This is a genomic window from Haloleucobacter albus (assembly GCF_052492075.1).
The window spans coordinates 1-114,608 of the sequence record NZ_JBQWAS010000025.1 but is presented as its reverse complement, the minus strand read 5'-3'; the positions used below and the strand labels follow the sequence as shown (position 1 = coordinate 114,608).

The window sequence follows — 114,608 nt, the reverse complement described above, 5'->3', positions numbered from 1 at the left end:
GCAGCGTTGCAATTGCAGCAGGGTGAAAGTGGGAGGCATCAGCTCGAATACGACCGGACGATATTTGATTTTCGCCCGCAGCCGGGCAATGCCGGTGGCCAGAATGCGCCGGTGATCGGCGATCATGTCGAGGCCGGGCACCTGCGGGGCGGCCTCTTTCTCTCGGCATGCGGAGGCTGTTTCCGCCCCCTCCCCGCGCCAGCTTTCGGGCACGAGGCCGGCCTCGTAAAGCAGTTCATAGCGCTGAAGGGTCAGTTCTTCATTCCAGGGGTGATCGTCCAGCGCGAAGGTTACCATGATGCGTTGGCGGCGTTCTTCCCGCACGCCCTGGCTGCGGGGGGCCTGCGCCCATATGGCCAGAGCCGGGGCAATCATTTGGGAGATGAGATCCGGTGGCCCTGCACGGTGGTCTTCCCACGGGAAATAATCATACCAGCTGCGCCAGCCGGCTTCAGCGTCATCCAGTGCGCGGGTCAGGCCCAGATAGCTGATGGAGATGGTGCGCTGGGCGCTTTGCTCCCCGGCCCTGTCCTTGTCGGCGAAGGTATAAAGCTGTTCCACATAGCCGAGCGGATGGTGGGTTTTTTGCTCCACCCAGTCTCGCAGGCCGGATTGTAACGAGCGATGTTCCAGCTCGAAGGGGCCGCTGGGCAGTGCCTGCCCATCCTTCAGGGTCATCACCCGAGGCGCACCAGCGGTGACGGCCGCCAGCACGGCAATCAAATCCACGGAAATGGAATGCGAGGGCCGTGAAGGTCTGGGCACGTCTGCTCCTTGTGGCAGGGCCGGCGCGAAGCGTGAAACCGGAGGAATTATGCTCAGTTAGCACTCTCCTGTTGCAGACGGAAGAGGCCGGCCGGCAAGGGGGCCCTCAAGGGTGCCTGCATGGAAGGGGGCAGAAAGCGAGCCTGTTTCAGCCCGTCGCATTCCGGCGGGGTGCTTCGGGCAGATGCGCCATTTCCACCTTGCCACGCCCGGCTTTCTTGGCCTGATACATGGCGGCGTCAGCCAGTTGCACCAGATCCGAATCCGATGTGGAATGTCTAGGATACAGCGCAATGCCAATACTGGCACTGATACGGACTGTCAGGCAGGTGTCACCCAGGGTGAGAATATAGGGCAGATCCAGCGCCGCGCTGAGGCGTTCGCCCTGTTTCACTGCAATATCTTCTTCCTGAAGATCCCGCATGATGACGGCGAACTCGTCGCCGCTTAGCCTCACAGCATAATCCTGATAACGCAGATTGGCGCGCAGGCGTTCAGCAATGGCGCACAAAAGGGCATCCCCGGCTGCATGGCCATGGGTATCATTCACCTTCTTGAAGCCGTCTATGTCGATATAGAGCAGCGCGAAGGACTGGGAGGTTTGCGCAGTCTGCGCGATAGCGCGGGAGAGCTGCTCCGCGAACAGAATGCGGTTGCCCAGCCCCGTCAGCGCATCGTGGGTGGCCATGTGGCGGATCTGCTTTTCGACCCGCCGGCGCTCCTCGATTTCGATTTCAAGCTGGCGGTTGCGTTTTTCCAGCTCTTCCATGGCCGCGCGCAGCCGCATCTTGGAAATATGCAGCTCCAGAAACACCGTGACCTTGGAGAGGAGCACGGCATCATTTATGGGCTTGGCGATATAATCCACCGCCCCGAATGTATAGCCCTTAAGCCGGCTAATATCATCAAGATAGGCGGCCGTGACAAAGACAATGGGAATATCGCAGGTGTGCGGCTCATTATTGAGCAGCGAAGCCACCTCGAAGCCATCCATGTCGGGCATCTGCACATCCAGCAGGATGAGCGCAAAACGATGATCCAGACACAGGGCCAACGCCTCATTGCCGGAGCTGGCCTCATGGATTTCAGCATGCACCGGCGCGAGCAGACGGCGCATGCTGGCGAGATTGGCGGCGACATCATCAACCACAAGAATCTTCGGGCGGGGTTCTTCGGTCATGACTGGCACAGCCTGTTGAGATGGTCGGCAAGGTCTGCAATGGGGGCGCACACATCAGCCCCTGCAATGTTGATCGCAGCTTGCGGCATGGTCTTGAAGGCGGCTTCCTGGGGGCTTTGCACCAGCGCCATACCGCCTTTCCGGCGCACTGTGGCCAGCCCTGCGGCACCATCCTCGCTGGCGCCGGTGAGCACCAGCGCTGCGAGACGCCGGCCATAGGCCGTGGCGGCGCTTTCAAACAGAATATCAATGGCGGGGCGGGAGAAATGCACTTTCGCATCCACGGAGAGGGAAAAACGGAGGCTGCGCTCGACTTGCAGATGATAACCGCTTGGCGCGATATGAACCATACCCGGTGTCACCTGTTCGCGCTCACGCGCCAATTGCACGGGTAGTGCACAATGAGGAGATAATATATCTGCCAGCAGATCGGGGCCTTGTGAACCAATATGATTCACAATCACCACCGCGAAGGGCGGATTTTTCTCCAATCGTGAAAGCAGGGCCTGCAAGGCGGCCGGCCCGCCGGCGGATGCGCCGATCACGATGGCGGTGGGGCGCATGGCGTCACTCGCCGCTTTTCTTCAGGCGGTAGATGCGGGCCTCGCCATCCACCGGGCGAAACCGCATTTTAGCCGGGCTGAAATCAAGATTTTCCCGTGTGCCGATACACACGAAGCCGCCGCGCACGAGGCTCTGGGCAAACATCTCCAGAACCTTGTTCTGCAACGGATTGGTGAAATAGATGAGCACATTGCGGCACAATATGAGATGCGCCTCGCAGAAGACGGCGTCTGTCACGAGATTGTGCTGGGCGAAGGTCACGCGGGAGATCAGCCGCTCATCCAGTTTCATCAGATCATAGCGGGCATGGTAATATTCGGAGAAGCTGCCAGTTCCGCCTGCCGCCAGATAACGTGCGGCTGCCTCGCGGGCATCGGCAAGCGGAAAGATGCCATCGCGCGCCGTGGCCAGCGCCGCCGCTGACATATCTGTGGCATAGATGCGCGCGCGCTCATACAGCCCGGCTTCCTGCAACAATATGGCCAGCGAATACACCTCCTGCCCATGGGCACAGCCCGCCTGCCAGATATTGATGGCCGGATAGGAGGCGAGCACGGGGAACACCTCCTCCTTCAGGGCGCGGAACACGTGCGGATCGCGGAAGAATTCCGAAACCGGAACCGACAGGCCGGAAATCACATCACCCAGCCGCGCCGGCTCATGCAGGATACGCGCTGTGAGATGGGTGATGGTGGGCGCCGCGAAAATGTGCATCAGATTGCGCACGCGCCGGGTGAGCGACGCCCGGCTATAGCCGGAAAAATCATAGCCATAGCCGCGATGAAGCGCACTGACGAACAGATCCATTTCGATCTCTTCCAGCGCTGCGGGGCTTTCGGGCAGCATTGCAGATGCCTCCATCATCTTGGCGGCAGCCATGCGCGGATCATGGAAAGCAGCTTGGGCACATCGACGGGCTTAGCCAGATAATCACTGGCGCCGGAGGCCAGGCATTTCTCGCGGTCATCCTTCATGGCCTTGGCGGTAAGGGCGATGATGGGCAGCTTGGCATGGGCGGGGTTCTTGCGGATTTCGGTCATGGCTTCATAGCCATCCATCACCGGCATCATGATGTCCATAAGCACGATTTCCACATCCGGCTGGGCGTCGAGCTGGGCGATGGCCTTGGCGCCATCCTGCGCCAAGCTCACCTCCAGCCCCTTGCCGCGCAACACCTTGGCCAGAGCGTAGATGTTGCGCATGTCATCATCCACGAGCAGCAGCTTGCGGCCCTTGAGGTCTCCATCCGGGTCCATCGGCACGGCATGGATCTCCTGCCGCACGGAATGCAGGAACAGGCTCACCTCATCCAGCAGGCGCTCGGGTGAGAGCGCGCCCTTCACCACGATGGAATCGGTGAAGGCTCTCAGTTTCATGCTTTCTTCGGCAGTCAGATCCCGGCCGGAATAGACCACGACAGGCACCTGTTGCCCGTCTGTGGCGAGGGCCTCCAGGAAATCAAAGCCCGACATGCCGGGCAGGCCGAGATCCAGAACAATGCAGTCGAAGGGCAATGGTGAACTTTCCCTGCCCCCCTGCCCGATCAGCTCCAGCGCTTTCTCGGCGCTGTCGGCTTCCACCATTTCCACCTGTTCGCCGCTCAGCAGCTTGCGCACGGCCAGGCGGGAGGTGGCGTCGTCATCCACCACCAGCACCCGGCGCAAATGATCGGGCGAAAAATGGGTGAGCAGCGCCAACGCGTCATTCAGCGCCTCGGCGGTCACCGGCTTGGTGAGGAAGCCCACCGCGCCCAGATCCCGCCCGCGCCGCTCCTCATCCAGAGCGGAAACGAAATGCACCGGAATATGGCGCGTGGCCGGGTCCGCCTTCAGGCGGGAAATCACCGTCCAGCCATCCATGCCGGGCAGCATCACATCCAGCAGAATGCCCGTGGGCTTGTGGGCGCGGGCCAGTTCCAGCGCGCTCACGCCGTCTCCGGCGGCCAGGGCCTTGTATCCCTTGCGGCGCACCAGATTGACCAGAGTGCGGGCGAAGGCGGGGTCATCCTCAACAGCGAGAATGATGGTGTCACCCTTCTCCAGCGTAGCGCGGTCATCCTCCACATCGAAGACGGGGGTGGGGTTGGCGATCTGGACCGCGGGAGCGGCGGGAGGCATGAGGGCCGGCGTTTGCGTTGTGGGAGCGGTGCTTGCTCCGCCCTGCCCTGTCGTGCTGGCAGAGGATGCCCCCTCGCCTACCGGCACGCTCAGACGGAAGGTCGAGCCCGCACCCGGCGTGCTCTGTACGGTCACATCGCCGCCCAGTAGGCGGGCCAGGCGCAGGGTGATGGCCAGCCCCAGACCAGTGCCGCCAAACTGGCGGCGGGTGCTGGAATCCACCTGCTCGAACGCCTGGAAGATGAAATCCTTCTTATCCTCGGGAATGCCGATGCCGGTATCCGTCACCTCCACATCCAGCATCTTGTCGGCGGCCCCTCTGGCGAAGGTGACGCGCACCGAGCCCTGTGTGGTGAACTTGAAGGCATTGGAGAGCAGATTGTTGGTGATCTGTTCCAGCTTGCCATCATCGGTGATGATCTGCGGCGGGGCGTCAGGGGCGATGGAAACCGTGAAGTCCAACCCCTTTTCCTGTGCGACATGGCGGAAATTGCGTTCCATCCGCGCTGCAATGGCGGGAATGCTCACCGGCTCGCGCACCACATCCATCTTGCCAGCCTCGACCTTGGAGAGATCGAGAATATCATTGATGAGCCGCAGCAGATTGGTGCCCGAGCCATGAATGATATTGGCGGCCTCGATTTCCTCGTCATCCAGATGGCCGGCGCGGTTTTCCGCCAGATCATGAGCCAGGATCAGCAGGCTGTTGAGAGGCGTACGCAGCTCGTGGGACATATTGGCCAGAAACTGGGATTTGTACTGATTGGCGCGGGCCAGATCATCCGCGCGGGCTTCAATCTCCTGGTTCATGTCCTCCAGTTTGTGCTTCTGCGTTTCCAGTTCTTCCGATTTGTGGCGAAGCACCTCGTTGGAGCTTTGCAGTTCTTCAGCCTGTACCCGCAGCTCTTCTTCAGAGGCGGCCAGTTTCTGGGATTGCTGCTGCAACTGCTCATTGGTGGCGCGCAATTCCTCCTGCTGGGTGCGCAGCTCTTCTTCCGCCACCCGCAGCTCGTTGGTCTGGCGCTGGGTCTGTTCCAGAAGTTCGAGGGTGCGCACGGCGCGGGTCAGGTTTTCCAGCGAGAGGGCGGCCATTGGCGCCACTTCATTCACCAGCGCCTGGCGTTTGCCGCTGAAGGGCTCGAAGGCGGCAAATTCCATGACGCCCAGAAGCTGCCCCTTATTGACCAGCGGAATGGCGAACACAGCAGCCGGTGTGGCTTCCCCGGTACCGGAATGGATGGTGATGTAATCATCGGGCACGGGAGAAAGCAGAATGGGTGTCCGGTTGCGCGCGCACTGGCCCACCACGCCTTCGCCCAGCCTGTAGCTGGTGGTGACATGCCGGCGCGCCTTGTAGGCATAGGTGCCGGTGAGGTTGAGTTCCTTCTTCTGCGCATCAAAACTGTAGAACACGCCCACCCCGGCATTGAGGCTGGGGGCCAGCTCATCCAGAAGGTTGCCGGCAAAATTTTCGACATCTTCTGTGGCTTGCAGGCGAGAGGAAAGGCTGGCTGCGGCAGTCTTCACCCAGTTGGCTTCGTAGGTTTCCTGTGCCATGGCACGGAACACGGCCAGAGCCCGGCCGATGATGCCCACCTCATCCCGGCGCTCCGTATAGGGCACTTCAATGGTGTGATCGTGATTGGCGAGCCGCTCCATCAGATCAGCCAGATGGCGCAGGGGCCGGCCGATCAGGCGGGAGGTGAGATAGAGCGCGCCAATGCCTGCCAGAAGCACGGCCAGCAGGGCGATGGCGTCAATCCAGACCACAATATTCTGCGCCCGCTCCAGCTTGATGCGGGAGGTGCGCAAAATGGTGTCTGCCGCATTGTTCATCTGATCCAGACGGGCGAGAATGGCGCGGCTGCCGCCGTCTCCGGCTTCATTTTGCAGGAAGGCCTGAAGAGCAGGCCCCTCCCCTTCAATATTGCCCTGCATCCGTTTGCGGGCCAGCGTGACCATGGAGAGGGCCACCGTGTCGGACCAGCGATCATTGATCTGCGCGGCCTGATGAACAAATTCGCGCAGCGCGGGCAGGTTGTTCGTGGCATTTTGTAGATTGGTGATGGAGCGGGCGACTTCCAGATCCGCTGCCTGCAAGCGGGTGTCGAGAGCTTCCGGCCGGGTGAAGGTGGCCTGAATCAATTCCGCCTGGCGCTGGTTGATGGCGCGGGCGGTGGTGTTGCTCATCTCCACATAGCTCACCAGCTCATCGGCCTGTTTCTGTGCCAGGCCGGCCAGATAGAGGGTGAGGGTGTTGGCCCCGAGCAGCAGCAGGAAAAGGCTGACCAGAATGACAATCAGGCTGCCAAACTTCCATTGCAGCGGCAGGTTCGCCAGCCATGAGCTGCGCTTTGTCTGGCCGGGGGCCTGTGCGCCTGCATTGTCCGTCATTGTTCTGCTCCTGCCGTGGGGCTGTGTGGCCTGTCGCTGAACGTCGCCCGGCCTCGTGCTGTCAGATGATCTCTTCAACCTTGTCCATGGGCCGGCACAGACGCACGCCCCTGGAGGTGAAGACGAAGGGACGTTCGATCAATGCGGGGTGGGCGATCATGGCATCCAGCAGGGCGTCATCAGTGAGGCTTTCATCGGCCAGGCCCAGTTCGGTATAAAGATCGCCCTTTTGTCGCAGGGCCTCGCGCACGCTGATGCCGGCGGCAGCAATGGCGCCGGCCAGTTCTTCACGGCTGGGCGGGGTCTTCAGATACTGGATGATTGTCGGGGTCAGGCCGGCCTCTTCCAGCCGGGCCAGAGTCTTGCGGGAGGTGCCACAGACAGGGTTATGCCAGATGGTGACAGGCGCAGCATTGGCCATGGGGCAAATTCCATATGGGAGAAACAGATGCGCGTAGCTGATCCGGCTCATGCGCGCGCCCATGAAGGCGGCATGTGGCAGGGCTGTCAACGGCCTGCCGTGCAGGATTTCGGATGTGTGCAAACCGATAGCCCTGTTTCAGGCCGGAATTGGGCTGCCCGCATCATCACGCTATTGTTAGCCGGTTCTCTTCCCGCTTATCTGGGCAGATTTGGCCGAAGGGGCTCGCCTTTGACGCGATGCAGGCTATATTGGCCGCGAATTCACCTCCCCGACGGCTGCCATATATGCCCCGCCTTTCTCTTTCCTTCGCTCTTCTCATGACGCTTGCGGTTGCGGCATGTGGCGTGAAAGGGCCTCTTGAACTGCCGCCGAATGCGCAAGGCGCACCGGGGGCGCAGGCTTCCACGCAAGGCCAGCCGGGCCAGCAGGCCAGCCCGGCGACAGGGGCAACTGCGAGCCAGGCTTCCACCCGCGAAACCTGGGCAACGCCGCAGGGCGCAACGGGTCAGGGCGGGGGTGCCACGGCCGGTACATCCTTTGGCTGGGGCCAGTCCAACCGGCAGACCGAGGAAGACCACCTGAAGGGCGCGGAAGCGCCGAACCGTTCCTTCTTCCTCGACTGGCTGCTCTGAGCCAACGCATCATTTCCACGGGTCATCCGCCAGGGCGTGCGCAGCCACAGGCTTCGGGCTGGCTGCGGCATGGGGGATCACCCGGTGGTCGCCCACCCCGATTGCTCGGGGGTGGGCGCGGCTTCTGATATTAAGGCACGCCTGCCATGCATCATTTTACCTATCGCAATGGCCGCATGTTCGCGGAAGGCCAGGACCTGACCGCAATGGCCGAAACGGTGAAAACACCGTTCTATTGCTATTCTTCCGCCACGCTGGAGCGGCACTACAAGGTGTTCATGGAGGCCTTCAGTGGCTCCGACGCCCTGCTGTGCTATGCACTGAAGGCCAATTCCAACCAGTCTGTCATCGCCACTCTGGCCCGGCTGGGCGCGGGGGCGGATATTGTCTCCGGCGGTGAATTGCGCCGGGCCCTCTCGGCTGGCATTCCCGGTGAACGCATCGTGTTTTCCGGTGTTGGCAAGACGCAGGATGAAATGGCGGCGGCGCTTCAGGCCGGCATCAAGTGCTTCAATGTGGAGAGCGAGCCGGAGCTGGAGGCGCTTTCAGAAGTAGCCAGCGCACTGGGTCGCAAGGCTCCGGTTTCCGTGCGGGTGAACCCGGACGTGGATGCGAAGACCCACCAGAAGATTTCCACCGGTCGTTCGGCCACCAAGTTCGGCATTCCCATTTCCCGCGCGCGGGAGGTGTATGAGGGCGCTGCCCGCCTGCCCGGCATCGACGTGACTGGCGTGGACATGCATATCGGTAGCCAGATCACCGATATGGCTCCTTTCGAGAATGCCGTCGCGCTGCTGGCGGAGCTGGCGCGTGATCTGATGGCGGCGGGTCATGATCTGCGGCATCTGGATCTGGGTGGCGGGCTGGGCGTGCCCTATGCCGCCAGTGATCCGACGCCCCCTCCGCCGGATATTTATGCTGGCGTGGTGCGCAAGGCGCTGGGCGGGCTGGAACTGCCGCTGATTTTCGAGATGGGCCGCATGATCGTGGCCAATGCCGGCATTCTTGTCACCAGGGTGCTCTATGTGAAGCGCGGCGAGGACAAGACCTTCGTCATTGTCGATGCGGCGATGAATGATCTCATTCGGCCAACCCTTTATGAGGCGTATCATGATATTCTGCCGGTGCGTGAAGCGCCTGCCGATGCGCGGATGATGGTGGCCGATGTGGTTGGCCCGGTCTGCGAAACGGGGGATTTCCTCGCCCTTGCCCGCCCCATGGCAGAGCTGAAGGCGGGCGATCTGCTGGCGGTGATGACGGCGGGCGCTTATGGCGCGGTGCAGGCATCCACCTATAATACGCGCCCGCTCATTCCCGAGGTTCTGGTGCGGGGCGACCAGATGGCGGTGGTGCGTCCGCGCGTGGATGCGGAAATGCTCATCGGCCTCGACCGCACCGCCCCCTGGCTATGAGCAGAGCCAACCGTTCCCCTTCGGTTTGCGGGGCTTGATGTGATGATTTGTCTTCCGGCCCGGCATTGTCCGGGCCGGTGGCGTTTCGGGGCCTGAAACTGCCGGGCCCCTCCATGTCGATCAGCCCGGTTCGCCGGGGGTGGGCATCCGGGCCTTGTCATCTGCAAACAGGGACCACACCGCCACGAACAGCGCGACAATGAGCGGCCCGATGACAAAACCATTCATGCCCACCATGGACAGCCCTCCAAGCGTGGAGATGAGCACGGCATAATCCGGCAGCATGGTGCCACGCCCGACCAGGGGCGGGCGGAGGAAATTGTCGATCATGCTGATGATGAGAACGCCGACGGCCAGCAGAATGCCAGCTTTCAGATAATCACCCGTCAGCGCCAGATAGAGGGCGGTCGGCATCCAGATGAGCGCGGAGCCTACGGCCGGCAGCAGGGAGAGGATGGCCATCAGCACCGCCCACAGAAGGGCCGCCTGAATATCCAGCAGCCAGAAGGTGATGCCGCCAATGCCCCCCTGGATGATGGCGATGATGACATTGCCCTTCACAGTCGCCTTCACGACGGATGAAAACTTCTCGAGAATATGATCGGTATGATGCTCTTCCAGTGGGCTGGCGCGGCGCAGATTGTCAATCAGGCGGCTGCCGTCGCGGAACAGGAAGAAGAGCAGATACAGCATCACGCCAAGGCTGATGATGAATTGCGCCGTATTCTGCCCGATGGCCACCGCCTTGGTGGCAATGATCTGGCTGGCTTGCAGGAAGAATGAGGTCAGCCGGGCTTCTATTTCCGAGATATTGCCGAGATCCAGCGCCTCAAGGCCGCGACGGGCAAAATCGGGCAGGCTGTTCTGCAACTGGGCCAAAGCCGGGCCGGGGGCAAATTGCCGGTTGCTGATACGCTCATAAAGCCCTGTGGCCTCCTGGGCGAGGGAGGTCATGATGATTGTACCGGGAATGACGACAATGCAGATGCAGGCCAGCACGCTGAGCAGGGCGGCCACATTCCTGCATCCCCCGGTGAACCGGACAAGGCGCTTTTGCAGGGGGTTGAACAGGATTGCCAGAATCACGGCCCACAGAACCGCGCCATAATAAGGCAGAATCAGCAGAATGAAGGCCACCGTGACAAGGGTGATAGTGGCCAGAAAGCCGAGTTCGTAAATCTTGGTGCGCGTCATTGGATTCTCTGATCCATACGTGATGAACGGGCAGAGTAGTGCATTTCCCGCCGAAAGGCAGGCGCTTCATCTCGGTGCCTGTTCAGCTTCAGGCGGGGGCCGGGCCTTCCGGGCGGGGGTCTTTGAGGGCCTGCTCTTGTGCGGTGGCGAGCAGATTCTCATGCGTGTTTTGCAGAAGCGCGCCGATCCTGCGGAAGATATCCGCGCGGGAAGATGTGCTGCGCCACACCAGCACCACGCATCGCGGACAGGCACCGGGCAGGGGGGCGAGGGTGATGTGCTGCACCCCCACCACTCCGGCCGCCACAGCCAGGTTGGGCAGCAGGGTCAGGCCCAGTCCCTCGCTGACCATGGCGATGAGTGTGGTGAGGCTGGTGGCGGCAAAGCTCTCATCCTGCTCCAGAAATTTATCGGGAAAGGCGCTGAGGGCATGGCGTTGCAGGCAGTGGCCTTTTTCCAGCAGCAGCAGCTTGCTGCTCTCCAGCAGTTGCGGGCGGCTGGTATCGGGCGGGGCGGCAAGCTGGTAGCCATCTTCAAACAGCTCCATGCTTTCCAGCGTGCCGATGGGAAAGGGCAGGGCGATCAGCGCCACATCCAGCCGGCCCTCATGCACGCCTTCCAGCAGGCTTTCCGTCAGCTCCTCGCGCAGAAACAGGCGCAGGGCGGGAAACTGACGGCGGATGAGCGGCAACGCCGGAGGCAGCAGAAAGGGGCCGATGGTGGGGATGGCACCGAGCCGCAGATCCCCTTCATCCGGCCGCAGATGCGCGGCGGCCAGATCCTCGATCTCGCGCGCGGCGGTGAGCAGCAGGCGGCTGCGCGCGGTGATCCGGTCACCAATCTCGGTCATCATCACCTTGCGGCGGGTGCGTTCCACCAGCTGCACGCCCAGCCTGTCCTCCAGTTCCTTGAGGGCGGAACTGAGCGTGGGCTGGGTGACGTGGCATTTCTCGGCCGCGCGCGAGAAGTTCAGTTCATCGGCAACGGCGACAAGAAAGCGGAGCTGGCGCAGGGTGATCATGTTTCATTATAGAAAATCTAAATAACAGATGCTTCTTTAATCAATTTCACAAACATCTGGCAAGGGCCTATCTGTGTGGTCACACCACGGATGCAGGAGGGCATTCCCATGACCCAGCAGATCACAGCGCAGGTCCCCGCGCCGCGCCTGAATGAAATGGCGCCGGATTTTGACGCGCCCACCACCCACGGCCAGAAGAAGCTGGCGGATTATCGTGGCCAGTGGCTGGTGCTGTTTTCCCACCCGGCAGATTTTACGCCAGTCTGCACTACCGAGTTCATCGGTTTCGCCAGGCGGCATGAGGATTTCGCCGCCCGCAATACGCAGTTGCTGGGGCTCTCCATTGACAGTCACTATTCGCATATTGCCTGGGTGCGTAATATTCGCGAGAAATTCGGCGTGGACGTGAAGTTCCCCATCATCGCGGATCTCAGCATGAAGGTGGCGTCGGCCTATGGCATGATCCAGCCCGGCGCTTCGGATACCGCCGCCGTGCGCGCCACATTCATCATCGACCCGGAAGGCGTGCTGCGCGCCATGGTCTATTATCCGATGAATGCGGGGCGCTCAGTGAATGAGATTTTTCGCCTTCTGGTGGCGCTGCAAACGGCGGATGCCAATGGCTGCGCCATGCCGGAAAACTGGGAGCCCGGCCAGCCGGTGATTGTGCCCACCCCGAAAACCCCGGAAGAGGCGGAACAGCGCGCCTCTGAAGGATATGATACGGTCGATTGGTATTTTTCGACCCGCATGCTGTGATGAACCGGGCCCGCTGCGGCGGGCCTCTGCTCGCAACCCTTCTATCCATTTGAAACAGGAGACAGGTCCATGAGCACGCAGACACAGAACACCGTCGAGAGCCTGAAGAAGATTCTGGGCGGCACCTTCCGCCTCTATGTGCAGACCCACGGCTATCACTGGAATGTGGAGGGGCCGGATTTTCGCCAGCTCCACGCGGCCTTCGAGGAACAGTACACCAATCTGTGGGAAGCGCTGGATGAGGTGGCTGAGCGGATTCGCGCACTGGGGGCCTATGCGCCGGGTTCGGTGACGGAGCTGATGGCACTGGCGGGGCCGGAAGCCGGCCCTGTCCAGTCGGCTAATGATATGGTGAAGGCCCTGCTCTCGTCCCATGAGGGCGTGGCGGCAGAGCTGCGCGGGGCCATCAAGGTGGCGCAGGCCGCTGAGGATGAGGTCACCGTGGGCATGCTGACCGACCGGCTGGAATGGCACGAAAAGGAAATGTGGATGATGCGGGCCGGGCAGGCCTGAGCATCTCTGTAATGACGGCGGAGGCATGCCCGTGCCTCCGCTGTTCTGCCATATGCCTTTGTGCCATATGGAATTGTCAGGCCCCTTGCGGGGCCTGATCTGTATGGCTCTCCTGAGCGGAAGGGTGTTGGCGATGCCCCAGTCCCCGGCTGTGATCTGGTTTCGTGATGATCTGCGGCTGGCCGATCATGCCGCGCTGGATGCGGCGGCGCGCAGTGGGCGGCCGCTTGTGGCGCTTTATGTGCTGGAAGACCCCACCGAGGTGGAGGGTCTGCGCTCGCTGGGTGGGGCCACGCTGTGGTGGCTGGGTGGTGCGCTGCGGGCCCTCTCCGTACGGCTGGAGACCCATGGGGTGCGCCTGCTGCTCAGGCGCGGGCCGGCGCGGGAATGTGTGCCGCAGGTGGCCAGACAGGCCGGGGCCGGGCTGGTGGTGTTCAATCACCGCTCCGGGGCCGGGGCCATGGCGGTGGACCGGGAGGTGACCGCCCTGTTGCAGGCGCAAGGCTGCGCGGTTCTCTCCTTTCCCGGCCATCTGCTGCATGAACCGGGAAAGGTGGTGACACAGGCTGGCAGCCTGCCCCGCACCTTCGCTGCTTTTCAGGTCGCAGCACGGCGGCTTGGGCCGCTTTCTCCACCGCTGCCGGCACCCGTGCATCTGCGCCCCTTGCAGGCGGAGTGGGGGGTGGATGATGTCAGCCCGGATGATCTGGAGCCCCATAGGCCGGATTGGGCCGGCGGCCTGCGCGCAGCATGGACGCCGGGGGAGATCGCTGCGCAGCAGCGCATGTCGGAATTTCTGGAAGGCGGTTTGCGCGGCTATGCCGCCGGGCGGGATATTCCGGGGGCGGATCATATCTCCCGGCTGTCCCCGCATCTGCGGTTTGGCGAGATTTCGCCGCGCCAGATTCTGCATGCGCTGTATCACCATCGCGCGGCGGGCGATGCGCCGGGTATGGATGCGGAAAAGTTTGAGGCCGAACTTTACTGGCGGGAATTTTCTCACCATCTGCTGTTCGCCTTTCCGCAGATGACGGATCACAATTTGCAGCGCCGTTTTGATGCGTTCCCCTGGCGCACCGCTCCGCATGAACTGGAAGCCTGGCAGCAGGGGTGCACGGGTTATCCGCTGGTGGATGCCGGCATGCGTGAGTTGTGGCAGACAGGCTGGATGCACAACCGGGTGCGCATGGTGGTGGCCTCTTTCCTCTCCAAGCATTTGTTGCAGGATTGGCGGGCCGGCGAAGCCTGGTTCTGGGATACGCTGGTGGATGCGGATATCGCCAGTAACCCCGCCAACTGGCAGTGGGTGGCCGGCACAGGCATGGATGCCGCACCCTATTTCCGCATCTTCAACCCGGTTTTGCAGGGTGAGAAGTTCGACCCGGAAGGCACATATGTGCGCCGGTTCGTACCGGAGCTGTCCGGTCTGCCGACATCCGTAATTCATAAACCATGGGCCGCAGGGGCCGGGCGGCTGAAAGCGGCGGGCATCCGGCTGGGCGAAACCTATCCCGAACCTATTGTGGACCACGCGATGGCTCGCGCCCGAGCGCTGGAGGCTTTTCAGGCCACACGCTGAAGGCTGATGACGGGCGGTTCGTGCGTTGGCTTTCATTTTCATTGGATTCAATTTATTTGAATTCAAATTGTTTGTATGTCACCTATATGGCATGACATGCCCCAGCCCCTCTCCCCGCCTGCGATTTGGCTTTCAGTTCGTCACTCTGGCCCGTCAGTGGCGGCAGGCCGTGGATGCCCGTCTGGCCGCTACCGGGCTGACAGACGCCACATGGGCCCCGCTGGTGCACTTGCAGGAGGCGGGCGATGGCATCAGTCAGAAGGAGTTGGCCGCGCGGGTGGGCATAGAAGGCTCCACGCTGGTGCGCCTGCTGGATATTCTGGTGAAACAGGAACTGGTGGAGCGGCATTGCCATGAAGCCGATCGCCGGACCAACCGCATCGTGCTGACGGACAAGGGGCGGGAGGTGCTCACCTCCATCCGCCGCCAGTTGTCGGAAGCCGAAGCCAGCTTTCTGGCGGATCTGAGCGATGCGGATCTGGCTTTCATGCTGGATGTGTTTGATCGTATCGGCGCGCGCCTGCATCCCGCCTCTTGCGCCGCTCCGGCTGCCCCGGAGGATGCAGCCTGATGCGCGGCCCGGCTGTTCTTTCACGTCTGGGTTTTGATGTTCCGCGGCTGGCTTTCACCCTGCGCACCATGCTGGCGGCCTGTCTGGCCCTTTGGGTGGCCTGGCTGCTGGGGCTGGAACATCCCCAGTGGTCGGCCATGACGGTGTGGGCCGCCTCCCAGCCCACGCGCGGCCAACTGGCGGAAAAGAGTTTCTTTCGCTTTGCCGGCACGGTCAGCGGGGTGGTTGCCGGGGTCATTCTGGTGATGATCTCGGTGGATCGGCCCTATCTGCTGGTGGGCGGGCTGGCCATATGGACAGGGCTGTGCGCCGGAATTGGAAATGTGCAGCGCGGTTTCGTCTCCTATGGCACATTGCTGGCGGGCTATTCGGCGGCCATGGTGGCCCTGCTGGATACCGGAAATCCAGCCCAGCATGTGCTGGTGCTCGGCACGGATCGCCTGCTCACGGTGCTTACAGGCGTGGTGGCCGCCTTTATCATGGGCTGGTTGCTCACACCAAAGGGGGCGGAAGACCCTCTGGCCGCCCGCATGCGCAGGCTGACAGCCCGGCTATTGAGAGATCTGGCGGGCGAAGAACGCGCCCCCGCCTCTCAGGCTGAATTGCAGGCGGCGCTATCTGAAATTGCGGCCATTGATGAATTGCTGGAGCCGTCATCCGCTGGCGGGCTGCGGCCCCGGCGGGCGGTGCGGGCCAGCCGCGCGGTGCTCAATGCCAATATGTCGGTCCTGTTCTGGCTGAACCGGGCGGAGACGGAGCAGGGTGGTGAAGGCCCGCAGGGTATCTTGTCCTTGCACCATGCGCAGCCAGCTCTTCAGGCTGCCTTGCTACGTGGGGCGCAGGCGCTGGAAGCTTGTGCACCATCCGAAACGGTGCGTCTGGCGCTGACTGAGGCGGCGGATGCAGCCGAAGGGCCGCTGCGGGATCATCTGCGCGGGCTGGCGTCAGCGCTGGAGCAGCAGGCCGGAACGGAACTGGCGGCGGATATGGCGGATGGCGCCATGGTGGTGCTGCACCGCGACTGGACCGGCGCATGGCAGGCCATGGTGCGCACATTTCTCGCAATGCTGGCCATGGGCGCGCTCTGGCTCACAACCGGCTGGAGCAGCGGGCCTTATACGCTGCTGGGGTTGGCGGTGATGGTGTCGCTGTTCTCGACTTTCGATAATCCGGCTCTCATCATGCGCCCTGTCTTTTTCGGGCAGTTGATGGGCGGGCTGGGGGCCTTGGCCTGCCACTGGCTGGCTTGGCCTTTGGCTGGCAGCGAGGCGGGGCTGGTGGCCATGATGATGCCTTTCATTCTGTTGGGGGCGCTGCTGCTGGCGCATCGCCGCACCATGGCCTCGGGATTCGATTACAACATGACGGTCCTGTTGCTGTTGCAGCCGCATTATCCGCTCACGGGCACATTCGGACATTCCGTTTCCATGGTGCTGGCGGTCATCCTCGCGCCGGTGGCGGCCTGGGCGGCGTTCCGGCTGATTTACCCGGTGGATGGACGCGCGCGCATGGCCATGTTGATGGCGGCTCAGCCGGATGCGATGCGGGGCCAGAAGGACCGTGTCAGCATGTGGCGGGCGCGTTTTTATCATCGCCTGCTGCGGCTGGTGCGCTGGAGTGAAAAGGTGGGGCAGACGGATGCCGCCGCCACGGCCTTCGGGCTGGCCGTGCTGAATATAGGCCGCGCCATTTTGGCCATGCAGGAGCGGGCGGGGGATATGACCTTGCCGGCGCAGGTGCGCCGCAGCCTCACTCTGGCGTTGGGACGCATGGAGAGCCTCGCCGGCCAGCCGGAGCGCACACAGTACGCCTTCATGCGGGCCGCAGAATTGCTGAGGCGTCATCATGATCCGGCGGGGCCTGTGGTGCATCTTGCCGCTGGGGATATGGCCGCGAATGTCGCTCTGTTACGCGGGATCTCCCAGCGCAGCCGGCCGGCCGCTTTTCTGGGACAGGCAGCCTTGCGCCAAGGCGGCTTGTGAGGGCCTGAGCCGCTAGGGGAATGCGCCCTCGTTTCTGCAAGGGGAGCTTGCGTCAAGGAGCGGAACATGGATTTGCCGGCAATCCATGTTCCGCTGCTGCATCCGGTCCTGTTCAGGTCTGGGCCACGATCATGAGTTCCGCCGTGACGCAGACCGGGTTGCCACCATGGCGCAGCTTGCCTGTACGCACCGTGCCATGCACATCCACGGCCGTCATGCGGATATGGGCGCGGCCCTGTTCCACCATGCCTTTTTCCACCACCACCTCAGTGATGGGGCAGGTGATGCGGGGCGCATCCTCAAAATCGGGACGAATGATGCTGCCCAGGCCGATGATGTCGGCATGGGCAATACCGTGGGCCGCACATGCCTCTTCGATGGCGCGGCTGAAATCCTCATGTGGGCGAATGCGCAGCAACAGGCCGAAGCCGGCGCTTTCATCCGGGTGAGGGGTGCCGGTGGGCGCATAGAGCGTGAAGTTGGTTTCGGCATCCGGTTGGCACTCAAAGGTGGCCGTGGGGCTGCCAAAGCCGGTGACGGTGATGGGGGCGCTCACCACGCATTCCGAGGTCAGCATATGGCCCATGGGTGGCAGATCACCAGCCGCCTGCCAGCGCCCGTGGCAATGCACGAAAGCGTGCCCTTCCCGCCAGCCGACCACGGCGGTTGCCGCAAGAATGCTGGCACCTCCGGGCGGTGTGCGGGTTTCGCTGTACCAGGCGGCATGTTCGGCATCTGTTGAAAAGGCCGGGCCGACAAAATGGAACGGTGCGCAGGCTCCACCTGCCAGCTGTGCAAGGCCACCTCGGCAACCGGCCGCGTGAAACAGACGATGGAGGCCATCCGTCAGGGTTTCACCCATCAGCAACTGGCCAGACACCGGAACAAGGCCGGTGCGCAGGGTCTGGATGCGTTCAGGTGCGGGCGGGCCGGGGTGGCGCACATGCGCTACGGGGGGCGCAGGCAAGCGCGTATTCAGAGAGGTGTGAACAGCTGATTCAGAGCGTTCATGAGCTGGGGCAATGTCATTCATGATGCTGCGGGCCTTGGACGATGTTGTGTTCTTGGTTGTTGAAGGACCGCGCCTGCGCACCGCCCTTCAGACACAGGCGCGGGGCTGGTGCGCGTCTGTGTTCTCCCATGGTTCAAGCATACAGATATTGTGCAGGCATTTGGGTGCGTTCTGATTTATCATTGGCGAAAATTAAGGATCAAATGATCCCATAAATCAGGGCAGGAAAGATCATATGAACCCAGATCGCGAGCTGGATCGGTTCGATCTGCGCATTCTTCAGGTGCTCTCCAAGGAGGGGCGCATCAGCTGGCGAGAGTTGGCGGACCGTATCGGCCTGTCCTTTTCACCCACCTTGCGCCGTGTGCATCGCATGGAAGAAGAGGGCACCATTCGCGGCTATATGGTGGATATTGATGAGCGGCGCATTCTGGGGGCGATGACGGTGTTCATCCATGTCACGCTGGAGCGGCAGGTGAAGGAGATTCTGGACCCTTTCGAGGCCAAGGTGGCGCAAATGCCGGAAGTGGTTGGCGGTTTTCTCATCAGTGGCAGCACGGATTACATGCTGCACGCCACCGTGCGTGATCTGCCCCATTATCAGGCCACGCTGGATTATCTCACCACCTTGCCGGGGGTGGCGCGCATCCAGTCCAATTTTGCCGTCAAGACCTTTATCCGGCGCAATAATCCCTTGATTGCACCCGGCTAGAACGCTTTCTGGCCGGGTGCAGGGGCGCGCGCAGGGGGCTCAGGCTGAAGGCCGGGCGTGTCGCTCTTCCGGTGGAATCCAGCGCATGGTCTTGGTGGTGCGGCCAATGCCGGGATTGAGGCAATTGCAGGGGTCGAGCGTCTTGTAATGGCTCACCACCTGGTCTGGAGCATCATAGAGGTGTCCGAAATTATGTTCGGCCGGATATTGCGCCCCGCGTGCATCCAGAAGTTTCCACATGGCATGCTCCAGAGCAATCGGGTCACTCCCCTTGCGGATGATGTAATCCTGATGGAATACATGGCAGAAGAAATGGCCATAATAGAGCTTGTGGATGATGATATCATCCATATCCTGTGGCAATGTTTCCACAAACTCCCGCTCTGAACGCTTCAGTGCAATATCGAGAGAGACGATATCCTCCACCTCATTCTGATGCACGGCACGATAGCGAATGGCCGCGCCCGCAGCGGCGAAGCGGTGCAGGAAGGCCTTTGCGCCTTCCTCGGGCGTGCATTCAAACATGTCACCGCGCGCGGAGGGGAAGACATCAGAGAGATAAGCGCGCGCTTCTTCAATACCCGCCCCGCCCATCTTGAGCATCAGATGATGTTCATAAGTATCTCGGTAGTCATTCATGCGCCGGGGCAGATGTGAGGGGAAGAAACGGCTCGCCGCCTGCATCATCCTGTCGCTCAGATGTTGCGGCAGGAAGGGCACGCGCCCGGCGATGGCGTCGAACCGGGCCTTGGTGGCGAACAGATCCGGCAGACGCGCCGTGCCCAGCTTCTCAATGGCGAGGAACATGTCTTTGCCATAGATGGCAGCAATATCATACGCCGTGCGATGAATATATTCGCCCGCAATCGGCAAATTCCTGAACTTTGAAAGAATATGCCGGCGTATGTCTTCCAGCTCTGCCGGGTCATTCGTGCCGATATAGAAGACCTGTGTCTGTTTCTCCATCGGGAAGGTGTCGAGCCTTACGGCGAATGTCACCACCTTGCCGGCGCTGCCTGCGGCTTCAAACAGGCGGCGCGGATCAGCATTGAAGCGCGCCGGTGTTTCCGCCTCCACATCCCGTACATGGACGGCGTAATCCTTGTCCGACGCCATGCGGTTGGGATCGTGGGTGATCTGCGCATCGGTGAAGCTGTCGGCATCCAGCGCGGCGAGGATTGTTTCCGGGTCATCCCCTAGATTGATGCCGAGATGGTTGATGAGATTGAGCTTTCCGCTCTCATCCACCTGCGCGAACAGGGCCAGCTCTGTATAGGCCGGGCCGCGATGAATGAGCGCGCCGCCGGAATTGTTGCTGACCCCGCCCAGCACCGAAGCGCCAATGCAGGATGACCCGATTACGGAATGCGGCTCGCGCCCCAGCGGACGCAGGGCGTCTTCAAGTTCATAGAGCCGTGCGCCGGGATGGCACACCACCTGGCGGCCGTCATCAATCAGGCGAATATGGTTGAGACGCACCGTGCTGAGAATGACAATGGGGCGATCATAATCTGTCCCATCCGGGGTTGAGCCGCCGGTCAGGCCTGTATTGGCGGCCTGCATGATGATGATGACGCCGGCTTCCACGCAGGCTTTCACCACATGCCACTGTTCCACCAGGCTGCCGGGCGAAACCACGGCCAGCGCCGGCCCATTGCCAAAGCGGAAACCCGTGCGGAAGCGGGCGGTTTGGGAAGGCTCCGTCAGCACATGCCGGGCCCCGACGATAGATTTCAGTTGCGCGACAAGTGTTGCGCCGGCGCTGCTCATCAAACCTGCTCCTTCCCATCCGGCTGCTGCCTGCCGCGGGCCATGCTGTGCCGCCGGCCTTGCCTGCACCGGGTGCAGTAAACATGCGGGAAGGGCGTATGAATGTGCGAACCATGGTGGTTGGCGTGGCGCAGAATGCCAGCCTTGTCTGCACGCCTACACCCGTCAGGCCATGCTGACATTCAACTTTGCCCTTGGCGACATGAAACACATGCCGGATGGTCCATGATCTGAACCTGTATTGTAGTTTCTGCCCGCTATTCTTGCGCCATTCGAGTGAATACGCAATGCAAAACATGCTGTTCCATGATGTGCGGGGGCTGTATCGTGGATCATTGCATTACATGTGGCATTCTGCTGAACCGGGCCGCCCTGCCCGGCCCCAGGGGGAGGGAGCTGAAGGGCAGGGCGGCCCTGCGCCCGCCATGGTGGCGCCGGGCACAAGGGTGATGCGGAACGGACGGCTTCAGGGCTTTTCAGGCAGCCACTCTTCCAGCGTGACCTCGAAGGTCATGCAGACAATGTTGGAGCCGGGGATGAAGGGGCCTCCATAAACATTGCCTTCAGGGTCTGCCACCACGCCGGAGAGTGCGGCCGAGAGCGAGCCATCCGGCTGTTCGCGCACCTCGCCGGCCAGGCTCACGATTTCAACGGCCGGGCCCTTGATGTGGAGATATTTGCCATCATTCGTGCCGAGGCATCCATCCACCAGGCTGCCCAGTGCGCCACGCACGAATGCGTTGCGGAAGCCATTGACAAGACAAAGCTTTTCAATGCAGCGCACGAGGTCTTCATTGGGGGCGATGCGGGCATAGGCCACGCGCCCCATATGGCCATTTTCCACCACTGCCGCCGGCATGTGCGTGACGGGGGCAGCGGGAGATGCGGAAAGGTCCGTCGGGGAGGAGTCAGTTTTGGGGGCGTCCATCATGGGCTTCGGCCTTGCTGGGCTGGAGAAGGGGGATATTGGTTTCCGGGTCGAAGGACTGGCGTAACTCGAAGCTGTCGAGGGAGGTCACCAGAATGGAAATGGGCATTTCGCCGATGATGGAACTTTCGGTGAGAATATGCCCGCCCTTCACCTCTCCGCCTTCGGTGCGAATGGCCGCATGGCAATGCACAAGCGGCTTGCCGGACATGCTGACCCCAACCGTGGCATTGCCAAACACCATATAGGTGCGCCCGGCATAGATGGGTTTGGTGTAGGCGATCACGGCCTTTTTGGTCGGGTCCGGTGGAGCGACGCAATAATCCAGCGTTTCAAACATGCCGCCCAGAATGGTGGTGGAGGCATGCCGTATGCCGTTTTCAGCCAGCGGCTGCACCAGTGCATCGAACAGGCTGAGGCCCGGCTTCAGCGACAGGCGAATATGGCGCGCGGTCTGCGAATGCAGGCTGTGAATGCGTATGGGATTATAGCTGCCGGGATGAATCAGTGTTCTGGGACGCGGAAACTGCGAGGAGGCTTCGGCTTTCATCTCAGGTCTCCAAAGGCTGCACGCGAGACATCCTGCAAGGCGGTCGGGAGACTGTTTGCCGGCAAGCACATGGGTTGCACGGAAGAGTTGTGCTCTTCTTGTGCATGGCGTCATTACATGCGGCATCGCACAAGTGCGATTGTTCCCTACCCGTTTCAGGGCATCTTTTCATGATGCTTTCTTGTGCCCTGGCCACTGACCATCAGGCATATTCATACTATAGTCCTGAACCTTGGAAATATCTTTCTTATTTTGCCGCGATAGACATGAAATTCAGAACAGGAATGAACAATTCCGTGATAAAGAAGAACAAGCAATCTGCTTCAGAGGCGGTCCCTCGACCGCTGGACATGATGGATCGAAAGATCCTCTCAGCCCTGCGGGCGGATGGACGGCTGACCATGGCCGAACTGGCGCAGCAGGTGGGCTTGTCCCAGTCGCCCTGCTGGACACGGGTGAAGCGGCTGGAGGCGATGGGCGTGATTGATGGTTATGTGGCCGTCATCGACCACAAGGCCATTGGCCTGACAGATATCGTCTTCATCGAGATTTCACTGGCGCGGCACGATGAAAAGGTGCTGGAGCGGTTCGGTGAACTTGTGACCCAGATCCCGGAAGTCGTCGAGGCGCATCTCGTCACCGGCGAATATGATTATCTGGTGAAGGTGGCCGTGGCCGGGACGGAACATTATGAGCGCTTTCTGCGTGAGCGCCTCTACCGTATCGAGGGCATTCGACAATCTCGTTCCACTTTTGCGCTGCGGGCGCTCAAGCGGTCCATTTCTGTCAATCCGACGGATTTTACATGATGATATAAAAAGGCCCCATGCTTTTGGCATGGGGCCTTTCCACTTCTGCGGGGCACACAGGAACTTGAACGCAGCGTCACACCGGCTGTAGCAGGCCGCCAACGCTGAAGCCGCCATCCACGGCAAGGGTCTGGCCGGTGATGTAGCTGGCCTTGTTTTCATTCAGAAGAAAGGCGATGGCGCCGGAAACCTCATCCGGCGTGGCATAGCGATGCATCGGCACGGTGTCTTCCCAGGCCTTGCGCTTGTCGGCCGAGTGGATGACCTTCGCCATGGGTGTTTCGATTGGGCCGGGCGCGATGGCGTTGACGCGAATGCCATGCTCGGCAAATTCCACCGCCAGAATGCGGGTCATCTGGATGACCGCACCCTTGGAGGCGCCATAGGCCGTGCGGTTCATGTTGCCGCGCAGGCCGGAAACCGAGGCGATATTGACGATGGAGCCGCCGCCAGTGTCTTTCATCACTTTCGCGACTTCACGGGTAATCACGAAGCTGCCGATCAGGTTGATATCCAGAATCCGGCGGAACTCCTCCACCGTGGTTTCAAATGCGGGGGTGAGAATGCCGATGCCGGCGGAATTCACCAGCCCGCTTATGGGGCCGAACGCCTTCACCCAGCCTGCCACGGCATTGATGACGCCGGTTTCATCGGTCACATCAAGACGGGCGAAATGCACCTTGTCTCCATGAGCCGCGAGTGCGGTGCGGGCGCTTTCAAGAGCGGCTTCACCAATATCGGCTGCAATCACATGGCGGCCTTCCCGCAGAAGTTCTTCCACAACGGAAAGACCAATGCCGGATGCGCCACCGGTGACGATAACAGAACCTTCCCTGGACACAGCGTTTCCTCTTGTTGATTGTTTGGGTGGGTGGATTTACTGCGCAGCCACGCTTTGGGCTGTCAGCTCTCCACGCGCTTCCAGTGCTTCACGCACCATTTTCTTGGTAATTTTGCCATAGGCCGATTTGGGCAGGCTGTCCCAGAACAGAACGCGCTTGGGCAGCTTGTAACGGGAGACTTTCGGCTCCAGGAAGCTGAGGATGTCTGCCTGCGAGACGGCAGAGCCGGGGCGAGCCACGCAGACTGCAATACCAACCTCGCCCCATTTGGCATCTGGCACGCCCACAATGGCCACTTCATCAATATCGGCATGAGTCAGGAGTTTTTCCTCAATCTCACGCGGATACACATTCGAGCCGCCGGAAATATACATGTCCGAAGCCCGGCCGGTAATATAGACGAAGCCCTGTTCATCCATGTGGCCCAGATCACCAGTGCGGAACCAGCCCTTGCGGAAGGCTTTTTCATTGGCTTCCGGGTTGTTGTAGTAACCGGCCAGCACAGCCGGACCACATACGCAGATCTCGCCCGTCTCGAACGGGTTCACTTCTGCGCCATCTTCATCCTGAATCTGCACCTGCATGGCGGTACGTTCAAAACCGCAGGTGCCGATCTTCACATGCGGGCCGTCCTCCATCTCATGCAGGGCAGGGGGCAGAACCGTGATGTTACCCGTTACTTCTCCCAGCCCGAAATACTGCACCAGAACCTTGCCGAGCTTCTTCAGCGCGCGCTTCTGGTCTTCGCGATACATCGGTGCGCCAGCATAGATCACATAGCGCAGGGAGGAATGATCGAACGCATCCACCGAGGGATGTTCCACCAGCATCTTGGTGATGGTGGGCACGGTGAAGATATTCGTCACCTTCCAGTCCTGCACAATACGCCAGGCTTCGGGGATATCGAAGCTGTCGGTGGGCAGAAGAATGGTCTTCACCGCGCGGGCGGTGTTGACGAGCTGGTGAATGCCCGCGCCGTGGGAGAGCGGGGCCACCACCAGCGAGGCATCCTGCTGGGTGGTGCCGGGCATCAGGTCACACAAATGATTGGTGACGACGAAGCCCATCTGCCCGTGGGTGAGAACGGCGGCCTTCGGCCGGCCCGTGGTGCCGGAGGTGAAGAAGAACCAGCACGGGTCATCATGCTCCACATCCGCAGGGGTGAAGCGTGTGCCGAGATGTTCGGCCACCAGTGCATCATAGGAGAGGCCGAGGCCGGTCTCGCCAATCTCCACCACCGTATGAATGCCGGGCGCATCGCGGCGGGCAGCGGGCACATGGTCCGGGAAGTCCGCGTGGCAGATCATCGCTGTCGCGCCACTGGCCTCGGCCAGATAGGCCACCTCATCCGGGGTCTGCCGGAAATTGGTGGGTACCCACACGGCCCCCATGCGGAAGCAGGCGAACATGGATTCAAACATCTGCGTGCAGTTCTTGGACTGCACGAGGACGCGATCCCCCTTGGTGACGCCATGGGCGGCCAGTGCCGTGCACATGGCGTCCACCCGCGCATCGATCTGGCTCCAGTTGAGAACCAGATCGCCATGGACAAAGCCAACCTCCTGCGGGAAGCGGCGGGCCGCCTGACGCAGAAAATGGGCCAGATTCATCACACGCTTGGTGCAGGGGGTCACGCCCCCCTTCGGTGCTGTGCCGCTCACTTCAGCCGCTCCAGGATCGAGACATAATTTGCGACGGCCGCGCCGCCCATATTGAAGATGCCGGCCACGGTGGCATCCTTGATCTGCATGTCGCCGGCTTCACCCAGAAGCTGCATGGCGCACAGGGCGTGCATGGAAACGCCGGTTGCGCCGACCGGGTGCCCCTTGGCCTTGAGGCCGCCAGAGGGGTTTACCGGCAGGCGGCCGGTCTTCTCGGTCAGTCCCTCGCGCACCACCTTGTAGCCCTCGCCGGGTTTGGCCAGGCCCATGGCCTCATATTCGATCATCTCGGCGATGGTGAAGCAGTCATGGGTTTCGACAAGGCTGAGGTCATCCAGCGTCATGCCGGCCTGTTCCAGCGCGGCCGCCCATGCGCGACGGGCACCTTCAAACGCGATGGGATCGCGGCGGGACAGGGGCAGGATGTCATTGCGATGGGCGCGGGCGCGGAAGGAAATGGCGCGGGGCAGTTCTCGGGCGATCTCCTCGTCCGCCACCACCAGCGCGGCCGCGCCATCGGAGATCAGCGAGCAGTCCGTGCGGCGCAGCGGGCCAGCCACCAGCGGGTTGCGGTCGGAAACCGTGTTGCAAAACTCGAAGCCCAGATCCTTGCGCATCTGTGCATAGGGGTTGGACACGCCATTATGGTGGTTCTTGGCGGCAATGCGGGCCAGCTCCTCGGAGCGGTCGCCATAGCGCTGGAAATAGGTCTGGGCGATGCGGCCGAACACGCCGGCAAAGCCGCCCTCAATATCGGCCTCTTCCTTGCGATAGCAGGCATTCAGAAGAATATCGCCGACTTCTGCCGTGGGCTTGGCCGTCATCTTTTCCGCACCTACCACAAGGGCGACGCGGCCGCGACCGGATTCGATGAAATCCAGCGCGCTATAGAGCGCGGCGGAACCGGTGGCGCAGGCATTTTCCATGCGCACGGCAGGTGTATAGGCCAGCCGTTCATCGGCCAGCGCCACAAGGCCAGCCTGAAAATCCTGCTTGGAGAAGCCGGAATTCATCACGCCCACAAAGATGCCATCCACCTGTTCGGGGGTGAGGCCGGAATTCTCGATGGCCGCGCCGGACACGCGCGCCATCAGGGCTTCGGTATCGGGGTCTTCGGATTTGCCAAACTGGGTGTGGGCGACGCCGACAATACAGGCTCGTGTCATTTCGAGGTCTTTCTGTTGTGCGTGAGGGCGGCAAGCTGGGCGCGGCGCAGATGCGCCTGTTGCTCGCCGGAGTGGGTGGAGGGCTGTTGCAGGGCAGCCTCCAGAATGAGGGCCTCCTTGCGCAGAATGGGCGCCAGTTCGGTACGGCGCTCTTCCTGGAGGCGGCTTTCGATGGCGGCGATGGAGAGGGCGCCAATGGGCAGGCCCTGCGCATCGCGCACCGCAATGCCGATGGCCCATGAACCCGGCATGAGAATACCGGGGTTGAAGGCGTATCCGTTATTTCGGGTTTCTTCGACGCAGCGCCAAAGAAGTTCGGGAGAATAGGTGGGGTATTCATCCCGCAGCAATTTGGCGTTCTGCTCCAGAACCTGCGTTACGCCTTCATCCGGGAGGGCCGCGAGAATGGCGAGACTGCCCCCGCCCACGCCCAGGGGGTGTCGGTCCCCCGCCTTGAGAACCTGGGTGCGGATGGGGAAGGCGCCTTCCTCGCAATGCAGGCAGACAGAGAAGCTATCCCGTCGCACGGAGACGAAAGCACTGTCCTCGCTGGCGATGGCCAGACGGGACAGGCCCGCAAGAGACAGGGCGTGAATGCCGAAGCGTGCGCTGGCGGCAATGCCCAGCACATAGGCTTCCGGGCCAATGAAATAACGCCGGGAGACGTGATCCTGTTCGACCATTCCGCCCCGCATCAGTGCCAGAAGCAGACGCCGCACGGTGGGTTTGGGCAGGCCGGAATGGGCGACGAGATCCGCCAGGCGGGTTCCTTCCGGGCCGGCGCGACCCACCAGCTGCATCAGTCTCAAGGTGCGCTCAATGCTTTGAGCGCCATCTCGTCTGTCTTCATCCATGACTACATGATCCATAATACGGAACTTATCTTTGAATTCATGCTGCTCATGATGGGCATAAATAAAAGATACTGTCACGGTAAAACAAAGGGCGAAGTCTGATCTTTTAAATCAGATCTACAATGCGGAACTCTTGAAGCCCATTTCCCCTTCGGGCGAAGGCGGAGCGACAATGGGATGCGGTGCGCTCAGGCGCACCGCCCGCTCAGGCCGCCATCCACCACCAGATCTGCGCCATTGATGTAGCGCGCCTCGTCCGAGGCCAGGAACAGCGCGGCATAGGCCGTATCCCAGGCATTGCCCATTTTGCCTGTGGGGGAGATGCGATCACGCTTGGCGATCATCTCATCCACATCGCCACCATAGCTGTCCGCCAGCGGGGCATTGATCATGGGTGTATGCATCAGCCCCGGCAACACGCAGTTGGCGCGAATGCCCTGCCCGGCATATTGCAGGGCGATATTCTGCGTCAGCGCCAGAACGGCAGCCTTGGAGGCGGAATAGGCGGCATAGGGAAAGCCGATCCAGCGCAGCGCCGCTACGGAGGACACATTCACGATGCTGCCCCCGCCCTGCGCCACCATGTGCGGCAAGGCGTGCTTGCAGGTGAGGAAAACGCTGGTCTGGTTCACCGCGATGACGCGGTTCCAGCTCTCTTCACTGGCTTCCACCGGCCCGCCGGTTTCGGCGATGCCGACATTGTTATGCAGCACATCAATGCCGCCGAAAGCCTCCACACAGGCTTGCACCATGGCGGAGCAATCCTTGGATTGCGCGACATTGCCGGTGGCGATTTCACAGGTGCCGCCTTCCTTCAGAATGATGTCACGCGTTTCCTCGGCCGCTTCCCGCCGCAGATCCGCAGCCAGAACCTGAGCGCCCTCACGGGCATAGAGCACTGCCGCCGCCTTGCCATTGCCCCAGCCTTCGCCGCTGGAGCCCGCGCCTGTCACCAGAACGCGCTTGCCCGCCATACGACCCACCATGATGTATCCTCCCGCCTGCATCCGCAGCATGTGTCCGGTCGGGGCGAGGCCGTCGGGCAGACGTGCGCCGTCGCTTTCCGTCCGGCGGCAACATGCGCATGTTGCCGCGGCCGATGCAGTTCTGTGTTGTGTTGTTGTTCAGGGCAGGGGCTGAAGCGCGGGCCTCAGCCCCTGTTTATCTTCAGATGAGCTTGCCGGTATACTGTTCCAGCACATCCCAGGCGGCATCGCCGAACTTGCCCTTCCACTCGGCATAGAAGCCGCCTTCGCGCAGCTTCTCGCGGAAGGGGGCCGTATCCACCTTGTTCACCGCCATGCCTTCCTTGGCGAGACCTTCGGCCAGTTCGAGATTCATCTTCTCGACAGCCGCGCGCTCATCCATGCCGGCCTGATTGATGTTCTTGGCGACGATTTCCTGAATATCTTCCGGCAGGCGACGCCAGGCGCGGCCATTGGCCAGGAACCAGTAGCCATCCCACGCATGATTGGTGAGAGACAGGTTCTTTTGCACCTCATACAGCTTGGCAGTGGAGATGACGGCCATCGGGTTTTCCTGGGCGTCAATCACGCGGGTCTGAAGGGCGGAATAGACTTCCGTAAAGTTCATGCCCACCGGCGCGGCATCCAGGGTCTGGAACAGCGAGGTAAGGATCTGGCTCACCGGCACGCGGATCTTCAGCCCGTCGAAGCTGGCGGGAGATTCGATCGGAATGGTGGAGGTGGTGACCTGACGGAAGCCGTTGTCCCAGATCGTCTCCATGGGCACGAGGTTCACCTTGGAGATCTGCTGGCGCAGATAAGTGCCCAGCCCACCATCCATGGCTTTCCATACCGAGGCGTAATCGGGGAAGATGAAGCCGAGGCTGTTGATGGCCGTGACCGGCACCAGCGTGGACAGGATAAGGCCCGAAAGGGTGAAGAATTCCACGCCGCCCGCACGCAGCTGGCTGAGCATGTCGGTATCGGAGCCGAGCTGGTTGTTGGGGAAGATTTGCAGCTCGAAGCGCCCGCCTGTCTGCTCCCTGATGCGCTCTGCCGCCTGCTTGGCGCAGATGTTCATCGGGTGGGACAGGGGCAGGTTGTTGGCGTATTTGTAGGTGAACTCTGCCCCGGCGGCGCGGGCGACGTGCGGCATGGCCAGCGCACCCGTGCCGAGGGCTCCGGCACCCAGAGCAGTCATTTGCAGCATCTGACGGCGGTTCATCATCATTTTTCTCCCTGGATCGCGCTCTTGGGCGCTTTTGATCGGAATGGTTTGAAAACGGCCGGCGGGCCGGAAGGAGGGAGGCGCTATGCGTCTCCCCCCGGATCGTGTTCAGGCGTCAGCCTGAGGGGAAGCTCAGAGGAAGCCGATGGAGAGCCACGGCACGGCAGCAACCACGATGATGCCGATGAACAGGGCGATCAGATAGCTGATGATGGGCTTGATGCCGGCCATCGGGTCCACCCGGCCAATGGCGCAGGCGGTGTAGTAGCCCACGCCGAAGGGCGGTGCGAACAGGCCGATGCCCATGGCCAGAATGGCCACCATGGCATATTGCACCTCATGAATGCCGACGGCGCGGGCAATGGGGAACAGCAGCGGGCCGAACAGCACGATTGCGGGCAGGCCCTCCAGCACTGAACCCAGCAGGATGAAGGCCACAATGGAGACGGCCATGAAGGTTACCGCGCCGCCGGGCAGGTGGGTCATGAAGTTGGCAAGCTGGTGCGAGAAGCCGGACTGGGTGAGCCCCCAGGCCATGGCAGTCGCGGTGCCGATGATGAGCAGGATCGCGCCGGACAGGGCCGCCGTGTCGATCAGCATGGATTTGAGGCGCGACCATTCGAACTGGCGGTAGATCACCAGGCCAGCAATCACCGAATAGGCAATGCCGACAGTCGAAACCTCCGTTGCGGTGGCGACGCCTTCAATCACCGCAGCGCGGATGACGAAGGGCAGGGCGATGGCCGGGAAGGCGATGACGAAGCTCTTGCCCACCTCATCCCAGCCGGCCTTGTGCACATGGCGCAGATCCTCGCCACGATAACGCCACCACACCACGAAGCAGAGCGTGACGCCCAGCACCAGGCCCGGCAGCAGGCCGCCGGTGAACAGGGCGGCGATGGACACGCCGGTAACAGAGCCGATGGTGATGAGGACGATGGAGGGGGGGATGGTTTCCGTCTGCGCGCCGGTGGCAGCCAGAAGCGCCACAAGATCCCCCTCTTTCGCGCCGCGCTTCTTCATTTCGGGAAACAGCACCGGAGCCACCGCAGCCATATCCGCAGCCTTGGCCCCGGAAATGCCGGAGACCAGATACATGGCGCCGATCAGCACATAATGCAGGCCGCCGCGCACATGGCCCAGCAGGCTGGCGAGAAAGGCCACCATGGCCCGCGCCATGCCCGTCATTTCAATGAGCATGCCCAGGAAGACGAACAGCGGCACGGAAAGAAGGATGAGGTGGCTCATGCCCTCTTCCATACGGCCCACCACAATCATCAGCGGGGTATGGGTGGTCAGCGCCAGATAGCCGACCGTGGCGATGCCGAAGGCAAAGGCGATGGGGACGCCGGCAAAGACTGAGGTGCCGACAACGCCCACGAAGAAGATGAGAAGATTATAATTGCCCAGAGTCTTGAGAACCGGGGCAAGCATCCAGAAACCGCCAATGATGGCGGCTGTTACCACCAATGCGGCGAGCACGAGCAGCGGGCGGCCATAGCGGATCAGCCGCAGCACGCCGAAGCAGATCATCGCGCCAAGGCCCACCACGATCGCAGCCGCGCGCCAGGAGTTTTGCAGATCCAGCGCCGGGGTGCGGATATAGGCTTCTTCATGGGCGTATTCCCACGCATGGGGAATAACCAGCACGCAGAAAGCCAGTGCGGCCGTGACGGCGATGACATCCAGAAAGGCGCGCCCGGCCGGGCTCACCATGCTGGAAATGGCGTTCATGCGCATATGCTCGCCGCGCCGGAAGGCGACGGACGCACCCAGCATGGCCAGCCAGAGAAACAGGATGGAGGCCAGCTCATCCGACCACAGCAGGGGCTCGTGAAACACGTAGCGAGCCACCACGCCGGAGAACAGGATCACGATTTCCACGGCCACCAGAAGGGCGACGGGAATTTCGATCAGCACACCCAGCACATGCTCGATGCGCCCGGCCAGATTGGCCAGAGGCGTGTTGGCATAGGCCAGCCCACCGCCATGGGCATTTTCTGGAATGGGTTCGCCCAGTGACTCCTGTGCAAGCTGGAGACCTTCGATCTCGCTTGGCGAAAGCGCAGTGGTGCTGGCGGACGCCTGCCCGGAACGTGGCATCTTGCTTTTTCCTCCCCAACAGCAGGCCGCAAGCTCCTGCGTGATGTTTTTTAGTCCACTTTATGGACCTGATTTATTTATTCGAACCTATGCTTATCCAGATTTGTTTGTGTTTCAACTGTGTGACATGGAAATTGTTCGCGAATTGGGTCCATGACGATGCAAAAACAAGGTCCGCATTACGGACTGTTGTGTTTTCAAAACAGGATATAGCAAGGAAATGCCATAAATTTCCGGCCTTTGCGAAAGGTGCCCGGCTGCCGGTGCTGCTGTTTTGCGCTGCACAGGGCCCTTATCATTTTTCATCAGAATCTGTGCACGAACTGCGCTTCAATGGCGCGATTCCGTTTTGGCGGGCTTCATTGGCATCTGTATTTGTATGCGAACAATAGATGCTGCGCGTTGGTGGGCAGCCTGCATGTGCCCGGCTGGCGCCTGATCGGCTTCGACCTGATTGGGGATGTTCTTGTCTGAGTGTTTCAGCGGCCCCAGCCATGCCCCCTTGTCGGGAGGGGGCCGCCCGCATCTGCGCGGGATTTTCTGGGCTATATTGGGGCTTATTCTGTCGCTGGGCCCTGATGGAAGGAGAGAAACTCCTCAAGGGCGTCGATCGTCATGGGTTTACCCAGAAAAAAGCCCTGCACCTCATCGCATTGGTCGTTCTTCAGGCACTCCAGCTGGCTGGCGGTTTCCACACCTTCGGCCACCACCTGCATGCCCAGCGCGCGGCCCAGGCCAAGAATGGCCTGCACAATGGCTTGTGCGCCCTTGTTATGATCCAGATCGCTGACAAAACGCCGGTCGATTTTCAGGGCGTCGAAGGGGAAGGTGCGTAGATAGCCGAGCGAGGAGTAACCCGTTCCGAAATCATCCATGGAGAGGCGCACGCCCATATCCTTCAGGCGGGAGAGCACCTCCAGTGCCTTGTCGGTATTCTCGATCAGGACGCTTTCGGTCATCTCCAGTTCAAGGCGATGCGCGGGGAGCGCAGTTTCCTTCAACACCGCTTCCACCGTGCCGATCAGCTCCGGGCCGCGAAACTGAACCACCGAGACATTCACCGAGACATTGAGCTTGGGCATGCGGGAAATGGTGTCGCAGGCCTTGCGCAGCACCCATTCCCCGATAGGAATGACAAGGCCGCTTTTTTCAGCCAGCGGCACAAAATCATCCGGGGCCAGCAGGCCCAGTTCGGGGTGCTCCCAACGGATCAGGGCTTCCACCCCCAATATGTCGAGCGTTCTGGTGTTCCATCGGGGTTGGAAAACCAGCCGGAACTGGTTCGACACGATGGCCTGCCGCAGATCACCTTCGAGGGAGCGCTTGCCGGGGGAGGGTTCTTCCATCTGCCCGGTGAAGAAGCTGAAGACACCGGGCCCCACGCTTTTGGCGCGTTGCTGCGCCCGGTGGGCGTGCTCCAGCAAGGTTTCTGCGTCGGCCCCGTCATGAGGAGCAATGGCAATGCCCAGCGTGGCTTGCGGGTAGAGGGTGGGGTGAACCCCTTCCGGGGCGTCTTTCACGGTGAGCGGAGGGCTGATCGCGGCCTGTAGGCGCGTGCACAGCCGTTCGATCGTGTGCTTGTTCTCCAGGCCGGGAGCGATCAGAACAAATTCATCCGGCCCGACACGGGCGAGCAGGTCATTATCCCGCACGCATCGCCTCAACCGGCCGGCAATTTCCATCAGCAGTTTGTCGCCGGCGCAATTGCCATAGGCCGTGTTCACATGGTTGAAATTGTCGAGGTCCAGATACAGCACGGTCACGGCTTTCTGGCCGCCTTGGGCTGTCCCCAGTGCGCCAGAGAGAAACTCCAGCATCAACAGGCGGTTGGGCATGCCTGTCAAAGGGTCATGCAGGGCCAGAGACCCGGACCGCCAGGCCATCTGCACAGGACCCGATGCGTGTGTCGTCATGCTGTGAAACCAATATCCTCACAGTGCGATCAGCAAGTGGTATTTGCCACTCCGCGTTCCGGCCGCGCAAGCGGCGCAGAAAGGAAGCCCCGTTTCAAGTCCCTGGTTTCTGGCACGCAGATTGGTGAGACACTTTCCGATCACTTGGTATTGTGATGTGGTTTCCCTGTTCCGGCAAGAGAGTACATGAAGGGGTGTGCACATCAGGGCTCTCCCGCCGGTTGGGAAGCTCATGAAGCGGGATGTTCGGTCAGGTCAATGACCACGCGCATGACGGAGGGGCCATCCTCGCCGGGGAAGACCCGGAAGCCGAGATCTTCCGCCATATGCAGCATGGGGCCGTTCTCGCGCATCACATCGCCAAACACACGCTTGAGACCGCGGTGCCGGGCATGGGCGAGAATCTCGTTCATCAGCCGGTAGCCCAGCCCCTTGCCCTTCATATCCGAACGCACCATTACGGCATATTCGGCTTCCTCATTGTCCGGGTCGGCAATGATGCGCACCACGCCCAGCAGTTCACCAGGCCGGCCCTCCGCGACGAAGGCCATTTCACGATCATAGTCGATCTGCGACAGGCGCGCCGCCATGAGATGGGGGAAATCCTTCACCGATCCGAGGAAGCGCATGCGCACATCCTGCGCATCTGAAAGATGCACGATCTCCACCAGTCCGGGTTCATCCTCGGGGCGGATGGGGCGCAGGGTTACACCCTGCCCGTCCGTGAGGATGAGCTCCTTCACGAATTCCGGCGGGTAGGGCCTAATGGCGAAGCGTTTTGTGCCTTCCATGGCGGCGGCATGTACCACGATGCGGGCATCAAGCGCGATTACGCCATCTTCATCCGCCAGCAGGGGATTGATGTCCAGTTCCGCAATCTGCGGCAGATCGGCCAGCAATTCGCCAATCTTGATGAGCGTATCGGAAATGGCGCTGATATTGGCCGGCGGATGATCGCGATAGCCTGCCAGCAGTTTGGAGACGCGAGTACGCGAGATCATCTCCCGCGCCAGCGTGCCATTGAGCGGCGGCAGGGCGACGGCGCGATCGCCGATCACCTCGACCGCCGTTCCGCCCTGGCCGAACAGCACGACAGGGCCGAAGGTTGGATCATTGGCGATGCCGGCAATCAGCTCCTGCGCGTGGGGGCGGCGCACCATGGCCTGTACGGTGAAGCCTTCCACCTTTGCGCGGGGCTGCTTTTCAGCCACCGTGCGGATGATGTCGCGGCAGGCATATTCCACGGCTTCCGGCGTATGCAGATCCAGCCGCACGCCGCCGACATCGGATTTGTGGGTGACATCATGGGAGAGCACCTTCACCACCACCGGCACGGCCATTTCGCCGGCTATCCGCCCGGCTTCCTCCGGGCTGGTGGCGATGCGGGTTTCCACGATGGGAATATCATAGGCGGCCAGCACGGCCTTGGCCTCGAACTCGCCCAGTATGGTGCGTCCGCTGGCCAGCGCGGCTTCCACCACCTTGCGGGCCTTGTCGCGGTCCGGCTCATCGAAGGTGCGGGCCGGGGGCGTTTCCATCAACAGGGTCTGGTTGCGCTGATAGGAGACCAGATGCCCGAAGGCGCGCACGGCCTCGCTCGGCGTTTCATAGGTGGGAATGCGGCGGGCGGCGAAGCGCTTGCGCACGTTATCCACGCTGGCCTCGCCCAGCCAGCAGGTCAGCACCGGGGCGCGCGGGCGGCTTTCCAGCGCGGTCATCACCGATTCCGCAGCGGCCTTGCTGTCGCTGATGGCGGAAGGCGAATTGAGCACCAGAACGGCATCCGAGCCCTTGTCCGCGAGCAGGTGGGGCAGCGCCTCACCATAACGGCGGGGTGGCGCGTCGGCTCCCAGATTGAGCGGATTGCCCGGCTCCCGCCCGGCCTGAACCAGAGCGCCCAGCTTCTCCATGGTTTCCGCGCTCAGGGCCCCGAGTTCGCCGGCAATATCATCCAGCGCATCCACGGCCACCACGCCCGCACCGCCACTATTGGTGAGAATGGCGAGTCTTTCCCCACGCAGGCGGATGCCGGAAGACAGGGTGGTGACAGCCTCGAACAGTTCGCGCAGCTCATGCACGCGCAACATGCCGGCGCGGCGGAAGGCGGCGTCATAGACCATATCTGCCCCGGCCAGCGCCCCGGTGTGGGAATGCGCCGCCTGAGCCCCCGCTTCCGAATGCCCGGCCCGCACCACGATGACAGGCTTGGCGCGCGCCGCAATCCGCCCGGCCGACATGAATTTGCGCGCATCCGTAATGTTCTCGACATAGAGCAGGATGGCGCGGGTGGTGTTATCGAGCGCGAGATAATCCAGCAGATCACCGAAATCGATATCGGTCTTGTCGCCCAGTGTCAGCACATGGGAAAAGCCGAACCCCTGCTCGCGGGCCCAGTCCAGCACCGCATTGGCCATGGTGCGCGACTGGCTGAGAAAGGCGACATCGCCCTTGGCGGGCATTTGCAGGGCGAAGCTGGCGTTGATACGGGCGGCTGTGGAAATGAAGCCCAGAGAATCCGGCCCCAGAATGCGCAGCAGATTGGGTTTTGCAGCATCCAGCATCTGTTGGCGCAGGGCGGCCCGCGCCGCCTTGTCACCCTTGCCGAGAAGGGAGCCCGTGACCACAGCCGCGCGGCACCCCCGTGCGCCGAGATCGGCCAGCACCTGGGGGGCCTCCTCCGGTGGGGTGGCCACCACGGCCAGATCCACCGGAATGGGCAGTTCGTTCACATGGGCATAATTGAGCGAGGAGCGGATGGCCCGCTCCTTTGGATTGACTGTGAGAATGGGCCCCTGAAAGCCAGCCTCGAACAAGTTGCGGGCGATGACGGCACCCACCGTGCCAGGCTGATTGCTGGCGCCCACAAGAGCGATGGCGCCGGGATGGAACAGGGCGTCGAGATTGCGCGTGGTCATGTGGGCCTCGGGTCGGTTACGCCGGCATCAGCACCAGCCTGCATCCACCCTAGCGGGCAGGCTTGCTGATTGCAGCATGGCATTCTCCCGCACCCCGGCCGGGCCGTCGCATTCTGATGCAGGTGCAAACACGGTGCGGATCGAAACAGGTTGCGCGTTAATGTTGCAGGTCCGTTTGGCACGTCAAGATGGGGCAATCCATTGCGCCTTTATGACATGGCTGCATGACAGTCCCTTTGTCTCTGTCCCCGTCATGCTCTCTTCACCCCGGTGGGGAGGCGGTTATTTGCCGTCTCAGCAGTTGGGCCGGCGGGAGAAGCTGTTGAGCACGGCATCGGCAAGCTGGTTGCTCAGCAGCGGCTTTTCGATGATCTCGACGCCCAGCGCCGTCGCGCGGTTGCGGATGGTGTGCGAAGGGCTGGTGGTAATGAGGAATGCGGGCAGGTGAACATTGCGCTGGTCCAGCGTACGCAGCAGATCCAGCCCGTTAATGTCCGGCAAATTGTAATCGACCACCATGCAGCCATGGCGGGGCAGTTCGGCGGCCAGAACCTCGCCGGAACTGGCATAGGTCTTCACATCGAAGCCATCCAGCTCAAAGGTGAACTTGAGAGCGTTGCAGACGGCGGAATCGTCATCCACAACGTGAACGATCCATGGCTGAGACATACAGCGCTCCGGATCCATCGAAATCTCCCGCAACACGGGCCGGGCCTCCTGCCTGACGCGATCCCCGCCCGATCAAGCCTCCGCCTGCCCGGTTGCCCTGAGCATGGCGGAAGGCATTGCTGCCAAGGCCATCTTGCGGATGGCCGCCCCCTATCCAGAGATACGCCAGGTTGCATGATCCGCCTTGAGGCAGATCAACCCGCAGGATGCCCGCTTTCGATGCCAGCTCTTGCGCCCTGTGCGATCAGGCCAGTGTGGGCGGGGAAATGCCGGCCAGAAGAGCCATGCGCACCAGTTCGGAGAGGCTCTGCGCCTGCATCTTGGTCATCACATTGGCGCGATAGACTTCCACCGTGCGCGGGCTGATGCCCAGATCTCCAGCGATCATCTTGTTGGCCTGTCCGGCGACCAGGCACTCCAGCACCTGTCGCTCGCGTTGTGACAGGGCGCAGATGCGTTCGCTTACCTCATCGCGCAATGTATCCTGCTGGTGGGCCGCGCGCCGGCGGGTGAGGGCCGCCTTCACCGTGTTGAGAATGGCCACATCATCGAAGGGCTTTTCCAGAAAATCAGCAGCACCGAGTTTCATGGCCTCAACCGCCAGTGGCACGTCGCCATGGCCGGTAATCACGATGACAGGCACGCCCGAACCCTTTTCCTTCAGGTTGCGCAGCAGGTCCATGCCCGTCATGCCCGGCATCCGCATATCGGTGATGATGCAGGAAATCTGATGGTCCGCCTCAGGCAGGCCCGTTTCCAGAAAGGCATGGGCAGAGGCGAAGCTGTGCACCTCATGGCCCGCCGTCATCAGCAGAAAGCCCAGGGATTCGCGCACTGCCTCATCATCATCAATAATATAGATGACCGCCTGTTTCTCAGCCATGTGCCATCATCTCCTCTCCCACAGCACGCAGGGTGAAGCGGAAAATCGTACCGCCCTCCGGGTTTGGTTCGGCCCAGATCTGCCCGCCATGTGCTTCTATTATGGTGCGTGAAATGGAAAGTCCCACCCCCATGCCCTGTTTCTTGGTGGTCACGAAGGGGGTGAAAAGCTGCCGGGCCATGTTTTCCGAAAGGCCTGTTCCGGTGTCGATGACGGAAACCATCACCATGTCATCCTCCACCGGCTCGGTCTGTACCATGAGCTGGCGTGTGGGGGCATTCATCATGGCTTCCAGCGCATTGCGGATGAGGTTGAGCAGCACCTGTTGAATCTGCACCTTGTCGGCCAGCACCAGATGGCAGCGCGGATCATAATGAAACCGCACCTGCACGGCGTGCTCCTTGGCGCCCACAAGAGCGAGGGCGCAGGCTTCCTCCATCAGCTTGGGCAGGCTTTCCACCCGTCGCTCGCTTTCCCCGCGGGTGACGAAATCGCGGATGCGGCGAATGATGTGACCGGCGCGCAACGCCTGATCTCCGGCCTTTTCAAGTGCATCCTGAATGAGTTGCAGGCGCAGGGGCTCATGATCCAGCAGGCGGCGGGAGCCCTTGATGTAATTGGCGATGGCTGACAGGGGCTGGTTCAGCTCATGGGCCAGTGCGGAAGCCATCTCACCCATGGCGGAGAGGCGCGAAATATGCACCAGCTCAGCCTGTAGCTCTTGCAGGCGGGCTTCGGTTTTTTGCCGTTCCGTCAGATCCCGGATGAAGCCGGTGAAATAGCGTTCAGCGCCGGAACGCATTTCCCCTACGGACAGTTCCATGGGAAAGGTGGAGCCATCCTTGCGCTCGCCCACCACCACGCGGCCAATGCCGATAATGCGTCGTTCTCCAGTGGAAAGATACCGGCTGATATAGCCATCATGCTGCTGCCGGTAAGGCGCAGGCATGAGCATGGAAATGTTGCGGCCGATCACCTCGCCGCCCGTATAGCCGAACAGGCGTTCGGCCGTGAGGGAGAAGGAGGTCATGATGCCATGCTCGTCGATCACCACCATGGCGTCGGGCACGGTATCGAGGATGGAGGACAGATGCGCCTCGCGCGCCATCAGCTCCCGTGTGCGGGCGGCGGCGGCCTTGCGTGAGCGGCGCAGCCTTTCGCCAATGCTGGCCACGGCGATGCCGGCTGCCAGAAACAGCGCCATGGCACGGGCCTGGGGATCATCCGCCGGAGTGAAGGGCTGCGCCAGAAACAGCCTCTGGACGAGGGAGAGATGATCCAGCGCCAGCCAGCCGGCAAGGCCCACCGCTGTGGCCGTGAGCCCGGCCACCAGTCCACGGGCGCTGACCAGAACCACGCCCAGCAGCAGAAGGATGATGCCGCTGGCACCGGAAGGGGGGGCATGCAGCACAATGCAGAGCAGCAGGGCGGCCAGCCCGGCGCCCGCGCCCCAAACCGTGTTCCATGCCATATGGGCCAGCATGCCGGGGTGAGGTCCGGTCATGTCCGCTGTTCTGGATGCTGGCGTGTTTGCCCTCTCCAATGTCGTTTCTCTCCGGCGTGGGGATCAGTTACCCAGGGTTGCGAAGCGCGACGCTTCCCTTCCCTTGTTACGCGGCGCAACAGCATCCGTAAATCTACTTAAGGGGAGAGCCTTAAGTGTTCAGTCGAATTTCAGTCTGTTGGCCTCACAGATTATTGATAGGCCGTGTTTCATGAACAGGGTTGTCCGATGTCGAGCTCCGCTGCCGCGCTTGCCACGACGCATTTCTCCCAGGCGATGCCCAGCGCGCTTTCCAAGCCGCTCTCCAGGCCGGTGTCGAAATCGCTTGCGATGGGCAACTGGGCGGATGGCGCTGAGATTGTGCGCCCCGCAGATCTTCTGGCCACATTGGGGGTGGTGACCACCTTCAGCCGAAATGCCGAGATTTATGGCGAGGATGCCCCCGCAGATCACATCTATATCATGCTTTCGGGTACAGCCCGTGTGTGCAAGCTGCTGGGTGACGGACGTCGGCAGATCGAGAATTTCTGTCTTTCAGGTGATGTGTTTGGCTGGGAGATGTTGCCGCGCCACCGCTTTTCTGCGGAAGCCGTAAGCGAATGCAAGGTGGTGCGCATCAAGCGCTCCATCCTGTTCGCCCGTGCGGCGGATGATGCCGAGCTGGCCCATGCGCTGTGGTCGGTGACAGCCACCGAGCTGGGGCGTACGCAGAACCATCTTCTGGTGCTGGGGCGCAAGACGGCGCAGGAACGTGTCGCCACCTTCCTGCTGGATCTGGCGGAGCGTCTTTCCGCGCAGGCCGGTCGCGCCGGGGGGCGGTGCGGCGCGGTGGAAGTGCAGTTGCCGATGTCGCGGCAGGATATCGCCGATTATCTGGGCCTGACCATCGAGACCGTCTCGCGCACGCTGACCCATCTGGAAGATGTGGAGGCCATTGCCCTGCCATCCTCGCGCCGTGTGCTGCTGCGCAACCGTGCGGCCTTGCAGGGCCTGAACAGCTAGCGGATCTGGAGAACAGCGCCGGGATTCAGGATATTCTTCGGGTCGATCCCGGCCTTGATATCCGCCATCAGTTCACGCTCGACAGGAGAGCGCAGCTGGTCAGCCAGCGCCACTTTCGCACGGCCCAGCCCATGCTCGGCGGCAAAGCTGCCGCTAAGGGTGGTGGCCAACTGGCCCAGTTCCCGAGAGAAGCGCGGCCCGAGATCGCCGAAACTGTCCTGCCCGACAGGCGGGGTCAGATTGTAATGGGTGTTTCCATCTCCCAGATGGCCGAATGGATTCAACCGTACACCCGGCAGAACGGTTTCGCAGATCTGTGCCGCCTGTTCGATAAAGCCGACCAGACGGCCGGGCGGAACCGAGATGTCGTGTTTCAGTTGCGCTCCTTCAAGGCGCTGGCCCTCCGGCTGCTCCTCCCGCAGACGCCAGATGGCGGCGCGCTGGGTCTCATTCATCGCCAGAACGCCATCCAGAACTTCTCCGGCTTCCATGCCGGCTGTCAGCGCCTCTTCGAAGATTTGCTCCAGCGGCACCAGTTTTGAGCCGGCCGTCATTTCAACCAGCAGATACCAAGGGGAGCGTGTCTCCAGCGGAAACTCCAATCCGTGCACATGGTTGAGCGCCATTTCCAGGCCGAAATCGCAGAAAAACTCGAGCCCGCTGATAAATTCGCCGGCCTGCGCGCGCAGGCGTGTGCCGAAGGCGAGAAGGGCGTTGATATCCGGCAGCGCCAGCAGGGCTGTCATTCTGGCGCGGGGCGCGGGGTAGAGCTTGAGCACGGCGCGGGTCACAATGCCCAGAGTGCCTTCCGCACCACAGAACAGGCCGCGCAGCGCATAGCCGGCATTGTCTTTCTGCACGGCCCGCATGCCATTCCAGATGCGCCCATCCGGCAGAACCACTTCCAGCCCCAGCACCAGATCATGCATCATACCATAGCGCAGCGCATGGCTGCCGCCGGCATTGGTGCCGATAAGCCCGCCAATCTGCGCCGAGCCTTCCGCACCCAGATGCAGGGGAAAGATCAGCTCATGCTGCTGGAGATTTTCATGGAGCGTGGCCAGAACCACGCCGGCCTCGACCTCCACTGTCCCCGCGGCATGGTCGGGCTGTCCTATTTTTCCCATGCGGGTGAGCGAGATGAGAACGCCGCCGGGCTGGCCCAGAACAGCCCCGCCGCACAGGCTGGTATTGCCGCCCTGGGGGGTCACGGGCACACCGGCCTCATGGCAGGTGGTCACCACGGCAGCGACATCCTGTGATGAAGCCGGGCGGGCGACGCCCAGCGGTGTTTGTCCATAGCGGTTGAGCCAGTCCCGGCTGTAGCCAGCCATGTCCTCACCCGTCAGCCAGCCTTGAGGGCCCAGGATTTGCGACAATTTTCGAGCCAGATCGTTCATCCCGTCCTCCCATATGTGCCCAGCGGCGGTGGAGAATGCCTGTTTTGACTCGGCCTGTCTGCTTTTGAAGCGATTTTCTGTTCCATCGAACCGGCAGTTATCTGGCTTGACGAGACGTTATATGGCCGCGGCGTGTCTCTTGCGCTCCGGTTCCTGCGCGCGGGCGCGGGCCAGATAGGTGTCGAACACCGCGCAGACCACGCGGGTGAAGGCGCGCATCTCTTCCGGCACTTCCACGATCAGGCCATCAGGCCCCGTCCGTCGGGCCAGACCATCCGCTTCCAGAGGCGCAAGTCGCTCCAGTTCCGGGGCGAAAATATCGGGCATAGCGCCATGTTGTGCGGCCAGCGCCGCAAGATCGACCTTCAGATCGCACATCAGGCGTTCAATCACGGCGCGGCGCAGGCGGTCCTCATCGGTGATGGCAAGGCCGCGGGCGATGGGAAGGCGGCCTTCTTCCAGCGCCTGATGCCACAGCGGCGTGGAGGGTATATTCTGCACATAGCCTTGCGGCGCCGCGCCAATGGCCGAAGCCCCGAAGCCGAGAAGAACCGGGGCGCTATCCGTCGTATAGCCCTGAAAATTACGCTTCAGCGTGCCGTCATGGGCCTTGTGGGCCATCTCATCATCCGCGCGGGCGAAATGGTCGAGCCCGATGGCGGCATAGCCATGTTCCGTGAGAAGGCTGCTCACCAGATCCGCCTGTTCCAGCCGCTCCTGTGGGCCGGGCAGGGCGCTCTCGGCAATGAGGTTTTGGTGCTTCTTCATCCATGGCACATGGGCATAGCCGAAAACGGCGATGCGATCCGGCTTCAGCTTCAGGGCTGTTTCCACCGTGTGGCGTACCGAGGCGGCATCCTGATGGGGCAGGCCATACATCAGGTCCAGATTGATGGAGGGCACGCCCGCCGCGCGCAAAGCCTGTGCCACGGCTGCGGTCTCTTCTTCCGTCTGCTCGCGGCCAATGGCCTTTTGCACATCGGGGTTGAAATCCTGCACGCCGAGGCTGGCGCGGTTGAACCCTTCCCGAGCAAGAATGGCGACCTTCTCCGGCCCGGTCACGCGCGGGTCGATCTCAATGGCGATCTCGGCATCCGGGCTGAAACGGAAGACGGAGCGCAGACGCCCCATGATGGCCGCGAAATCCTCGCCGGCCAGCATGGTGGGCGTGCCGCCGCCAAAATGCAGATGGGTGAGGGTGAGGCGATGGGGCAGGTGGGCTGCCACCAGAGCAATCTCCTGCACCAGCCGGCGGGCATAAGCCTCTACCGGCTCACGCCGGCGTACGACGGCTGTCTGGCACCCGCAATACAGGCACAGCTCGGCGCAGAAGGGCACATGAATATAGACCGACACCGCCGCATCCGCCGGCAGGGCCGCAAGCCAGTTCGCATAGGTTGCGGCATCCACTTGCGGGGTGAAGTGCGGCGCGGTGGGGTAGCTGGTATAGCGCGGCACCGGCTGGCCATAGCGGGCCAGAAGCATGGATGGGGTGAGTGCGGGGGCGGCAGGGCTGAGATTCATGTTTGGGCTGTGCTTCACGTCAGGCACCGGACGGGACAGGTCCGGCTGTGATGGTGCGGCCAGTGTGGCCTTATTTCACCCAGTCTTGAAGCCCGGAACCCGTATCTGCCTTGATATGACGCAATTTGCAGATGGGGCAGAAGCGCACAGCCTGTAGGCAGGCAAATGAAAAGGGCCCCTGAGGGGCCCTGTTCGGATTTGGATATTCGTGAAGCCTGTCACACATCTTCTCAATAGGAGAGGAAGGCACCGGCAAACAGGCCTTCGGCCCGGTCATCCCCCGCCAGCTTGATGCGATACTGGGCGGACAGATCCAGATAAGAGCGCGGGGCGGTATATTCATCCTCATTGAACCAGTAGCGCGCCGTCAGCCCCGGCCCGATGCCCAGCCCGAAGGGGGTGGCGTAGCCGGTATCATAACTGCCGCCAAAGGCGAGGAAGGGCCACAGAACCAGCCGGTCGCTGATGGCGTCCATGCGATAGGCGTGGCCATAGCGCAGTTCGAAGGTGGACACTGTCTGTGGCTGGCTGGTGTAATAATTATAGTCGGCATAAATCTGCCAGGCGCGCCAGTTGTCGACATCCACTCGCAGATCCGTGCCTTCCCCACGGGAATAGGCCACGCGCAACAGCCAGTCCTCGCGGGTATATTTGCCGGCGGGGAACAGATAGGACGCCTCCAGCACGAGATTCTCGCTCTTGAAGGGCTTCCACCGCGCGCCCACGCTGGGCTGGAAGGTGGAAGAGCCTGTGGGCCCGCCGTTTTCATCATAGGCCGTGGCAAAGCCGCGTGCGAACAGCTCGAACAGCGCCCCGTCACGATAGCCGATATGTGGCGGGCGCCAGTAGATTTCGCCGCCCAGCCCCAGCGTGTGCTTGCCGCTGATATTGGTGGGGCCCACAAGATAGGTGTTGGGGGCAATGCCGGCCGCGCCATAACTGGCGGAGAGATAGAAGCCCCATGTGCGGGTCAGCTGCTCCACCTCGCGGCGCAGACCAAACAGATATTGCGGGTCCAACGGCAGCTTGCCATCATGATGTTCATCAATGGCAGCCTTGAGATAATCCACCGCCTGTTCATTATGATAGGTGCGGCGGGCATTATAGGCGGCCGTAATCAGGCTGGTGCCGCGCAACTGCCACTCATCATTGGCCTGTGTGAACAGCTCATAGGCCAGATCGTCCTCGCCGGCCTGGCTGGAAAGGATGGCCAGTTCCACCAACCTCATCTGTTTGAGGTCGCCGCGCTCATAAGCTTCCATGAACAGGGTGCGGGCTTCTTCCCGGCGTCCCAGCTCGTTCAGCACATTGATGCGAGCGGAAAGCATGGCGTTGCGTTCGGTGTGGGTGTGCGCGAACCGGGCGGCGCGGTCGAAGGCCGCCAGCGCCTCTTCCTTGTTGCCCTGTGCCAGCCATGTGAAGCCCAGACGGGATTGCACGGCATAGCTCTGTTCCCCGGCCAGAGGCTGCAACGCCCACAGGGCAAGATCTGGGTTTTTGGCGCCCAGCGCGGCATCGGCCAGCGCGAAGCGGACCTCACGCTTCTGGGTGCGGGAGAGGTGGCCGCTGTTCAGCGCGGCGCGATAATCATGAATGGCACCGGCATATTGATGGGCCTGCAAGCGCACATTGCCCCGCTGCACCAGAAGGGCGGCATCTCGCGGATTGTGCGCCAGCATCCGGTCCAGCAGCTTTTCCGCTTCGGCATACTGGCCGGCTCCGGTCAGGGCGGTTAGCAGAAGCTGGCTGTAGCTGCTGTTGGACGGGTCCTGGCTCAACGCCTTGCGCGCCAGTGCGACGGCTGCGCGATAATCGCGCCGCTCAAGGGCACGATAGGCGGAATTGGCGGCCTGATAACCGGGCGCGGCCGCCACGCCGGTGCCGCCGATCCATGTGCCGGGGGCACCGAAAAAGACGGAGCAGATCACGCCATAATTTGTCGGCTGGCACAACACATTAGGGGCTTCAAGCGCCAGTGCGCGAGCATCGGCCGCCGTGGCTCTGGAGCCGGAAAGGCGTGTGGCGAGCTGACGATAGGTTTTCACATCGCCGCTCTTGCCCTCTTCCAGAGGTTCAAGAAGGGCCAGTGCGCCCGCCGCATCGCCCCGCGCCAGTGCTGCATTTGCGGCGATCAGGCGGAAATTGACAATCTCCGCATCAGTGAGAATGTCCGAGCCGAGCAGATCGGAGAATGCCTGTGCGGCATGATCCGGTTTGCCGGTTTTCTGAAGCAGCCAGGCTTGCAGCACGCGGGCCAAAGGATCATTCGGATCTTCATTCAGGGCGGCATCAGCGGCATTGAGCGCGGCGCGATTGTCCCCCGAAGCGATCAGGGCATCAATCAGCACGATGCGGAAGGTCATCGTATCCGGTGAACGCGCCACCGCCTTTTGGGCCAGATCGACAGCCTTCTTGGCATGGCCCTCCTTCAGCGCCGTGATGGCGGCCTTCACATCGGGCTCGGCCAGACGCTTGTCGGTGGCGAGGCGCAGGGTTTCCAGAGCGGAATCATCGCCGGTCTTCTCGACGGCATCCTTGATGGCGGCCTCAAGCTCCGGCAGCTTGTTGGCCCGTTCCAGCGTGTTGATGAGCAGCCGGTGCCAGGCGGTATTGCCCGGATTGAGCTTCAGGGCTTCGCGGATAAGCTCCTCGGCCATGGCGTCATTGCCTTCGCGATAGGCCGCAAAGGCGGCCTGCGCGGTGACGAAGCCGGGTGTGTCCACGGCCCCTCGGCCGGGCGGCGTGGCGGCGGGCAGCAGGCTGCATACCGGCCCATAAGGCGTATCCACGCATTTCTGGAAGGGAACGGGCAGATCCTGATAAGCGGTGGCGTCCATCAGGCTCTTGTCGCGCTTGAGCGCTTCGGCGGCCTCCATGCGCAGGGCTACAGCCGGGTCCGGCCGGTCTCCCAGTGGTTTGAGAACCGCCAGCGCCCGGCCCGGATTGCCAGCCGCCAGCGCGGCATCGGCGACGATGATGCGGGCATTGCGCTCGGTCTCGCCGGTCAGCACCTCATCCTTCAGGGCATCATCAAAATCGGCATTGGCTTCCTTGATCCGGCCAAGGCGCTCGCGCAGATAGCCGCGCATGAGCCGGGGCAGGAAGGATGTTGGGTCCGTGGCAACAGCCGCTTCCGCAGCCTGCTCGGCCTCGCGCAGGCGGTGATCGGCCAGCAGGGCATAAACCAGCAGCATGTGATAGCTGAGATCATCCGGCACCAGATCAATGGCCTTGCGCGCCTCGGCAATTGCGGTTTTGGCGTCATGCGCCTCCAGCGCCTTGTTGGCGGCCAGGGAGGGGGCCTGCGCCTGTATCTTCGCCTGGGCGCGCAGACGCGCCAACAGGGCGGGGTCCTTGATGCCGCTGGCCACGGCCTCCTTGCCGGTGGCGATGGCTTCCGGGAGGCGGCCATCCGCCTCCAGCGCATCCATCAGCAGCAACCAGAGCTGGGGCACATCCGGGCGCAGTTTCAGCGCCTTTTCCACCAGCGGGATGGTGCGGCGATAATCTTTCTGATTGTAGGCCAGATAGGCCTGGTTCGCGAGGTTCCACGCCGCGCCGGTGAGGCCGGGAGGCACGGGCCTTGCGGTTTCGTCTGGCAGGGCGGCGCTATTGCGCAGCCCTGTGGCCGGAAGACCGGAACCCGTCTGGGCCAATGCGGGGTCCGCAACGATCAGGCTCATGGCACTGACCGATGCAGCCAGAAGCAGGCCTGAGGCGAGACGCTTCAAACCTGTGGTCGTGTCCCGGAATGTCGCCGGGGCGAGATCAGTGCGGAGATGGATCGCGGTCTTCATGCCGCGACATTCGGGGAAAATGCTTAAATCACAGTTAACCTTAACAAGTGGCTGCGGGTTTGAGCGTGGAGGCCGTAAGGGCTGTTTTCAGGACGAGCCTGTCGGCCGTGCCGGGGGTAACATGCTGGGGTAAGAGGCCGCTGTCTGGTGCGCTGTGCATGATGCCTGCACATCTGTGCATATGTGCTCTGCCTGCTTCTTGCCTTCCTCAGGCTGTCCTCACCTTGCTCCCCGCGGGCGCGGCTGCTAAGAGCCGCCATCCGCGCGCGTGTGCGGCTGACCAGAGCATTTTGGCGAAAGGCGCAAGCTGATCGCATCTGAAAATGTGGCGATTCAACAGGTAAGATCGTGCCGCGCCCTGAAGGACGCAGCATGGCTCTGCCCCCCAACAGACAGGTGATTCCCATGGCGATCGAGCGCACCTTCTCGATCATCAAGCCCGATGCGACCCGTCGTAACCTCACCGGCGCGATCAACGCCGTGATCGAGGGCGCGGGCCTGCGCATTATTGCGCAGCGTCGTGTGCAGATGACCAAGGCCCAGGCCGAGACCTTCTACGCCGTTCACAGCGAGCGCCCCTTCTTCGGCGAACTCGTGGCGTTCATGACCTCCGGCCCTGTGGTCGTGCAGGTGCTGGAAGGCGAGAACGCCGTGGCCAAGTATCGTGAAGTGATGGGCGCCACCAATCCGGCCAATGCCGATGAGGGCACCATTCGCAAGCAGTTCGCTGAATCCATCGAGGCGAACTCCGTGCATGGCTCGGACAGCAATGAGAATGCGGCGGTGGAAATCGCCCAGTTCTTCGCCGGCAACGACATCGTCGGCTGATGCCTTTGTTCCGCGCCTGGCCCGGATCAGGCGCGGACATTCTTTGCCGGAAAACCGGCAGCCTGTGTCTTATCCGTTTGCATATGCCGTGTTTCCGTGTGCCGCGCCCTTTCTGTTTCATGTGAAACATTGTGTGTGCGCATATGAGAGCCAGCTTCAGGCCCGCATGTGCATGTCGTCTGCGTCTGGCAGGACCCGGATGCGCTTCAGGCGCGCTTTACGCACCTGCACACAAGGGCGTAAACAAGGTCGCATCTTGCGCCAGCCCGGCCTTTGGCCCCGCTGGCCCGGCCTTTTCCGGATATGACGGACTTTCTTCCATGATGGATATTACTGCCGCGACCTTCTGGGTCTCGTTGCTGCAGATCATCTGGATCGACCTGCTATTGTCGGGCGATAATGCGGTGGTCATTGCGTTGGCCTGCCGCTCCCTGCCGAAGAAGCAGCGCAAATGGGGCATTTTGCTGGGTGCGGCTGCTGCGGTGGTGCTGCGCATCATGTTCGCCTTGCTGGTGACGCTGCTGCTGGGCATTCCCTTTCTCAAGGTCGCGGGCGGCTTGTTGCTGTTGTGGATCGCCGTCAAGCTGGTGACAGATGATGGCGGGGAGGCGCATGAAGTCGCCGCCTCGGATAGTCTCTTCAAGGCGGTGCGGACCATCGCCATCGCAGATGCCGTCATGAGCCTGGATAATGTGGTGGCTATTGCGGCAGCTTCGCGCGGCCACCCGGAGCTGTTTGTTGTGGGGCTGTTGCTCACCATTCCGCTGATCGTGTTTGGCTCGCAGATGATGTTGGCCGTGCTGACGCGCTTCCCCATTCTCATCTGGGCGGGTGCTGCGCTGCTGGGCTGGATTGCCGGTGAAATGCTGATGGGTGACGCCATCGTGTTGCAGGCTCTGCAAGCCCATGATGCAGCGCTTGTGCAGCCGGATGCTGAATCGCCGGTGGGCCTGCATGCCGTGGCCTTTGTGCGCCATATCGCCAGTATTATTGGTGCGGTCTTCGTGGTGGGGCTTGGCTGGTTTATCAGCCGAAGAGGAAGCGGCAGTACGCCGACACCTGCCTGATTGTAAAAACCCCGGCCTGCGCGCCGGGGTTTTTTATTGCGTCTGCCGTTCCGCAATGATGGCAAAATTACGTCTGCCCTGTCGCCAAGCTGTCAGGAAATCCATATAGTTCTGAAACATCATGGCCTTTGGGGAAACTGCATGTGGGGGGCAGCCGGAGGTGGAAATGTCATCAGGGCAACAGAACTGAGCTCAGGGGAGCATACAGCATGAGGGCTATTCGGATTCCGGTCATGGCGGCGGCGCTGCTGCTGACAGGATGGGCGGGAGGCGCCATCGGGGCTGCGCAGGCGCAGACCATGAGCTACGCTCAGGCCGGTGCATTGCTGGCCAAAAGCTGTGGGCCGGACATCAACAAGTTCTGTTCCAAGGCGAACCTCGGCTCCGCAAATCTGGGACCCGGTGGCGTTCGGGAGTGCATGCAGGCGAACCTTTCCAAGGTCAGCCAGAAGTGCAAGGTGGATTTCGCCGTGGCGGCGGCCTCCATTGCCGAACGTGAGGCCGCGCAGGATGCCATCGAGAAAGTGTGCGGGCGTGATGCCGCGCAGCTTTGCCGGGGCATGATCCCGCAGGATGGCAACCTCCTGTCCTGCCTGTTGCAGGCTGAGAAGGCGGTGAGCAAGGCTTGCAACGCCGCCATCACCAATGCCGGCTATCGCTGAGCCCCGCCCCGTGAACGCTACAAGAAGGACGACCCGGATGATGTCGCCTCTGCCCCGCCTTGCGCTGATGGCCGCTCTTGCGTTGCCTGCCGCGCCAGCCCTTGCCCAGAGTTCTCTCACTGATACGCAGATTCTCCAGAGCCTTGAGGGACTTACGGAGAATGACAAAAGCATCACCGCGCAGGAAATGCGCGCAATGGTGCAGAAGCATATGGCGGAGAATCCGGGTGAAAGCCTGCAACGCCCTTCGCTGGCCTTGCAGTTGGACAAGCTGCCCCAGATCAATGTGCAGATTCAGTTCCGGCTGAACTCGGCCATTATCGAGCCGCGCTCCTACGCCACCATTGGCGCTATCGCCGATGCCATGCACAACCCCGTTCTGCATGGGTACAGGTTCATCGTGACGGGTAACACCGATGTCACCGGCCCGCGTGAGTTCAATCTCAAGCTCAGCCAGGAGCGTGCGGATGCGGTGGTGAATGCGCTCATTGGCGTGTTCAATGTCAGCCCCTTGCGGCTGGAGGCCGTGGGCCTGGGTGAAGAAGTGCTGATTGACCCGAAGAACCCCACCGGAGCGATCAATCGCCGGGTGCAGATTTTCACTGTTGGCCGTGTGGACCCGCGTCCGCCCAAGCCGATCAAGTGACAAGCGGGTCGAGCAAACGGCAGATCCCGTGATCTGACACCCTTCGGCTTGGCGGCTTTCGGGTTGGCCGGGCCGGTATGGTGGAGATTGAACGCAAAAGGCCCCGGCAGCAGATGCGCCGGGGCCTTTTGCGTTCATATCCGTGGGTGTCGGTTCATACCGAAGGGGAGATCAGCGGGGCCGGTCCCGGCTGCATGCCGCTGATGCGCACCCGCTCATTCTCCACAGTCAGGCGGTCCGCCGCGAGCAGCTCCAGCCCCTTGGGATAGATGATATGCTCTTGTGTGAGCACGCGAGCGGCCAGTGTATCTGGCGTATCATCCGCCTCGATCGGTACAACAGCCTGAAGGATGATGGGGCCAGCATCCATTTCAGCACGCACGAAATGCACCGTGCAGCCATGAACGCGCACGCCCATCTCCAGCGCCCGCTCATGGGTATGCAGGCCCTTGAAACTGGGCAGGATGGAGGGATGCACATTAATCATCCGGTCCTGCCACTGTTCCACCAGCCATGGCGTGAGCAGGCGCATGAAGCCGGCGAGGCAGACGATCTCGATACCTTCTTCACGCAGCAGGCCATCCAGTGCGGTATCGAAGGCGGCGCGGTCGGCATATCCCCTGTGGCTCAGCACGCGGGTGGGCACGCCATGGGACGCCGCAAACTCCAGCCCTGCGGCATCTTCCCGGTTGGACAGGACGAGGTCGATCTTCGCCGGAAAATCATCCTGTTGCGCCGCCTTTACCAGCGCGGCCATATTGGAGCCGCGCCCGGAAATGAGAACGGCGGTCCGCTTCCGGTGGGGGTTCATGCGGAAAATCCGAAATCGGCCACACCTTCATAGGCGACGGCCGGGGCGGCATCGGCAGCCTGATCGCCGGCGGCTTCAATGCTGCCCAGGCGGGTCACGCTTTCTCCCTGTACCATCAGGGCGGCGCTCACCGCATCTGCGGCATCCGCGGGCACCACGACAACCATGCCGATACCGCAATTGAAGGCACGCAGCATTTCTTCCGCATCCACATTGCCGGTGGTGGCCAGCCAGCGGAACACGGGCGGCACATCAAGCGCGGCAAGGTCAATGCGGGCGCGCGTGCCCTTCGGCAGCACGCGCGGCAGATTCTCAGTGAGGCCGCCGCCGGTAATATGGGCCAGCGCCTTGATGGAGCCGGTAGAGCGAATCACCGAAAGCAGGCTCTTCACATAAAGGCGGGTGGGGGTCAGCAGCGCCGCGCCCAGCTTTTCGCCCTGTGCGAAGGGGGCCTCAGCCTCCCAGCCGAGGCCGGAACGCTCGACAATCCGGCGCACCAGCGAATAACCATTGGAATGCACGCCGGCGGAGGCCAGACCCAGCAATACGTCACCGGGGCCGATATCGGCGCGCGGCAACAACTGTTCGCGTTCCACGGCGCCAACGCAGAAGCCGGCGAGGTCGTAATCGCCATCCTTGTACATGCCGGGCATTTCAGCGGTTTCACCGCCGATCAGCGCGCAGCCGGATTCCTTGCAGGCACGCGCCACGCCAGAAACAATATGCGCCCCCACATCCGGCGCGAGCCGCCCGGTGGCGAAATAATCCAGAAAAAACAGAGGCTCCGCGCCCTGCACCACCAGATCGTTCACGCACATGGCCACAAGGTCGATGCCGATGGTGTCATGTACGCCGGTGTCGATGGCGATTTTCAGCTTGGTGCCGACGCCATCGGTGGCGGCGATCAGCAGCGGGTCCTTGAAACCGGCTGCCTTCATGTCAAACACGCCGCCAAAGCCGCCAATATCGGCATCTGCGCCGGGGCGGGCCGTGGCCTTCACCAGCGGCTTGATGAGATCGACAAGGCGATTGCCGGCGTCGATATCGACCCCCGCATCGCGATAGGAAAGTCCGTCCTGAGCCATAGGGTCCTCACGCTTGCGCGGGGCTTAACGGTGAATGGCACGCAAGGCAAGTCAAGCCCGCGCATGGCAGCCAGAAAATGCCGCATGCGCCTTGCCTGAGCGCGAAATAAGATCAAGGGCTTGCTCGCGCGAGAAGCAGGCCGGGGCCAGCGGAAGCGCACGGAAGAGATGGCCCTTGATGTGGGGCATGATGATGTGGAGCCTTGCAATCCGAAGTTGTGGTGGTCGGAAAATCAAAGTTTCTACATCTCGTCCGCAGGTCCTTCATTTGGGTGCGTTGCGTGTGAGGAGATATTCTCCGCCTCATGTAACGCATTGACAATAAAAGGAATATATGCGGCCGCCCCTTTTGGTGCTAAAAGATGTGCCGGAAAATTATCTAGAAGTCCGAAGCAATGCCGCCCACTTCCCAGTCTCCATAACGCACAGGTTCCGGCCCATCACGGCCATTCAGCTCGCGCGGGCGCTCACGCACTGCGGCATCAATCTGCGCCCGGCGGGCCTCGGCTTCGGCCAGTGCGCGTTTTGCCGCTTCACTCAATGGCTTGCGGGCCGCCCCGGAGATGGAGGGGGTGGTTGAGGTGGGAGAAGAAGTTTCACTCATGTCATGTTCCCGTTCGGGTGTGGCGGATGCGGAAGGTGAGGAACATTCGCGCCAAAGCTGCATGGATTCCTTGCCATATCGTAGCAAAGCATGTTAGCGCAGCGCGCGCCTTCGGGCTCATCTTATCAAAGCCTGCAACATATGGAGATGCGCATGGCGACGCAGAATGGCGGTCCCACCCAGAACCAGGCGCCGTCGCTGAACGTGCTCGCGCAGTACATCAAGGATTTTTCCTTCGAAAATCCCAATGCGCCGCGTTCCCTCGGTGCGCCCCAGAGCCAGCCTGATGTGAATATTCAGATTCATGTCAATGCCAAGCCGGGCGCGAACAATGAGTTCGAGGTGGAGCTGAAGGTTGAGGGCGGCGCGAAGGTTGGCGGTGAAACGCTTTTCGCCTTCGAGCTGGTCTATGCCGGTATCTTCCGCGTGCTGAACGTGCCGGAGCAGGCGCTGCAGCCGGTGGTTCTCATCGAGTGCCCGCGCATGCTGTTCCCCTTCGCACGTCAGATCATCGCAGAAGCCGTGCGCAATGGCGGCTTCCCGCCGCTGCTGATTGATCCGGTGGATTTCACCGCCCTGTATCAGCAGCGCTTGCAGGAAAATGCAGCGGCGCAGCAGCCTGCCGGCCAAGCCTGATATCAGCTTCGCCAGTCAGTCTGCGCCGGGGCTTCCGGCGCGTCCAGTCTGTAAAAATCAACACCGCGCAGGCAGCCTGCGCGGTGTTTTTTCATGTTCAAATGCAGGCCCGGTTCTGTATCCGGGCCTGATGATGCCCCCGCAGGTGGCTTCACTTTTCCGCAGCGAGCGTCTTCAGCCAGGCCTCGGCCTGCTCGCGCACCCGCACCGGCGAGGTGCCGCCATAGCTCACGCGGCTTTCCACGGAGCGCTCGACCGAGAGCACAGAGAACACATCATTGGTGATGCGCGCATCGACGCCCTGCATGTCGGCGAGAGAGAGCTCCTCCAGCGCAATGTTGCGGTCGGAAGCCAGCCCCACAATGCGCCCGGTGATGTGGTGCGCCTCGCGGAAGGGGATGTTGAGCGCGCGCACCAGCCAGTCGGCCAGATCGGTGGCGGTGGAATAGCCCTGTCCGGCGGCAGCCTTCATGCGTTCGGCGTCGGGTGTCATGTCCCGCACCATGCCGGCCGTGGCGGCGATCACCAGAGAGAGCGCGGAAAGGGCGTCGAACGCACCTTCCTTATCTTCCTGCATATCCTTCGCATAGGCCAGCGGCAGGCCCTTCATCACCACCAGAATGCCGGTGAGCGCACCGATGATGCGCCCGGCCTTGGCGCGCACCAGTTCGGCGGCATCCGGGTTACGCTTCTGCGGCATGATGGAGGAGCCGGTGGTGAAGGCGTCTGTCAGCTTCACCAGTGCGAAGGAGGGCGATGTCCAGATCACCACTTCCTCGGCGAAGCGCGACAGATGCACGGCGCAGATGGAGGCCGCAGAGAGCACTTCCATCACGAAATCACGATCCGAGACCGAATCCAGAGAATTGGCTGTGGGCCGGTCAAAACCCAGCGCCTTTGCGGTGGCTTCGCGATCAATGGGGAAGGAGGTGCCGGCCAGCGCCGCTGAACCCAGCGGGCATTCATTCAGCCGCGTACGGGCATCGGCCAGGCGGCTGCGATCGCGACGGGTCATCTCCACATAGGCCATGAGATGATGGCCGAAGGTCACCGGCTGGGCGGTCTGAAGGTGGGTGAAGCCGGGCATCACCGTGCCGGCTTCGGCCAGCGCCTTTTCGGCCAGCGCCCTTTGCAGATCGGCCAGCTGGGCATCCAGCGTGTCGATGGTGTCGCGCACATAAAGACGGAAATCGGTCGCGACCTGATCGTTGCGCGAGCGGGCCGTATGCAGGCGGCCGGCCGAAGGGCCGATCATGTCCGCAAGGCGTGCTTCCACATTCATGTGAATGTCTTCAAGATCACGGCGGAAAGCGAAGTTGCCGGCCTCGATCTCTTCGAGAATGGTATCCAGCCCGCGGGTGATGGCGGCGATATCCTCCTGCGTCACAATGCCCTGCTTCGCCAGCATGGCGGCATGGGCCTTGGAACCGGCGATATCCTGGGCATATAGACGCTGGTCAAAACCGATGGAGGCGTTGATTTCCTCCATGATAGCGTCCGGGGCGGAGGTGAAACGCCCGCCCCACATCTTGTTACTCATGACGGACCTCCGCTGATGACTTCTCCCGACCCGGATCGCATGTCCGGCAACGCTCCCTCCGGTGCGGAAGAGAGCGGGCCAGGCGCTGGCGCACGTCGCAACATGCGCTTTGCCGGGCTTGTGGCGCTGGCCATGCTGGCCGGTGCCACAACGGGTGTGCTCGCCCTATACGGGATGAACCGCCTCTCCGGCAATGCGCAAGGCAGGCAAAACGCACCGGAGCCGGTGGAGATATCCGGTGAAACGGACGTATCGGCCGAGGTCTGTGCGGGTGCGCCGGCGCGGGCGGCGGCCCTTGCGCCCTTGGTGCGGGGCGAGATTGGCAAGCTGCAACTGGCCACCGCCGGCCCGCGTCCGCTGCCGCCTCTCAGCTTTACGGGGCCGCAAGGGCAGATACGCAGCCTTGCGGATTTTCGGGGGCGTGTGGTGTTGCTCAATCTGTGGGCCACATGGTGCCCCTCCTGCCGTGAGGAGATGCCGGCGCTTGATCGGTTGCAGCAGAAACTGGGCGGGCCGGCCTTCGAGGTGGTGACGATCAATCTGGACAGACGCGATCCGGCGAAGCCGCAGGCTTTTTTTGACGATGTGGGGGTGCGTCACCTGGCCCTCAATACGGATGTGAGCCTGGGCAGTTTTCAGGCCCTGCGCCGTGTAGGGCGTGCCTTTGGCCTGCCATCTACCGTGCTGGTGGATGGGCGCGGGTGCGAACTGGGCTTTCTGGCAGGGCCGGCGGCCTGGGATGATGAGGAGGCCGTGGCCCTGTTGCATGCCGCCATTGAGGCTGAAAAGCCGGAAAAAAGGCTGGCGAACTGAGCTGTGCACGCGGCGATAGCAGGTCCGGCTACATCAACCATAATGCGATTTCAGATCAGGAATTTCAGAATTATTCCTTGAGTGTAACACAAAGATAAGTTTCGCTGCGCATTAAAGGTAAGCAAGGGTTGGGTGGCGGCGGTTGTTCGCGCCGTACTGGTTTTGCGTTTTCACACTTCCCCTTTTTGCATTCGTGGCTTTCTGCGGGTCAGCAGAGCCGATCTGTCTTATGGGATGGATTGTGTCGTTCTGCTGGGTTGTGGCTCGAATCGCCGGGGGTGGCGACTTGAAGATACTGACCATATTCGGCACGCGGCCGGAGGCCATCAAGATGGCGCCTCTGGTGCAGGAACTGGCGCGTGAGCCGTCTGTGACATCTGTCGTCTGTGTCACCGGCCAGCACCGTGAGATGCTGGATCAGGTGCTGGATGCTTTCAATATCAGGCCGGATTTTGATCTGGCGCTGATGGCGGCCAATCAGGGGCTGAACGGGCTTTCAAGCGCCGCGCTGTCCGCGCTGGACCCGGTGCTGGAGCAGGTGCAGCCGGATCGTGTGCTGGTGCATGGCGACACCACCACCGCCATGGCGGCCGCGCTGGCTGCTTTTCATCGTCGTATTCCCGTGGGCCATGTGGAGGCGGGGCTGCGCACCTATCATCTGGACCGGCCTTTCCCCGAGGAAATGAACCGTCGGGTGGTGGATGTGGTGAGCGATCTGCTGTTCGCCCCCACGCCCCGCGCCAGTGAAAACCTGATGGGTGAGCGGCTGGAAGGGCGCATTTTCGTCACCGGCAATACGGTGATTGATGCGCTGATGGCCACTCAGGCGCGCATCGCCGCCGATGAGGCATTGCGCGCCACGCTGGATGCACCCTTTGCGCATCTGGAACCGTCCCGCCGCCTGTTGCTTGTCACCGGCCACCGGCGCGAAAATTTCGGTGAGGGCTTCCTTCAAATCTGCAAGGCGCTCGGCGAGATTGCGCAGCGTGATGATGTCGAGATCGTCTATCCTGTCCATCTCAACCCCAATGTGCGTGAGCCGGTGCGCAAGGCCCTTTCCGGCCATGCCAATGTGCATCTCATTGCGCCGCTGGATTACCTGCCCTTCCAGCGCCTGATGCAGCGCGCCGATATTGTGCTGACCGATTCCGGTGGCGTGCAGGAGGAAGCCCCGGCACTGGGCAAGCCCGTGCTGGTGATGCGGGATGTGACCGAGCGACCGGAAGCGGTGGAGGCTGGCACTGTTCAGCTGGTGGGCACCCGCGCATCGGCCATCATGTCCGCCGTTTCCGCCCTGCTGGATGATGCCGGCACATATGCCAGCTTCGCCAGCCGCGCCAATCCTTATGGTGACGGGCTGGCCTGTCGCCGCATTGTGGACGCCATTTGCGGCCGTCCCGTCAAGGCTTTCGCCCCCGCGCCTTCAGCCCGGTTGCAGCCTGGCAGCCCTGATGGCGCCGCGTCGATTCCCCTTCGTTCTGCCTCGAGATCCTGATCATGACCGCACGTTTTTCATTCCGCCCCGCGCGTACGCTTCCAGCCGGCCTGTTCGTTCTGCTTCTCATGAGTGGGCCGATGGGCGGGCAGGCTCTGGCACAGGGGGCGGATGTTCTCGCCTCTGTGCTGAAGGACCGGATCTCGGATCAGATGGTGACCCGGCGGATTTCGCTGGCTGAAATGGGCATGGATGAGCCCGTGGTGTTCCAGGGCATGGACATGCGGCGCGAAATCTATCTGCCGGTTCCTGCCGGGGTGCCGTTGCAGGATGCCTCCATCGTTGTGGATGGGGATTATCTGCGCGGGGATGGCGGGCGCACCACGGCGGTCTTCTCTGTGGATGGCGCGCCTCTGGTGGCGCGCAACCTGCAGGGCGATCAGGGCGTGGTGGATCTGACCTTCCCGGTCAATGGCAAGCCGCGCCCCAGTGGCTTCGTGCGCTTCGGGGTCTCCTGGGCCTCTGTCATCAGCGACGTGCTGTGCGGCGATGAGCGGGCTATCGGCAATGTGCTGAAGCTGTGGCCCAACAGCCATTTCACCTATTCCTATGACGCCAGCCATGTGCGTGACATCTCCACCGCGTGGAGCGCCATGCCGGGGCGTGGCAGCCTGCTGGTGCCCCATGGCACGCTCTCCAAGGCCGGCTTCGACACCGCATGGCGGGTGGGGCTGGCGCTGGAGCTTTCCGGCAAGAAGCTTGTCGTCAAGCGTCTGCCGGCGGTGGGAGACAGCGTTGATCTTTCCGGCCTGGATGTGCCCTTCGGCCTGCGCAATGTGGCGCCCTTCTCCAGCCTGGTTGATGCCGGCTCGGCCTACCAGATCCGCAATGAGGCCGAGATTGGCGCTCTGCTGATGTTGCCGGGCTCGCCCTTTGCGGCGGATATGGCGGTGGCGGATCAGCAGCTGATGCAACAGGTCAGCGCCGCGCTTGATGCGCTGGGCGCGAGCATGGGCAGCGCGTCTCCCCTGTTTCAGGAGTGGCGTGAGAAGGCCGCCAGCCTGGGCGCTTCCCGGATTGGTGAGAACGAACTGAGCCTGCAAACACTGGCGGGGCGTCCGCTGATTGCGGTGGGCCCCGGCGCTGGCGCAAAAGCCTCCGCCCTGTTCGACAGTTTCTGGCGGGGCGTTGTTTCCGGCACCAGCGTTACCGTTGAGGCCGCTGAAACCCTGCCTGTGAACCGTTCGCGCCTGCCGCTGTCCGATTTCGGGGGCGCGGGTGGCAATCTGGAGGTGGTTTCCCGCGGGGATTGGGTGGTCAATTTCGACCTTGCCGCAGCCGCTGGCGGGCACAGCCTGCCGAGCCGCCTGAATGTGGATGTGGCGGCTGCGCCGGGCGCTTCCTCCAGCGCGCCGGTCGTCTCCCTGTTCCTGAATGATGTGCTGCTGGCGGCGCGCCAGATGAAAGCCAATGGCGCGCCGGAAGAACTTTCCGCCGCCATTCCCACCTATGCGCTTGCAGCCAGCAACACGGTGCGTGTCAGCTTCCAGCGCCAGCCGGTGAGCGATCGTTGCCGCGAGACGCCTCAGGCCTTTCCGGCCGCCGTGCTGCCCTCCAGCACTCTGGAGCTGGGCGGCAAGGTTGCCAGTGCTGATTTTCTGGGCGTGATCTCCGGCATGGGCGAGGGGGCGCATCTTGTCATTCCCGAATCCTATCTGGCCACACCGCGTGAAAGCGTGGTGCGTGTGGTGCGGGCTGCTGCTGCTGCGGGCGTGTCTGCTGGCCATGCAACGTTGGATGTGAAAGAGGGCGGGGCCGCCTTCCCGGCATCCGGCACCTTCCTGGCCATGGATGTGCCGGTGGAGAATGTGACCCTGAAGGCCCGCGTGGAGGGGGAGCGCCTGATTATCGGCGCCAATGAGGAGCGTCGCATTCTCGATATTTCGGGGCTGAAGAATATTGCCGTTGCGCAGGCCGTTCATGCCGGTTCCGACCGCGGCATCATCTGGCAGAGCGTGGGTGATGTGGCCATGGTGCCGCAAAAGCCGGTGCGTCTTTCTCGCGGGGATGTGGCGCTGATCGGGCCGGAAGGGGTGCAGGCGGCCATGTTCGCCAGCGGGGCCGATGCCGGTGAGGTGCGTGTGGCCGAAACGGACAGCTTCGCGGGCACGTTGCAGCGCCTGTGGCAGAATTCTGCAAGCTGGGGCCTGCCGCTGGGCGTGGCTGTTGCCGGGCTGTTCTTCCTGCTTCTGGTTCGCGCGGCCATCGTGCGTCGCCGGGGCAACTGAGGTTCGCGGGAAACGCCACCATGTCGCTTTACTGGCCCTACCTTCTCGCCGACTATATTCGGTTCATCGAATATGCCGCAGCCGTGGTGGCGGTCCTCATCCTCCTGTCCTCGCTGGATGACCTGTTCGTGGATGCCTGGTACTGGGTCCGCCGGGTCTATCGCAGTCTTGTGGTGGAGCCGTTCATCCGGCCCCTGACCATCAATGCGCTGTATCAGAAGGACGAGCAGCCCATCGCCATCATGATTCCGGCCTGGCAGGAATCGGATGTGATCGCGGCGATGATCGAGAACATGGTGAGTGTGCTCGATTATCGCCGCTACATGATCTTCGTCGGCACCTATCCGAATGATCCGGAAACCATCCATGAGGTGGAGCGGATGCGCCGGCGTTACAAGCAGCTTGTGCGGGTGGAGCTGACCAATCCCGGACCCAGCAACAAGGCGGATTGTCTCAATCAGGTGGTGGACGCCATCTTCGCCCATGAGGAACAGACAGGCACAGCTTTCGCCGGCTTTGTACTGCATGACAGCGAGGATGTGTTGCATCCGCTGGAAATGCGTTTCTTCAACTATCTGCTGCCGCGCAAGGATCTGATCCAGGTGCCGGTGGTGTCGCTGGAACGTCACTGGTCGGAGCTTGTGGCCGGTGTCTATATGGATGAGTTCGCCGAATGGCACGCCAAGGATCTGGTGGTGCGCGAAAGCATGGGGCGCTCTGTGCCATCGGCGGGCGTTGGCACCTGCTTTTCGCGCAAGGCCTTCCTGTTTCTGCGCACCACAGGCGATGGCGAGGTGTTCAACACCTCATCTCTGACGGAGGATTATGACATCAGCGCCCGCCTGACGGCGGCTGGCATGACGGCGATCATCGCCCGTTATCCGGTCGAATACCGGGTGCGGCGCGAGACGGTGTTCGGCTTCGGGCGGAACAAGGAAATGCGCCTTGTCATGCCCCTGTGCGTGCGTGAATTTTTCCCCGACACCTTCCGCACCTCCTACCGGCAGAAGGCGCGCTGGGCGCTGGGCATCTCCTTCCAGGGTTGGGAGCAGATGGGCTGGCGCGGCAATCTGGCGGCGCGATACTTTCTGATGCGGGATCGCAAGGGCATTGTCACCGCTATTGTGACGGTGCTGGCCTATGTGCTGGCCGCGCATTTTCTGCTGTTTTATTTTGGCGGAAAGCTGGGGCTCATCACGCAGCAATATCCCTCCATCTTTTCCACGGAAGGCTGGCTGCTGGTTGTGCTGGCGCTGAATGCCGTGGCCTTTGCCTTGCGGCTGGGCCAGCGCGCCTATTTCGTTTCCGCCATCTATGGCTGGGAACAGGGCCTCATGTCCGTGCCGCGGGTGGTGATGGGCAATTTCGTGAATTTTGCCGCCATCATGCGAGCCTGGAAGCTCTATCTGGGCCATCTTCTGTTCGGGCACCGGCTGGTCTGGGACAAGACCATGCATGATTTTCCCGATCAGGATGCATTTGCGCATCGTCGTCAGCGGCTGGGTGAATTGCTCATCATGTGGCAGGCGGTGTTGCCGGAGCACCTGGAAGAAGCATTGGCCGTGCAGCAGGATCAGCAGCAGCCGCTGGGGCGTATTCTGGTCTCGCGCGGTCTGCTGGATGAAGAGACGCTGGCGGAGGCCATCGCTTATCAGGCCAATCTGCCGCGTACCCATGTGACCGAAGATATCGTGCGGGGCAGCGGGGCATTGTTGCCGCCGGATGTGATGATCCGCCATCGGGCTTTGCCGGTGGGGCGTGATGAAACCGGCACATTGGTGGTGGCCGTGATGGCGCCTCTGAGCCGGCAGGCCATTGAGGAAATACGGACGGTCACGGGCACTACGCCGGTGCAGCGCATTGCCCGCGAGAGTGAAATCAATGAGGGGCTGCGTCTGTTGCGTGGTGCCCGGCGCAGCTTCGAGAGCGGGCAGACGCCACCTCTTCTCGGGGATCTGCTTCTGGAACGCGGCCTGATGCAGCGTGAGGCTTTTGAGGCCGCCATGGCTCACTACCGGCCGGATACGGATGGGCGCATCGGCGAATATCTGGTGCGCTGTGGCATTGTCACCCCGGATGCTTTGGCGGAGACCGTGCGGGAGCAACAGCTCCGGCTCACCTCCATGCCGGCATGAGTCCCGTTAGCGCCCTTGCGTGATCGCTCGCCGCAGGCGGGCGGTCCGCGCCGGCTGGCAAAAGGCCGGGCAGGAGGAAAATGATGCGGATGAACCGGCGCGGTCTTCTGGCGGGAAGCGCGGCCTGCGTTGCCGGGCTTGCGCTGCCCGGCGTGTCACAGGGGGCGCAAACGACAGCCTATGGCTTCACCATGCCCGACAGGACGCTGATTGATGGCATTGTCTGGCAACCCCAGCTCAGCCAGCTGGAACTGTGGGGCGAATGGGAGAGGCTGGGCGCCAGCACGCTGATGGTGCAGTGGGTCGTGGCGGACGGGATGGCCTATATGCCGGGCCTTGGCTTGCCTACGGTGGAAGACCCGCCCAACTGGGCGCGTATTTTGAAAGAGCCCTGGGCGCAAAAGATCATTCTGGGTCTGGCCACCCGCCTTCAGGAGCCCGTGGCGCGTCTGGACGTGGTGGGGCTTGTGGAACTTTCCGCTCGCATTGCCCGCCAGCCCATGCCCTTTCGGCCCGCAGCCTATTATTTCCCGGTTGAGGTCGATCCGAGCTGGCAGGAGGCGACCGCGATGGGCCCCTTGCTGGCGGATTTGCCGCGTCCGCTCTGGATCAGCGCCTATGACAACAGCAATGTCGGGCCCCGGCCGTTTGCCGAATGGGTGGCAGGCTGGCTCCCGCAGGATGTGGGGCTGATGTTTCAGGATGGGGTGGGCCTGCATATGCGCACCCCTCAGGCCGCCCGGTCCTATGGCGAAGCTCTGCGCGCGCGGCTGGGCGCTGAACGCTTCACCCTGATCGCGGAAGCCTTTCGCCCCGGCCCGGATGAGACGCTGCGTTCCGCCTCTCTGGAGGAGCTGGGGCCGCAGCTTCAGGCCTATCAGGGGTTCGCGGTACTGGTCTTCGACGGGCCCACCTATCTGAATCGCAAGCTGATCTACGGGCTGGAACGCGATTACATGCAGGCGAGCGCGCCACAGAAATCGGAACAGGCGGGCGGTTGAAGAGCGCGCGATCTGGCATAATGACCACAATAGCGAGGCGGTGCCTTGCGGAAGGCCCGTATCAGGATGCTACAAAGAGAAATACGCTCTGCATGCGGGGCGTGAAGGAGGCTCTTTCATGGTGGGAGGCATTGTCGCCGTGCTGAATGAAACCATTCGTCCGTCCGTGCGGAGGGGTATGAGCAAGGCCATATTGTGCGCCCTGTTTTCCGGGTCTGTCCTGTTGGCCAGCCTGCCGGCGCAGGCGCAGCAGGGCGAAGGCTCAAGCCAGAATACGCAATGGGCCACCTGCCTTGAGGCGATTGTGGCGGTGCAGAACCAGCTTCAGAAGACCACGCCCCCGCCCAGTGAACCGGCCGAGCAGGCGCAGTCCATCGCGGCGCAGGATTCTGCGCAGCCGACGCCCGGCTCGCTGGCTGCCGCAGGGCTGGACCAGCCAACCTCCGGGGCGATGGGGGCGCTGAATGAAGCCATGAACCTTCAGGCGGCAGGTGATGAGGCCGGCTGCTTCAAGGCGGTGGCCAAGGCGCGCGAACTGGCGGGCCTGAACTGAAGCATTGTGTGTGCCCACGGCCGGCGCGGAGTATGCCGGGCCGTGGGTTTTCGGGCCGTGGTTTTATGGGCGCGTGTATGTTCAGATGCTGTCGCGCAAGGCGTACCAGGTGAGCCCCGCCACCAGCAGCGGATAACGCATCAGCGCTCCGCCGGGAAACTGGGGCACTGGCAGCTTTTCCAGCAGTTCCAGCCGGCCTGGCCGGCCCAGCACCGCCTCAGCCAGAATTTTACCAAACAGCGGCGCCAGCATCACACCCTGTCCGCTATAGCCAGCCGAAATCAGCACTGCACCGGAGCGGCGGCGCACATAGGGCAGGCGGGTGAGGGTGATGCCCAGAACGCCGCCCCAGCCATATTCAAGCGGAACATCTGCAAGCTGGGGAAAGATCTTCAGCATATAGGGGCGCACGAAACCGGGCACATCTTCCAGCAGGGCGCGCCGGTAGCTTTCACCACCGCCAAACAGCAGGCGTCCATCCGGTGACAGGCGGAAATAATTCACCACGAAACGGCTGTCTGCCACGGCCGCATTATTGGCGATAATCTCATGCGCCCGCTCCCCCAGCGGAGCGGTGGCGGCGATATAATTGCAGATGGGCATGATATGGGCATCCACCTTCCGGTCCAGCCCGTCCATCAGCCCGTTTCCGCATTCCAGCAGAAATTCAGCCTCCACCTGTGCGCCGTTCTGGGTGGTGATGTGCACGCCCTGTGTCTCTTCCACCTTCACGATGCGGCTGTGTTCGTGGATCTGCGCCCCGGCCTTCATCGCGGCCAGCGCCAGTCCACGGGCGAAGTTGAGGGGGTGCAGATGCCCGCCAGCCTTATCCAGCGCCCCGCCATAATAGGCCCGCGATCCCACCAGTGCGCGGATTTCCTCCCGGCTCAGCGGCTGCATGGCCTCATAGCCATAGCGATCACGCAGATGTGCTGCATAGGCGTGGGTTTCTGCGACATAGCGCGACCTGTGATCGGCAAGGATCAGGCCCTCCGTCAGATCGCAGGCAATGCCATGCCGGGCCACCAGATCATACACCAGCGCCTTGGCTTCTTCGGCCAGATCCCATAGCTTGCGGGCGTCTTCCTGACCGAGCGCCTTCTCCAGAAAAAACTGGTCGCGCCTTTGGCCGGTATGAAGCTGCCCGCCATTGCGCCCGGATGCGCCGGAGCCGATCTGGCCGGCTTCCAGCACCACGACATCCAGCCCCGCCTCTGCCAGATGCAGGGCCGCGGAAAGCCCGGTGTAGCCCGCGCCCAGAATGCAGACATCCGCCTTTCGCCGGCCTTCAAGAGGGGGAAAATCCGGGCAAGGGTTTGCGGTATGAAAATACCATGAGCGGGGATGAGGCTGAATTGCAGACCCGGAAGAGCCGGAAGAGACAGGAGCAACGGAGAACGCCATGGGCCGTTCCATTCATAGAAAGCGGACCGTCTGCCCCGGTGGGTGAACCGGGTGACGGGGCGTTGAACTTGCGCGCGGCGCGCCCGATGTGGAGCGGTCCCGCCAGATGGCGGTCTTCACACATTCAGCAGCAGGAATTCCCGCTCCCATGGCGAGATGACGCGCATGAAGGTTTCAAATTCCGCCTGCTTCACCGCCGCGTAGGTGGTTACGAAGCGTCTGCCCAGCACCTCGGCCAGCGGTTCGGCTGCTTCAAAGAGGGCCACGGCTTCCTGAAGGCCGCGGGGCAGTTCGAAATCGAGCAGCTTTGCGTCACTTTCCAATGGTTCGGTGGGGCGCAGGCCCTCAACCATGCCCAGATAGCCGCAGGCCAGTGAGGCCGCAACAACCAGATAGGGGTTTGCATCGGAGGACGGCACCCGGTTTTCCACCCGTCTCGCCTCGGCGGTGGAGGGGGGAATACGCAGGCCGGCGGTGCGGTTGTCATACCCCCAGTGCACATTGATGGGCGCCATGGAATCCCGCGTGATGCGCCGGTAGGAGTTCACATAAGGTGCCAGAATGCACATGACTGCCGGCAGATATTTCTGCTGGCCGGCAATATAGGAGAAGAATTCCGGTGTTGGGTCCCCCTCCTCATCGGAGAAGATGGTGCGCCCTGTCGCCAGAGATATCACCGACTGGTGAATATGCATGGCACTGCCGGGTTCATTGGCGATGGGCTTGGCCATGAAGGTGGCGTAGGTCTTGTGCAGCAGCGCTGCTTCACGAATGGTGCGCTTGAACAGATAGACCTGATCGGCCAGCGTGAGCGGGTCCCCATGGCGCAGATTGATTTCCATCTGCGCGGCGCCATCCTCATGGATCAGCGTGTCGATCTCCAGCCCCTGCGCTTCGGAATAATCGTACATATCCTCAAAGAGCGGATCGAACTCGTTCACGGCCTGAATGGAATAGGCCTGCCCTCCGATTTCCGGCCGCCCGGAACGGCCCGCCGGCGGGCTGAGCGGATAATCGGGGTCGGCATTGGGTTCCACCAGATAAAATTCGATTTCCGGCGCAACCACCGGCTGCCAGCCACGGGCGGCATACAGGCTGAGAACATGCTTGAGCACATTGCGCGGGGCAATTTCCACCGGCCGGCCATCGCGGTGGTAGGCGTCATGGATGATCTGCGCTGTTGGGTCATGGGCCCACGGCACGGCGCACAGGGTGGACAGATCCGGCTCCAGCACCAGATCGCTGTCGGCCACAACGGAATCAATCAGCCCGTCAAATTCGGGATATTCCCCGGAGATGGTCTGCATGAAGATCGACACGGGAAGGTTCATCACCGGCGAGGCAAGGAACTTGGACGCCGGCATGATCTTGCCGCGCGGCACGCCGGCAATATCCGGTACGGTGCATTCTATTTCCGTGATCTTGCGCGCCGCCATCCAGGCTCGCGCCTCCTCCAGTGAGGAGACGCCGCGCGGATTGCCGAGCTTGAGGTTCTTGTCGTCCTTCCTGCGTTTTGACATGACGCACTCTTGCAAGCCTTCCTGTACATGACCCGTGCGCCTGACGCCGGCGCGATCTGCCTGTACCTCTTCAAGAAGACCGGCTCTGCGTCGCAAGTCAACGGGGCCATCAACGGGGCCATCAACGGGGGTAACAAGGGGGCCGACACGGGGGCGCGGCAACATGCTCCGCGCGCGTTTTGGGCCGGCTTATCTTTCCGCTGACCCAGCCTGCGACAGGCCGCAGGAGCGATGGGGAACAGGGCCTGAACGAATCGCGGCCGAATCGCAACATCTGGCCTGTTCTTCTTTTGTGCCTTTTGCCGGGTTGCCGCCCGGATGCCTGATGTCAGGGTTTCTTGCGCGCGGCATTTTCCGATGCGGTGGTAATTTCACGGGATTTGAACGAGGTGGCGTCCAGAACGGCGGTGCCGATCAGGGTTGCGACCGAGGCCTTGAAGGGGGCCAGCAGGCGCGTGCCCTCAATGGGGGCCAGCCATACATACATATCCTCGTTGTCCACCATATATTGCACGGTGTAGCGATTGGGGCGGTGCCCCGCGACGGGAATGTAGCGCACCCGGCAGACCAGTGCGGGGCCCGTATAGCCCTTGGTCTGCACATTTTCTGTCCGGGCGTAGGACAGGCGCAGGTCGTAACGTTGGCGCCCGTCATACACTGGAATGGTGCGGTTGCACGCCTTTGGGGAGAGCGGGGCCCCGGTGCCGGGCATATAGATGAAAGCCCCGCTGACCGGGTCCATGATATTGTGCAGCACCCTTTCCACCACGGGCACCCGATCGGGCAGGGGCCTGAGGGGGGGGTGCACATCCTCGCTGGTCACCGCGCCGGAAACCATGGCGATGCGTGCGCGCTCCTTCTTGCCTTCGGATTCCGCATGCATGGCATAGACGCGCGGCACCATCTCATTGCCATTCAGCGCGCCGCGCGCCGCGATGCGCCCTTTGCCGGAAGACACGGCCCGCAGCGCCCCTGAAATGCGCCCGACGCCGGAGACCTCATAAGTCGAATCACTGGCGCGCACTGTCACGGCGGCCCGGCCCAGTTCCACACCGCCCACGGTCAGCGTGTAGCGGGCCTCCAACTGGCCGGCGGCATGTGTCTCCAGGCTTGTGGAAAACGCGGCCAGGGGTAGCAGGGCGAGGATGGCGCCCGCCTGCACCAGAGCGCGCCGTACACCGGCGCGGGTCTTCCGCATGAGGTGTGCGGCGGGGGGCGAAAATACTGGATTCTCGTCATGGGACGCATTGGGCATGGATGCAACCATAGTGCGGCGCGATGCGGGAACGCGCGGAATCATAAACTGCAATGTGGGCTGAAGGCGGCCGAACTGTGACTGTAGCGATGATCGAACCTTCATGGCCTGCCTCGTACCTGCCGCCGGGAAAGTCCAGCATGATTTCATCACGGACAAAGCCGCAGGGTCATTGACTTTGGGCACATTTATACCGATCTTTCCACCCTGTCCCCAGCTCAGGGCTGTCACCTTGTCTGTGAACGCATCGTTGCGTCCGGGCGCCGTGTCGCTGAAACAGCAGGTCCTTTGCCGGGTTATCGTTATATATTAAGGAGACAAAAGCCATTCGCCGCCCCATGAGACCCGTCGCGCCGGAGAAGGATGGACCGCGCGTCAATGAGGAAATCCGCATCCGTGAAGTCCAGTTGATCGATCAGGACGGCCAGAATCATGGCGTCATGGGCATTCGCGATGCGCTGGCGCTGGCACAAGAGGCTGGTCTGGATCTGGTCGAGATCTCACCCAATTCCTCCCCGCCGGTCTGCAAGATTCTCGATTATGGCCGCTTCAAGTATCTGAACCAGAAGAAGGCCAACGAGGCGCGCAAGAAGCAGAAGGTGGTCGAGGTCAAGGAGGTCAAGCTCCGGCCCGGCATCGACGACCATGACTATGGCGTCAAGATGAAGGCCATGCATCGCTTCTTCCAGGAAGGCGACAAGGTCAAGGTGACCCTGCGCTTCCGCGGGCGCGAGATGGCGCATCAGGATATCGGCTACAAGCTGCTCATGCGTCTGCGTGAGGAAGTCTCCGAGATCGCCAAGGTGGAAGCTGAGCCGACCCTTGAGGGCCGCCAGATGATCATGATTCTCGCTCCGCGTTGATGCGAGGCGCGCCGGCCATTGCAGGTTGGCATAAGATCATTGGCATATGTCACTGGCATGAATGCTTCTGATTGAATCAAGGCCCGGAACGCGGTGGCGTTCCGGGCCTTTTCATTTTGCAGATGGACGCGTCTGCCTAGGGGCAGCGATGCTGGCGCCCGTCATAGCCGGTATAGGTGCCGGTGCGTGGGTTGTAGGAGCGGAACTTGCGGGCGCAATAGGCAATGGCGTCGGCATCCGCCACAGGTGCGGATTGGCTGGCTGCGGCTGCGCCAATGGCCAGCGCGGCCGCCGTGCCCAGCGCGATCCATGCTCCGTTATTGTTGTAATAGCCCCAGCCCCAGCCGGGTCGCCACCAGCCGCGACCCGGATACCAGCGCCCCGGCCCCCATGCGCCGGGTGGGGGGCGCCAGCCCGGCCTGCCCCAGCCGCTGGGCCGCCCGCCGGGCCGCCCCGGTCGCCCGATGGCCGGAGGCGGGGGACGCCATCCAGGTCGGTTCCATCCGGGTCTGTTCCATCCGGGCCGGTTCCAGCCCGGACGATTGCCGGGCCAGTTACCCGGCCGCCGCGCCTGAGGTGGGCGTCCGGCGCGTGGCGGTCGCATCTGCACAGGTCTGAAGCGCGGGGAAATGGCTTGCGGAGGGCGGCCTTGCCTTTGTCTCCAGCCTTGAGGTTGGCGAGGCTGGCGGTTTGCGCGCCCGGCTCCGCGTGCCGGTGGTGCTCGCCGGAAGTCGGCGCGTGGCGGACGCTCGGCAATCTGCATGAGATGTGATGGGGCGGGCTGGGGTTTGTCCAGCGCCATGGGGCGCATGGGTTGCGCCCCGGCGGGCGATGAAGACAGCCAGAGCGAACCGCCTGCCGCCATGATGGCCAGCAGGGTGGCCATATATGTGTTGCGCCTGATCGGGAACATGACGCATTCCTCCTTGTCAGGCCCTTGACCGTCGTGACGGGAGCCTGACTTCTGCTGTCAGTTTCGTATGGCTTTGTGACGAGAGTTCGCCTCAAGGGGGCACCCAGGGAGGTGCGGTGCGCACATGCAGGTTGCGCACATGCTGGTGAGGAGTGGGGGATTTGTTGTGGCCCGCCCGAAATCCTGCCGCAGTCCGCTGCTTGGATGTCGCAAACAATGCGGAGAATGTCGGGAATGGCGTGCAAGTGTCAGGGTGTGCAAGTGTCAGGGGGTGCTTGCATTGACCTTCCGGCAGGTTTCTATTCAGGTCGTCGTCGACGGGAAAGGATTTCGCCATGTTGCGTAAGACGTCGCGTATGAGCGTCGGGCAGGGGGTCGCGCATGGCGCGACGGCCCGCGCGACGCCCCGCAAGCCTCTGGTGTGGGCGGTTATCGGCACCCTGTGTGCTTCCAGTCTGGGCATGGTTGCGCCGGTTCAGGCGCAATCTCTGAATGTTGCGGCCTCTTCCATGGCCACACCTCTGGCGCAGGCTGGACATGCGGCGGTGGAGCAGGTGCAGTGGCGCCATCAGGGGCCGGAATGGGGCCGCGGGCATGGCTGGCGTCCGCCGCCGCCGCCGCGTGGTCGCGGTGGGTGGCGCCGTCCGCCCCCGCCTCCGCCTCATGCCCACTGGGGAAATCCCTATTGGCGCAATGGTGGCTGGTATTATCGCAATAACAATAATGGCGCCTGGGTGGCGGCGGGCATTGCCGGGCTGGCGCTGGGTGCGGCTGCTGCCGCTGCCATGAACAACAGGAATGACGGGCCGGTTTATGTGAACCCGCCCGCCGATGCGGATGCGGTTGCTTATTGCGCTCGCAAGTTCCGTTCCTACAACCCACGCACCGGCACCTATACCGGCTATGACGGGTTGCAGCATCCCTGTCCGTGACAGGCGAGAGACGGCCAGCAGGAATAGCCGGGCCATGGTCTTCAGGCCGTGGCCTGGTTTTATGGTTTCTTTTGCTTCCGGCGGTCTTTTCCGCGCAGGATAGCCGGCTCCCTCTTGTATTCCGGCGCACGATCCTGTAACGACTGCCTCCTCCCGAACAAGCCGGCGAATAAGGGCTGCCGCGCCTGTTCATTCCGCTCAACAGCAACAAGAGGCTGAGCGTTGCACCGCCCCTGCGGCGTGTGCGGACACAGCCATGGAGAGCCAAATGCCCAAGATGAAGACCAAGTCGGGAGCCAAGAAGCGCTTCCGTCTCACGGGTACGGGAAAGGTCATCGCCGGTCAGGCAGGCAAGCGCCACGGCATGATCAAGCGCACCAATGATCAGATCCGCAATCTGCGCGGCACCACCATCCTGAGCGAGAGCGACGGGCGGGTGATCCGCAAGCACTTTCTGCCGAACGGTTGAGTTCGGCGCGACAAGCGATCTGAAGGAGCATTCCAATGGCCCGTGTGAAACGCGGCGTGACGTCTCACGCCAAGCACAAGAAGGTCTACAAGGCAGCCAAGGGTTTCTATGGCCGCCGCAAGAATACCATCCGCGCTGCGAAGGCTGCCGTCGAAAAGTCGATGCAGTATGCCTACCGCGACCGGAAGAACAAGAAGCGCACGTTCCGCGCTCTGTGGATCCAGCGCATCAATGCTGGCGTGCGCGCGCTGGACATGGACCTGACCTATTCCCGATTTATCGACGGTCTCGGCAAGGCCGGGATCGAGGTCGATCGCAAGGTGCTCTCGGATATCGCCATCCATGAGCCCGAGGCGTTCAAGGCCCTGGTGGAAAAGGCCAAGGCCGCACTGGCCTGAGCCGCACTGGCCATTGGCCAGCGCCGGACTGTGTCTTTCCTGTCCGCCTTACCGAGACCGAACAAGCCCCGTGCGGTGCACCCGTCCGGGGCTTTTCGCGTTGGTTCGCAGGGTTTCCTGGCGGCTGGTCCATATCATTGTGGGCTGGCATTCAGGTGGGTTTCATCCTCCTGTCTCATGCTGTCGCCAGAAGAATGTTTTCACGTGAAACATCCTTCCGGGTCTGATGGCTGGCCTTTGCCGGAAAACCCGCTACAGCTTCTGGCGCGTTTGCCGCGCCGGCCCTGCGGGGTCAGAAAACGGGGTTCATGCCATGTCTGAAACCGTGCTGAATGATCCATCCGCCCTTGAGGCGCTTGAAACCGAGATTGCCGCCGCCATCGCCGCCACCACCAGCGAGACCGCGCTGGATGAAGTGCGCGTGGCCGCCGTGGGCAAGAAGGGGTCTGTCTCCGAGCTTCTTAAATCTCTCGGCCGTATGACGCCGGATGAGCGCAAGGTGATGGGCCCGGCCCTCAATGGCCTGCGTGATCGGGTGCAGCAGGCTATCGCCGCACGCAAGGATGCGCTGAAGGCGGCCGCCCTTGAGGCGCGTCTGGCCACCGAAAAGGTGGATGTGACGCTGCCCGTGCGTGAAAATCCGGCGGAACTGGGCCGGGTGCACCCCATCGCGCAGGTGATGGAAGAGCTCACCGCCATCTTCGCGGATATGGGGTTTTCCGTCGCCGAAGGGCCGGATATCGAGGATGATTTCCATAACTTCACGGCGCTGAACTTCCCGCCCGGCCATCCGGCGCGCGAGATGCACGACACTTTCTTCCTGCCGCTGGATGCGGAGGGCAACCGCAAGGTGCTGCGCACGCATACCTCACCCGTGCAGGTGCGCACCATGACGGGCAAGAAGCCGCCCATCCGCGTCATCTGCCCCGGCCGTACCTACCGTTGCGATTCGGACCAGACCCACACGCCGATGTTCCATCAGGTGGAAGGTCTCGTCATCGACAAGGGTGCGCATCTGGGCCATCTGAAGTGGATTCTTGAAGAATTCTGCAAAGCCTTCTTCGAGGTGGAAGGCGTGAAGATGCGCTTCCGCCCCTCCTTCTTCCCCTTCACGGAACCGTCCATGGAAGTGGACATCCAGTGCGACCGCTCTCGCCCCGGAGAGATCCGCTTCGGCACGGGCAGCGACTGGCTGGAGATTCTGGGCTGCGGCATGGTGCACCCGAATGTATTGCGCAATTGCGGGCTGGACCCGGATGAGTATCAGGGCTTTGCCTGGGGCATGGGTATCGACCGCATCGCCATGCTGAAATATGGCATGAGCGACCTGCGCGCCTTCTTCGATGCCGATGTGCGCTGGCTGTCGCATTACGGCTTCCGCCCGCTTGATTTCCCCACACTGGCCGGCGGCCTGAGCGCCTGACGAGGAGGCAGGACCCATGAAATTCACATATTCCTGGCTCCAGGAGCACCTGGAACCCTCCGCTTCTTTTGAAGAGATTGTCGAGCGCCTGTCCCTCATCGGCCTTGAGGTCGAGGGTGTGGAAGACAAGGCGAAGGCGCTGTCCGCTTTCGTGGTGGGCGAGATCCTCACGGCTGAAAAGCACCCGAATGCGGACAAGCTTCAGGTGTGTTCCGTGAAGGTGGGCGAGGGGGCGCCGGTACAGGTGGTGTGCGGTGCGCCCAATGCCCGCGCCGGCCTGAAAACCGTCTTCGCCGCGCCCGGCACGGAAATTCCGTCCAATGGCATGGTGCTGAAAGTCGGCAAGATCCGCGATGTGGAAAGCCGCGGCATGCTGTGTTCCGCGCGTGAGCTTGAGGTCTCCGAGGAGAGCGAGGGCATCATGGAGCTGCCGGCCGATGCGCCGGTGGGGGCGCCATTTGCCGAAGTGATCGGGCTGGATGATCCGGTCATCGAGATTGCCGTGACGCCGAACCGCGCCGATTGCCTCGGTGTGTCCGGTGTCGCGCGGGATCTGGCCGCCGCCGGCCTTGGTGAGCTGATGAACCCGCGCATCAAGCCCGTGGAAGGGGCATTCCCCTCTCCGGTGAAGGTGCGGCTGGATTTCGGCGATACGCCCTCACTGTGCCCGGCCTTTGCGCTGCGCGTCATTCGCGGGGTGAAGAACGGCCCCTCGCCGGACTGGATGCAGGAGCGCCTGCGGGCCATTGGCCTGCGCCCCATCAATGCGCTGGTGGATATCACCAATTTCATGACCTTCGATCGCAACCGGCCGCTGCATGTGTTCGATGCCGCGAAGGTTTCTGGCGATCTGGTGGTGCGCCGGGCCAGCGCGGGCGAAACCCTGCTGGCGCTTGATGGCAAGACCTATGAGCTGGATGACACCATGTGTGTCATCGCCGATGACAAGGGCGTGGAGAGCCTCGCCGGCGTCATGGGTGGTGAGGAATCCGGCTGTGATGAGACGACCGTGGATGTGGTGGTGGAATCGGCCCTCTGGGCGCCGATCAATATTGCCCAGACCGGCCGCAAGCTGGGCCTGAATTCGGATGCCCGCTTCCGCTTCGAGCGCGGTGTGGACCCGGCCTTCACCCTGCCGGGGCTGGATCTGGCCACCCATCTCATCCAGCAGATCTGTGGCGGTGAAGCCTCCGAGGTGGTGCTGGCGGGCGCGATCCCGGATACGGCCCGCACCCTTGAATTTCCGCTGGCCGAGGTGAAGCGCCTCACCGGGCTTGAGGCGTCGGAAGCTGAAATCCGCAAGGTGCTGGAAGATCTGGGCTTTGCCGTTTCCGGCAATGCGCCGGTGTTGCAAATTGTGCCGCCCTCATGGCGTGCGGATGTGGAAGGCAAGGCCGACCTCGTGGAAGAGGTGGTGCGTATTCTCGGCCTTGAGCGTGTGCCCGCCACCGAGCTGCCGCGTGACGAGAATGCCCGCAAGCCCATTCTCACCACCCTGCAACTGCGCAGCCGCAAGGCCCGCCGGGCGTTGGCCGGGCGTGGCATGGTGGAAGCGGTCACCTGGTCGTTCCTCTCGCACAAGGCTGCGGAACTGTTTGGTGGCGGCGCGCCGGAACTGGCGCTCTCCAACCCCATCGCGGCGGATCTGTCGGACATGCGCCCCAGCCTTCTGCCGGGGCTGATCCGTTCGGCGCAGGCCAATGCGGCGCGCGGCTACCCGGATGTGGCGCTGTTTGAGGTGGGACAGGTGTTTGCGGGCGACAAGCCGCAGGACCAGTTCCAGCACGCCTCCGGCATTCGCCGCGGCACAGCGCGCCCGAATGGGGCAGGCCGCCACTGGGCCGGCAATGCCGGCGCGGTGGATGTGTTCGATGCGAAGGCCGATGCATTGGCCACGCTGGCCGCCTGCGGTGCGCCGGTGGGCAATCTCCAGATCAGTACGGATGCGCCCTCCTGGTATCATCCCGGCCGGTCCGGCACGCTGCGGCTGGGCTCCAACGCCATGGCGCATTTCGGTGAGATCCACCCCGCCATTCTGGAGGCGCTGGATGTTTCCGGCCCGCTGGTGGGCTTCGAGATTGTGCTGGAGCGCATTCCCGTGCCGAAGGCCAAGGCCACCCGCGTGAAGCCGCAAATCGAGCTTTCGCCCTTCCAGCCTGTCAAGCGCGACTTCGCCTTTGTGGTGGATCGTGCCGTGGTGGCCGCAGATATTGTGAAGGCCGTGCAGGGGGCGGACAAGAAGCTGGTGAGCGCCGCCAGCATCTTCGACATCTATGAAGGCCCCGGCGTAGATGCGGACAAGAAGTCTGTTGCGGTGGAGGTGACCCTCCAGCCGCGCGAACGCACGTTGACCGACAAGGATCTTGAAGAGGTCGCGGCGAAGATCGTGGCTGACGTGACGAAGAAAACCGGCGCCATCCTGCGCGCGTGAAGATGCTGCGGGCGGGCCGGATTGGCCCGCCCGTTTCATATGGCCCCCGATGTGGAGCTCTGGTTTTGACGATGCCTCTGTATCGTGCACAAGTGCTGCTATCGTTCAGCCATGGTTTTCATGCTATCGGGCTAATGCGTGGCAAAGTGCCGGTGCCTGCTGCAAGAAGAGTGGCGGGCCTGCCCAAACCGATATGACAGCGGGCCCGCGGGCCTTGCTGTGAAGCCGAGCGGAGAAACATATGTTTCCGATTCCGAAGCCTGTCCTGACGCCGAACACCTATGCTTATGAATCCGAGCCCATGGTGAAGCCGACAGGCTTTCGCGAATATGATGCGCGCTGGTTGTTCCAGAAGGAAATCAACCTCATGGGCGTGCAGGCTCTGGGCATGGGCCTGGGCACGCTGATGCATGAAATGGGCGTGCGGCCGGATATCGTGGTGGGGCATGATTTCCGCTCCTATTCGGCCTCCATCAAATATGCGCTGGCCACCGGCCTCATGGCGGCAGGCATCAAGGTGCATGATATTGGCCTGGCCATGTCGCCCATGGCCTATTTCGCCCAGTTTGCGCTGGATGTGCCGGCGGTGGCGATGGTGACAGCCTCGCACAATGACAATGGCTGGACTGGCGTGAAGATGGGCGTGAACCGCCCGCTGACCTTCGGCCCGGATGAGATGAGCCGCCTGAAGGAGATCGTGCTGGAAGCGAAGTTCGATCTGCGCGGGGGCGGAGCCTATCATTTCGTCGAGAATTTCCCGGCCCATTATATCAAGGATCTCACCGAGCGGCCGAAGCTGAAGCGCAAGCTGAAGGTGGTGGTGGCGTGCGGCAATGGCACGGCCGGTGCCTTTGCCCCGCGCATTATCGAGGCGCTGGGTGCGGAGGTGATTCCGCTGGATTGCGAGCTGGATCACACCTTCCCCAAATACAATCCCAACCCCGAAGACATGGAAATGCTGCACGCCATGCGCGATGCGGTGCTGGAGCACAAGGCGGATCTGGCTCTCGGCTTCGATGGCGATGGCGACCGCTGCGGGGTGGTGGATGATACGGGCGCGGAAATCTTCGCCGACAAGATGGGCGTGCTTCTGGCGCGCGATCTGGCAAAGCTGCACCCGGAAGCGACCTTTGTGGTGGATGTGAAATCCACCGGCCTGTTCGCGACTGACCCGGAACTCATCAAGCTGGGCGTGAAGGCCGATTACTGGAAGACCGGCCATTCCTACATGAAGCGCCGCGTGAACGAGACAGGCGCTCTGGTGGGGTTTGAGAAGTCGGGCCACTATTTCTTCAATGCGCCTGTGGGGCGTGGCTATGATGATGGCCTGGTTTCGGCCATCGCCGTGCTGGACATGCTGGACCGCAGCCCGGACAAGTCACTTTCCGAACTGCGCGATGCCCTGCCCAAGACCTGGTCTTCCCCCACCATGTCGCCCCACTGCGCGGACGAGACCAAATATGGCATCGTCGCCGAGGTGGTGAAGCATTATGAAAAGCTGGCGGCAGAAGGCGCACTGGTGACAGGGCAGAAGATCCGCGATCTTGTCACCGTCAATGGGGTGCGCGTCACCACGGAAGATGGCAGCTGGGGGCTGCTGCGCGCCTCTTCCAACAAGCCGGAACTGGTTGTGGTGGTGGAAAGCCCGGTTTCCGAGGCGCGGATGCATGAAATGTTCGCCGAGATTGATGGTGTGCTGCGCACCCATCCGGGCGTGGGCGAATATAATCAGAAGATCTGAGGGCTTCGGGGCCGAGAAGGTTCTGGTTCGCATGTTTGAGGAAGGGCGCCCATGGTGGCGCCCTTTCTGTTTGCGTGGCGTGGCGGGCCCTGCGCTCCTGGAAGTTGCAGGGGCTGGATGCCACATGCGGGCCGGGCAGGGGCGCAGGAAGTGTTAACCCTTGCCGCAACGGATCTGGGGGCGGGCCCTTTTCGGCCACACATCTTTACTTCCCCGCAACGGACACCCGCCTAGCGTGGTTCTGACGCGGCGGGAATGCCGCACAGTTTTCTTGGCGTACAGCGGAAACGTGTGATGCAGACCCTCTTGTCCCGCTTTCTTCATGAAGAGGATGGTTCCACCGCCCTTGAATATGGCCTGATCGCCGCGGGGCTTTCCATCGCCATTGTCACGGTGCTGGCCCAGATCATCGCCACCTTCTCGCGAATCAAGGCCGCCACGGCCATGGCCGGCAACTGAGCCGGGCAGACGCGAGGGCGGGCAGATATGGCGGCAGCGACCCATTTCATCCTGTTCGGGCTTTATCCCGCGCTGCTGTGCGCGGCGATCGGCACCGACATTGCCCGTCGCATCATTCCCAATATTCTGGTGCTGGCGCTTCTGGCCGGCTTCGCCCTGCTGGCGCTCCTCGCCCCGCTGGATGATCTTTCCCTGCGGGTGCTGGCGGCTGCGGCCGTGACAGGTGTGGGCTTCACCCTGTTTGCCCATGACATTATCGGCGCGGGGGATGCAAAGTTCGCCGGAGCTTTGTCTTTGTGGATGGACCCGGTGCAGATCCCCCTTTTCATCATCGGCTGCGGGCTGATCGGTGCTGGGCTGACACTGGCCGCCACCGTGCGCGCAAATGGCCGGGCCCTGCCGTTGCCCATCGCATTTCTCACCCGTGCCGGTGAAAGTGTGCCCTATGGTGTGGCGCTGGCCGGTGCAGGACTGCTGCTGCATCCATGGTCCAGCCTGATGGCGCTGGCCTGAAGACCTGCTTCGGCTATCGGTTAGCCTTCTTCCTGAGAGCTTTGAGACACTCCCTCTGGCCATGGTGCGCTGCGGGAGGGAATCAAGCTAGTTTGCTCCCACATGGCCGGTGCTGTTAGCCTGTCCGTGCCGTCGCCGGATGAGCGTCACATTGTGCGCCGCCTACCTTTTTGCCGGAGAACAGATCCAGCCTCATGCTCATGTTCAGACAGCTTCGCCAGCTCTGGCTTGTTTCCGCATTATTCCTCACGGCCGCTCTGGCCATCATCTGCCTTGGTGCGCCTCTCGCACTGGCGCAGGAACAGGCGCAAACGCAGGCTGTGCCTGCGGATGCTTCCTCCCCCGTGACTAACCCCGCCACCAATGTGGACAATCTCTCCTTGCTGCTGGTGCCGCTCACCAAGGATGAGCTGGCGGCTGTCGCGGAGAAGTGGCAAACCATTGTCAAGGGCAAGACCGCTACGGTGGTTGAAACACAACTGGCCCTTGCTGATGCCCCGGCCGGGGAGCAGGCTTCTGCCCTGCGCACCCAGCTGACCGGGCTGATCGCCGAGCGCGACCGGCTGTTCGACAAGTTTACCGAAGTTATCAACGCCTTTGAAAAGAAGGGCGGCAATGCGGATAAGGTGAAGGAATACCGGGCCTACCGCAACACGGTCTTTCTGGATGAAACCCGCTCTTCCGATTTCCGCACCCTGGCGGCGCGGATCGGGGGCTGGGCCATCTCGCGTGATGGAGGCCTGGCGCTGGGCTGGCGGGTGGCCGTCATTCTGGTTTCCCTGCTGGCTCTGGTGTTCGTGGCTCGCCTGGTGCGGCGGGGCGTATCGGGCTGGGTGCGGCGTGTGCCTAATCTGTCCCGTCTGCTTCAGGCTTTTCTTGTTGCGGTGATTTACTGGGTGGTGATGGCTTTTGGCCTGATGATCGTGCTCTCCGCTCTGGGGGTCGATATCTCGCCGGTCTTCGCCCTGATTGGTGGCGCCTCCTTCATCATGGCCTTCGCCTTTCAGGATACGCTGGCCAATCTGGCTTCCGGCCTGATGATTATGGTCAACCGCCCGTTTGATGAAGGCCATTATGTCTCCGTCGGGGGGGTCGCGGGCACGGTGAAATCCGTGAGCATCGTGGCGACCAAGGTTATCACGCCGGACAATCAGGTGATTGTCATTCCCAACAAGCAGGTGTGGGGCACGGTCATCACCAATGTCACCGTTTCCGATACGCGCCGTGTCGATCTTGTTTTCGGCATCAGCTATGAGGATAGCATCGAGGCCGCCCAGCAGGTGCTGGAAGAGGTGGTGAACCGGCATCCGCTGGTGCTGAAGGACCCCGCGCCCAATATTCGCGTCTCGGCTCTGGGCGAAAGCTCGGTGGATTTCATCGTGCGGCCTTGGACCAAGGGTGCAGATTACTGGACGGTGTATTGGGATCTGATGCGCGATGTGAAGATCGCCTTTGATCGCGCGGGCATCTCCATTCCCTATCCTCAGCGCATGGTGCATATGCAGGTGAGCGAAGCGCCGGCTCCAGTGAACGCTGCGCCGTCGCGCCTGCCGGCCGATGAGAGCAGGTCGCAGAGTAATGCGGACAAGGCCGAAATGCGTGGCGCAGAAGGCTATGATCCGAACTGAGCCAGCGTGAAAGCGCCATGAGATATGAGAAAAGGGCCGTACTGCCTGGTCGTGCGGCCCTTTTCTTTTGCGGTGGGAATGCGGGGACGTGAACTGCGCCCGTGTGACGCTGGCGGCTCATGCCCTCCCGTGCTACCCCCATGGCGAGGAGTAAGTCATGCTGGATTGCCTGTCTCTTTCTGCCGCTGAAAGCCTGCCCGTTTGGTGCGTGCGTAAGGCGGATTTCGCCACTCTTGAACTGCCGCAGGCTGTGCGCCGTTTTGCCGAAGGCGCGGGTTTTGACGGTGATGCGGGCAAATGCCTGCTGGTGCCCGGCGTAGATGGTGCGCTGGCCGGGGCGCTGTTCGGCCTGCCTTCCGGTGATGCGGCGGATGCGTTCGCCACGGGCGCTTTGCCCGGCCTGCTTCCGGCGGGGGTGTGGCGGCTGGAAGGGGGGCTGGATGATGCTCGCCTGGCGACGCTGGCCTTTGCGCTGGGCAGCTATCGTTTCAACCGCTACCGTAGCAAGGCCAGTGTGCCACAGGCGCGGCTGGTGGTGCCGGAAGGGGTGGATGGGGAAGATGTTTCCCGTCTCGCCGAGGCGGTGACGCTCACGCGCGATCTTGTTAATACGCCGGCTAATGATATGGGCCCCGCCGAGCTGGAGGTTGCCGCCCGCACTCTTGCGGTGCGTCATGGGGCGCAGATGCGTGTCATCATCGGCGATGCCCTGTTGCAGCACAATTTCCCGATGATTCATGCGGTTGGCCGGGCTGCGACCCGTGCGCCGCGTCTCATCGAACTGGTGGCGGGCGATCCGGCGCATCCGAAGGTCACGCTGGTGGGCAAGGGTGTGTGTTTCGATACCGGCGGGCTGGATCTGAAACCCTCAGCCGCCATGCTGCTGATGAAGAAGGATATGGGCGGTGCAGCCAATGCGCTGGGACTGGCCCATATGCTGCTGGCGCGCGGCGCGAAGGTACGGCTGAAGCTGCTCATTCCTGCGGTGGAGAACAATGTGGCGGGTGATGCCTTCCGCCCCGGCGATATTCTGCCGAGCCGCAAGGGAATCTCGGTGGAAATCGGCAATACCGATGCCGAGGGCCGGCTTGTTCTGGCCGATGCGCTGGCGCTGGCCGATGAAGATGCGCCGGACCTGCTGATTGATTTCGCCACCCTCACAGGCGCGGCCCGCGTGGCGCTGGGGCCGCAGCTTCCGGCGGCCTTCACGGCAGATGATACACTGGCCACGGATCTGGCGCGCCATGCCGGGGCCGAGGCTGATCCTTTGTGGCGTCTGCCGTTGTGGCCGGGCTATGCCAACATGCTGGCCTCGAAGATTGCAGATACCAACAATGTCTCCGCCGGCGGTTTCGCCGGGGCCATCACGGCGGCCCTGTTCCTGAACAAGTTTGTTGAGACGGCGAAGAGCTGGCTGCATCTGGATCTGTTCGCGTGGAACCCTTCGGCGCGCCCCGGCCGCCCGGAAGGGGGGGAGGCGCAGACTATCCGTGCGCTGGATGCGCTCATTCAGGAGCGTTTTGGCTGAGCATCCTCTCGCGCAGCGGATGCCGGTTTGCGTGAAGAATATGCGATCACACAATAGGTTGCAGCATATCCCGGATGTCAGTGAAACAGGGACATGCTGCTGAACAGTGCAAGGCCGGTGGCTTTGGCCTGCGCCTGCATTCTGCCGGTCCGGTGAGGCTCAATCATGGAACTGCCCGAAGGCTATGACCGTCGTCTGACCCCGGCGCGGGAGGATCTGGCCGCCACCACCCTGCGCGGCATCATTGAGGTGCCGTACTATGTGGAGGGGCAGGCGCAATGCGTCATATCCACCCGTGCGCCCCTGCGTCGTCACCCGCGCGGTGATGCCGGGCTGGAGACGGAGGCGCTCTGCGGCGAGGCCGTTACCCTTTATGAGGAATCGGCGGAGGGCTGGAGCTTCGTGCAGCTCGGGCGCGATGGTTATGTGGGCTATATGCCGGCTGATGCGCTGGGGCCGGTGAGGGCGATGCCTACCCATAAGGTCAGCGCTCTGCGCAGTTTCGTGTTTCCGGGGGCGGATATCAAATTGCCGCCGGCGATGGATCTGTGTTTCTCCAGCCCGGTGGCGGTGCGCGAGATGCGGGGCGCATTCGCCGTGACGGATCAGGGTTTCATCCCCGCGGTGCATCTGGCCCCGCTGGAGGCGTACGCTGCGGATACAGTGGATGTGGCGTTGCGTTTTCTCGGCGTGCCCTATCTGTGGGGCGGGCGCTCCAGTCTGGGCATTGATTGCTCCGGGCTGGTGCAGACCGCGCTGATGGCCTGCGGTATCCCGGCCCCGCGGGATAGTGATATGCAGGAAAAGGCATTGGGGCAGCCCGTGGCGCTGGAAGGGCCTTTCCGGCGCGGCGATCTGCTCTTCTGGCCCGGCCATGTGGGGCTGGTGGAGAATGAAACCACGCTGCTGCACGCCAATGCTTTCCATATGGCTGTGGTGCGGGAAACCCTGCCGGATGCGCTGGCGCGCATTGCGGCGGCCGGCACAGCGCTGCGCAGCGCAAGACGGCTGGAGCCTGACGGTTCCGCACAGGCGGTGAAGGGAGACTGAGGTGGAACACACAACGAGCACCGAGCGCCTGCAAGGCGTGCGCAACGCCGTGGCCCGCGCCTGTCGCGAGGCCGGGCGCAAGGCGGAAGATGTGACGCTGGTCGCCGTTTCCAAGACCTTCCCGGCTGAGGAGATGACGCCAGTTCTTGAGGCCGGCCAGCGTGTGTTCGGTGAAAACAGGGTGCAGGAAGCGCAGGCCAAGTGGCCGGCGCTGAAGGCGCAGTGGCCGGATGTGGAACTGCACCTCATCGGCCCGCTGCAATCCAACAAGGCGCGTGAGGCGGTGGAGCTGTTCGATGTGATTCACACGGTGGACCGCCCGAAAATCGCTGCTGCCCTGGCCGTTGAAATGGCCCGGCAGGGCCGCCATCCGAAGCTGTTCGTTCAGGTGAACACCGGGGTGGAGCCGCAAAAGGCCGGCATTCTGCCTCAGGATGCGGACGCGTTCATCGCCGAATGTCGGGAGAGGCATGGCCTGACCATTGCCGGCCTGATGTGCATTCCCCCCGTGGAGGCGGTGCCGGACCCGCATTTCGCCCTGCTGGAGAAGATCGCCGCGCGCAACGGCCTGCACGAGCTTTCCATGGGCATGAGCGCGGATTTTCCGGCCGCCATCCGGCAGGGGGCAACACTGGTGCGCGTGGGCAGCGCCATTTTCGGCCATCGCTGAAGGCTGGTAAAAGGCCCCGGAAGAGCGCTCTTCCGGGGCCTTTTACTTCAGTTTTGCACCACGCGGCGGCTGACAAGGCTGATGTCATCCGGATTGATGAGATCCGGCGCCTTCCAGCCTTCCAGATCATATTCGGACATGCAGCGCCGCACGAGATCCTGCATGGCGTCGAGGTCGCCGGAGGCCTTGGCCACACCCAGCGTTTCAATACGCACGGCTTCGTAGTTGCCGGCATAGTTGCGCTCATAGAGCTCATGGCGGCCGCCGAATTCGGAGCCGATGGAGTCCCACAGCAGTTTCAGCAGCTTCACCCGGTCGAGCGCCGCATAGCCATTGGAGCCGCGCACGAAGCGGTCGAGATAGGGGCGGATGGCCTCGCTCTCGAAATCCGCCGCGCTGGAGGGCAGATAGATGAGCCCGCTGGCCACATGCCGCTCGATCAGATCCTTGATGCGCGGATAGGCGATTGGCGCGAGAACGCGATAGGCCATGCCGGCATTGACGTTGGGCTGCACATGGCCATCGGTGCCCGGCCAGGCGTCCGGCGATTTCACCATGGTGTCGAGAATGGAGCGGAAGGCGTTACGCCAGGCGATCACCTCGCCGACGCCGGTTTGTACGCCGCGGAAATCCCGCGCGCCGGTGGCGTCCACTGCCATGGAGAACAGGCCCGCGAGGAAATCCAGCTTCACCGTCAGGCGGGCCAGCCCGTGCATGGTGAAGCGCGGCACGAAGCCGGAGGCTGGCACGAAGCCATTGGCCTTTTCAACATCGCCATAGATGAACACATTCTCCCACGGCACCAGCACCTTGTCGAAGACAAGGATGGAGTCATTCTCATCCAGCCGGCTGGAGAGCGGATAATCGAAGGGCGAGCCGGTGGCGGCGGCCATGAACTCATAGGATGTGCGGGCGATCAGTTTGACGCCGGGCGCATCCATGGGCACGGTGAAGATGAGGGCAAAAGCCTTGTCCTTCACCGGAATGCCGTAATGGGCGATGAAGTTGTAATGGGTCAGGGCCGAGCCGGTGGCCACCACCTTCGCACCGGAAACAATGAGGCCGGCGTCGGTCTCCTTTTCCACATGCATGATGACATCGCTGATCTCTTCCAGCGGGCGTCCGCGGTCGATCGGCGGGTTGACGATGGCGTGGTTCCAGTAATCCAGTCGTTGCTGGGTGCGATGGTACCAGTTCTTCGCATTGGTGGCATATTCGCTGTAGAATTCGGCATTCGCGCCCAGCGTGCCAAGAAAGGCCGCCTTGTAGTCCGGCGAGCGGCCCATCCAGCCATATGAGACCTGCTGAAGATCCACAATGGCGTCACGGGCGCGGATCAGGTCTTCCGAGCTTTTCGGAGCGAGAAAGAACGGGTGGGTGAGCTTGCCACTTCCCGTCTGTGTGGTCATGCCGATCCGCGCCTTGTTCTCGTGGAAGCGGTCATACCAGCGCGCCACCATGCGGGCGGAGTTGCGGAAGGCCGGATGGGTGGTCACATCCTTGACGCGCTCGCCATAGATGTAGACTTCACGCCCATCGCGAATGCTTTCCAGATATTCGGCGCCAGTATAGGCGTCGGTTTCCTGGCTCGTAGCGGATTCGACTGCTTTCGTGTTGGCGGTCACGTCTTGCTTCCTCCCTGCTGTTCTCAGGCCCGACATTTTGAAGTCAGGTTTCGGGGTATCCCCGGTGATGGGGACAGTTAAGACACGCCGCGTGGAGAAGCCTAGGTATTGCATCATACCGGCTGCGGTATTGCGGGAACAGGCGGTGCCGGTAACCGTAATGAGCATGAAGAATTGTGGGTCTTCCACAACATGGGGAGGTATAGCCATGGAGGTTTTCCCGGAGGGTGCCGCCATACATTGGGGTGGTGGGCTGAAGCTGTGCGCCAGTGTGGTGACGATCGGGGCTTTTGATGGCGTTCATCTTGCCCATCAGGAGCTTGTGACGCAGGCCGTTGTTGCAGCGCGAAAGCTGGGTGTGCCTGCGGTGGTGCACACTTTCGCGCCCGCGCCCCGTCATTTCTTCGGCACTGCGGAACCTTTGATGGACGATGCCGAAAAGGTGCGTCGTCTGGCTGCGCTTGGGGCGGATCATGTGGTGGTGGCGCGTTTCGATGAGGCCTATCGCCGTCGCCCGGCCGCCGCCTTCATTGCAGATCTGGAGCAGCTGGGGGCCTGTGAAGTGTGGGTGGGAGCGGATTTCCGCTTCGGTGCGCAGGGGGCAGGCAATGTGGCCGAGCTGACGCGCCATTTCCGTGTGCAGGTGCTGGAGGAGGTGCGGTGCCCGGCGGGCGAGCGCATTTCCAGCACACGCATCCGCGCCCTGCGCCGGGAAGGGCGGCAGCAGGAGGCCGACCGCCTTCAGGGAGGAATGATCGCCTGCGCTTCCGAAGCGCCTCTCAACACGGCAAGCCTGTGCCAGATGCAAGACTTGCAGACCACTGCCCTCTCATCGCGGGAAAATCATCATGCCTGAAACCAAGAAACGCCATTTCCGCGATGCCTGCGGACTGTTCGCCACCGGTGTTACTGTCATCACCACACGTCATGAGGGAGATGTGCATGGCATGACGGCCAATGCCTTCATGTCTATCTCACTGGACCCGCCATTGGTGGCCATCTCTTTGGGAGAGAAGGCGAAAATGCTGTCCAAGCTGCGCGAAAGCGGCAGTTTCGCCGTCAGTGTCTTGCAGGGCGAGGCCGAAGACATGGCCTGGCATTTTGCGGGCCGCCCAATGGATGACACCTCCAATGTGTTCTGCGAACTGGCGGGCATGCCGGCCATCCGCGATGCCGTGGCGGTGTTCTCGGCGGATGTGGAACAGGAAATTCCGGCCGGAGATCATTCCATCGTGATTGGCCGGGTGCGTGCGCTGCGCAAGAGCGCGGGGCGTGCGCCCCTGCTGTTCCATGGCGGGCGCTTTGGAGCGCCGGGCTGTGAGGCGGGGGAGTGTGTGGAAGAAGAGGTGATGTTCTAGCCCGTCCTGCGCGCAAAACAGTTCGTGAAAACTGTGCAGGACAGGGCGGGAGAGCGTTTTCGTGGTGTGAACGCGCCGCAGGTTTGCTTGAGAATGGGCACCTGTGCCGGCCTTCTGGCCGAATATGAGGATGAGGCCGGTGCGCCAACCCGGCCTCATCCTCATGGTTGAGCGGGTTGTGACGCAGAGAGTCTTCTGCGCATGACATCATCCGCATTCAAAATGTGAAACAAGCCGGAAAACCGGCAAGGGCAAAGCCCGTGCATCAGGGAGGAAGCAGAATGATACGGAGAAAAGTCTCAACGCCCCCAGGCTGAAAAGCACGGTCCATGAGGTTTGCCGGTCTGCGTCCTGCGGTGATGACTGGCGGGCCGGTCGCATGGCGGTGTCGCCATGTTGTTTTTCATCTGCATTGCGCAAGCTGACAGGCTGAGGGGCATGGATTTCAAACGGCTGACTTACTTTCTGGCCGTGGCGGAGGAACTGAATTTCTGCCGTGCGGCTGCGCGGCTGAATATTGCCCAGCCGCCGCTGAGCCGGCAGATCGCCCAACTGGAACAGAATGTTGGGGCAGATCTGTTCGACCGGAGCCGGAACCAGATCAAGCTCACCCAGGCCGGGGAGCTGATGTTGCAATATACGCGCGAGATTCTGGCGTTGGTGGAGCGCGCCGAAACCGAGGTGCGCCGGGTGGGTGAGGGCAAGGCCGGGCGGTTGCGCTTCGGCTTTGTGGGCAGCGCCACCTCCGGGGGCATTTTCCCGCGGCTCATTCGGGCCTTCCGCACGGCACATCCAGAGGTGGAGTTCACCTTGTGGGCCATGAACAATGCCGACCTCAAGCGCGCGCTGATCCAGCGCGAGATCGACATCGCCATTGCCCGTCCCCGGCTGGATGATGCGGAGCTGAAATCCGAAAGCATCGTCTGGGAAAAGCTGATCGCCGCTGTTCCGGATACATATGAGGGGCGGACCTTGCGCCTCTCCGAAATGAAGGCGGAGACCTTCATTCTCTATCCCATGCAGCCGCGCCCGAGCTATGCGGATTATATTCTCGATTGCTGTCGCCATGAAGGCTACACCCCGCGCGACCAGGTGATGGTGCAGGATTTCCAGACCGCGATGTCATTGGTGGCGATTGGGGCGGGCATTTCCATTGTGCCGGCCTCGGTGGCGGAATCCAGCCGGATTGGAATGCTGTTCATGCCTTATGAGGGCTATAATCCCGGTACCGGCCTGTCTTTGAACTACCGGCGCGACAATCAGAGCCCGCATCTGTTCACCTTCCTCGCGCTCAGTCGCAAGATTGCGCAGGACTGGGCGAAGAAACAGGGCTAGGTCAGCCAGCCCTTCCCACCTCCTGTTTTTCAGTGGGGCGGCGCGGGGGCGGAAGGGGGCGAAGCTTGGGCCGTCTTGTAATATGGTTTCATTTTCGCCGGGATTTCAGCTATATCATTACGCTCAGGCGCGGCACAAAATTCCAGCATGTGACCGCCTTCCTTCCAGTGACCTGACAGGCTGCCCGAACACAGCATGAAGAAAAGCCAGATATTGCATGGGATAAGGTTTCATACAGAACTGACGAACAACATGGGCGGGGTGTTTAACCCGCATCTGGAAATGTGGGATGCTTTGTTCATCTGCACAGGCCCATGTGAAAACACGCGATTTCTGGCCCGGAACTGCCGGTTGTGGGCTTGTTGGCCTGTGTCGCTGCGGGCCATTCTTTCGCTGTTTGGTCTTTGCGCCTCAGTTCCGTGTGAGCGCCCATGATGCTCTGGCTCATTCCCCTTCTGCCCCTTCTCGGGGCCATTTTGCCGTCCATGCTGATCCGCACCGGGCGTGGTGCCTGCGCGGCGTCGGCGGGGTTCGTGTCCTTTGTCACGCTGGGGCTGGTGCTGTCGCGCGCCAGACAGGTGTTCACCGGAGGGGTGGAACAGTTTTCCGTGCCCTGGGTGGCGCAAATCGGGCTGAATTTCTCATTCCGGCTCGATGCGCTCAGCCTGTTCTTCGCGGCCATGATTCTCATCATCGGCCTGCTGGTCATTCTCTATGCGCGCTTCTATCTCAGCCGCGAAGATCCGATGGGGCGCTTCTACTCCTATCTGCTCCTGTTCCAGGGGGCGATGCTGGGCGTGGTGCTGTCCGATAATCTCATTCTGCTGTTGATCTTCTGGGAGCTGACGAGCCTCACCTCCTTCCTGCTCATCGGCTTCTGGCGGCACCGGGCCGATGCGCGGCGTGGGGCCCGCATGGCGCTGATCGTCACCGGCGGGGGTGGGCTGGCGCTGGTGGGCGGGCTCATTCTGCTGGGGCAGGCCGGCGGCACCTATGAGATTTCGCAGCTTCTGGAGCGGGGCGAGAGCATTCAGGCTTCCCCGCTCTATCTGCCGGCTCTGGGGCTGATCCTTCTGGGGGCCTTCACCAAATCTGCGCAGTTTCCGTTCCATTTCTGGCTGCCGCACGCCATGGCTGCGCCTACGCCGGTTTCAGCCTATCTGCATTCGGCCACCATGGTGAAGGCGGGCATCTTCCTGCTGGCGCGGCTGTGGCCAGTGCTGGCGGGTACAGAGGCGTGGTTTCTCATCGTTGCCCCGGTGGGGCTGGCCACCATGGCCATCGCCGCCTGGATCGCGATGTTCCGGCACGATCTGAAGGCCCTGCTGGCCTATTCCACCATCAGCCATCTGGGGCTTGTCACCATGCTGCTGGGGCTGGGCACGCCGGTGGCGGCAATGGTCGCGGTGTTTCATATTCTCAACCACGCCACCTTCAAGGCCGCGCTGTTCATGAGCGCCGGCATTGTGGACCATGAAGCCGGTACGCGGGACATGCGGCGTCTCGGCGGCCTGCTGAAGCTCATGCCCATCACCGGCACGCTCTCCCTTCTGGCGGCGGCGGCCATGGCCGGCGTGCCTTTCTTCAACGGCTTTCTCTCCAAAGAGATGATGCTGGAAGAGGCGGCCCATACGGTCTATCTCGGCCAGCCCTGGCTGTTTCCGCTGGTGGCCACTCTGGGGGCGCTGTTCTCGGTGGCCTATTCAGCGCGCTTCGCCTTCGTCACTTTCCTTGGGCCGAAGCGGGTGGATTATTCTCATGCCCCGCATGATCCGCCCGTGGGCATGTGGCTGCCTGTGGCGCTTCTGGTGCTGCCGGTCATCGCCATCGGCATCATGCCGCAACAGGTGGTGGGGCTGGTGCTGGCGCGCATTTCCGAGGCCGTGATTCAGGGCCCGTTGCCGAATTTTTACCTCGCCTTGTGGCATGGCGTCACAGCGGCGCTCATCATGAGCGCCATCGCCTTCGCCGGGGGGCTCGGCTTCTATTATCTGGGCTGGCAAAAGGCCAATGCGCTGCGCCTCGCCACCCCCCGGCCGGATGCCCGGCGCATGTTCACTTTCACCTTCAGCGTGCTGGTGCGGGGATCGCGCGGGGTGCTGGGGCGGCTGCATGATGGTTCGCTGATGCGCTATCTGCGCGTCACCTTCCTGGCCATTGTCCTGTTCGGTGCCTATGCCATCTGGACCACCCCTACCAATGATGGCGCCCGCCCGCTGCTGCCAGTGAACGCCCCGGCGGTGGTGGCCTGGTTCGCTCTTGTCATGGTCAGCCTCATGGTTGTGATGCGCCATCGCGAGCGCTTGCTGGCGCTGATCCTCACCAGTGTGGTGGGCGTGGTGGTGTCGCTGGCCTTCATCCAGTTTTCCGCGCCGGATCTGGCCCTGACGCAGATCTCTGTGGATGTCGTCACCACCATTCTCATGCTGCTGGCGCTGAACCTGCTGCCCAAGGAAACCCCGCTGGGCCGCAATGTGACGGGCCGCTGGCGCGATGGCATTCTGGCTTCTGTCGCCGGCCTTGGAGTGGCGCTGCTGGCCTATTGGGTGATGACCCGCAACGGCCCGACGGAGATCGCCGATTATTACCTGCTCACCGCCCAGCCCGGTGGTGGTGGCACCAATGTGGTGAATGTCATTCTGGTGGATTTTCGCGGTTTCGATACCTTCTCGGAAATCATCGTTCTGGGTATCGCCGCCATTTCCATCTTCGCCCTGCTGGATGTGAAATTGCGCGATTCCGCCGTGCGTCGCCTGCGCAGCATGCTGCCGCAACTCGAAGCCAGTGACGCCCACCCCCTCATTCTGGTGGTGGCCACACGCGTGCTGCTGCCTCTTTCCATGGTGGTGGGGCTTTATATCTTCCTGCGCGGACATAATGAGCCGGGCGGCGGCTTCATTGCCGGGCTGGTGGTGGCCATTGCCTTTATCATGCAGTTCATCGCCTCGGGCTATATCTGGGCGGCGGATCGTCTGCGGCTGGACCCGCAGACTGCGATCGGCATCGGCGTGGCCATTGCCGGGCTGGCGGGGCTGACCCCGCTGCTGTTTGATGACCCCTTCCTCACCAGTACGTTTGCCCATGTGCACCTGCCGGTGATCGGCGATTTCGAGCTGGCCTCGGCCATGCTGTTCGATCTGGGCGTGTTTCTCACCGTGGTGGGCGTGATGGTGCTGTCTCTGGCGCGCCTCTCTCGCGTGGCGGTGCGGGTCGATCCGCCCAAATCCACCGATCAGCCAATGGATATTCCGCTGGAACCGCCGGCAGAGGTGTTGCCTCCAGCCGCGCCGGCGGCCGCAGCCCTCATGCCGGATGCGGTGGTGGCGGAAACGTCCATTTCCTCATCGGGGAAGGAGTGAGCCATGGAACTGCTTGTCTCCAGCGCCATTGGCATTCTCACGGCAACCGGCATTTATCTGATGCTGCGCAGCCGCACCTTCCCCATCATTCTGGGCATCACCTTTCTCAGCTATGCGGTGAACCTGTTCCTGTTCTCCATGGGCCGGCTGGCCATTGACAGCCCGCCCGTCATTTCACCGGATGTGATGGCCTATGCCGATCCGGTGCCACAGGCGCTGGTTCTGACGGCCATCGTCATTTCATTCGGCATGTCGGCGCTGATCGTGGTGCTGGCGCTGCGCGGCTATCTGGAAACCGGGTCGGACCAGTCCCGCCTGGAGGTGGCACCTGAGGATGTGGAGCCGGGCTCGGGCGTGCGCTCCGGTTCGGCGGCATCCTCTGTCACGGGCTTCATCCTGCCATCCAGTGCGACCCGCGTCTCCAATGCGCCTTCCGTCTCCGGGGAAAAGAGCCCAGCCGCCCCGCATGAGGGAGGCCCGGCATGACCAATCTCATCATTGCGCCCATCGTCATTCCGGCGCTGACGGCGGCTTTCATCATTCTGGGGTTGCGCGGGCATCTTAAAACCCAGCGCACAGTGTCCATTGCCGCCACCACCCTGCTGCTGGCGGTGAGTATCGGGCTGCTCTATCAGGCCGCATCCGGGGTTCCGGTGGTTTACAAGCTGGGCGACTGGCCGGTGCCTTATGGCATCGTGCTGGTGCTGGACAGGCTCTCGGCCACCATGCTGGTGCTGAATGCGGTTCTGGGGCTGGGCGTGGTGCTCTATGCCTCTGCCGGGTCCGATCGCAAGGGGCGGCTGTTTCATCCTCTGTTCCAGTTCCAGCTTCTGGGCATCAATGGCGCTTTTCTCACCGGCGACATCTTCAATCTGTTCGTCTATTTCGAGGTGATGCTCATCGCCTCCTATGGCCTGATGGTGCATGGTGGTGGCTCGGCCCGGCTGAAGGCGGGCTTCCAGTATGTGGCCATCAATCTAGTGGCCTCCACTTTGTTCCTCATCGCCATCGGGCTGATCTATGGCGTCACCGGCACGCTGAACATGGCGGATCTGGCGGTGAAGGTGCCTCAGGTGGCGGCAGCGGACCCCGGCATTCTGAAAGCCGGGGCGCTGCTGCTGTTTCTGGTGTTCGCCACCAAGGCCGCTCTGGTGCCGCTACACTGGTGGCTGCCGGCCACCTATGCTTCCACCTCTGCGCCGGCGGCGGCCATTTTCATGATTATGACCAAGGTGGGGGCTTATGCCATTTTGCGGGTCTATGGCCTGATCTTTGGTGCGGATGCCGGGGCGCTGGCCATGGCTGCGGCCCCCTATGTGTTGCCGGCGGCGGTGGTGACGGTGGTGCTGGGCACCATTGGCGTGGTGGGTACGCGCACGCTGAAGGGCATTGCGGCCTTTGCGGTCGTGGCCTCCATGGGTACGCTGCTGATCGCGCTGGGGCTGTTCAACGCCACCGGCGTGGCGGCGGCGCTCTATTATCTGGTGCACAGCACGCTCGCCGGCGCTGCGCTGTTTCTCATCGCCGGCATGGTGGCGGAGGGCCGTGGCGGCATGGAAGATCGCCTGCGCCCGGCCATGGCCATGCGGGCCGAGCGCATGATTGCCGGCCTTTACATGCTGGCGGCGCTGGGCATGGTGGGCCTGCCGCCGCTTTCCGGCTTTATCGGCAAGGTGATGATCCTCGAAGCTGTCCGCACATCTCCGGGCTGGCCGTGGATCTGGGGGGTGATCCTCATCACCAGCCTGTTGCTGATCTATGGTTTTGCACGGGCGGGTTCCACCCTGTTCTGGGCCAGTGCGCCGGCACCCGCCGAGCGGACGGACCCGCGACCGAAGATCATGCGCCCGGCGGGGGCCATCGGCCTGTTGCTGGCTGTTCTGATGGGCTGGACCCTGGCCGGTGGGCCGGCTGCGGCGTGGATGCAGGAGACCGCCGCGCAGGCGCTGGATCGTAATGGCTATGTCGCCGCCGTGCTCGGCCAGAGGCCGGGCGAACCGCCGGGAGGATACTGAGCCATGAGGCGTCTGTTTCCGCATCCGCTGTTGAGCGTGTGTATCGCCATTGTCTGGGTTTTTCTGGCCAATGAGGTGACGCCGGGCCTCATCATCATGGGCGCGGTGCTGGGCTTTCTCATCCCGCTTTATATGGCGGATTTCTGGCCCGGCCGGCCGCGCATGCGGGCGCCGCTCACCCTTCTGGCCTATCTGCTTATTTTGCTGTGGGATGTGGTGGTTTCAAACCTGTATGTGGCGAAGCTCATCCTGTTCCGCCGTGGTGACAGCCTGCGCTCCACCTATGTGACTGTGCCGCTGGAGCTGGAAACACCGGAGGCGATTGCTGTGCTCACCGGCACCATCGCGCTGACCCCCGGCACGGTGTGCGTGGACATCAGTTCAGACGGCAAGGTGCTGCTGGTGCATTGCCTGGATTATGATGACCCGCAGGAGGTCGTGACCAATATCAAGGATCGTTACGAGCAGCGGCTGAAGAGGATATTCGAATGATCGCCATCGCCTCCATCATTGCGGCTTTCGCCGTGTGCGTGGCCATGCTGCTCACCCTCTACCGGCTGGCCGTGGGGCCGGATGCCGTGGACCGGGTGGTGGCGCTTGATACGCTGGTCATCAATACCATTGCGCTCATCGTGTTGCTGGCCATCATCTTCAATACGTCTGTGTATTTTGAAGCCGCCTTGCTGTTCGCCATGGTGGGCTTTGTCACCACCGTCTCCTTCTGCAAGTTCCTGCTGCGCGGCAATGTGATCGAGTGAGGGCGCAAGGGCATACATACGGGAACGCCATTATGGGAGAGATTACCGCAGGGGCCGTCTGGGGCGCCGCCTTCTGGGAAGCGCTGGCCACCTTTCTGATTTTGGCCAGTGCCTTCTTTCTTGTCGTCGGTTCGTTGGGGCTGGCTCGCCTGCCGGGCACCATGCGCCGTCTGCATGGGCCAACCAAGGCCACCACGCTGGGCATTGGCTGCATGCTTATCGCCTCCATGGTGTATGCGATGGGGGTGCGGGGTGAGCTGTCCTTTCATGAATTGCTCATCACCTTCTTCCTTGTGCTCACCGCGCCGGTAAGCGCGCAAATGGTGGCCAAGGCTTATATTTTGAGGGCGAAAAAGGAACGTGAACAGCTTCCGCCCACCGGACGTGCCTCAGGCTGGGCGACGATTTCGGATCTCACCAATACCCGTCGGCGTCGTTACAAGGCGGGCTTTCGCCCGACTGGCGAAACCAAGGGCCCAGCCGAATAGAAGGTGCGAAGAGTACAGATTGAAAAGACCGGCGTCAGGGCTCTGACGCCGGTCTTTTCATGAGGCATGCGCGTATTGCGCAAGATCAGGTCTTGTCCTTGTAGCCCAGCGCCTTCGCGCCTTCTTCCGGCTGATGATAGCGATAGGGCAGAAACTTGCCGCTCATCACGATTCTCACACGATCTCCGGCCTCGTTCGGCTCACGTTCCATGTTCAGGTCGAAGTCGATGGCCGACATGATGCCGTCGCCGAATTCATCATGGATGAACTCCTTCATCGCCGGGCCAAACACCATCAGCGCCTCATAGAAACGATAGAGGGTCGGGTCGGTGGGCAGGCCGGGGGCATCATTGCCGCGATGGGGTGTTTCCGTCAGCAGGCGGCATTCGATTTCGGAGAGGCCAAACAGCGCCGCCGCCTTCTCCGCCTGTGGCCGCGGCAGAGGCATCTGGCCCAGAAGCGCGGTGATGATGAACAGCTTGGAATAGCCGCCAATATGCTCGGCGATGGCGGTCCAGCTCAGCGCCTTCTCGCGCTTCACATCGAGGATTTTGTCAACGAGGTCCTGTCGTTTCATGATGCTTGTCCTTGAGCATGAAAGGGAGGGCGTGGCGCAGATCCCGTCCGGGACGCCCACTGTGGGAGATGGGATCAGATCGGCTCTGTCACCGGTGGATTGCGGGCGGACCAGCCTTCTGCTGTCGCAGTTTCTACATCGAAGGTGCCGGAGCGCGTGACGAGGAAGTCCACCAGATAGTTGCGCAGGTCGTAATAGCCGGGCAAGCGGTGCATTTCGTTGCGGTCGCGATGCCGGGGCAGGTTGTTGCGCACGATCTCGGCCACATGGGCGTTTGGCCCGTTGGTCATCATCACGATCTTGTCGGCCAGATATATAGCTTCATCCACATCATGGGTGATCATGACCACGGTCTGAGCGGTGGAAATGCAGATCTTGCGGACCTCATCCTGCAGATTGCCGCGGGTCATGGCATCAAGCGCGGAGAAGGGCTCGTCCATCAGCAGGATCTTGGGCTCGATGGACAGGGCACGGGCGATGCCCACGCGCTGTTTCATGCCGCCTGAAAGCTCGCTGGGATGGCGCTGTGCGGCATGACCGAGACCCACCTTCTCGATGAAGGTCATGGCATGTTCGCGGATCTGGCTTTTGGACCAGTGCGGATTGCGCGAGCGCACCGCATAGGCGACATTTCCAAGCGCCGTCATCCAGGGCAGCAGGGCATGGCCCTGAAAGATCACCGCCCGGTCGAGAGAGGGTGCATTGATCTCCTTCTGGTCGACGATGACGCCACCATCGGTCGGCTTGTCGAGTCCGGCCAGGATATTCAGAACCGTCGTCTTGCCACAGCCGGAATGTCCGAGAATGCAGACAAAGTCACCTTTGTCGACCTTCAGCCAGAGATCCTCGAAAATGGTGACGGGTTCCTGTCCGCGCCGGGGATAGCGCTTGGAGAGACCTTCAAGCGAAATGATGCAGTTGGGGCGCCCGCCGGCGGGGGCATCCTGTTCGGGCTGTGCGTGTGTGGTTTGGGTCGTGATGTCTGGCTCCATGGAAGATGCGAGGGCTGTAGTCCGGGGCGGGACAGGGATATGTGTCATCGGGGGCTGTGTGCGCATGTCCATCAGGCTCACTCCTGGAAGGTGACGAGGCGCGTCACGCCGGCGAGAATCTGGTCCAGAACCATGCCGACAACGCCGATGACGAGGATCGCAACGATCACATTCACGATCGAAAGATTGTTCCATTCGTTCCAGATGAAGTAACCGATGCCGGTTCCGCCCACGAGCATCTCGGCGGCGACGATGACCAGCCAGGCAATGCCGATGGAAATGCGCATGCCGGTGAGAATGGTCGGGGCCGCCGCCGGCAGGATGACGGTGAACACCCGGCGCAGATAGGGCACTTCCAGAGTGCGGGCCACATTCAGCCATTCCTTGCGGACATTGGCGACGCCAAAGGATGTGTTCACCAGCATCGGCCAGATCGAGCAGATGAAGATCACGAAGATGGCGGAAAGGCTGGAATCCTTGATGGTGAAGAGTGCCAGGGGCATCCAGGCCAGAGGCGAGATCGGCTTCATGATCTGGATGAAGGGATCCAGCGCTTTGGAGAGCATCTCGGACGTGCCGATGATAAAGCCCAGGGGAATGGCCACCACCATGGCCAGGCCAAAGCCGATCAGCACCCGCGCCAGTGAGTAAGCAAGCTGGATGCCGAGTCCCTTGTCGTTCGGGCCGGCGTCATAGAAGGGATCGGAGAGGTGATGGACAATGGCTTCCCACACGGCCGCCGGTCCGGGAATGCCGGATGAGGAGGAGGGAGCTTCATTGAGGAGGGCGGCATATTCAGGATCGACCGCGCCCTGTCCACTGTCGACGCCCTGCATGGTCATCACAGCCCAGATACAGATGAAGATCGCAAAGATCACAAGAGACAGGAGCCATGAGGCCAGTTGAGGAGATTGCTTGAGCATCCGCTGCATCCCGGTTCGGGGTGAGGCCGGACTGGCCATGAGTTGATGTGGATCAAGCAATGGCCGTGCCAATCGTTGAAACAGCGTTGTTTTGGGGTGTTTCGCCTTGCTTGCGCGGGCTTTTGATTGGCGGCATTAAAAATGTGCACTTTGAATAAATGCGTAATTATTGAGCTTTAATGTCAACAATGCTGGTCATTGTTGACATTTTCAGGTTGCCAGAATGCGGGCTTGGCGTCATTGCCTGGAAGAGTGAGGCGATTTTTCGTAATTATCTTTCATTTACAATATGTTGTTTGTGGTCGAAACATTTCCGGACCATTGGCATGTAGATTGCTTGTTCTGCGATGACACAGCAGGAGAAGGCATCATCATGGCACGTTTCAAGGACAGGAACTGGAAAGGTCTGTTTTTCCGCGGGTGCTCCTGCGGTGCGCACAAGAGCCAGTCCGAGCATGAGGCCGCGGCGAAGAGCGGTGCGGACTATCAGGCGGTCGCAGAGGAAGCCATGCTGCGCATGGCCTTCCCCAATACGCTGCATCGCCGCGCCTTGCTGAAAGCTGTGGGCGGGGCGACCCTGTTTGGCGCCTTGAATGCGGTGATGCCCCTGAAATGGGCGGGAGAGGCCTTCGCGGAAACCGGCCCTCTGGAAAAGACCGACGTCAATATCGGCTTCATCCCGATCACCTGCGCCACGCCGATCATCATGGGCGAGCCCATGGGCTTCTATGCCAAGCAGGGGCTGAACGCCAAGGTGGTGAAAACCGCCGGCTGGGCCGTGGTGCGCGACAAAACCATGAACCGCGAATATGACGCGGCCCAGATGCTGGCCCCGATGCCGCTCGCCATCACCATGGGCACCGGCTCCGTGCCGCATCCCTATGTCGTGCCGGCCATCGAGAATGTGAATGGCCAAGGTATCTGTCTGGCCATGAAGCACAAGGACAATCGCGATCCGAAGAACTGGAAGGGCTTCCGCTTCGCCATTCCGTTCGACTTCTCGAACCACAATTACATTCTGCGCTATTATCTGGCCGAGCATGGCATCGACCCGCAGACTGATGTGGAACTGCGCGTGATCGCGCCGCCGGACATGGTGGCCAATCTGCGCGCCGGCAATATCGACGGCTTTCTTGCGCCGGATAATGTCGTGCAGCGTGCGGTCTATGACAAGATCGGCTTCATCCACATTCTCTCCAAGGAGATCTGGGACGGGCATCCCTGCTGTACCTTCTCCATCTCGAAGAATGTGGTCTCCGACATGCCGAACACCTCGGCGGCCATGATGCGCGCCATTCTTGATGCCACGGCCTATGCCTCCAAGCATGAAAACCGCAAGGAGATCGCCGAGGCCATCGCACCGGCAAACTACCTCAACCAGCCGCTCACCGTGGTGCAGCAGTGCTTGACCGGCACTTATGCGGACGGCCTCGGCAATGTGGTGAAGGACCCTGATCGCATCAGCTTCAACCCCTTCCCCTATGAGAGCTTCGCCATCTGGACCCTGACCCAGATGAAGCGCTGGGGGCAGGTGAAGGGCGATATCGATTACCAGCAGATCGCCAAGGCGGTATATCTGGAAACCGACGCCGCCCGGTTGATGAAGGAAGCCGGGATGACGGTGCCGACCGCCGACAACAACGGCTTCTCCGTCATGGGCAAGCATTTCGATCCATCCAGGCCGGAGGAGTATGTCGAATCCTTCAAGATTCGCGTGCAGGGCTGAGCGGCCCACGCAAGCGGTGTATCCGCGCCTTCCTGCTTGTGGTGAAGGTGCATGATGCAACAGGATCAGGGCTGGGGGCCGGCAGGTTCCCGCCCTTTTGCCATATTGGCCGGGCGCGGTCTTGGTTATGACTTGCGATCCGCGTCTGTTGGGCCCCGGTGGCGTTCAGGGGGCGATGGAGCGTTGCTGCGTCATGAGAGAAACTTCAGCCGCAAGGTCCGCAATTGTGATGGAAGACGGCATGGAACACCAGCAGATGCACCCCGCGCCCCAGACCGGCTCATGGTGGCGCACGCAGGAAATGTTCCTGATGCAGGAGGTGATGAGCCTTATCGGCAAGGATCTGCCGCTGGCCAAGGTGCTGCGCGAAATTCTCCATCTCATGTCCGAGATGCTGGGGCTTAATCGCGGGCGCATCGTTCTGCATGATACGCCGAACGATGAATATTACATTGCCCATGCCTATGGCCTCACGCAGGAGGAGATTGGTCGCGGCCGCTACAAGCCCGGCGAGGGGGTGACGGGGCAGGTGATCGCCACCGGGCAGGTCATTCTTGTGCGCGATGTCTCGCAGGATTCGGCCTTTCTGGGGCGGGCGGTGCATCGCAGCACGCTGCCGCGCGGGCCGGTGTCCTTCATCGCCGCGCCCATCAAGGTGGACGGGGTGATCGCCGGGGCGCTGGCCTGCCACCGCATCCTGCTGCGCGACAGGCCCCTCTCCGATGAAATGACCATGCTGAAGATTCTGGCGACCCTGATCGGCCAGCTTCTCACCCTGCATGAGCGCGTGGAGCGGCGCACCCGTGAGTTGCAGGAACATAACCGTATGCTGGAGGATGCGCTGAAGGCGGGCCGGGCGCGTTACGGCATCATCGGCACGTCTCCCGCCTTGCTTCAGGCCATTGGCCAGATCGAGAAGGTCGCCGCTGCGACCGCCAGCGTGCTGCTGCTGGGAGAATCGGGCACTGGCAAGGAATTGTTCGCTCGTGCGCTGCATCTGGCCGGCCCGCGGCGCGACAAGGCCTTTATCAAGATCAATTGCGCCGCCATCCCGGAAAGCCTTTTTGAATCAGAGCTGTTCGGGCATGAAAAGGGGGCGTTTACCGGTGCCAATGAAGCTCGGGCCGGCTGGTTCGAGCAAGCCAATGGGGGCACGCTGTTTCTGGATGAGATCGGCGAACTGCCGCTCTCCATGCAGACCAAGCTGCTGCGCACCCTGCAGGAAGGCACGGTCACACGTCTGGGGGGTAAGCGGGAGATCTGCGTTAATACGCGCCTTGTGGCGGCCACCAATCGCGAGCTGGAGCGGGAAGTGGCGCTGGGTAATTTCCGCGAGGATCTGTTCTACCGTCTCCACGTCATTCCCATTCGCCTGCCCTCTCTGGATGACAGGCGCAGCGATATTCCGGACCTCGCCATCTATTTCATCGACAAGTTCAACCGCGAGAACCAGCGCAATGTGAACTTGTCGTCTGACGCCGTCGCCTATATTGCGGCGCAGGCTTGGCCGGGTAATATCCGGCAATTGTCGAATTTCATGGAACGCCTCGTGCTGCTCTCCGGCAAGGCGCTGCTTGAGCAGGTGGATGTGGAGCGTTTCGTGCAGGATCACGGCAGCGCAGCCCCCATGCGCCCGCGCGTGCCGCCTTATCCACCTGCGGTTTCGTCGGCCCGGCGGGAGAGTACGCCGGCGGGGGCGGCTTCCGGTGGCGTGGAGTGGCAGGGCCAACCGGCAACGCCATCCTATCCCCCCACGCCAGACATGCAGACCAGCGTCTTCCGACCTTACATGAAGGTGGATTCCCATAATCCGGATACCCTGAGGCGCGCCTTGCTGGAAGCTGGTGGCAACAAGACCCGCGCGGCCCAGCGTCTGGGCATGACGGAGAGGCAGTTTTCCTATCGCTGGAAGAAGCTGGGGATCGACTGACATTGTTGCGATCCGACAATATTGACATTGTAGAGTTGCGACCCGCGCGGAATGTCATGATGCAAGTCGGCGAAAGTTATTTTATATATTATTATCATATATTTATAAGAAATTTAGCGTGATTTTCGCATTCTGGCACACCCTTTGCGATGACAGGTTCAGATGGCGATCAGCCATTGCCTTTAATCCTGAAAGGGAAAGAACATGTCCCAGAGCGCCGCGCCCAAAGTCGTCTCCACCACCCTGCGCCCGATTGATCGGGATGGCCTGATGGCCTTCGCCGAGAAGGGCCGCAACAATCCCAACAGCCCACGCGGCACCAACAAGGTGCGCACCCTCATGGAGGGCCAGTATCGCTCCCTGAGCTATGTGGGCGATCATGAGGGTGTGGTGGTGGATGAGCCCCTGCACCTGTTCGGCCAGAATACGGCGCCCGCCCCCGGCGAGATTGTACTGTCTGCGCTGGGTGGCTGTCTTGCTGTCGGCATCACTGCCGTTGCCACCTGGAAGAATGTGAAGCTCTCCCATCTCGAGATCTATCTTGAGGGCGATATTTCCAACACGGCCGCCTGGGGTGCAGGCGGTGCGGATCGCATCCCTTCGCAGATGGGTTTCCAGGAAATCCGCGTGAAGGTGAATGTGGAAGGCGATGCCACCCGCGAGGAGCTGGATGAGATCGTCCAGCGCGCCAACTATTTCTCGCCGGTCGCCAATTCCATGCGCAACCCCATCGCTTTCAAGATTGCGCAGGCGGACTGAACAGGCCGCCTGATCGGCCTGAACCCTGCGCTGCGCGTCCGCTGGATGATGCGCAGCGCCTTCCCCGGAAAAGCTGGAGAGAGATGATGGATGCAATTGCACGCGGCGACAGGTCCGTTGACCCCGCAGGCAATGACTGCGGCCGCACAGCCCCGGGCCTCGATGTGATCGCGGCACTGGCTGCCGGCCCTCTGGCCGCGAAGGCCGCCGAGATCGACGAGGGGCACTATCCGCTGGATATGATGGCGTCTCTGGCTGAAGCGGGCGCTTTCAGCTTTCATCTTGCCGAACAAGGTCAGCGCTATGATCTCGCGCTGGCGGCCATGGAGACCGTCTCCAGTGCCTGCGGCTCAACCGGCTTTCTCACCTGGGCCCATGATGTGATGGGTCTGTATCTCGACGAGAGCGAGAATACCGCACTCAAGGCGCGCATACTGCCGACGCATCTGGCGGGTAAGACGTTCGGTGGCACCGCTCTCTCCAACCCCATGAAGGCGCTGGCCGGCATTGAACCGATGCTGCTGAAGGCTGTGCCGGTACCGGGCGGATGGCGCGTTTCCGGCTCGCTGCCATGGGTCAGCCATATCGGCCCGGGCCAGTATTGCGCCGCTCTGGCGAGCACTGGCGAGGGACGGGAGATGATGTTCTTCCTGCCGCTGGATGAACGCGTGACCCTGCGCCAGTGCCCCAAATTCTCCGGCATGGAGGGCACTGGCACCTGGGGTATCACGCTGCAGGATTTCTTCGTCCCGCAAGAGGATGTGATTGCTGATCCGGCGCGCCCCTTCATCAAGCGCATTCGCGCGGCCTTCATCCTGCTGCAGGCCGGTATGGCCACAGGCATCTCCGTGGGCGCGATCAATGATATCCGCGCAGTGGAAGGCCATCTGGGCCATGTGAACCGTTTCCTGCACGATGGTGCGGACGCGCTTCAGGCCGAGCTGGATGATCTGCGCGCGCGTGTGCTGGTGCTGGCACAGACCCCCTTCGACACCTCGGATGATTATCTGATGAGTGTGCTGGATGCGCGCACGGAAGGAGCCGAATTCGTGCTGCGCGCCGCGCAGTCGGCGCTGATGCATCAAGGTGCTCGGGGGTATCTGATGTCATCAGCGCCGCAGCGCCGCATCCGCGAATCCCATTTCGTGGCCATTGTCACGCCAGCCATCAAGCATCTGCGCTGGGAGATGGACCGCCTCCAGCGTGAAACCATGCCTCAGGCCAAGGAGCATGCAGCATGAGCGCGATCACGAAGACATCCGCAGATGAGCCGTTGGATGGCTTGGGGCCATGGAAGGAATATCTGTGCCGGGCCTGCGGCTATATTTATAATGAGCGTGATGGCGACCCGGACAGTGGCATCGCCCCCGGCACCCGCTTCGCCGATATTCCGGAAGACTGGTATTGCCCCATATGCGGCGTGCGTAAACAGGATTTCGAGCCGTATGAACGGGCCGATTTCAGCGCATCGGCCGGTGACATGCCGCCGCCTGTCTCCATTGGCCGTCGGGGACCTGCCGGTGTCGTCATTATCGGGGCGGGCATTGCCGGCTGGGCGGTGGCGGGTGAGATCCGCAAGCGCGATCCGCACATGCCAATCACCATGATCACGAGCTGTGCGGGGGATGTCTATCACAAGCCGGAGCTGGCCATTGCCTTTGCCCGCCGGCTCTCGCCCGAGACGTTGCGTCGCGAATGCGGGCAGGATGCGGCCCGTCGGATGAATGTGCGGCTGGTGCGGCACACGGCGGTGGTGGGGCTTTCTCCGCAGTTCCGCAAGGTGCGCACCACCCGTGGAACCTTCCCCTACGACAATCTCGTCATCGCCTCCGGGGCACGCGGTCTGCTGCCGAAGAATATTGATCCGGCCCTGTGCTGGCGCATCAACCATCTGGATGCCTGGGGCGGGCTCCATGCCGCACTGAAGGGCGCGGCGCGCAGCGTCGCCATCATCGGTGCGGGCATGGTGGGTTGCGAACTGGCGGAGGATCTAGCGCGGGCCGGGCACAAGGTGCATCTGGCCAGCATCACGGCCGAGCCGATGGACGGCTTTTTGCCGGAGCCTGCGGGCGCGCGGGTGCGGCAGGGGTTGCAGGGGCTCGGTGTCGACTATCTGCATATCAGCGCGATCCGCTCGGCCACGCGCGGGGCTGATGGCCGGGTCCATCTCGACCTTGCAGGCCATGGCCCCTTGGTGGTGGATCTGCTCGTTTCAGCCATTGGCGTTGCAACGCCTGAGCGCATGTTCCGCGCGGCAAGTTTCGCCTTCGATGCCGGGCTGGTGGTGAATCCGCAGACACTGGAAACCAGCCACGCGCATGTCTATGCGTTGGGGGACTGTATCTCGCTTTCCGGTGCGCCCTGCCGTTTTGTCGAGCCGATCCTGAAGCAGGCAAGCTGCGTTGCGGCGTCGCTCACCGGGGCACAGCCCTGCCCCTATGAGCATCGCGCACCGGTCATCCGGCTGAAGATGAAAGCGGCACCGGTTGTCATCGAAGGACAGATCTGCCGCGATGGCGCATGGCGGACGGTGAGCGAGAGCGTCGATCGTCTGGTGATGGAACAGCACCGTAATGGCGAGATGACAGCACGGCTGGTGGCCTGAGTGCAGCGGTGCCGGATTCTGGGCGGACAACATCGCGCACATGGCCAGCTTCAGACGTTTTTCTGAAGCTGGCCTGAGCCGACTGGCCGGATGAAGGCCGCCGTCTGCCGGGTGCAGGCTGTTCTGATCCGGGCTTCAGCCCTTGCGGGTGGCCAGAATGTTGCGGAACAGGCGTGCCAGAGCAATGCCGATGACCATGGCGCCAACAAAAACCAGAACTTCGCCCCGGCCGAGCCCCAGCGCGGGAATTGCGCCGCCGGGACAAAAGCCGGAAATGCCCCAGCCAATACCGAACAGGGCAGAACCGCCAATCAGTTGCAGATCCAGATCCCGCCGCGTGGGCAGATGAAAGCGGGTGTCGCACAGTGGGCCGGGGCGCTTCAGCACGAAGCGATAGCCAATGGTGGTCACAATCAGCGCAGAGGCCATGACCAGCGCCAGGGAAGGGTCCCAGTTTCCGGCAAAATCGAAAAAATTGAACACCTTGGCCGGGTCGATCATGCCCGATATGGCGATGCCGGCACCAAAGACAAGGCCGGCGAAAAGGGCGCAGATGATCTGGGGCATCACAAGCCCCCTGCAATATGGCGGATGATGAAGATGGTGAGGGCTGTCGTTACCATGAAAGTGAGGGTTGCCGCGATGGAGCGGGGCGAGAGCCGGGCCATGCCACAGACCCCGTGCCCGGAGGTGCAGCCGGAACCAAAACATGCGCCCATGCCCACAAGCAGGCCACCCAGCACCAGCCAGCGTGTTGGGGTGGGGCTCTCAAAATGGATGTTCACACCCGGTATGAAGATAAGCAGGGCTGGCGCGGCAATGGCCCCGAGCAGGAAGGCGATGCGCCAGACCCTGTCTTGCGCCTGAGGGGGAAGAAGGCCGGTGAGAATGCCTGTCATACCGGCGATGCGGCCATTGAAGGTCATGAGCAATGTGGCGGCCAGGCCGATCAGCGCACCCCCGATGAGGGCGCTCCACGGAGTAAATTCAGTCATGGCTCCTGCTGTCATGATTTCATCAGCGGGGCAAATAAAAAAGCCGCCACGACATGCGCGGCGGCAGGAGGCCGGACAGGGCCGGCTGGACCCGACGGCGAACCTGCCAAACAGGCCCGCACGGCGGAAGTCAGAAAGCCTCAGGCGTTGAACTGATCCCAGGCGCGCAGCGCATCGGCCGCATACATCAGGGCCGGGCCGCCGCCCATATAAACGCAGACGGAAAGCATGTCGCACAGCTCTTCGCGCGTGCCGCCAAGATCTTTCAGGGCCTTCACATGAAAGCCAATGCAGCCATCGCACCGCTGGGTGACGCCAATGGCGAGCGCGATCAGCTCCTTGGTCTTCTTGTCCAGAACATTGTCCGCAGAAGCCGCCTTGGCGAGGGCGTAGAAGCCGTTCATCGTATCCGGCTCCGCCTTCTTCATCTCCCCCGTGTACTGGGAGATGTTGCGGATCAGCTGCGTGTAATCTTTGCTCATGTTCGGGCTCTCGCTCGAGTTAATTTCGTATTTTTATGATATTATAAAAATGTGAATTGTCAAGCGTGCGGAAAGCTGCGAAAAAAGAGACATGAGAGACGTTGAGATCGGCGATATCGTCAAAAATGCGGATCAGGCCGCAGCTTTTCTGGGCGGGCTGGCCAGCCCGCACCGCTTGCGTATCCTCTGTCTGCTGGTCGAGGGGGAGAAAAGCGTGTCTCAACTCATTGCCGCCACAGGCTTGCCGCAAACCTCCATGTCCCAGCATCTGGGCAAGCTGAAGGATGAGGGGATCGTTACCTTCCGGCGGGAGCATCGCACCCTTTATTATGCCATATGTAATGAGGCCGCTGTTGGCATCATGCGCATTCTGCGTGGTCAATATTGTGACGGTTGACGTATAATCCCTTCTTCATCTTGATGTCAGGAGTGTGACACAAAGATGTCGGCCCGGCAGGGGCAGCATTCAGTCTCTATGGTGTGAAAAATCGTTTGAATTAAAATGGAACTTGCCTTTTCAGGCTGGCAGGGGTTTTTTGCCTCTGCTGGGAAGCCTTTGTTTGAAAAGGAAGCGACATGGCCCGCACAGTTGCCGATCAGATGGTTGAAACCTTCGCCGCAGCCGGTGTTTCACGTATTTATGGCATTGTCGGCGACAGCCTGAACGGCATCACCGATGCCTTGCGCCGTCAGGGCCAGATTGAATGGCTGCATGTGCGCCATGAGGAAGTGGCGGCTTTCGCGGCCGGGGCGGAAGCCCATCTCACCGGTAATCTGGCCGTGTGCGCGGGTAGCTGCGGGCCGGGCAATCTTCACCTCATCAATGGCCTGTTTGATTGCCATCGCTCGCGCGTGCCAGTGGTGGCCATCGCCGCGCATATTCCCTCGCCAGAAATCGGCTCCGGCTATTTTCAGGAAACCCACCCGGAACAACTGTTCCGTGAATGCAGCCATTATTGCGAGCTGGTGTCCAGCCCGGCCCAGTTGCCGCGCGTGCTGGAAATCGCGATGCGCGAGGCGGTGAGCAAGCGCGGGGTTTCGGTCATTGTCATTCCGGGCGATGTCGCCCTTCAGGCTGCGGCCGATGCGCCCGTGCCCAAGCTGGCCGGGCTGCTGCCTGCGGCCCCTGTTGTTTCCCCCACGCCCGAGACGCTGAATGCGCTGGCCGGGCTGCTGAATGAAGGCTCGCGCGTCACTCTCTTCTGTGGTGCGGGCTGCGCCGGGGCGCATGATGAGGTGGTGGCGCTGGCCGACAAGCTGAAGGCCCCCGTGGTACATGCCCTGCGCGGCAAGGAGCATGTGGAATGGGATAATCCGCATGATGTCGGCATGACAGGGCTTATCGGCTTTTCCTCCGGCTATTTCGCCATGATGGATTGCGATGTTCTGTTGCTGCTGGGCACCGATTTTCCCTACCGCCAGTTCTATCCGAAGGGCGGCAAGGTGAAGATCGCGCAGATTGATTTGCGCCCCGAGCAGATCGGAAAACGCGCTGCGGTGGATCTGGGCGTGGTGGGCGATGTGCGCGCGACGGTTCAGGCGCTGATGCCCCTGTTGCAGGACAAGAGCGACGACAGCCACCTCACCACGGCGCGCAATCACTATGTGAAGGCCCGCAAGGCGCTGGATGAGCTTGCGACGGGCACGCCCGGCTCCGGCCTCATCCATCCTCAGCAGGTGGCGAAGGCGCTGTCCGATCATGCCTCGGATGATGCGGTCTTCACCTGCGATGTTGGCCTGCCTACCGTATGGGCGGCGCGCTATCTGAAGATGAATGGCCAGCGTCGGCTCATCGGCTCGTTCAACCATGGTTCCATGGCTAATGCCATGGCACAGGCTATCGGGGCGCAGGCGGCCTTCCCCGGCCGTCAGGTGGTGTCCATGTCCGGCGATGGCGGTTTCGCCATGCTGATGGGGGATCTGCTGAGCCTCTCGCAGCTGAAGGTGCCGGTGAAGATCGTGGTCTTCAACAATGGCACGCTGGGCTTTGTGGAGCTGGAACAGAAATCCACCGGCTTCGTGAATGCCGGCACGGATCTTCAGAACCCGAATTTCGCAGCCATGGCGCAGGCCATCGGTGTGAAGGGCATTCGCCTGGAGGATCCCAGGGATGTGGAGCCCGGCATTGCAGAAGCCATGGCCCATGACGGGCCGGTGCTGGTGGATGCGGTGGTGAACCGCACCGAACTTTCCATGCCGCCTGCCGTCACCCTCGAAATGGCGAAGGGTTTCACCCTCTACATGATGAAGGCGGTGATGAATGGGCGCGGGGCGGAAGTGATTGACCTTGCGCGCACCAATCTGTGGCGCTGAAAAAACAGGCCGGGCGGGTTGTCCCGTCTGGCCTCTCCGGTGGCCGCATCATGTGCCGATGCGGGTGATGTCATAAGGCGTTGTCTGATAGATCTCGTTGATCCAGTTGCCGAACAGAAGGTGGGCATGGCTGCGCCACTGATTGCGCGGCGCCTGGCGCGGATCATCATTCGGGAAATAGCCATAGGGCATCAGAATATCGCCGCCGGCGTCTACATCGCGCCGATACTCTTCACCCAGCGTGTCTGAATCATATTCCACATGGGAGAACATGTTCAGGCTGCGATGGGGGCCATCTTCCACCAGCCCCAGTCCGGCCTGGGGAGAATCCATCAGCACCTTCAGCCCGGAACCGGCCGGAAGATCCTCTTCGCGCACTTCTGTCCAGCGGGAGACGGGAATGGCGAAGTCATCTGAAAAACCGCGCAGATAGGGAGAGGTCGTCTCCAGATTGCGGTGCGGAAACACGCCAAACATCTTGGCGGCCAGCATGTGCTTGGGCACGCCATGGAAATGGCGCAGCGAAGCCTGTGCCGCCCAGCAGATGTTCAGGCAGCGATGCACATTGCTTTGTGTCCAGTCAAAGATGGCGCACAGCTCATCCCAATAAGTCACGGCTTCATAGGGCAGCTTTTCCACGGGCGCGCCGGTGATGATGAAGCCGTCATAGGTTTCGCGCCGCACATCTTCCCACGGGCGGTAGAAGGCTTCCATATGGTCGGGCGAGGTATGCCGCGAGACATGATGCGTCATGCGGATCAGCGAAAGCTCGATCTGCAATGGCGTGGCGCCGAGCAGGCGGGCAATCTGCGTCTCGGTCCGGGTCTTGTTCGGCATCAGATTGAGCAGACCAAAGCGCAGCGGGCGGATATCCTGCCGGATGGCGTCGGTCTCCCCCATGATCATCACACCCTCGGCCTCAAGGGCGGCGCGGGCGGGCAGATCATCGGGTATCTTGATGGGCATGCGTCATGGTCCTCTGCTGCGTGGCATCAGGGGCGAGCATGTGTGCGGATATCTATGGCGTGTCCCGTCTGGTTGCCGGTGCGGCCACATCCCCCGCCGGGGCGCCACCTTGCTGGGGAAAGCAGGTTGGCGTTGAGCACAGCTCAACTCTTGATGCGCCGCGCACTCTAGCGGCCAGAGGCCCTTCAGGCAACGGGCGTGATGCACGGGCGGAGCTTTGCGAAAATGCGGGCTCTTTGGCGGCGTTGCGTGTATTCGTCACGTTCTGGCGGGATTTTCGAAGTCTTGTGCGCGGTTTTTTGGGGTCGCGACAGATGTGTTGCGGCCCGACATGAAAGAAGTGGGTCGGAAATTCATCATCTGGGCCCGGAAACCGGATGGGCCTGTGATAAGGTGGAACCGAACAGCCGGCGGTGGCCGGATGGACCTGTGTTGAACGTTTGCCGTGCAGACGGTGCAGGGCGTGTTCAGGGCTGGGATGATTCAGGGCGGCCGGCATGGATGTGAAGACGGATGAAACATCACGGCCAGCGCATGGCCCCGGCCCTTGGCCCTTCATCGGTTTTCGCAATTATTTCAGTGGCAGGCATCATATTGTCCTGCGGGCGCGCTGGCATCGCAAGGGGTTGATCCGCCATGCGCTGGAGGCGGGGTTGCTACCGGAAGGGGCGATGCCCTTCTGGCAGACCCGCTCCTACAATTGGTCTGTGGGGGCGCTTTTTGCCTTTGGTTCCACGCTGTTCATGCTGGGCAGCGCGCTGGCCCTGGTGCCGGCCGGCCCTCTGGCACCTTCCGCCCTTGCTGTAAACAGCCTGTATTTCATGGGGTCCATTCCCTTCACCATGGCGGGTTATCTGCAACATCTGCAATCCGCGAATATGACCCATCTCGCGCCGGAACCGGAGGGGGGTGCGCCGCCCCGCCATCACCTGTCCCTGATTGGCTGGGAGCCGGGAAATGCCGGATGGCTCAGCACCTTCACCCAGTTTCTCGGTACGCTGGCCTTCAATATCAGCACCTGGAACGGCGTGATGGCGCCACAGGGCTGGCTTGTGCAGGATCTGCTGATCTGGACGCCGGACATGGCGGGGTCCATCCTCTTTCTCATCTCCGGCTATCTGGCTTTTCTGGAAACCTGCGGGCGCTACTGGAGCTGGAAGCCGCAAGAGCTGGACTGGCAGATCGTGTTCATCAATCTGCTGGGCTGTGTGGCCTTCATGATATCCGCCGTTCTGTCCTATGTACCGGATGGCCCACAGGGCGGGGGCGTGGTGATGGGCGCGAATATCACGCTGTTGCTGGGTGCGCTGTGCTTCTGCATTGGCGGGGTGCTCACTTCATATGAGAGTGAGGCCGCAGCCCCCGGATGAGGGGCTGCCCTGTTTGGCGCTGTGCTGAGATGAGCGCCGGGCGCGCCGGCCCGCTCAGGCAAAGGCGAGCTGTTGCTCCGGGGCTGGTGTCAGGGCCGTATCGGCCTCCGGCGGCAGAGGGGGTGGGGCAGAGCGGGGCAGCAACGCCAGAAGCGCGTCGAGATCCACATCGTCACACTGTTCTGGCCGCATGAAGCGGGCTGCATAATCCGCCCAGACCTGATGCTCCAGAAAATATCTCATCAGCAACGGGTCCAGATGCCCGTCCCGCGCCATGAAGCTCATGATACGCAGGGATTCGCTCAGGCGCTTGGCGGTTTTGTAGGGGCGGTCTGAAGCTGTGAGGGCTTCGAAAATATCGGCTATGGCCATCACCCGGTCCTCAAGGGTCAGGAAGTTGGCGTCCAGCCGGCGGGGATAGCCCTTGCCATCCATGCGTTCGTGATGGGTGGCGGCGATTTCGGGCACCCGGCGCAAGGGCTCCGGCCAGGGCAGGGCCTTCAGCATGATGTAGGTCTGCGTCACATGATCGTTGATATGGAAGCGCTCTTCTTCCGTGAGCGTGCCGCGGCGAACGGTGAGATTATGGACTTCGCCCAGGTTCCCCTTCAGGCTTGGCCGCTGCATGTCAAAACCATAATGGTTCGCGGGGTCGTCCCGCGTCACAGGCGGGGGCTTCGGCCCCCATTGCAATTGCTGGTCCGGGCGGTCGATCAGCAGGTTTTCCTGCACCGGCAGGGGCGGCTCCGGTGTGTCGGACATGCGCGCCTCCTCCTCTCGGGAAAGGCCGAGCCGGTTGCTGAAATGGCGCGTCCAGGTGCGTTGGCTGAGGGCCTGCACGCGGGCGATGGCCTCATCGCTCATGAACTCGCCGCCAATATTGCATTGGGCCAGAAAGGCAAACTCCTCCTGTAGGTGGGCCTGTTCCTCCTGCATCCGGGCTTCGGATGCAGCGGCATCTTCGCCCTGCTGTAGGCGCTGGAGATGGGCAATCTGCGCATCGCGCCACAAGACTTCAAAGCGGGTGCGCACCTCATGGATGCGATTGTGGATGGCCTCCAGCTTGGTGGCCTTGTCGATAATGTGTTCCGGGCTGGTGACTTTGCCGCAATCATGCAGCCAGGCCCCCAGATGGAAGGCATGGCGCTCATCCGCGCTCAGCTCATAGGGGCCATAGGGGCTGTGACCTTCCGCATTCATCCGGTTCACAAAGTTGATCGCCAGTTCCGGCACGCGTCGGCAGTGGCCGCCTGTATAGGGGCTTTTGGCGTCAATGGCGTCGGCGATCAGATGTACGAACCCTTCAAACAGGTCGCGCTGGGCATCCACGAGCTGCCGGGTTTCGATAGCGGCGGAAAGCGCCCCTGAAATCTGCGTGGCGAAGGCGCGGAAGGCCATGCCCCTGTGGCGCTCATCATTGGAATAATTGAGCAGCAGCAGCCCGAGAGGCTTGTTCTGGCGGTCGCTCAGCGGAATAGCGATCTGGCCTTCACCGGCGCGGCGCAAACCAACAGGCGGATGTGGCGGGGTCAGGACACTGAGGGAGAGTGTGTCGTGACAGAAGGGGGTATCTTCCGCACAGGCGGCAGAGCCGTCTTCCCGCACCATCTGTTGCCCGGCCATGGCTGCCAGGCGCAGGCCATCATTGTTTGCGTTGAGCAGATAGACCGCGCCAGCCGTACAGTCTGTGGCATGCACGGTCTGCTGAAGCACCTGTTTCAGCATGACATCAAGCTGAGCCTCATTCCCGATTGCATCAACCGTTGTGAGGAAGTTGCGGATGGTCTCGGACATGCGCCGCAGCACATCGCTGAGCATTTCCAGTTCCTGAATGGAACTTCCACCCTGCGGCGGAGCCGAAAAATCGAAATGCGCCAGACGTTGCGCCTGGGTGGTGAGGCGTGACAGTTTCTGGCCAATATGACGCCCAACAAACCAGCCGCCCAACATCAGCAGCAATGCCGCAGCGACAGCCCACAGGCTCTGGGACATGAAATCCTGGCGCACCTGCTGTAGCAGATCAGAATCGGGGATAGCGACAAGCAGTTCCAGCTTGTGCGTGCCGATGGAGGTGAGAGGGGCTTTCAGGCCATACCATTCCTGCCCGCGCACATTGAAACCGGCAACGCGCTCTGAACTGGGCAGGTTCATTTTCGCCAGATCTTGCAGGGCCGGTACGTCCAGGCTTTTCAGGGTTGGAAGCTGGATCATGCCATCTTCAGCCTGCAACTGGCTGGCGGCGCCGGTATAGGCCAGCACTCTCCCATTTGTCGTGACGATGGCGATTTCGCTGTTGGGCGTGGGTTGCATGTCGTGCAACTGCTCATCCAGAGTGGAGAGCTCGATATCAAGTCCGATGACGGACAATCCATCCTGCGCCCGTTCACTGATGGTGATGCCTGCCTGCTGATTGCCGAAAAAGACGTAGGGGGCGCTCAGCTGCGGGCCACCCGCCTGCATGGCGGCCTGGAACCAGGGGCGCGTGGTGGCGTCATAATCGGGAGACGGAATGGTGCGTTTCTGAAGCAGGACATAGTTCTTGTTGTAGAAAAGCTGTTGGCTGGTCTTGTTGTTGCCGCCTGCTTCTTTCACCTGCACCAGATAAATGGCGCCGGTCGGGGCGTTGTTGGCAGCCCGCTCCTCATCCGTTTTCAGGGGGCGGATCAGAATTTTCTCGCCGTCCGTATAGGCGGTGTAGACCGCTGAAAGCAGGGGCATATTCTGTGGCGGGTTCAGATAGCGCAGCAGCCGGGGCATGCGGGTGTACAGATCCGTCTTGATCCGCAAGGTGTCAAAGGTCAGGCGATGAATGGTGGAGCCGGCAGCGGTGATGGTTCTGCGCACCCGCTCATCAACCGTCTGGCTCATGTTCACGGCCATTTCCTCGGCGGAATGCAGCATGGCGCGATGCGCCGCTTGCCAGCCCTGCCACATGACAATGCCGTTGGAGATGAAAATGGCCGCCGCAATAATACAGGCCAGCAGAAGTGAAAGGGAAACCGTCAGGCGTCGGGCTGGACCTGCTGAGAATTGTGCGCGCCCTGAAGCCGTATCACTCATTGCCATTGCCCTGCTTGTACCTGGTTTCGGTCGCCTGTTTCGGAGCGTTTCCGTTCATAAGATGGGGCAGGCTTAAAAACCGCAAACATGCGTGCACGTTCCGGTCTTTTCCAGTTGGGTCCAGGCTCGCGCGTTGCAACCCAAGAGTGTCAGGCGGTTTTCTGCTGCCAAGGTGCGAATGAAAGAAAAATCAGGCGCGCATGCGGCTGTAAATGTGCATATTTGTGCCTGTTTCCGGCTTTTTCTGGCTTAGCATATGTCTGCGCCGTTATTCTGAGTATTCGCCTTTTCTGTCCGCTTCGGGAACTGTCATGGCCAACACGCTCTCCCCCAATTCTTTCAAGGCCGCGCTCAAGCGGGAAAAACCGCAGATTGGCCTGTGGCTGGCCATGGCCGACCCGTACAGCGCGGAAATCTGTGCCGGTTCCGGCTTTGACTGGTTGCTGCTGGATGGTGAACATTCTCCGCTGGATCTGCGCACCATGCTGGCGCAGTTACAGTCCGTTGCGCCCTATCCGGTGCATGCGGTGCTGCGCCCGCCAACAGGAGATCCCGTGCTTATCAAGCAGATGCTGGATATTGGCGCGCAATCCCTGCTGATCCCCATGGTGGAAACAGCGGAGCAGGCGGAAATGCTGGTGCGGGCCACGCGCTATCCGCCTCATGGTTTCCGTGGCGTGGGGGCGGGCATCGCCCGAGCCGCGCGCTGGGGCCGGGTGGGGGATTACATGGAGCGGGCCAATGATGAAGTCTGCCTGCTGTTGCAGGTGGAAACCCGCGCCGGGCTGGACAATCTGGAGGCCATCGCCGCTACGGAAGGGGTGGATGGCGTGTTTCTTGGTGCGGCGGATCTGTCCGCTTCTCTCGGTCATCCCGGCCAGCCGCAGCATCCTGAGGTGATGGCGGCGATGGAGAAGGCGATTTCCACCATTCTGGCCCATGGCAAGGCACCGGGCCTGCTGGCGACTGATGAAAGCGTGGCGCAACTGCATCTTGGCCAAGGTGCGCGTTTCGTCGCCGTGGGGGTGGATGCGTTGCTTCTGGTACAGGCGACACAGAATCTGGCCCGCCGCTTCAAGCCGGAAGGTGACGTGCCGCTGGTGGAAGGCTCGCCTTACTGAGAGGCGAAACCAGAGCGCACGCAAGAAAAAGGCCCGCATGCAGAATATGCGGGCCAGTTGGAGAAGAAAGAGAGAGCCGGTCAGCGCGTCAGCTTTTGTCATCCGTCGCCGGGCTGCCGGGGCCTGAAGGGCCGCCTTTGGCCACGCCGCCCACGCTGAAATGGCTGGCGGGCACTTCACGCAAAATCACCCGCACGGCCTCCAGCGGTGCATCGACCGCTTCATGAACCGCCTGCGCCACTTTTTCATGCAGGCGGGCCTTGGCTTCATCCGAGCGCCCTTCAATCAGGGTAATCTCGACAACAGGCATGGCTCACTCCCCGACGGAAATGGAGACGGAGCCGAGATTCTGGACCACGGTCCGCACGGTTTCCCCCACGCTCAGCGGATGGGCGGCGGTGGCTCCGCCTGCCAGAACGATCCAGCCGGCCTTCAGCCCGCCAATGGTGGCGGCCGCCCGCGAGGCCGCCACCAGCGAGCGGATGGGGTGGCCCAGAATGGCGGCGCTGGAGCCGATCTGCACCGGCCGGCCATCCACTTCCATCACCATGCCAAGATTGGAGAAGTCCTGATCCGGTCGGGACCAGTTGCCGATCACGAAGCCGGAGGAGGAGGAATTGTCGGCGATCACATCCGGCAGTGCGAACTTGAAATTGCGGTATCGGGAATCGATCACTTCCATGGCGGGCGCAATGGCCTCCACCGCGCTCAGCGCTTCAGCCGGAGACGCCGCGCCGGACAGGTCGCGCTTCATCAGGAAGGCGATTTCCGGCTCGATCCGCGGATGCACATAGCGTTTGTGGGAGAGGCTTCCGCCTTCCTCCAGCCGCATGGCATCGGTGAGGCGGCCCCAGATGACCTCATCCACCCCCACTTGCACCATCTTGGCGCGGGAGGTCAGGCCCATCTTGATGCCGACCAGCTTCTCGCCGCGGGCCAGACGCCGCTCCAGAGAGAGGGTTTGAATGGCATAGGCCTCTTCAACGCCCAGCGGGCCGTTTTCCGTAAACTGGGGAATGGCGGTGGCGGTGCGCGCCGCTTCATCCACCACCTGTGCAGCATGAGCGAGTGTGGTCATCGGGCAGCCTCCGCGTCCTTGTCCTTGAGCATATCGAGGGCGACATCGACGATCATGTCTTCCTGGCCGCCAACCATGCGACGTTTGCCCAGTTCGATGAGAATGTCGCGCGTGTCCACGCCATAGGCGCCGGAAGCGTTTTCGGCATGGCGCAGGAA

The 114,608-nt window shown here is 62.0% G+C and carries 98 protein-coding genes, 1 pseudogene and 1 riboswitch (1 of these 100 running past the window's edge); of the genes and pseudogenes, 52 read left to right on the top strand and 47 right to left on the bottom strand.

Annotated features, from left to right (window positions below):
• The 6 genes from ACT6QH_RS07860 to arsC all read right to left on the bottom strand — a co-directional run.
• A protein-coding gene (locus ACT6QH_RS07860) for an NUDIX hydrolase (RefSeq protein WP_444974261.1) crosses the window boundary here: on the bottom strand, positions 1-765 show its 5' portion. 195 nt of this gene lie to the left of the window's left edge; the window shows 765 of its 960 coding nt (coding positions 1-765); its start codon is at positions 763-765; its stop codon lies beyond the left edge, outside the window.
• Positions 766-913: 148 nt separating this feature from the next.
• Entirely contained in the window at positions 914-1,945 is a 1,032-nt protein-coding gene (locus tag ACT6QH_RS07855) for a diguanylate cyclase (protein WP_444974260.1), read from the bottom strand.
• On the bottom strand, positions 1,942-2,508 hold the full coding sequence (locus tag ACT6QH_RS07850) for a chemotaxis protein CheB (protein WP_444974259.1): 567 nt from the start codon (positions 2,506-2,508) through the stop codon (positions 1,942-1,944). The genes ACT6QH_RS07855 and ACT6QH_RS07850 overlap by 4 nt, the downstream gene beginning before the upstream one ends.
• 4 nt (positions 2,509-2,512) lie before the next feature.
• A complete protein-coding gene (locus ACT6QH_RS07845; RefSeq protein ID WP_444974258.1) occupies positions 2,513-3,388 on the bottom strand; it encodes a CheR family methyltransferase in 876 nt (291 codons plus the stop codon).
• Positions 3,370-7,020: a response regulator gene (locus ACT6QH_RS07840; protein WP_444974257.1), complete on the bottom strand. Its 3,651-nt coding sequence runs from the start codon at positions 7,018-7,020 to the stop codon at positions 3,370-3,372. The genes ACT6QH_RS07845 and ACT6QH_RS07840 overlap by 19 nt, the downstream gene beginning before the upstream one ends.
• Before the next feature lie 61 nt (positions 7,021-7,081).
• On the bottom strand, positions 7,082-7,441 hold the full coding sequence (gene arsC, locus ACT6QH_RS07835) for an arsenate reductase (glutaredoxin) (protein ID WP_444974256.1): 360 nt from the start codon (positions 7,439-7,441) through the stop codon (positions 7,082-7,084).
• Between the two features lie 287 nt (positions 7,442-7,728).
• Between arsC and lptM the strand changes: the two genes are divergently transcribed.
• Positions 7,729-8,076 (top strand): LPS translocon maturation chaperone LptM, encoded by a 348-nt coding sequence (gene lptM / locus ACT6QH_RS07830; RefSeq protein WP_444974255.1) that lies wholly within the window; start codon positions 7,729-7,731, stop codon positions 8,074-8,076.
• A 146-nt stretch (positions 8,077-8,222) separates the two neighbouring features.
• Entirely contained in the window at positions 8,223-9,488 is a 1,266-nt protein-coding gene (gene lysA, locus ACT6QH_RS07825; RefSeq protein ID WP_444974254.1) for a diaminopimelate decarboxylase, read from the top strand.
• Between the two features lie 120 nt (positions 9,489-9,608).
• On the opposite strand, the gene ACT6QH_RS07820 is transcribed toward lysA, so the two are convergent.
• Positions 9,609-10,682 (bottom strand): AI-2E family transporter, encoded by a 1,074-nt coding sequence (locus ACT6QH_RS07820; RefSeq protein ID WP_444974253.1) that lies wholly within the window; start codon positions 10,680-10,682, stop codon positions 9,609-9,611.
• Between the two features lie 88 nt (positions 10,683-10,770).
• On the bottom strand, positions 10,771-11,703 hold the full coding sequence (locus tag ACT6QH_RS07815; protein WP_444974252.1) for a LysR family transcriptional regulator: 933 nt from the start codon (positions 11,701-11,703) through the stop codon (positions 10,771-10,773).
• Positions 11,704-11,811: 108 nt separating this feature from the next.
• Between ACT6QH_RS07815 and ACT6QH_RS07810 the strand changes: the two genes are divergently transcribed.
• The 5 genes from ACT6QH_RS07810 to ACT6QH_RS07790 all read left to right on the top strand — a co-directional run bounded on the left by ACT6QH_RS07810 (position 11,812) and on the right by ACT6QH_RS07790 (position 17,107).
• The gene (locus tag ACT6QH_RS07810) at positions 11,812-12,462 is read left to right on the top strand and encodes a peroxiredoxin (protein ID WP_444974251.1); all 651 of its coding nucleotides are present in this window, start codon (positions 11,812-11,814) and stop codon (positions 12,460-12,462) included.
• A 69-nt stretch (positions 12,463-12,531) separates the two neighbouring features.
• Positions 12,532-12,975: a Dps family protein gene (locus ACT6QH_RS07805; RefSeq protein WP_444974250.1), complete on the top strand. Its 444-nt coding sequence runs from the start codon at positions 12,532-12,534 to the stop codon at positions 12,973-12,975.
• 133 nt (positions 12,976-13,108) lie between these two features.
• Positions 13,109-14,554, top strand: coding sequence for a cryptochrome/photolyase family protein (locus tag ACT6QH_RS07800; protein ID WP_444974249.1), 1,446 nt, complete (start codon positions 13,109-13,111; stop codon positions 14,552-14,554).
• 91 nt (positions 14,555-14,645) lie between these two features.
• Positions 14,646-15,125, top strand: coding sequence for a MarR family winged helix-turn-helix transcriptional regulator (locus ACT6QH_RS07795; protein ID WP_444974248.1), 480 nt, complete (start codon positions 14,646-14,648; stop codon positions 15,123-15,125).
• Positions 15,125-17,107 (top strand): FUSC family protein, encoded by a 1,983-nt coding sequence (locus ACT6QH_RS07790; protein WP_444974247.1) that lies wholly within the window; start codon positions 15,125-15,127, stop codon positions 17,105-17,107. The genes ACT6QH_RS07795 and ACT6QH_RS07790 overlap by 1 nt, the downstream gene beginning before the upstream one ends.
• 112 nt (positions 17,108-17,219) lie before the next feature.
• Here ACT6QH_RS07790 and ACT6QH_RS07785 read toward each other — a convergent pair whose 3' ends face one another.
• Entirely contained in the window at positions 17,220-18,074 is an 855-nt protein-coding gene (locus ACT6QH_RS07785; RefSeq protein ID WP_444974246.1) for a PPC domain-containing DNA-binding protein, read from the bottom strand.
• Between the two features lie 280 nt (positions 18,075-18,354).
• On the opposite strand from ACT6QH_RS07785, the gene ACT6QH_RS07780 reads away from it, so the two are divergent.
• Complete coding sequence (locus tag ACT6QH_RS07780) at positions 18,355-18,831, top strand: Lrp/AsnC family transcriptional regulator (RefSeq protein WP_444974245.1); 477 nt, start codon at positions 18,355-18,357, stop codon at positions 18,829-18,831.
• Positions 18,832-18,870: 39 nt separating this feature from the next.
• On the opposite strand, the gene dld is transcribed toward ACT6QH_RS07780, so the two are convergent.
• The 3 genes from dld to ACT6QH_RS07765 form a co-directional block, all read right to left on the bottom strand.
• Complete coding sequence (gene dld / locus ACT6QH_RS07775) at positions 18,871-20,601, bottom strand: D-lactate dehydrogenase (protein ID WP_444974244.1); 1,731 nt, start codon at positions 20,599-20,601, stop codon at positions 18,871-18,873.
• Between the two features lie 466 nt (positions 20,602-21,067).
• Positions 21,068-21,430, bottom strand: coding sequence for a PPC domain-containing DNA-binding protein (locus tag ACT6QH_RS07770; protein ID WP_444974347.1), 363 nt, complete (start codon positions 21,428-21,430; stop codon positions 21,068-21,070).
• Between the two features lie 79 nt (positions 21,431-21,509).
• Positions 21,510-22,079 carry a PPC domain-containing DNA-binding protein gene (locus tag ACT6QH_RS07765; protein ID WP_444974243.1) on the bottom strand — a complete coding sequence of 190 codons (570 nt, stop codon included), beginning with the start codon at positions 22,077-22,079 and terminating at the stop codon, positions 21,510-21,512.
• Positions 22,080-22,429: 350 nt separating this feature from the next.
• Between ACT6QH_RS07765 and ACT6QH_RS07760 the strand changes: the two genes are divergently transcribed.
• Positions 22,430-22,888, top strand: coding sequence for an Lrp/AsnC family transcriptional regulator (locus ACT6QH_RS07760; protein ID WP_444974242.1), 459 nt, complete (start codon positions 22,430-22,432; stop codon positions 22,886-22,888).
• 76 nt (positions 22,889-22,964) lie between these two features.
• On the opposite strand, the gene ACT6QH_RS07755 is transcribed toward ACT6QH_RS07760, so the two are convergent.
• From ACT6QH_RS07755 to ACT6QH_RS07700, 12 genes are all read right to left on the bottom strand, one after another.
• Entirely contained in the window at positions 22,965-23,729 is a 765-nt protein-coding gene (locus tag ACT6QH_RS07755; RefSeq protein WP_444974241.1) for an SDR family NAD(P)-dependent oxidoreductase, read from the bottom strand.
• A 36-nt stretch (positions 23,730-23,765) separates the two neighbouring features.
• Positions 23,766-25,340, bottom strand: coding sequence for an acyl-CoA synthetase (locus ACT6QH_RS07750; RefSeq protein WP_444974346.1), 1,575 nt, complete (start codon positions 25,338-25,340; stop codon positions 23,766-23,768).
• A 47-nt stretch (positions 25,341-25,387) separates the two neighbouring features.
• A complete protein-coding gene (locus ACT6QH_RS07745; protein ID WP_444974240.1) occupies positions 25,388-26,557 on the bottom strand; it encodes an acetyl-CoA acetyltransferase in 1,170 nt (389 codons plus the stop codon).
• Positions 26,554-27,426, bottom strand: a complete 873-nt coding sequence (locus tag ACT6QH_RS07740; protein WP_444974239.1) for an IclR family transcriptional regulator — start codon at positions 27,424-27,426, stop codon at positions 26,554-26,556. Before ACT6QH_RS07740 ends, ACT6QH_RS07745 begins: the two co-directional genes overlap by 4 nt.
• 173 nt (positions 27,427-27,599) lie before the next feature.
• Positions 27,600-28,394 carry an SDR family NAD(P)-dependent oxidoreductase gene (locus ACT6QH_RS07735; protein WP_444974345.1) on the bottom strand — a complete coding sequence of 265 codons (795 nt, stop codon included), beginning with the start codon at positions 28,392-28,394 and terminating at the stop codon, positions 27,600-27,602.
• 184 nt (positions 28,395-28,578) lie between these two features.
• A complete protein-coding gene (locus ACT6QH_RS07730) occupies positions 28,579-29,607 on the bottom strand; it encodes a TRAP transporter substrate-binding protein (RefSeq protein WP_444974238.1) in 1,029 nt (342 codons plus the stop codon).
• A 129-nt stretch (positions 29,608-29,736) separates the two neighbouring features.
• Complete coding sequence (locus tag ACT6QH_RS07725) at positions 29,737-31,707, bottom strand: TRAP transporter large permease (protein ID WP_444974237.1); 1,971 nt, start codon at positions 31,705-31,707, stop codon at positions 29,737-29,739.
• A 557-nt stretch (positions 31,708-32,264) separates the two neighbouring features.
• Positions 32,265-33,620 (bottom strand): putative bifunctional diguanylate cyclase/phosphodiesterase, encoded by a 1,356-nt coding sequence (locus tag ACT6QH_RS07720; protein ID WP_444974236.1) that lies wholly within the window; start codon positions 33,618-33,620, stop codon positions 32,265-32,267.
• Between the two features lie 230 nt (positions 33,621-33,850).
• Positions 33,851-36,535 carry a bifunctional acetate--CoA ligase family protein/GNAT family N-acetyltransferase gene (locus tag ACT6QH_RS07715; protein WP_444974235.1) on the bottom strand — a complete coding sequence of 895 codons (2,685 nt, stop codon included), beginning with the start codon at positions 36,533-36,535 and terminating at the stop codon, positions 33,851-33,853.
• Positions 36,536-36,829: 294 nt separating this feature from the next.
• Positions 36,830-37,204 (bottom strand): response regulator transcription factor, encoded by a 375-nt coding sequence (locus tag ACT6QH_RS07710; protein ID WP_444974234.1) that lies wholly within the window; start codon positions 37,202-37,204, stop codon positions 36,830-36,832.
• 244 nt (positions 37,205-37,448) lie between these two features.
• Positions 37,449-38,087 (bottom strand): response regulator FixJ, encoded by a 639-nt coding sequence (fixJ, locus tag ACT6QH_RS07705; protein ID WP_444974233.1) that lies wholly within the window; start codon positions 38,085-38,087, stop codon positions 37,449-37,451.
• Positions 38,080-39,591 carry a PAS domain-containing sensor histidine kinase gene (locus tag ACT6QH_RS07700; protein ID WP_444974232.1) on the bottom strand — a complete coding sequence of 504 codons (1,512 nt, stop codon included), beginning with the start codon at positions 39,589-39,591 and terminating at the stop codon, positions 38,080-38,082. The genes fixJ and ACT6QH_RS07700 overlap by 8 nt, the downstream gene beginning before the upstream one ends.
• Before the next feature lie 228 nt (positions 39,592-39,819).
• Here ACT6QH_RS07700 and ACT6QH_RS07695 point away from each other — a divergent pair, with 228 nt between their 5' ends.
• On the top strand, positions 39,820-40,593 hold the full coding sequence (locus ACT6QH_RS07695) for a helix-turn-helix domain-containing protein (protein WP_444974231.1): 774 nt from the start codon (positions 39,820-39,822) through the stop codon (positions 40,591-40,593).
• Here ACT6QH_RS07695 and ACT6QH_RS07690 read toward each other — a convergent pair.
• The 3 genes from ACT6QH_RS07690 to ACT6QH_RS07680 all read right to left on the bottom strand — a co-directional run bounded on the left by ACT6QH_RS07690 (position 40,590) and on the right by ACT6QH_RS07680 (position 47,200).
• Positions 40,590-41,993 carry an FAD-binding oxidoreductase gene (locus ACT6QH_RS07690; protein WP_444974230.1) on the bottom strand — a complete coding sequence of 468 codons (1,404 nt, stop codon included), beginning with the start codon at positions 41,991-41,993 and terminating at the stop codon, positions 40,590-40,592. The genes ACT6QH_RS07695 and ACT6QH_RS07690 overlap by 4 nt on opposite strands.
• A gap of 117 nt (positions 41,994-42,110) precedes the next feature.
• Positions 42,111-43,517, bottom strand: coding sequence for an oxygen-independent coproporphyrinogen III oxidase (gene hemN, locus ACT6QH_RS07685; protein WP_444974229.1), 1,407 nt, complete (start codon positions 43,515-43,517; stop codon positions 42,111-42,113).
• Between the two features lie 230 nt (positions 43,518-43,747).
• Complete coding sequence (locus tag ACT6QH_RS07680; protein ID WP_444974228.1) at positions 43,748-47,200, bottom strand: NfrA family protein; 3,453 nt, start codon at positions 47,198-47,200, stop codon at positions 43,748-43,750.
• Positions 47,201-47,719: 519 nt separating this feature from the next.
• Here ACT6QH_RS07680 and ndk point away from each other — a divergent pair.
• The 4 genes from ndk to ACT6QH_RS07660 all read left to right on the top strand — a co-directional run bounded on the left by ndk (position 47,720) and on the right by ACT6QH_RS07660 (position 50,517).
• Positions 47,720-48,142, top strand: a complete 423-nt coding sequence (gene ndk / locus ACT6QH_RS07675) for a nucleoside-diphosphate kinase (RefSeq protein WP_444974344.1) — start codon at positions 47,720-47,722, stop codon at positions 48,140-48,142.
• Positions 48,143-48,465: 323 nt separating this feature from the next.
• A complete protein-coding gene (locus tag ACT6QH_RS07670) occupies positions 48,466-49,209 on the top strand; it encodes a TerC family protein (RefSeq protein ID WP_444974343.1) in 744 nt (247 codons plus the stop codon).
• 209 nt (positions 49,210-49,418) lie between these two features.
• Positions 49,419-49,871: a hypothetical protein gene (locus tag ACT6QH_RS07665; RefSeq protein WP_444974227.1), complete on the top strand. Its 453-nt coding sequence runs from the start codon at positions 49,419-49,421 to the stop codon at positions 49,869-49,871.
• Positions 49,872-49,908: 37 nt separating this feature from the next.
• Positions 49,909-50,517 (top strand): OmpA family protein, encoded by a 609-nt coding sequence (locus tag ACT6QH_RS07660; RefSeq protein WP_444974226.1) that lies wholly within the window; start codon positions 49,909-49,911, stop codon positions 50,515-50,517.
• A gap of 154 nt (positions 50,518-50,671) precedes the next feature.
• On the opposite strand, the gene purN is transcribed toward ACT6QH_RS07660, so the two are convergent.
• The 3 genes from purN to ACT6QH_RS07645 form a co-directional block, all read right to left on the bottom strand.
• The gene (purN, locus tag ACT6QH_RS07655) at positions 50,672-51,328 is read right to left on the bottom strand and encodes a phosphoribosylglycinamide formyltransferase (RefSeq protein WP_444974225.1); all 657 of its coding nucleotides are present in this window, start codon (positions 51,326-51,328) and stop codon (positions 50,672-50,674) included.
• Entirely contained in the window at positions 51,325-52,413 is a 1,089-nt protein-coding gene (gene purM / locus ACT6QH_RS07650) for a phosphoribosylformylglycinamidine cyclo-ligase (protein ID WP_444974224.1), read from the bottom strand. Before purM ends, purN begins: the two co-directional genes overlap by 4 nt.
• A gap of 379 nt (positions 52,414-52,792) precedes the next feature.
• Entirely contained in the window at positions 52,793-53,017 is a 225-nt protein-coding gene (locus ACT6QH_RS07645; RefSeq protein WP_444974223.1) for a DUF1674 domain-containing protein, read from the bottom strand.
• A 153-nt stretch (positions 53,018-53,170) separates the two neighbouring features.
• On the opposite strand from ACT6QH_RS07645, the gene secB reads away from it, so the two are divergent.
• Positions 53,171-53,653 carry a protein-export chaperone SecB gene (gene secB / locus ACT6QH_RS07640; protein ID WP_444974222.1) on the top strand — a complete coding sequence of 161 codons (483 nt, stop codon included), beginning with the start codon at positions 53,171-53,173 and terminating at the stop codon, positions 53,651-53,653.
• 151 nt (positions 53,654-53,804) lie between these two features.
• Here secB and argH read toward each other — a convergent pair whose 3' ends face one another.
• Positions 53,805-55,193 (bottom strand): argininosuccinate lyase, encoded by a 1,389-nt coding sequence (argH, locus tag ACT6QH_RS07635; protein WP_444974221.1) that lies wholly within the window; start codon positions 55,191-55,193, stop codon positions 53,805-53,807.
• Positions 55,194-55,208: 15 nt separating this feature from the next.
• Between argH and tlpA the strand changes: the two genes are divergently transcribed.
• From tlpA to ACT6QH_RS07605, 6 genes are all read left to right on the top strand, one after another.
• Positions 55,209-56,006 carry a thiol:disulfide interchange protein TlpA gene (tlpA, locus tag ACT6QH_RS07630; RefSeq protein WP_444974220.1) on the top strand — a complete coding sequence of 266 codons (798 nt, stop codon included), beginning with the start codon at positions 55,209-55,211 and terminating at the stop codon, positions 56,004-56,006.
• A gap of 286 nt (positions 56,007-56,292) precedes the next feature.
• Positions 56,293-57,501, top strand: a complete 1,209-nt coding sequence (wecB, locus tag ACT6QH_RS07625; protein WP_444974219.1) for a non-hydrolyzing UDP-N-acetylglucosamine 2-epimerase — start codon at positions 56,293-56,295, stop codon at positions 57,499-57,501.
• Positions 57,502-57,503: 2 nt separating this feature from the next.
• Entirely contained in the window at positions 57,504-59,729 is a 2,226-nt protein-coding gene (locus tag ACT6QH_RS07620) for a hypothetical protein (protein WP_444974218.1), read from the top strand.
• Positions 59,730-59,749: 20 nt separating this feature from the next.
• Positions 59,750-61,864 (top strand): glycosyl transferase family protein, encoded by a 2,115-nt coding sequence (locus tag ACT6QH_RS07615; RefSeq protein WP_444974217.1) that lies wholly within the window; start codon positions 59,750-59,752, stop codon positions 61,862-61,864.
• An 80-nt stretch (positions 61,865-61,944) separates the two neighbouring features.
• Positions 61,945-62,865 carry an alpha-amylase family protein gene (locus ACT6QH_RS07610; RefSeq protein ID WP_444974216.1) on the top strand — a complete coding sequence of 307 codons (921 nt, stop codon included), beginning with the start codon at positions 61,945-61,947 and terminating at the stop codon, positions 62,863-62,865.
• 118 nt (positions 62,866-62,983) lie between these two features.
• Positions 62,984-63,418, top strand: a complete 435-nt coding sequence (locus ACT6QH_RS07605) for a hypothetical protein (RefSeq protein ID WP_444974215.1) — start codon at positions 62,984-62,986, stop codon at positions 63,416-63,418.
• 81 nt (positions 63,419-63,499) lie between these two features.
• Here ACT6QH_RS07605 and ACT6QH_RS07600 read toward each other — a convergent pair whose 3' ends face one another.
• The 3 genes from ACT6QH_RS07600 to ACT6QH_RS07590 form a co-directional block, all read right to left on the bottom strand.
• Positions 63,500-64,822, bottom strand: a complete 1,323-nt coding sequence (locus ACT6QH_RS07600) for an NAD(P)/FAD-dependent oxidoreductase (RefSeq protein WP_444974214.1) — start codon at positions 64,820-64,822, stop codon at positions 63,500-63,502.
• Positions 64,823-64,938: 116 nt separating this feature from the next.
• Positions 64,939-66,342 carry a glutamine synthetase family protein gene (locus tag ACT6QH_RS07595; RefSeq protein ID WP_444974213.1) on the bottom strand — a complete coding sequence of 468 codons (1,404 nt, stop codon included), beginning with the start codon at positions 66,340-66,342 and terminating at the stop codon, positions 64,939-64,941.
• Positions 66,343-66,670: 328 nt separating this feature from the next.
• Positions 66,671-67,540, bottom strand: a complete 870-nt coding sequence (locus ACT6QH_RS07590) for a DUF3108 domain-containing protein (protein ID WP_444974212.1) — start codon at positions 67,538-67,540, stop codon at positions 66,671-66,673.
• Positions 67,541-67,935: 395 nt separating this feature from the next.
• Between ACT6QH_RS07590 and infC the strand changes: the two genes are divergently transcribed.
• A complete protein-coding gene (infC, locus tag ACT6QH_RS07585) occupies positions 67,936-68,460 on the top strand; it encodes a translation initiation factor IF-3 (RefSeq protein WP_444974211.1) in 525 nt (174 codons plus the stop codon).
• A gap of 136 nt (positions 68,461-68,596) precedes the next feature.
• Here the strand turns inward: infC and ACT6QH_RS07580 are convergent, their stop codons facing one another.
• Entirely contained in the window at positions 68,597-69,373 is a 777-nt protein-coding gene (locus ACT6QH_RS07580; protein ID WP_444974210.1) for a BA14K family protein, read from the bottom strand.
• Between the two features lie 335 nt (positions 69,374-69,708).
• On the opposite strand from ACT6QH_RS07580, the gene ACT6QH_RS07575 reads away from it, so the two are divergent.
• The 12 genes from ACT6QH_RS07575 (at position 69,709) to ACT6QH_RS07520 (ending at position 82,615) form a co-directional block, all read left to right on the top strand.
• Positions 69,709-70,305: a BA14K family protein gene (locus ACT6QH_RS07575; RefSeq protein ID WP_444974209.1), complete on the top strand. Its 597-nt coding sequence runs from the start codon at positions 69,709-69,711 to the stop codon at positions 70,303-70,305.
• Positions 70,306-70,573: 268 nt separating this feature from the next.
• Positions 70,574-70,774: a 50S ribosomal protein L35 gene (rpmI, locus tag ACT6QH_RS07570; protein WP_444974208.1), complete on the top strand. Its 201-nt coding sequence runs from the start codon at positions 70,574-70,576 to the stop codon at positions 70,772-70,774.
• A gap of 35 nt (positions 70,775-70,809) precedes the next feature.
• Entirely contained in the window at positions 70,810-71,172 is a 363-nt protein-coding gene (gene rplT, locus ACT6QH_RS07565) for a 50S ribosomal protein L20 (RefSeq protein ID WP_444974207.1), read from the top strand.
• A 313-nt stretch (positions 71,173-71,485) separates the two neighbouring features.
• Positions 71,486-72,595 carry a phenylalanine--tRNA ligase subunit alpha gene (pheS, locus tag ACT6QH_RS07560; protein WP_444974206.1) on the top strand — a complete coding sequence of 370 codons (1,110 nt, stop codon included), beginning with the start codon at positions 71,486-71,488 and terminating at the stop codon, positions 72,593-72,595.
• 16 nt (positions 72,596-72,611) lie between these two features.
• Positions 72,612-75,026: a phenylalanine--tRNA ligase subunit beta gene (gene pheT / locus ACT6QH_RS07555; protein WP_444974205.1), complete on the top strand. Its 2,415-nt coding sequence runs from the start codon at positions 72,612-72,614 to the stop codon at positions 75,024-75,026.
• Between the two features lie 241 nt (positions 75,027-75,267).
• On the top strand, positions 75,268-76,767 hold the full coding sequence (locus tag ACT6QH_RS07550) for a phosphomannomutase/phosphoglucomutase (RefSeq protein ID WP_444974204.1): 1,500 nt from the start codon (positions 75,268-75,270) through the stop codon (positions 76,765-76,767).
• 294 nt (positions 76,768-77,061) lie between these two features.
• Positions 77,062-77,226 carry a Flp family type IVb pilin gene (locus tag ACT6QH_RS07545; protein WP_444974203.1) on the top strand — a complete coding sequence of 55 codons (165 nt, stop codon included), beginning with the start codon at positions 77,062-77,064 and terminating at the stop codon, positions 77,224-77,226.
• A gap of 27 nt (positions 77,227-77,253) precedes the next feature.
• Positions 77,254-77,739, top strand: a complete 486-nt coding sequence (locus ACT6QH_RS07540) for an A24 family peptidase (RefSeq protein WP_444974202.1) — start codon at positions 77,254-77,256, stop codon at positions 77,737-77,739.
• Between the two features lie 194 nt (positions 77,740-77,933).
• Positions 77,934-79,367: a mechanosensitive ion channel family protein gene (locus ACT6QH_RS07535; protein WP_444974201.1), complete on the top strand. Its 1,434-nt coding sequence runs from the start codon at positions 77,934-77,936 to the stop codon at positions 79,365-79,367.
• A gap of 157 nt (positions 79,368-79,524) precedes the next feature.
• Complete coding sequence (locus ACT6QH_RS07530; RefSeq protein WP_444974200.1) at positions 79,525-80,895, top strand: leucyl aminopeptidase family protein; 1,371 nt, start codon at positions 79,525-79,527, stop codon at positions 80,893-80,895.
• Between the two features lie 165 nt (positions 80,896-81,060).
• Complete coding sequence (locus ACT6QH_RS07525) at positions 81,061-81,945, top strand: C40 family peptidase (RefSeq protein WP_444974199.1); 885 nt, start codon at positions 81,061-81,063, stop codon at positions 81,943-81,945.
• A 1-nt stretch (position 81,946) separates the two neighbouring features.
• The gene (locus ACT6QH_RS07520) at positions 81,947-82,615 is read left to right on the top strand and encodes a YggS family pyridoxal phosphate-dependent enzyme (protein ID WP_444974198.1); all 669 of its coding nucleotides are present in this window, start codon (positions 81,947-81,949) and stop codon (positions 82,613-82,615) included.
• A 47-nt stretch (positions 82,616-82,662) separates the two neighbouring features.
• Here ACT6QH_RS07520 and ACT6QH_RS07515 read toward each other — a convergent pair whose 3' ends face one another.
• Positions 82,663-84,276 (bottom strand): 4-hydroxyphenylacetate 3-hydroxylase N-terminal domain-containing protein, encoded by a 1,614-nt coding sequence (locus ACT6QH_RS07515; RefSeq protein WP_444974342.1) that lies wholly within the window; start codon positions 84,274-84,276, stop codon positions 82,663-82,665.
• A 172-nt stretch (positions 84,277-84,448) separates the two neighbouring features.
• Here ACT6QH_RS07515 and ACT6QH_RS07510 point away from each other — a divergent pair, with 172 nt between their 5' ends.
• From ACT6QH_RS07510 to ACT6QH_RS07470, 9 genes and pseudogenes are all read left to right on the top strand, one after another.
• Entirely contained in the window at positions 84,449-85,096 is a 648-nt protein-coding gene (locus ACT6QH_RS07510; RefSeq protein ID WP_444974197.1) for an FAD synthetase, read from the top strand.
• Complete coding sequence (locus tag ACT6QH_RS07505; protein WP_444974196.1) at positions 85,089-85,598, top strand: flavin reductase family protein; 510 nt, start codon at positions 85,089-85,091, stop codon at positions 85,596-85,598. Before ACT6QH_RS07510 ends, ACT6QH_RS07505 begins: the two co-directional genes overlap by 8 nt.
• Positions 85,599-85,991: 393 nt before the next feature.
• Positions 85,992-86,933 carry a LysR family transcriptional regulator gene (locus ACT6QH_RS07500; protein WP_444974195.1) on the top strand — a complete coding sequence of 314 codons (942 nt, stop codon included), beginning with the start codon at positions 85,992-85,994 and terminating at the stop codon, positions 86,931-86,933.
• 431 nt (positions 86,934-87,364) lie between these two features.
• Positions 87,365-90,292: a monovalent cation/H+ antiporter subunit A gene (locus ACT6QH_RS07495; RefSeq protein ID WP_444974194.1), complete on the top strand. Its 2,928-nt coding sequence runs from the start codon at positions 87,365-87,367 to the stop codon at positions 90,290-90,292.
• 3 nt (positions 90,293-90,295) lie between these two features.
• Positions 90,296-90,598 (top strand): annotated as a pseudogene (locus ACT6QH_RS07490) (Na+/H+ antiporter subunit C); the annotation flags it as partial.
• Positions 90,599-90,774: 176 nt separating this feature from the next.
• Positions 90,775-92,307, top strand: a complete 1,533-nt coding sequence (locus tag ACT6QH_RS07485; RefSeq protein WP_444974193.1) for a monovalent cation/H+ antiporter subunit D — start codon at positions 90,775-90,777, stop codon at positions 92,305-92,307.
• 3 nt (positions 92,308-92,310) lie between these two features.
• The gene (locus ACT6QH_RS07480) at positions 92,311-92,799 is read left to right on the top strand and encodes a Na+/H+ antiporter subunit E (protein WP_444974192.1); all 489 of its coding nucleotides are present in this window, start codon (positions 92,311-92,313) and stop codon (positions 92,797-92,799) included.
• Positions 92,796-93,065, top strand: coding sequence for a K+/H+ antiporter subunit F (locus tag ACT6QH_RS07475; protein WP_444974191.1), 270 nt, complete (start codon positions 92,796-92,798; stop codon positions 93,063-93,065). Before ACT6QH_RS07480 ends, ACT6QH_RS07475 begins: the two co-directional genes overlap by 4 nt.
• Positions 93,066-93,097: 32 nt before the next feature.
• On the top strand, positions 93,098-93,553 hold the full coding sequence (locus ACT6QH_RS07470) for a Na+/H+ antiporter subunit G (RefSeq protein WP_444974190.1): 456 nt from the start codon (positions 93,098-93,100) through the stop codon (positions 93,551-93,553).
• A gap of 85 nt (positions 93,554-93,638) precedes the next feature.
• Here the strand turns inward: ACT6QH_RS07470 and cynS are convergent, their stop codons facing one another.
• The 3 genes from cynS to ntrB form a co-directional block, all read right to left on the bottom strand.
• Positions 93,639-94,130, bottom strand: coding sequence for a cyanase (gene cynS / locus ACT6QH_RS07465; protein ID WP_444974189.1), 492 nt, complete (start codon positions 94,128-94,130; stop codon positions 93,639-93,641).
• A 74-nt stretch (positions 94,131-94,204) separates the two neighbouring features.
• Positions 94,205-95,194 carry an ABC transporter ATP-binding protein gene (locus tag ACT6QH_RS07460; protein WP_444974188.1) on the bottom strand — a complete coding sequence of 330 codons (990 nt, stop codon included), beginning with the start codon at positions 95,192-95,194 and terminating at the stop codon, positions 94,205-94,207.
• A 5-nt stretch (positions 95,195-95,199) separates the two neighbouring features.
• Complete coding sequence (gene ntrB, locus ACT6QH_RS07455) at positions 95,200-96,045, bottom strand: nitrate ABC transporter permease (protein ID WP_444974187.1); 846 nt, start codon at positions 96,043-96,045, stop codon at positions 95,200-95,202.
• Between the two features lie 373 nt (positions 96,046-96,418).
• On the opposite strand from ntrB, the gene ACT6QH_RS07450 reads away from it, so the two are divergent.
• From ACT6QH_RS07450 to ACT6QH_RS07430, 5 genes are all read left to right on the top strand, one after another.
• Positions 96,419-97,771, top strand: a complete 1,353-nt coding sequence (locus ACT6QH_RS07450) for a CmpA/NrtA family ABC transporter substrate-binding protein (RefSeq protein WP_444974186.1) — start codon at positions 96,419-96,421, stop codon at positions 97,769-97,771.
• A gap of 241 nt (positions 97,772-98,012) precedes the next feature.
• Positions 98,013-99,701, top strand: coding sequence for a sigma 54-interacting transcriptional regulator (locus ACT6QH_RS07445; RefSeq protein WP_444974185.1), 1,689 nt, complete (start codon positions 98,013-98,015; stop codon positions 99,699-99,701).
• Between the two features lie 204 nt (positions 99,702-99,905).
• Positions 99,906-100,460 (top strand): OsmC family protein, encoded by a 555-nt coding sequence (locus tag ACT6QH_RS07440; RefSeq protein ID WP_444974184.1) that lies wholly within the window; start codon positions 99,906-99,908, stop codon positions 100,458-100,460.
• An 83-nt stretch (positions 100,461-100,543) separates the two neighbouring features.
• Positions 100,544-101,701 (top strand): acyl-CoA dehydrogenase family protein, encoded by a 1,158-nt coding sequence (locus ACT6QH_RS07435; protein WP_444974183.1) that lies wholly within the window; start codon positions 100,544-100,546, stop codon positions 101,699-101,701.
• Entirely contained in the window at positions 101,698-103,065 is a 1,368-nt protein-coding gene (locus ACT6QH_RS07430) for an FAD-dependent oxidoreductase (RefSeq protein WP_444974182.1), read from the top strand. The genes ACT6QH_RS07435 and ACT6QH_RS07430 overlap by 4 nt, the downstream gene beginning before the upstream one ends.
• 135 nt (positions 103,066-103,200) lie before the next feature.
• Here the strand turns inward: ACT6QH_RS07430 and ACT6QH_RS07425 are convergent, their stop codons facing one another.
• The 3 genes from ACT6QH_RS07425 to ACT6QH_RS07415 form a co-directional block, all read right to left on the bottom strand.
• A complete protein-coding gene (locus tag ACT6QH_RS07425) occupies positions 103,201-103,632 on the bottom strand; it encodes a DUF6691 family protein (protein ID WP_444974181.1) in 432 nt (143 codons plus the stop codon).
• The gene (locus tag ACT6QH_RS07420; RefSeq protein WP_444974180.1) at positions 103,632-104,060 is read right to left on the bottom strand and encodes a YeeE/YedE family protein; all 429 of its coding nucleotides are present in this window, start codon (positions 104,058-104,060) and stop codon (positions 103,632-103,634) included. The genes ACT6QH_RS07425 and ACT6QH_RS07420 overlap by 1 nt, the downstream gene beginning before the upstream one ends.
• A gap of 140 nt (positions 104,061-104,200) precedes the next feature.
• On the bottom strand, positions 104,201-104,542 hold the full coding sequence (locus tag ACT6QH_RS07415) for a carboxymuconolactone decarboxylase family protein (protein ID WP_444974179.1): 342 nt from the start codon (positions 104,540-104,542) through the stop codon (positions 104,201-104,203).
• Positions 104,543-104,633: 91 nt separating this feature from the next.
• Here ACT6QH_RS07415 and ACT6QH_RS07410 point away from each other — a divergent pair, with 91 nt between their 5' ends.
• Together ACT6QH_RS07410 and poxB are read left to right on the top strand one after the other, a co-directional pair.
• Complete coding sequence (locus ACT6QH_RS07410; RefSeq protein WP_444974178.1) at positions 104,634-104,939, top strand: ArsR/SmtB family transcription factor; 306 nt, start codon at positions 104,634-104,636, stop codon at positions 104,937-104,939.
• A 179-nt stretch (positions 104,940-105,118) separates the two neighbouring features.
• A complete protein-coding gene (poxB, locus tag ACT6QH_RS07405) occupies positions 105,119-106,855 on the top strand; it encodes a ubiquinone-dependent pyruvate dehydrogenase (protein WP_444974177.1) in 1,737 nt (578 codons plus the stop codon).
• Between the two features lie 48 nt (positions 106,856-106,903).
• On the opposite strand, the gene ACT6QH_RS07400 is transcribed toward poxB, so the two are convergent.
• Positions 106,904-107,821: a homoserine O-succinyltransferase gene (locus tag ACT6QH_RS07400; RefSeq protein WP_444974176.1), complete on the bottom strand. Its 918-nt coding sequence runs from the start codon at positions 107,819-107,821 to the stop codon at positions 106,904-106,906.
• A gap of 58 nt (positions 107,822-107,879) precedes the next feature.
• A riboswitch (SAM-I-IV-variant riboswitch) is annotated at positions 107,880-107,983 on the bottom strand.
• Between the two features lie 335 nt (positions 107,984-108,318).
• On the opposite strand from ACT6QH_RS07400, the gene ACT6QH_RS07395 reads away from it, so the two are divergent.
• Positions 108,319-109,191 carry a hypothetical protein gene (locus ACT6QH_RS07395; protein WP_444974175.1) on the top strand — a complete coding sequence of 291 codons (873 nt, stop codon included), beginning with the start codon at positions 108,319-108,321 and terminating at the stop codon, positions 109,189-109,191.
• A 54-nt stretch (positions 109,192-109,245) separates the two neighbouring features.
• Here the strand turns inward: ACT6QH_RS07395 and ACT6QH_RS07390 are convergent, their stop codons facing one another.
• Positions 109,246-112,251 (bottom strand): HD domain-containing phosphohydrolase, encoded by a 3,006-nt coding sequence (locus ACT6QH_RS07390; RefSeq protein WP_444974174.1) that lies wholly within the window; start codon positions 112,249-112,251, stop codon positions 109,246-109,248.
• Positions 112,252-112,562: 311 nt separating this feature from the next.
• On the opposite strand from ACT6QH_RS07390, the gene hpaI reads away from it, so the two are divergent.
• Positions 112,563-113,372 carry a 4-hydroxy-2-oxoheptanedioate aldolase gene (gene hpaI, locus ACT6QH_RS07385; protein ID WP_444974173.1) on the top strand — a complete coding sequence of 270 codons (810 nt, stop codon included), beginning with the start codon at positions 112,563-112,565 and terminating at the stop codon, positions 113,370-113,372.
• Between the two features lie 88 nt (positions 113,373-113,460).
• Here the strand turns inward: hpaI and thmT are convergent, their stop codons facing one another.
• From thmT to ACT6QH_RS07370, 3 genes are all read right to left on the bottom strand, one after another.
• On the bottom strand, positions 113,461-113,682 hold the full coding sequence (thmT, locus tag ACT6QH_RS07380) for a 2-hydroxymuconate tautomerase (protein WP_444974172.1): 222 nt from the start codon (positions 113,680-113,682) through the stop codon (positions 113,461-113,463).
• A 3-nt stretch (positions 113,683-113,685) separates the two neighbouring features.
• A complete protein-coding gene (locus ACT6QH_RS07375) occupies positions 113,686-114,450 on the bottom strand; it encodes a 2-keto-4-pentenoate hydratase (RefSeq protein WP_444974171.1) in 765 nt (254 codons plus the stop codon).
• A partial coding sequence (locus tag ACT6QH_RS07370; protein WP_507237478.1) for a 4-hydroxy-2-oxovalerate aldolase family protein occupies positions 114,447-114,608 on the bottom strand: 162 nt, incomplete at its 5' end. The genes ACT6QH_RS07370 and ACT6QH_RS07375, both read right to left, overlap by 4 nt.

Coding starts and splice junctions, on each gene's coding strand:
- ACT6QH_RS07855 (WP_444974260.1), bottom strand. CDS start 1,945: ATGACCGAAGAACCCCGCCCGAAGATTCTTGTGGTTGATGATGTCGCC.
- ACT6QH_RS07850 (WP_444974259.1), bottom strand. CDS start 2,508: ATGCGCCCCACCGCCATCGTGATCGGCGCATCCGCCGGCGGGCCGGCC.
- ACT6QH_RS07845 (WP_444974258.1), bottom strand. CDS start 3,388: ATGGCTGCCGCCAAGATGATGGAGGCATCTGCAATGCTGCCCGAAAGC.
- ACT6QH_RS07840 (WP_444974257.1), bottom strand. CDS start 7,020: ATGACGGACAATGCAGGCGCACAGGCCCCCGGCCAGACAAAGCGCAGC.
- arsC (WP_444974256.1), bottom strand. CDS start 7,441: ATGGCCAATGCTGCGCCTGTCACCATCTGGCATAACCCTGTCTGTGGC.
- lptM (WP_444974255.1), top strand. CDS start 7,729: ATGCCCCGCCTTTCTCTTTCCTTCGCTCTTCTCATGACGCTTGCGGTT.
- lysA (WP_444974254.1), top strand. CDS start 8,223: ATGCATCATTTTACCTATCGCAATGGCCGCATGTTCGCGGAAGGCCAG.
- ACT6QH_RS07820 (WP_444974253.1), bottom strand. CDS start 10,682: ATGACGCGCACCAAGATTTACGAACTCGGCTTTCTGGCCACTATCACC.
- ACT6QH_RS07815 (WP_444974252.1), bottom strand. CDS start 11,703: ATGATCACCCTGCGCCAGCTCCGCTTTCTTGTCGCCGTTGCCGATGAA.
- ACT6QH_RS07810 (WP_444974251.1), top strand. CDS start 11,812: ATGACCCAGCAGATCACAGCGCAGGTCCCCGCGCCGCGCCTGAATGAA.
- ACT6QH_RS07805 (WP_444974250.1), top strand. CDS start 12,532: ATGAGCACGCAGACACAGAACACCGTCGAGAGCCTGAAGAAGATTCTG.
- ACT6QH_RS07800 (WP_444974249.1), top strand. CDS start 13,109: ATGCCCCAGTCCCCGGCTGTGATCTGGTTTCGTGATGATCTGCGGCTG.
- ACT6QH_RS07795 (WP_444974248.1), top strand. CDS start 14,646: ATGACATGCCCCAGCCCCTCTCCCCGCCTGCGATTTGGCTTTCAGTTC.
- ACT6QH_RS07790 (WP_444974247.1), top strand. CDS start 15,125: ATGCGCGGCCCGGCTGTTCTTTCACGTCTGGGTTTTGATGTTCCGCGG.
- ACT6QH_RS07780 (WP_444974245.1), top strand. CDS start 18,355: ATGAACCCAGATCGCGAGCTGGATCGGTTCGATCTGCGCATTCTTCAG.
- dld (WP_444974244.1), bottom strand. CDS start 20,601: ATGAGCAGCGCCGGCGCAACACTTGTCGCGCAACTGAAATCTATCGTC.
- ACT6QH_RS07770 (WP_444974347.1), bottom strand. CDS start 21,430: ATGGGGCGCGTGGCCTATGCCCGCATCGCCCCCAATGAAGACCTCGTG.
- ACT6QH_RS07765 (WP_444974243.1), bottom strand. CDS start 22,079: ATGAAAGCCGAAGCCTCCTCGCAGTTTCCGCGTCCCAGAACACTGATT.
- ACT6QH_RS07760 (WP_444974242.1), top strand. CDS start 22,430: ATGATGGATCGAAAGATCCTCTCAGCCCTGCGGGCGGATGGACGGCTG.
- ACT6QH_RS07750 (WP_444974346.1), bottom strand. CDS start 25,340: ATGAATCTGGCCCATTTTCTGCGTCAGGCGGCCCGCCGCTTCCCGCAG.
- ACT6QH_RS07745 (WP_444974240.1), bottom strand. CDS start 26,557: ATGACACGAGCCTGTATTGTCGGCGTCGCCCACACCCAGTTTGGCAAA.
- ACT6QH_RS07740 (WP_444974239.1), bottom strand. CDS start 27,426: ATGGATCATGTAGTCATGGATGAAGACAGACGAGATGGCGCTCAAAGC.
- ACT6QH_RS07730 (WP_444974238.1), bottom strand. CDS start 29,607: ATGATGATGAACCGCCGTCAGATGCTGCAAATGACTGCTCTGGGTGCC.
- ACT6QH_RS07725 (WP_444974237.1), bottom strand. CDS start 31,707: ATGCCACGTTCCGGGCAGGCGTCCGCCAGCACCACTGCGCTTTCGCCA.
- ACT6QH_RS07720 (WP_444974236.1), bottom strand. CDS start 33,620: ATGACGACACACGCATCGGGTCCTGTGCAGATGGCCTGGCGGTCCGGG.
- ACT6QH_RS07715 (WP_444974235.1), bottom strand. CDS start 36,535: ATGACCACGCGCAATCTCGACGCCCTGTTCCATCCCGGCGCCATCGCT.
- ACT6QH_RS07710 (WP_444974234.1), bottom strand. CDS start 37,204: ATGTCTCAGCCATGGATCGTTCACGTTGTGGATGACGATTCCGCCGTC.
- fixJ (WP_444974233.1), bottom strand. CDS start 38,087: ATGGCTGAGAAACAGGCGGTCATCTATATTATTGATGATGATGAGGCA.
- ACT6QH_RS07700 (WP_444974232.1), bottom strand. CDS start 39,591: ATGACCGGACCTCACCCCGGCATGCTGGCCCATATGGCATGGAACACG.
- ACT6QH_RS07695 (WP_444974231.1), top strand. CDS start 39,820: ATGTCGAGCTCCGCTGCCGCGCTTGCCACGACGCATTTCTCCCAGGCG.
- ACT6QH_RS07690 (WP_444974230.1), bottom strand. CDS start 41,993: ATGAACGATCTGGCTCGAAAATTGTCGCAAATCCTGGGCCCTCAAGGC.
- hemN (WP_444974229.1), bottom strand. CDS start 43,517: ATGAATCTCAGCCCTGCCGCCCCCGCACTCACCCCATCCATGCTTCTG.
- ACT6QH_RS07680 (WP_444974228.1), bottom strand. CDS start 47,200: ATGAGCCTGATCGTTGCGGACCCCGCATTGGCCCAGACGGGTTCCGGT.
- ndk (WP_444974344.1), top strand. CDS start 47,720: ATGGCGATCGAGCGCACCTTCTCGATCATCAAGCCCGATGCGACCCGT.
- ACT6QH_RS07670 (WP_444974343.1), top strand. CDS start 48,466: ATGGATATTACTGCCGCGACCTTCTGGGTCTCGTTGCTGCAGATCATC.
- ACT6QH_RS07665 (WP_444974227.1), top strand. CDS start 49,419: ATGAGGGCTATTCGGATTCCGGTCATGGCGGCGGCGCTGCTGCTGACA.
- ACT6QH_RS07660 (WP_444974226.1), top strand. CDS start 49,909: ATGATGTCGCCTCTGCCCCGCCTTGCGCTGATGGCCGCTCTTGCGTTG.
- purN (WP_444974225.1), bottom strand. CDS start 51,328: ATGAACCCCCACCGGAAGCGGACCGCCGTTCTCATTTCCGGGCGCGGC.
- purM (WP_444974224.1), bottom strand. CDS start 52,413: ATGGCTCAGGACGGACTTTCCTATCGCGATGCGGGGGTCGATATCGAC.
- ACT6QH_RS07645 (WP_444974223.1), bottom strand. CDS start 53,017: ATGAGTGAAACTTCTTCTCCCACCTCAACCACCCCCTCCATCTCCGGG.
- secB (WP_444974222.1), top strand. CDS start 53,171: ATGGCGACGCAGAATGGCGGTCCCACCCAGAACCAGGCGCCGTCGCTG.
- argH (WP_444974221.1), bottom strand. CDS start 55,193: ATGAGTAACAAGATGTGGGGCGGGCGTTTCACCTCCGCCCCGGACGCT.
- tlpA (WP_444974220.1), top strand. CDS start 55,209: ATGACTTCTCCCGACCCGGATCGCATGTCCGGCAACGCTCCCTCCGGT.
- ACT6QH_RS07620 (WP_444974218.1), top strand. CDS start 57,504: ATGACCGCACGTTTTTCATTCCGCCCCGCGCGTACGCTTCCAGCCGGC.
- ACT6QH_RS07615 (WP_444974217.1), top strand. CDS start 59,750: ATGTCGCTTTACTGGCCCTACCTTCTCGCCGACTATATTCGGTTCATC.
- ACT6QH_RS07610 (WP_444974216.1), top strand. CDS start 61,945: ATGATGCGGATGAACCGGCGCGGTCTTCTGGCGGGAAGCGCGGCCTGC.
- ACT6QH_RS07605 (WP_444974215.1), top strand. CDS start 62,984: ATGGTGGGAGGCATTGTCGCCGTGCTGAATGAAACCATTCGTCCGTCC.
- ACT6QH_RS07600 (WP_444974214.1), bottom strand. CDS start 64,822: ATGGCGTTCTCCGTTGCTCCTGTCTCTTCCGGCTCTTCCGGGTCTGCA.
- ACT6QH_RS07595 (WP_444974213.1), bottom strand. CDS start 66,342: ATGTCAAAACGCAGGAAGGACGACAAGAACCTCAAGCTCGGCAATCCG.
- ACT6QH_RS07590 (WP_444974212.1), bottom strand. CDS start 67,540: ATGCGGAAGACCCGCGCCGGTGTACGGCGCGCTCTGGTGCAGGCGGGC.
- infC (WP_444974211.1), top strand. CDS start 67,936: ATGAGACCCGTCGCGCCGGAGAAGGATGGACCGCGCGTCAATGAGGAA.
- ACT6QH_RS07580 (WP_444974210.1), bottom strand. CDS start 69,373: ATGTTCCCGATCAGGCGCAACACATATATGGCCACCCTGCTGGCCATC.
- ACT6QH_RS07575 (WP_444974209.1), top strand. CDS start 69,709: ATGTTGCGTAAGACGTCGCGTATGAGCGTCGGGCAGGGGGTCGCGCAT.
- rpmI (WP_444974208.1), top strand. CDS start 70,574: ATGCCCAAGATGAAGACCAAGTCGGGAGCCAAGAAGCGCTTCCGTCTC.
- rplT (WP_444974207.1), top strand. CDS start 70,810: ATGGCCCGTGTGAAACGCGGCGTGACGTCTCACGCCAAGCACAAGAAG.
- pheS (WP_444974206.1), top strand. CDS start 71,486: ATGTCTGAAACCGTGCTGAATGATCCATCCGCCCTTGAGGCGCTTGAA.
- pheT (WP_444974205.1), top strand. CDS start 72,612: ATGAAATTCACATATTCCTGGCTCCAGGAGCACCTGGAACCCTCCGCT.
- ACT6QH_RS07550 (WP_444974204.1), top strand. CDS start 75,268: ATGTTTCCGATTCCGAAGCCTGTCCTGACGCCGAACACCTATGCTTAT.
- ACT6QH_RS07545 (WP_444974203.1), top strand. CDS start 77,062: ATGCAGACCCTCTTGTCCCGCTTTCTTCATGAAGAGGATGGTTCCACC.
- ACT6QH_RS07540 (WP_444974202.1), top strand. CDS start 77,254: ATGGCGGCAGCGACCCATTTCATCCTGTTCGGGCTTTATCCCGCGCTG.
- ACT6QH_RS07535 (WP_444974201.1), top strand. CDS start 77,934: ATGCTCATGTTCAGACAGCTTCGCCAGCTCTGGCTTGTTTCCGCATTA.
- ACT6QH_RS07530 (WP_444974200.1), top strand. CDS start 79,525: ATGCTGGATTGCCTGTCTCTTTCTGCCGCTGAAAGCCTGCCCGTTTGG.
- ACT6QH_RS07525 (WP_444974199.1), top strand. CDS start 81,061: ATGGAACTGCCCGAAGGCTATGACCGTCGTCTGACCCCGGCGCGGGAG.
- ACT6QH_RS07515 (WP_444974342.1), bottom strand. CDS start 84,276: ATGTCGGGCCTGAGAACAGCAGGGAGGAAGCAAGACGTGACCGCCAAC.
- ACT6QH_RS07510 (WP_444974197.1), top strand. CDS start 84,449: ATGGAGGTTTTCCCGGAGGGTGCCGCCATACATTGGGGTGGTGGGCTG.
- ACT6QH_RS07505 (WP_444974196.1), top strand. CDS start 85,089: ATGCCTGAAACCAAGAAACGCCATTTCCGCGATGCCTGCGGACTGTTC.
- ACT6QH_RS07500 (WP_444974195.1), top strand. CDS start 85,992: ATGTTGTTTTTCATCTGCATTGCGCAAGCTGACAGGCTGAGGGGCATG.
- ACT6QH_RS07495 (WP_444974194.1), top strand. CDS start 87,365: ATGATGCTCTGGCTCATTCCCCTTCTGCCCCTTCTCGGGGCCATTTTG.
- ACT6QH_RS07485 (WP_444974193.1), top strand. CDS start 90,775: ATGACCAATCTCATCATTGCGCCCATCGTCATTCCGGCGCTGACGGCG.
- ACT6QH_RS07480 (WP_444974192.1), top strand. CDS start 92,311: ATGAGGCGTCTGTTTCCGCATCCGCTGTTGAGCGTGTGTATCGCCATT.
- ACT6QH_RS07475 (WP_444974191.1), top strand. CDS start 92,796: ATGATCGCCATCGCCTCCATCATTGCGGCTTTCGCCGTGTGCGTGGCC.
- ACT6QH_RS07470 (WP_444974190.1), top strand. CDS start 93,098: ATGGGAGAGATTACCGCAGGGGCCGTCTGGGGCGCCGCCTTCTGGGAA.
- cynS (WP_444974189.1), bottom strand. CDS start 94,130: ATGAAACGACAGGACCTCGTTGACAAAATCCTCGATGTGAAGCGCGAG.
- ACT6QH_RS07460 (WP_444974188.1), bottom strand. CDS start 95,194: ATGGACATGCGCACACAGCCCCCGATGACACATATCCCTGTCCCGCCC.
- ntrB (WP_444974187.1), bottom strand. CDS start 96,045: ATGCTCAAGCAATCTCCTCAACTGGCCTCATGGCTCCTGTCTCTTGTG.
- ACT6QH_RS07450 (WP_444974186.1), top strand. CDS start 96,419: ATGGCACGTTTCAAGGACAGGAACTGGAAAGGTCTGTTTTTCCGCGGG.
- ACT6QH_RS07445 (WP_444974185.1), top strand. CDS start 98,013: ATGGAACACCAGCAGATGCACCCCGCGCCCCAGACCGGCTCATGGTGG.
- ACT6QH_RS07440 (WP_444974184.1), top strand. CDS start 99,906: ATGTCCCAGAGCGCCGCGCCCAAAGTCGTCTCCACCACCCTGCGCCCG.
- ACT6QH_RS07435 (WP_444974183.1), top strand. CDS start 100,544: ATGATGGATGCAATTGCACGCGGCGACAGGTCCGTTGACCCCGCAGGC.
- ACT6QH_RS07430 (WP_444974182.1), top strand. CDS start 101,698: ATGAGCGCGATCACGAAGACATCCGCAGATGAGCCGTTGGATGGCTTG.
- ACT6QH_RS07425 (WP_444974181.1), bottom strand. CDS start 103,632: ATGCCCCAGATCATCTGCGCCCTTTTCGCCGGCCTTGTCTTTGGTGCC.
- ACT6QH_RS07420 (WP_444974180.1), bottom strand. CDS start 104,060: ATGACTGAATTTACTCCGTGGAGCGCCCTCATCGGGGGTGCGCTGATC.
- ACT6QH_RS07415 (WP_444974179.1), bottom strand. CDS start 104,542: ATGAGCAAAGATTACACGCAGCTGATCCGCAACATCTCCCAGTACACG.
- ACT6QH_RS07410 (WP_444974178.1), top strand. CDS start 104,634: ATGAGAGACGTTGAGATCGGCGATATCGTCAAAAATGCGGATCAGGCC.
- poxB (WP_444974177.1), top strand. CDS start 105,119: ATGGCCCGCACAGTTGCCGATCAGATGGTTGAAACCTTCGCCGCAGCC.
- ACT6QH_RS07400 (WP_444974176.1), bottom strand. CDS start 107,821: ATGCCCATCAAGATACCCGATGATCTGCCCGCCCGCGCCGCCCTTGAG.
- ACT6QH_RS07395 (WP_444974175.1), top strand. CDS start 108,319: ATGGATGTGAAGACGGATGAAACATCACGGCCAGCGCATGGCCCCGGC.
- ACT6QH_RS07390 (WP_444974174.1), bottom strand. CDS start 112,251: ATGAGTGATACGGCTTCAGGGCGCGCACAATTCTCAGCAGGTCCAGCC.
- hpaI (WP_444974173.1), top strand. CDS start 112,563: ATGGCCAACACGCTCTCCCCCAATTCTTTCAAGGCCGCGCTCAAGCGG.
- thmT (WP_444974172.1), bottom strand. CDS start 113,682: ATGCCTGTTGTCGAGATTACCCTGATTGAAGGGCGCTCGGATGAAGCC.
- ACT6QH_RS07375 (WP_444974171.1), bottom strand. CDS start 114,450: ATGACCACACTCGCTCATGCTGCACAGGTGGTGGATGAAGCGGCGCGC.